The 95954-nt window shown below is 40.5% G+C and carries 74 protein-coding genes and 3 pseudogenes; 32 read left to right on the top strand and 45 right to left on the bottom strand.

The window, feature by feature from the left end; genetic code table 11:
- Positions 1-11 precede the first annotated feature (11 nt).
- Positions 12-2453: a hypothetical protein gene (locus tag RMY27_RS14310; RefSeq protein WP_416212344.1), complete on the top strand. Its 2442-nt coding sequence runs from the start codon at positions 12-14 to the stop codon at positions 2451-2453.
- Positions 2454-2664: 211 nt separating this feature from the next.
- The gene (gene psaI, locus RMY27_RS14305) at positions 2665-2814 is read left to right on the top strand and encodes a photosystem I reaction center subunit VIII (RefSeq protein ID WP_322664197.1); all 150 of its coding nucleotides are present in this window, start codon (positions 2665-2667) and stop codon (positions 2812-2814) included.
- A 184-nt stretch (positions 2815-2998) separates the two neighbouring features.
- Here the strand turns inward: psaI and RMY27_RS14300 are convergent, their stop codons facing one another.
- The 6 genes from RMY27_RS14300 to RMY27_RS14275 all read right to left on the bottom strand — a co-directional run bounded on the left by RMY27_RS14300 (position 2999) and on the right by RMY27_RS14275 (position 5403).
- Positions 2999-3118, bottom strand: coding sequence for a photosystem II reaction center protein J (locus RMY27_RS14300; protein ID WP_012411803.1), 120 nt, complete (start codon positions 3116-3118; stop codon positions 2999-3001).
- Positions 3119-3188: 70 nt separating this feature from the next.
- Positions 3189-3311: a photosystem II reaction center protein L gene (locus RMY27_RS14295; protein WP_094332364.1), complete on the bottom strand. Its 123-nt coding sequence runs from the start codon at positions 3309-3311 to the stop codon at positions 3189-3191.
- An 8-nt stretch (positions 3312-3319) separates the two neighbouring features.
- The gene (psbF, locus tag RMY27_RS14290; RefSeq protein WP_015115279.1) at positions 3320-3457 is read right to left on the bottom strand and encodes a cytochrome b559 subunit beta; all 138 of its coding nucleotides are present in this window, start codon (positions 3455-3457) and stop codon (positions 3320-3322) included.
- A gap of 9 nt (positions 3458-3466) precedes the next feature.
- Complete coding sequence (gene psbE, locus RMY27_RS14285; RefSeq protein ID WP_094348030.1) at positions 3467-3715, bottom strand: cytochrome b559 subunit alpha; 249 nt, start codon at positions 3713-3715, stop codon at positions 3467-3469.
- Positions 3716-3906: 191 nt separating this feature from the next.
- A complete protein-coding gene (locus tag RMY27_RS14280) occupies positions 3907-4926 on the bottom strand; it encodes a photosynthesis system II assembly factor Ycf48 (RefSeq protein ID WP_322664195.1) in 1020 nt (339 codons plus the stop codon).
- A 141-nt stretch (positions 4927-5067) separates the two neighbouring features.
- Positions 5068-5403 (bottom strand): rubredoxin, encoded by a 336-nt coding sequence (locus RMY27_RS14275; RefSeq protein ID WP_322664193.1) that lies wholly within the window; start codon positions 5401-5403, stop codon positions 5068-5070.
- 324 nt (positions 5404-5727) lie between these two features.
- Here RMY27_RS14275 and ndhC point away from each other — a divergent pair, with 324 nt between their 5' ends.
- The 4 genes from ndhC to RMY27_RS14255 all read left to right on the top strand — a co-directional run bounded on the left by ndhC (position 5728) and on the right by RMY27_RS14255 (position 9468).
- Positions 5728-6090: a photosynthetic/respiratory NAD(P)H-quinone oxidoreductase subunit C gene (gene ndhC, locus RMY27_RS14270; RefSeq protein ID WP_012411797.1), complete on the top strand. Its 363-nt coding sequence runs from the start codon at positions 5728-5730 to the stop codon at positions 6088-6090.
- Positions 6081-6818 carry a photosynthetic/respiratory NAD(P)H-quinone oxidoreductase subunit K gene (ndhK, locus tag RMY27_RS14265; protein WP_322664191.1) on the top strand — a complete coding sequence of 246 codons (738 nt, stop codon included), beginning with the start codon at positions 6081-6083 and terminating at the stop codon, positions 6816-6818. The genes ndhC and ndhK overlap by 10 nt, the downstream gene beginning before the upstream one ends.
- Positions 6811-7341, top strand: coding sequence for an NAD(P)H-quinone oxidoreductase subunit J (locus tag RMY27_RS14260; RefSeq protein ID WP_322664189.1), 531 nt, complete (start codon positions 6811-6813; stop codon positions 7339-7341). Before ndhK ends, RMY27_RS14260 begins: the two co-directional genes overlap by 8 nt.
- A 402-nt stretch (positions 7342-7743) precedes the next feature.
- A complete protein-coding gene (locus RMY27_RS14255) occupies positions 7744-9468 on the top strand; it encodes a DUF262 domain-containing HNH endonuclease family protein (protein ID WP_322664187.1) in 1725 nt (574 codons plus the stop codon).
- Positions 9469-9675: 207 nt separating this feature from the next.
- Here the strand turns inward: RMY27_RS14255 and RMY27_RS14250 are convergent, their stop codons facing one another.
- Both RMY27_RS14250 and RMY27_RS14245 read right to left on the bottom strand, forming a co-directional pair.
- Positions 9676-10218, bottom strand: a complete 543-nt coding sequence (locus RMY27_RS14250; protein ID WP_322664186.1) for an REP-associated tyrosine transposase — start codon at positions 10216-10218, stop codon at positions 9676-9678.
- An 849-nt stretch (positions 10219-11067) separates the two neighbouring features.
- Positions 11068-11748, bottom strand: coding sequence for an SDR family oxidoreductase (locus RMY27_RS14245; protein ID WP_322664184.1), 681 nt, complete (start codon positions 11746-11748; stop codon positions 11068-11070).
- A 381-nt stretch (positions 11749-12129) separates the two neighbouring features.
- Between RMY27_RS14245 and RMY27_RS14240 the strand changes: the two genes are divergently transcribed.
- The 3 genes from RMY27_RS14240 (at position 12130) to RMY27_RS14230 (ending at position 17013) form a co-directional block, all read left to right on the top strand.
- Positions 12130-13749, top strand: coding sequence for a DUF1565 domain-containing protein (locus RMY27_RS14240; RefSeq protein ID WP_322664182.1), 1620 nt, complete (start codon positions 12130-12132; stop codon positions 13747-13749).
- A 593-nt stretch (positions 13750-14342) separates the two neighbouring features.
- The gene (locus RMY27_RS14235; RefSeq protein WP_322664180.1) at positions 14343-16454 is read left to right on the top strand and encodes a TIGR00300 family protein; all 2112 of its coding nucleotides are present in this window, start codon (positions 14343-14345) and stop codon (positions 16452-16454) included.
- 34 nt (positions 16455-16488) lie between these two features.
- The gene (locus tag RMY27_RS14230) at positions 16489-17013 is read left to right on the top strand and encodes a DUF2085 domain-containing protein (protein ID WP_322664178.1); all 525 of its coding nucleotides are present in this window, start codon (positions 16489-16491) and stop codon (positions 17011-17013) included.
- Between the two features lie 104 nt (positions 17014-17117).
- On the opposite strand, the gene RMY27_RS14225 is transcribed toward RMY27_RS14230, so the two are convergent.
- The 7 genes from RMY27_RS14225 to RMY27_RS14195 all read right to left on the bottom strand — a co-directional run bounded on the left by RMY27_RS14225 (position 17118) and on the right by RMY27_RS14195 (position 25989).
- On the bottom strand, positions 17118-18401 hold the full coding sequence (locus RMY27_RS14225) for a glycosyltransferase (RefSeq protein ID WP_322664176.1): 1284 nt from the start codon (positions 18399-18401) through the stop codon (positions 17118-17120).
- 738 nt (positions 18402-19139) lie between these two features.
- Positions 19140-20426, bottom strand: a complete 1287-nt coding sequence (locus RMY27_RS14220; protein ID WP_322664174.1) for a glycosyltransferase family 2 protein — start codon at positions 20424-20426, stop codon at positions 19140-19142.
- Positions 20427-20558: 132 nt separating this feature from the next.
- Positions 20559-21026, bottom strand: coding sequence for a DUF2141 domain-containing protein (locus RMY27_RS14215; RefSeq protein WP_322664171.1), 468 nt, complete (start codon positions 21024-21026; stop codon positions 20559-20561).
- A 78-nt stretch (positions 21027-21104) separates the two neighbouring features.
- Entirely contained in the window at positions 21105-22088 is a 984-nt protein-coding gene (locus tag RMY27_RS14210; protein ID WP_322664170.1) for a glycosyltransferase family 2 protein, read from the bottom strand.
- Positions 22089-22301: 213 nt separating this feature from the next.
- Positions 22302-23306 (bottom strand): NAD-dependent epimerase/dehydratase family protein, encoded by a 1005-nt coding sequence (locus RMY27_RS14205; RefSeq protein ID WP_322664169.1) that lies wholly within the window; start codon positions 23304-23306, stop codon positions 22302-22304.
- 207 nt (positions 23307-23513) lie between these two features.
- On the bottom strand, positions 23514-24692 hold the full coding sequence (gene devC, locus RMY27_RS14200; protein ID WP_322664256.1) for an ABC transporter permease DevC: 1179 nt from the start codon (positions 24690-24692) through the stop codon (positions 23514-23516).
- An 88-nt stretch (positions 24693-24780) separates the two neighbouring features.
- Entirely contained in the window at positions 24781-25989 is a 1209-nt protein-coding gene (locus tag RMY27_RS14195) for an ABC exporter membrane fusion protein (RefSeq protein ID WP_322664167.1), read from the bottom strand.
- Positions 25990-27335: 1346 nt separating this feature from the next.
- On the opposite strand from RMY27_RS14195, the pseudogene RMY27_RS14190 reads away from it, so the two are divergent.
- From RMY27_RS14190 to RMY27_RS14160, 7 genes and pseudogenes are all read left to right on the top strand, one after another.
- Positions 27336-27598 (top strand): annotated as a pseudogene (locus RMY27_RS14190) (hypothetical protein).
- A 222-nt stretch (positions 27599-27820) separates the two neighbouring features.
- Positions 27821-33214: a polyketide synthase gene (locus RMY27_RS14185; protein ID WP_322664164.1), complete on the top strand. Its 5394-nt coding sequence runs from the start codon at positions 27821-27823 to the stop codon at positions 33212-33214.
- Between the two features lie 325 nt (positions 33215-33539).
- Positions 33540-35267, top strand: a complete 1728-nt coding sequence (locus tag RMY27_RS14180; protein WP_322664162.1) for an SDR family NAD(P)-dependent oxidoreductase — start codon at positions 33540-33542, stop codon at positions 35265-35267.
- Between the two features lie 276 nt (positions 35268-35543).
- Entirely contained in the window at positions 35544-40292 is a 4749-nt protein-coding gene (locus RMY27_RS14175) for a PfaB family protein (RefSeq protein ID WP_322664160.1), read from the top strand.
- A gap of 190 nt (positions 40293-40482) precedes the next feature.
- Complete coding sequence (locus RMY27_RS14170) at positions 40483-42159, top strand: PfaD family polyunsaturated fatty acid/polyketide biosynthesis protein (RefSeq protein ID WP_322664158.1); 1677 nt, start codon at positions 40483-40485, stop codon at positions 42157-42159.
- Positions 42160-42161: 2 nt separating this feature from the next.
- Entirely contained in the window at positions 42162-43676 is a 1515-nt protein-coding gene (locus RMY27_RS14165) for a thioester reductase domain-containing protein (RefSeq protein ID WP_322664156.1), read from the top strand.
- Positions 43677-44247: 571 nt separating this feature from the next.
- A complete protein-coding gene (locus tag RMY27_RS14160) occupies positions 44248-45051 on the top strand; it encodes an SDR family oxidoreductase (protein WP_322664154.1) in 804 nt (267 codons plus the stop codon).
- A gap of 83 nt (positions 45052-45134) precedes the next feature.
- Here RMY27_RS14160 and hetI read toward each other — a convergent pair whose 3' ends face one another.
- On the bottom strand, positions 45135-45842 hold the full coding sequence (hetI, locus tag RMY27_RS14155; RefSeq protein WP_322664152.1) for a 4'-phosphopantetheinyl transferase HetI: 708 nt from the start codon (positions 45840-45842) through the stop codon (positions 45135-45137).
- A 606-nt stretch (positions 45843-46448) separates the two neighbouring features.
- On the opposite strand from hetI, the gene RMY27_RS14150 reads away from it, so the two are divergent.
- Positions 46449-46718: a hypothetical protein gene (locus tag RMY27_RS14150; protein WP_322664150.1), complete on the top strand. Its 270-nt coding sequence runs from the start codon at positions 46449-46451 to the stop codon at positions 46716-46718.
- A gap of 43 nt (positions 46719-46761) precedes the next feature.
- Positions 46762-46929 (top strand): hypothetical protein, encoded by a 168-nt coding sequence (locus RMY27_RS14145; RefSeq protein WP_322664148.1) that lies wholly within the window; start codon positions 46762-46764, stop codon positions 46927-46929.
- 145 nt (positions 46930-47074) lie between these two features.
- Here the strand turns inward: RMY27_RS14145 and RMY27_RS14140 are convergent, their stop codons facing one another.
- Positions 47075-48139 carry a YheT family hydrolase gene (locus tag RMY27_RS14140; RefSeq protein WP_322664146.1) on the bottom strand — a complete coding sequence of 355 codons (1065 nt, stop codon included), beginning with the start codon at positions 48137-48139 and terminating at the stop codon, positions 47075-47077.
- 157 nt (positions 48140-48296) lie between these two features.
- Between RMY27_RS14140 and RMY27_RS14135 the strand changes: the two genes are divergently transcribed.
- Positions 48297-49040, top strand: coding sequence for a response regulator transcription factor (locus RMY27_RS14135; RefSeq protein ID WP_322664145.1), 744 nt, complete (start codon positions 48297-48299; stop codon positions 49038-49040).
- Positions 49041-49435: 395 nt separating this feature from the next.
- Here the strand turns inward: RMY27_RS14135 and RMY27_RS14130 are convergent, their stop codons facing one another.
- A complete protein-coding gene (locus RMY27_RS14130; RefSeq protein ID WP_322664143.1) occupies positions 49436-50278 on the bottom strand; it encodes a methyltransferase domain-containing protein in 843 nt (280 codons plus the stop codon).
- Between the two features lie 269 nt (positions 50279-50547).
- Here RMY27_RS14130 and RMY27_RS14125 point away from each other — a divergent pair, with 269 nt between their 5' ends.
- Positions 50548-51882 carry a TrkH family potassium uptake protein gene (locus RMY27_RS14125; RefSeq protein WP_322664142.1) on the top strand — a complete coding sequence of 445 codons (1335 nt, stop codon included), beginning with the start codon at positions 50548-50550 and terminating at the stop codon, positions 51880-51882.
- A gap of 159 nt (positions 51883-52041) precedes the next feature.
- Positions 52042-52737, top strand: coding sequence for a TrkA family potassium uptake protein (locus RMY27_RS14120; protein ID WP_322664140.1), 696 nt, complete (start codon positions 52042-52044; stop codon positions 52735-52737).
- Positions 52738-53255: 518 nt separating this feature from the next.
- Here RMY27_RS14120 and RMY27_RS14115 read toward each other — a convergent pair.
- Together RMY27_RS14115 and queA are read right to left on the bottom strand one after the other, a co-directional pair.
- Positions 53256-54356 carry a tetratricopeptide repeat protein gene (locus RMY27_RS14115; protein ID WP_322664137.1) on the bottom strand — a complete coding sequence of 367 codons (1101 nt, stop codon included), beginning with the start codon at positions 54354-54356 and terminating at the stop codon, positions 53256-53258.
- Between the two features lie 129 nt (positions 54357-54485).
- Complete coding sequence (gene queA / locus RMY27_RS14110; RefSeq protein WP_416212342.1) at positions 54486-55700, bottom strand: tRNA preQ1(34) S-adenosylmethionine ribosyltransferase-isomerase QueA; 1215 nt, start codon at positions 55698-55700, stop codon at positions 54486-54488.
- Positions 55701-55972: 272 nt separating this feature from the next.
- Here queA and RMY27_RS14105 point away from each other — a divergent pair, with 272 nt between their 5' ends.
- Positions 55973-56362, top strand: coding sequence for a hypothetical protein (locus RMY27_RS14105; protein ID WP_300422321.1), 390 nt, complete (start codon positions 55973-55975; stop codon positions 56360-56362).
- A gap of 70 nt (positions 56363-56432) precedes the next feature.
- On the opposite strand, the gene RMY27_RS14100 is transcribed toward RMY27_RS14105, so the two are convergent.
- Positions 56433-56951 (bottom strand): YraN family protein, encoded by a 519-nt coding sequence (locus RMY27_RS14100; protein ID WP_322664135.1) that lies wholly within the window; start codon positions 56949-56951, stop codon positions 56433-56435.
- 23 nt (positions 56952-56974) lie between these two features.
- On the opposite strand from RMY27_RS14100, the gene RMY27_RS14095 reads away from it, so the two are divergent.
- Positions 56975-57571, top strand: a complete 597-nt coding sequence (locus RMY27_RS14095) for a pentapeptide repeat-containing protein (RefSeq protein ID WP_416212343.1) — start codon at positions 56975-56977, stop codon at positions 57569-57571.
- A gap of 77 nt (positions 57572-57648) precedes the next feature.
- On the opposite strand, the gene RMY27_RS14090 is transcribed toward RMY27_RS14095, so the two are convergent.
- Positions 57649-58026: a hypothetical protein gene (locus tag RMY27_RS14090; protein WP_322664133.1), complete on the bottom strand. Its 378-nt coding sequence runs from the start codon at positions 58024-58026 to the stop codon at positions 57649-57651.
- Positions 58027-58189: 163 nt separating this feature from the next.
- On the opposite strand from RMY27_RS14090, the pseudogene RMY27_RS14085 reads away from it, so the two are divergent.
- Positions 58190-58420: pseudogene (locus RMY27_RS14085) on the top strand (Uma2 family endonuclease); the annotation flags it as partial.
- Between the two features lie 100 nt (positions 58421-58520).
- Here the strand turns inward: RMY27_RS14085 and RMY27_RS14080 are convergent.
- Together RMY27_RS14080 and RMY27_RS14075 are read right to left on the bottom strand one after the other, a co-directional pair.
- On the bottom strand, positions 58521-60191 hold the full coding sequence (locus tag RMY27_RS14080) for a tetratricopeptide repeat protein (protein WP_322664132.1): 1671 nt from the start codon (positions 60189-60191) through the stop codon (positions 58521-58523).
- A gap of 312 nt (positions 60192-60503) precedes the next feature.
- Complete coding sequence (locus tag RMY27_RS14075) at positions 60504-62258, bottom strand: N-acetylmuramoyl-L-alanine amidase (RefSeq protein ID WP_322664130.1); 1755 nt, start codon at positions 62256-62258, stop codon at positions 60504-60506.
- A gap of 84 nt (positions 62259-62342) precedes the next feature.
- Between RMY27_RS14075 and RMY27_RS14070 the strand changes: the two genes are divergently transcribed.
- Positions 62343-63980, top strand: a complete 1638-nt coding sequence (locus RMY27_RS14070; RefSeq protein ID WP_322664128.1) for a CTP synthase — start codon at positions 62343-62345, stop codon at positions 63978-63980.
- A gap of 101 nt (positions 63981-64081) precedes the next feature.
- Entirely contained in the window at positions 64082-64504 is a 423-nt protein-coding gene (locus RMY27_RS14065; RefSeq protein ID WP_322664127.1) for a hypothetical protein, read from the top strand.
- A 190-nt stretch (positions 64505-64694) separates the two neighbouring features.
- Here RMY27_RS14065 and RMY27_RS14060 read toward each other — a convergent pair whose 3' ends face one another.
- The 4 genes from RMY27_RS14060 to RMY27_RS14045 all read right to left on the bottom strand — a co-directional run bounded on the left by RMY27_RS14060 (position 64695) and on the right by RMY27_RS14045 (position 68745).
- On the bottom strand, positions 64695-66170 hold the full coding sequence (locus tag RMY27_RS14060) for an ABC transporter substrate-binding protein (protein ID WP_322664125.1): 1476 nt from the start codon (positions 66168-66170) through the stop codon (positions 64695-64697).
- A gap of 345 nt (positions 66171-66515) precedes the next feature.
- Positions 66516-67418, bottom strand: a complete 903-nt coding sequence (locus RMY27_RS14055; protein WP_322664123.1) for an ROK family protein — start codon at positions 67416-67418, stop codon at positions 66516-66518.
- Between the two features lie 162 nt (positions 67419-67580).
- Positions 67581-67775 carry a hypothetical protein gene (locus RMY27_RS14050; RefSeq protein ID WP_322664121.1) on the bottom strand — a complete coding sequence of 65 codons (195 nt, stop codon included), beginning with the start codon at positions 67773-67775 and terminating at the stop codon, positions 67581-67583.
- A gap of 73 nt (positions 67776-67848) precedes the next feature.
- Positions 67849-68745, bottom strand: a complete 897-nt coding sequence (locus RMY27_RS14045) for an ABC transporter permease (protein WP_322664250.1) — start codon at positions 68743-68745, stop codon at positions 67849-67851.
- Between the two features lie 329 nt (positions 68746-69074).
- Here RMY27_RS14045 and RMY27_RS14040 point away from each other — a divergent pair, with 329 nt between their 5' ends.
- A complete protein-coding gene (locus RMY27_RS14040; RefSeq protein ID WP_322664119.1) occupies positions 69075-69368 on the top strand; it encodes a hypothetical protein in 294 nt (97 codons plus the stop codon).
- 228 nt (positions 69369-69596) lie between these two features.
- Here RMY27_RS14040 and trxB read toward each other — a convergent pair whose 3' ends face one another.
- Positions 69597-70967, bottom strand: coding sequence for a thioredoxin-disulfide reductase (gene trxB, locus RMY27_RS14035; protein ID WP_322664248.1), 1371 nt, complete (start codon positions 70965-70967; stop codon positions 69597-69599).
- Positions 70968-71147: 180 nt separating this feature from the next.
- On the opposite strand from trxB, the gene RMY27_RS14030 reads away from it, so the two are divergent.
- From RMY27_RS14030 to RMY27_RS14020, 3 genes are all read left to right on the top strand, one after another.
- Entirely contained in the window at positions 71148-71714 is a 567-nt protein-coding gene (locus RMY27_RS14030) for a Uma2 family endonuclease (RefSeq protein ID WP_322664117.1), read from the top strand.
- A gap of 203 nt (positions 71715-71917) precedes the next feature.
- Positions 71918-72472: a type IV pilin-like G/H family protein gene (locus RMY27_RS14025; RefSeq protein ID WP_322664115.1), complete on the top strand. Its 555-nt coding sequence runs from the start codon at positions 71918-71920 to the stop codon at positions 72470-72472.
- 190 nt (positions 72473-72662) lie between these two features.
- Positions 72663-74900 (top strand): tetratricopeptide repeat protein, encoded by a 2238-nt coding sequence (locus RMY27_RS14020; protein WP_322664113.1) that lies wholly within the window; start codon positions 72663-72665, stop codon positions 74898-74900.
- 186 nt (positions 74901-75086) lie between these two features.
- On the opposite strand, the gene RMY27_RS14015 is transcribed toward RMY27_RS14020, so the two are convergent.
- The 10 genes and pseudogenes from RMY27_RS14015 to RMY27_RS13970 all read right to left on the bottom strand — a co-directional run bounded on the left by RMY27_RS14015 (position 75087) and on the right by RMY27_RS13970 (position 86299).
- Positions 75087-75413 carry a helix-turn-helix domain-containing protein gene (locus tag RMY27_RS14015; RefSeq protein ID WP_322664111.1) on the bottom strand — a complete coding sequence of 109 codons (327 nt, stop codon included), beginning with the start codon at positions 75411-75413 and terminating at the stop codon, positions 75087-75089.
- Positions 75413-75783 (bottom strand): annotated as a pseudogene (locus tag RMY27_RS14010) (type II toxin-antitoxin system RelE/ParE family toxin). Before RMY27_RS14010 ends, RMY27_RS14015 begins: the two are co-directional and overlap by 1 nt.
- A gap of 123 nt (positions 75784-75906) precedes the next feature.
- The gene (locus RMY27_RS14005; protein WP_322664107.1) at positions 75907-79911 is read right to left on the bottom strand and encodes a glycosyltransferase; all 4005 of its coding nucleotides are present in this window, start codon (positions 79909-79911) and stop codon (positions 75907-75909) included.
- Positions 79912-79934: 23 nt separating this feature from the next.
- Positions 79935-81128 carry an aminotransferase class I/II-fold pyridoxal phosphate-dependent enzyme gene (locus RMY27_RS14000; protein ID WP_322664105.1) on the bottom strand — a complete coding sequence of 398 codons (1194 nt, stop codon included), beginning with the start codon at positions 81126-81128 and terminating at the stop codon, positions 79935-79937.
- A 705-nt stretch (positions 81129-81833) separates the two neighbouring features.
- Positions 81834-82367, bottom strand: a complete 534-nt coding sequence (locus RMY27_RS13995) for a GNAT family protein (RefSeq protein ID WP_322664103.1) — start codon at positions 82365-82367, stop codon at positions 81834-81836.
- A 2-nt stretch (positions 82368-82369) separates the two neighbouring features.
- Positions 82370-83341, bottom strand: a complete 972-nt coding sequence (locus RMY27_RS13990) for a hypothetical protein (RefSeq protein WP_322664101.1) — start codon at positions 83339-83341, stop codon at positions 82370-82372.
- Between the two features lie 137 nt (positions 83342-83478).
- Complete coding sequence (locus RMY27_RS13985; RefSeq protein ID WP_322664099.1) at positions 83479-84180, bottom strand: WbqC family protein; 702 nt, start codon at positions 84178-84180, stop codon at positions 83479-83481.
- Between the two features lie 66 nt (positions 84181-84246).
- Entirely contained in the window at positions 84247-84990 is a 744-nt protein-coding gene (locus RMY27_RS13980; protein ID WP_322664098.1) for a class I SAM-dependent methyltransferase, read from the bottom strand.
- A 40-nt stretch (positions 84991-85030) separates the two neighbouring features.
- The gene (locus RMY27_RS13975) at positions 85031-85855 is read right to left on the bottom strand and encodes a phytanoyl-CoA dioxygenase family protein (protein WP_322664096.1); all 825 of its coding nucleotides are present in this window, start codon (positions 85853-85855) and stop codon (positions 85031-85033) included.
- 39 nt (positions 85856-85894) lie between these two features.
- Positions 85895-86299, bottom strand: coding sequence for a tetratricopeptide repeat protein (locus tag RMY27_RS13970; RefSeq protein ID WP_322664094.1), 405 nt, complete (start codon positions 86297-86299; stop codon positions 85895-85897).
- Between the two features lie 892 nt (positions 86300-87191).
- Between RMY27_RS13970 and RMY27_RS13965 the strand changes: the two genes are divergently transcribed.
- Entirely contained in the window at positions 87192-87410 is a 219-nt protein-coding gene (locus tag RMY27_RS13965; RefSeq protein ID WP_012407469.1) for a DUF4327 family protein, read from the top strand.
- Positions 87411-87494: 84 nt separating this feature from the next.
- Here the strand turns inward: RMY27_RS13965 and RMY27_RS13960 are convergent, their stop codons facing one another.
- The 3 genes from RMY27_RS13960 to RMY27_RS13950 all read right to left on the bottom strand — a co-directional run bounded on the left by RMY27_RS13960 (position 87495) and on the right by RMY27_RS13950 (position 92093).
- Positions 87495-88775: a protein kinase domain-containing protein gene (locus tag RMY27_RS13960; RefSeq protein ID WP_322664092.1), complete on the bottom strand. Its 1281-nt coding sequence runs from the start codon at positions 88773-88775 to the stop codon at positions 87495-87497.
- Positions 88776-88927: 152 nt separating this feature from the next.
- Entirely contained in the window at positions 88928-90913 is a 1986-nt protein-coding gene (locus RMY27_RS13955; RefSeq protein WP_322664090.1) for a serine/threonine phosphatase, read from the bottom strand.
- A gap of 364 nt (positions 90914-91277) precedes the next feature.
- The gene (locus tag RMY27_RS13950) at positions 91278-92093 is read right to left on the bottom strand and encodes a basic amino acid ABC transporter substrate-binding protein (RefSeq protein ID WP_322664088.1); all 816 of its coding nucleotides are present in this window, start codon (positions 92091-92093) and stop codon (positions 91278-91280) included.
- A 131-nt stretch (positions 92094-92224) separates the two neighbouring features.
- On the opposite strand from RMY27_RS13950, the gene RMY27_RS13945 reads away from it, so the two are divergent.
- Positions 92225-93427, top strand: a complete 1203-nt coding sequence (locus tag RMY27_RS13945; RefSeq protein WP_322664086.1) for a PLP-dependent aminotransferase family protein — start codon at positions 92225-92227, stop codon at positions 93425-93427.
- 125 nt (positions 93428-93552) lie between these two features.
- Here RMY27_RS13945 and RMY27_RS13940 read toward each other — a convergent pair whose 3' ends face one another.
- The 3 genes from RMY27_RS13940 to RMY27_RS13930 form a co-directional block, all read right to left on the bottom strand.
- Complete coding sequence (locus RMY27_RS13940) at positions 93553-94008, bottom strand: hypothetical protein (RefSeq protein WP_322664084.1); 456 nt, start codon at positions 94006-94008, stop codon at positions 93553-93555.
- 362 nt (positions 94009-94370) lie between these two features.
- A complete protein-coding gene (locus tag RMY27_RS13935) occupies positions 94371-94994 on the bottom strand; it encodes a J domain-containing protein (RefSeq protein ID WP_322664081.1) in 624 nt (207 codons plus the stop codon).
- A gap of 225 nt (positions 94995-95219) precedes the next feature.
- Positions 95220-95831 (bottom strand): ATP-dependent Clp protease proteolytic subunit, encoded by a 612-nt coding sequence (locus RMY27_RS13930; RefSeq protein ID WP_322664080.1) that lies wholly within the window; start codon positions 95829-95831, stop codon positions 95220-95222.
- Between the last annotated feature and the right edge of the window lie 123 nt (positions 95832-95954).

The following is a 95954-nucleotide window of genomic DNA, read 5'->3' as shown; positions in this document are numbered from 1 at the left end:
TAGATAATGCGATCGCAGTTTCTGAAGGACTGGCAATTACTACAAACGGCAACCTTGTTACTACTGTTGCACCAGATGAAGCGGAAGAAGATGAAGATATAGTTATCGATCAGCCTGTAAGTCCTGTATGGCTCAAAGGAGAGACGGCAGAGCAGATTTTACAAAATTTAATAGATTTAGCTTTACCCGGCTCTGAACTGCTGCCCAAAGATGAAAAGGTTACAGATTCTTTGGCAACACAACTACCGCCACCATTACTGCTAACTTTAAGTCAGGATAATTATATTGCTCGTTGGGGACAAGCTCTTATAATCAACGGGTACATAGAATTCCAAGAAAAGACAAATCTAGATTGGGATGAAACATCATCTTCAAAAAGCTTGCGGGCGCTTGAACTAGAAATTGAACTGCGATCGCCCAAAAACTTGAAAATTTTGACCAAAGTACGGCAATCGTTATCAGACAAGGAGTTGCCCTTTACGATCAATACCTCAATTGATATTCCTGCTGATTGTGAATCCAAGCTAATTTTGGCAGATATCAGTTTGTATGGTAAATTTGCCGATGTCGGTGAAGTCATGCCGTTAGCCACCCAGTCCTTCACGATTACAGCAGATGTAACAGAATTACTGGCAATCACAGCCGCAGCAAAATCCAGTACATTTTTAAACGACCCCATAACATCATCGGATTCATCTGCTGCTTTCAGAGAAACAGAGACACCTGTTAGGCTCGATTTGAAACTGTTAAATCTGGTCAAGACTCCAAAAACAGACCAGTCTCAGATAGTTAATCCATCTCCAAACACACCTTTACCAGCACAAATTAACCTGCAAGTTCTGCGAGAAGCCAACGTGCGGACATCTAAGCTCAATAATTCAAGCATTTCGTTGCCTCAATTACCGAAATTGCCCCCTATTCAAAATGATGCCAACATTCCCACAAATGTTGTTGCAGAGCCACAGACACCGGAGGAGATTGTAGAAAAAGATGCTACTATAGCCACCATCAACTTGGAGCAGTTAGTCATTAAGCAACGTCGAATGCCAAGACTTGAGACTACTTTGCCATACTTGAAACGGCTACAAGCTTCGCCAGATGATGCCGAAGAAAAAGTAAAAAACAATGTTCTTCCAGATGCATTAGAAGTTAAAGCGGCTGAAGAAGACTTGCCAAAGTTGGACGCAGGTGTGGCTGAAGATGAAAATACACCTGAATTAGTAGTAGGTGATGCACAATTCCAGGAAGAATCTGTTGCTGAAGGCAAAGCCCCGCAAAATTCGCAATTCCAGGAAGAATCTGTTGCTGAAGTCGAAGCCTCACAAAATTCGCAATTCCAGGAAGAATCTGTTGCTGAAGTCGAAGCCTCACAAAATTCGCAATTCCAGGAAGAATCTGTTGCTGAAGTAATGGCCCCGCAAAACGCACAATTCCAGGAAGAATCTATTACTGAAGTAGTAGCCCCGCAAAATGCACAATTCATTACAACAGGAAACCTTTATTCATCTCCCCTGCTCAGGAAGTGGATGCAGAGTCAAGGATACTCTTTACCTGAATCTATCAACGATCTGCAACCTCAAGATTACAATAACTATGTTCCAGCACAGCAGATACCCCTTCCTCCTAGTGCAGAAAATGCGAATGTTGATGTTAACTTGCTGTTAGACCTAGATACCAACACGGAGAATAATCTGAACGAAGATTGGAGCAGTTCACACCTTCTCTTAGCTGAAACGCCCAAGGGACAAGAGAGATGGGAAGAAGTCGAAGGATTGACTCCTGAACTGGAGAACTTTAGGGAAGATATAGACACAGCGCAGGAAATAGAACTGGGGATTGGAGAAGATACGGAAATAGAAAAAGTACCAGAAGAACCAACAATCTCATCGGCTCTATTAACACAAGTACCGCCCCCTCCCCCTCCAATAAAAATAAATATAGCGTCAGCTTGGTTGGCGCAAGAAATCGTTGTAGATGATACAGATAGCGAACTGGAAGGCGATACAACTGGGAGTTATACCTTTGAAGAAAAGGAGCAACCACTGTTATATTCATCTTCTTCCTTACCTATAATTGCAGCTGCCACTGAGCCTTTGCCAACTCCACATTTGTATGTGCCAGAAGGTGAATTAATTGCTGGCAAGTCTGTCATAGTGCGCGTAGTACTGCCGGAAGTACCTCTGCAAGTTGTTGTTAAGTTATGGCTTGAAGATTATCAAACTCGCTACTTACTAGATGGCCCCCATTTATTGACAAATTTACTTCCTAATGTATCGGGAGGCTTGGAAGTGATGACACAATTAAACATTCCCTTTGGCTGTTTGGAAATTCGCTTAGGAGCGATCGCACTCGATCTAACAACCCAACAGGAGAGTCACAAAGTCACAATAGTGCGAACCGTAATTCCTCCAGACTTGCCAAGCTTGCAACTAGATGAACTCCTGGGTATGTAACTCAGGTATGAGGGTATTGGGCATTGGGCACAAGAGGCAGAGGGGCAGAGGGGAAAGAACCTGTACAAGAACTCTCCACTGCTCCCCTGCTCCCTATATCCCTATCTCCCAACGTTCCCTGTGTTAAAAATATGAAAGAATTTCAAAAATTTGGCAGAATTTGCAGTAAGCTCATTTTGAATTGTAGTGTGATTTGATAGGAACCTTTACTATGGCAGCTTCTTTTTTGCCTACTGTCTTGGCTAGTACTTCGTACTTATCTGCGATCTTCGTGCCCATAATTGGTTGGGTTTTGCCAGCTGTGGTCTTCGCGTCTCTGTTTTTATACATTGAAAGCAAGGATATCAGCGATATCAACTGATACTGATGTAGTCATTAGTCATTAGTCATTTGCAAAAAACAAAGCACAAATGACAAAGGACAAAGTACAAATGACCAAAATTAATACCGCCCATCTCATAGAGACAGGCGGTTTTTTTAACGTTGATTTCTCAACAAATGCTAGAAAATTCTAACTTATAGTGTTCGGTTCAAACTAACTAATGTTAAATCGAAGAACCGAGTCCGGCGTAGGCACCATAAAAGAAAATGCCCAAGACTGTAATTATACCTAAACCTGCGATCGTAGCGACGACCCACAGGGGAATTCTCCCACTTCCAGACACAGCTTCTCTCCTCCCTTAACAACAAATCAACACACGTTCAATAAACAAAGATTAACAACAATACTTCCAGTTAGTTAAAGAAGTAACTGGAAAACAGAATCCCCAGAACGAAAACTAGTAGTAGTCCCAGGTATAGCGAAGTCCGGTTTAGTTCAACCGGTTGATTATTGGGATTGGGCGATCTTTCTGCCATAATTGCTCCTAACGTTGAATAAATTGCATTGCGGCGATCGCGCCCAAAAAGAATACAGTTGGTACACCTAAAGTGTGTACTGCCAGCCATCTAACGGTAAAAATTGGATAGGTAACTGGTTGATTGATGTTGTTTCCGCTAGTCATGATCTCAAACTACTTTCCAATAAATTCTTCAACTTGTTTTTTAGCTTCAAAACGGTTCTTCACAATGGGCACTTCTTGCCGCGCTGGTGTGAAATACTCGTTGGGACGGGGTGTACCAAAAGCATCATAAGCCAGTCCGGTGCTAACAAATAGCCAACCAGCAATAAATAATGCCGGGATGGTGATGCTGTGGATTACCCAGTAACGAACGCTAGTAATGATGTCCGAAAACGGACGTTCTCCAGTGGTACCTGACATTTAGATCCCTACCTTATACATAGAGTGTTATTGAGTTTATTATCCTACAAAGATAAGAAAGAGTTACAAGTTGCAACGTTCTTCTCAGAAATTGTACGTTGGGAATGGGGCATTGGGCATTGGGAATTGCTTATTTCTCCCTGATCTCCCCTATCTCCCCCATCTCTCCTACTCCCTGTACCTCTTAATCACTAAGCTGCTTCTGAGGAAGTTGCTTCAGGGTTTGGTAGATATTTGAGCAAAACGCCGCGATCGCCAATTATAAATCCCCGCTCTGGCTCTAAGAACACAATCTTGTACAAATTAGCCGCAACTTCTTCTATGTCACGGTCTTTTTCCCAGGTTTTGCCACCGTCGCCACTGCGTAGCAAATTACCGCTACCGCCACCTACCCAAATTTCATTAGGTGTACGATATGCCAAATCTAGTAAACCCCAACTGGTGGATAACTCTGGATATTTTGCTTCTTGCCATTCTTCAGGTTTAGTTGGGTCACTAAACTGAACTTGACCTCCTCTAGCTAGCAACCACAATTGCCCATTTTCACCAAAGCCCATGTTTTCTACGCGCCGAGAACTATTGCGATTATGGGGAACCCAAGCACCTTGGCCTGGCTCCCAAGTCGAGTAGAAGCTACCCTTAGCGGAAACAGCAATATATTTACCATCAGGAGAACGTTCCAAGTTACGCACCACACCCACTGCTGATTCCACCTGGGCTTTCCAGTTTTTGCCGCCGTCTGTGGTCTTATATATGGCTCCAACATTAGTAGCCATTTCCGCTGTATTGTCTGCTAGCGCCTTAACTGCGATCGGGCTACCTGGTAGCTTTTCGCTCAGGGGGATACGCGACCAAGAAGCACCTTCATCAGTAGTGTGTAGTAAAAGTCCAGGCTCTCCGGCAATCCAGCCTTCTTTACCTGCAAAACTTACTGAGTCAAAGCGATACTTCTGCTCATCCAGTTGCAGTGTTATTGGTTTCCAGGTATTACCACCGTCATTGGTTTCCAATAGGGTGGCATTGCTACCGACTAAATAGCCATGCTCAAGGTTATCAGTAAAAGCAATATCCAATAAATTCGAGTCTGTTGGCACAGAAATGACTTTCCAAGGGTTGTAGCTAACAGAGGGAACTTGGCTACACCCTATGCACATCACGACTACTATTAACAAGGCAAATATTCGTTGCCAACCTTTCACAATTGAATGCATCAGTATTTCTTAGTTATTTCTAAATTTTTGTAGGAGTTGGCAGCCAGGATGCTGTACAATCCTGGCTTTTTCATTTTGAATTTTGTTAGCGCAGTGTAAAGCCTCTGGTAGAGAACGTTATTTGGAATTGTTTAAAGGCTGTCATTGTAAGCCGTAAAGACTGATAAAAAACAAGAAGCCAAGAGCCAAAGCACCAAAAATTAGGATATTCTTTTGGGTTGGCGTTAGGTTGTTAACACCCAAACCATAACCGAGATTTTCTTTAAAGCCGGATGCAGTACCGGCAGGGCCGATGTTGGCAAAAGCGGTCTTTTTAGCAGAACAAACTGGACAGCGCCAATTTATGGGCAGTTCTGCAAAGCTTGTCCCTGAAGGAATATCATCTTTGTCGTCTCCCTTTTCGGGTTCGTAAACATAACCGCAGGCGCGACACTCGTAGCGGTCTAACACCGTAGTCTCAACAGCTGGTTCGCTCATGGCTAAGGCCTCGCAAAGGAGAAATCTTAAATATACGTTAAAAATTATGACATAATTGTTAGGCTTTTCTATCACTAGCAAAAGCGAATCAAATACCTGAAGTGCGTCTGTTTCCCAGATTTCAGAAAAACCAAACAGATATAATGTAAAAGAAAGTTACGCAGTTAAGGGATTGGGCGTTGGGTAAAACAGTTCCGAGTTCCGAAAGTTCTGAGTAAAGAAGTGAGATTCCCTACTCAGCATTCAGCACTCAGCACTCAGCACTCAGCACTCAGCACTCAAAACTCACTACTTAAAATAGTCCATAAGCGGTAGATACTCATTGTGTTTGTCCTCAGCGGTTACGAGTACCTTCTAGGTTTCTTCATCATCTGTAGCCTAGTACCTGCCTTAGCGCTCTCAGCTTCCAAGCTCCTACGACCCAGTGGTTACGCTCCAGAACGTCGCACCACTTATGAATCTGGCATGGAACCCATCGGGGGAGCCTGGATTCAGTTCAATATCCGTTACTACATGTTTGCTCTAGTCTTCGTCGTCTTTGATGTGGAGACTGTTTTCTTGTATCCTTGGGCGGTAGCTTTCCACCGTTTGGGGCTATTGGCTTTTATTGAAGCGCTAGTCTTTATTGCAATTCTTGTAGTCGCTTTAGTTTACGCATGGCGTAAAGGAGCTTTGGAATGGTCTTGAATTCTAACTTAACAACCCAGGGTAAAGAACGAATCATCAACCCCATTGAGCGTACCAATGTCACTCAAGACCTTTCAGAAAATGTCATTCTGACGACGGTTGATGACCTCTACGACTGGGCGCGGCTTTCTAGTTTGTGGCCGTTGTTATTTGGTACTGCTTGCTGCTTTATTGAGTTTGCAGCTTTAATTGGTTCCCGATTTGATTTTGACCGTTTTGGGCTAATTCCCCGTTCTAGCCCCCGCCAAGCCGATTTAATTATTACGGCAGGGACTATTACGATGAAGATGGCTCCACAACTGGTGCGTCTTTACGAACAAATGCCAGAGCCGAAGTATGTAATTGCGATGGGTGCTTGCACAATTACTGGCGGTATGTTCAGCGCCGACTCTACCACGGCAGTGCGCGGAGTCGATAAACTGATTCCTGTAGATGTGTATTTGCCTGGTTGTCCTCCCCGTCCAGAAGCAATTATTGACGCAATCATTAAGCTGCGGAAGAAAATCTCCAATGAGTCGATGCAAGAGCGGGGTAAAATTAAGCAAACTCACCGCTATTACAGCACTACTCATAACCTGAAGCCAGTAGAGGAAATCTTAACTGGTAAGTATTTGCAGTCAGCAACTCGCTCTGCACCACCGAAGGAATTGGCGGAAGCAATCGGTATGCCAATACCACCTGCACTGCTGACAGAAAAGGCGCAAAAGGAGGAACAAACCCGTGGCTGAAGAAGAATCTAAACCAGTACCAGCAGCTAAAGAAGAGTCATTGGTACAAGCGGGTAAAGTTTCCCAATGGTTGACGGAAAATGGTTTTGACCATGAGTTTTTAGCACCAGACAAAAATGGTGTAGAGATAATTAAGGTAGCGGCAGATTTCTTGCTTCCTACCGCTACAGCCCTTTATGCTTATGGGTTTAATTATCTCCAGTGTCAAGGTGGTATTGACCTTGGCCCAGGACAAGAATTGGTGAGTATGTATCACTTGATTAAAGTCGGTGATAATAGCGATCGCCCCGAAGAAGTTCGAGTTAAGGTGTTCTTACCACGGGAAAATCCTGTAGTGCCTTCTGTGTACTGGATTTGGAAGACCGCAGATTGGCAAGAACGCGAGTCTTACGATATGTTCGGCATTATCTACGAAGGACACCCAAATCTCAAGCGGCTTTTGATGCCAGAAGATTGGGTAGGTTGGCCTTTGCGGAAGGATTACATCTCGCCTGATTTCTACGAGTTGCAGGACGCTTATTAGATAGTGTTGAATGAGACGCGATGAATTGCGTCTGTACAAGATAGTGGTTTCGGCAGTGATTAACCCCTTTCCGGTGGCGGAGAGGGGTTATGTTTTTGGTGTTTCATGTAAAGTTGGTTGATAAAACTTGCTGTAATCCAGTGTTTAAAAACTTTACACAGAAGATTTTGTCTACTCAAATATTGATGAGTTGAAGTTTGACTATACTTTCATTGTTTTGATAAGTGTAAACGGTTTATTAGTTGAATACAGGTAAGTGGTGAGTTAAGTTTAATACATACCACAACAACATTAATAACACTGCTTAATGAGTGTTAGTGCGTTATACTTTGTAAAAATAGTTACTATACTGAAACTATCTTAATCAATACAATCTTTATCTTGATAAAGGATGTGAAATCAATGAAAATCGAAGCGAATGACAAAGAAGTTCAGGATATATTTGCTCTAGGTTATTTTAAAATTCCAAGATTTCAACGTCCTTATTCATGGACTGATGAAGAAGTTACTAATTTTTGGGAAGATGTCATCATTAGAGATTATGAACATTATTTTATAGGCTCAATGGTTGTTTATCAAACAGAAAAACCCTACTATGGCATAGTTGATGGACAACAAAGATTAACAACTATTACATTAATGCTTGCTGCCATAAGAAATGCTTTTTTTGAGTATAGAGATGAAAATTTAGCTAGAGGAGTACATCAATATATTGAGAAAGCTAATATAGATAATATAAATGAATATGTTTTAAACTCAGAGACATCTTTTCCTTATCTACAAGGATATATACAAAGTTTTAACAAAGTAGAAATAAAATATAGTGTGGGTAATGAAGAGCAAAATCTCAAATCAGCATTTGAATTAATCAATAAAAAGCTGTATGCCATGATTCCTAGATTTGATAGTAATGATCTTGGTAATGATTTATTTCAAGAGCGAACATTTCAAATATTAGAAACTCTAAAATCTTTAAGAAAGAAAGTTCTTTCTTTAAAACTAGTATTCATTCAATTAGATAATGAGGATGATGCTTATTTAATTTTTGAAACTCTCAATACTAGAGGCAAAGATCTTACTACGCCTGATTTAGTAAAAAACCTACTTTTACAGAAACTAAGAGCTTCCAATTTAACATTAGACAGTTCTAAAGTTATATGGAATGGAATTTTAGAAAAATTTGACAATAATGGATTAGAGCAAACTGTTGTAGAATCTTTTTTGTATCATCATTGGCTTTCTAAGTATGGTGATACGACTCAAAAACAATTATTTGGTGAAATCAAAAGTTACATTGATTCCTCTAATAAAAATAAGTCTGGCAATCAATCTCATTTATTATTATTAGAATTTCAAAAGAACTCAGAATATTACGTTTCAATTGTATCTCCAGACAGCTATCAATGGAGTCCAGAAGAAAAAAATAGCATTTATCAATCATTAAAAGCACTACGTCTTTTTAATGTCAAACAACAAACATCAATGATTTTATCCCTTATCAGGGCATATAGAGAAAGTAAGATAACATTAAAAGTATTACGTCAAATTTTATGGAAAATTGAATGTTTTCATTTTATTTTTAATTCAATCACCTCTCAAAGATCTTCCGGTTCAATTGCTCCACTTTATTCCAAATATGCTCAAGAACTTTCTAATACTGACAATCCAGATAAAATTCAATCAATTCATACAAGCTTAGTAAGGAAGCTCAAAGAGAAACTACCTAGCTTGGATGAATTTGAAGTAGATTTTCTGGATTTAATTTATACAAAAAATAAACAAAGAGATAAAAAAGTCATACAATATATACTTGAAAAGTTCATAGGACAAAATACTAATGGACTACCCATTGATTATAGTTCTGCTAGTATTGAACATCTCTTAGCACAATCTAAAGGAGAGGAAGAAATAGTCGGCAGTATAGGAAATTTAATATTAGTAGATAAAACAACCAACAGTGAAGAACTAAAAAATTATGATTTTCTGAAAAAAATTGAAATTCTAAAAGATAAAAAATATCCACTTGATGATTATTTGTTGAAGGCTACTCAATGGACTGAGGAGGAAATTAAAGAGCGAGGGAAAGCAATGTCTCACAAAGCATATAATGAAATTTGGAAGTTGTAAATGTAATTGTCTAAACTTTTGCAGTAGCTCAAAATTTTCCTAGTTTTAACAAACTCGTTTAACACTTTTCTTGTTACGGCGATATGTGAAAGAATTAGTAGGTTGGGTTGAGGAACGAAACCCAACATTATCCATCTTCGCAACGCTGATGTTGGGTTTCACTTTGTTTAACCCAACCTACAATTTCAGCTACAATTTAGGCGATATCTACTCTTTACCGATATTAAAATCAAATACAATTTCTTGCCCAGCACCCCACGTAATATCATACGTACCCTGACGAACAGAACGATGAAAGCTGGAATATTCCCAATCTTTTGGAGCTTTCACTAAACCATGTTTGACAGGATTGTAGTGGATATATTCAAGGTGATTTTTAAAATCTACGTCGTCTCTAATCAAGTGTTCCCAAAAACGACGCTGCCAAATACCTCGCTCTTTTTTATTTTGCCTTGAAGTAGAGAGATTTTGCTGTGATAGAGTAACGCACTGGCGACTAAAATAGCTTTTGATCAAACGCCAACGAGTAGAAAAATTACAATCGCCCTGTGGTAATGTCCAAATACAGTGCAGATGATCGGGTAATAAAACAAAGGCATCAATTATAAATGGGTGTTGTCGCATTACATACCGAAAAATATTTCTCAATAAAGATACGTTAGTCGGTAAGCATAATAGTCTTTGCCTTTTATGGGTTACGAGTGTAAAAAAGTAAGTGCCACCTTCTATTGTGGCTCGGCGATATTGCATTAAGTTAATTTTATGATGGTTATATTTCGGGCTTTATTCCAAAGTATTGGTTATAAAGGGTACCGTCAACTTATTGTTTTTGAGATGTGAGTTAAAAAATGAGTGAAGGGCAATCTAATAACCTAAAGTAGATGTTGGGTTTCGTTCCTCAACCCAACCTACGATTATGTCTGATTTAGAGTTTGACGATACCCTTAGTCTATTTGCGATCGCACTCAGCATCTCTATGGTCATTGGTGTGATCGCTGGACTAATTAAAATCTTAAAATCTAGCTCATCTTAATTGTTCTATAGCCATTTTCAATCCCGTAAGGTACAGGTATGAAAATAGACCTAACCCCCTAACTCCTCTCCCCAAGGGCTATCCATTACCCGGATCTTTCTTAACATTGTTGTAAGGCAGACTGTGAAGGAATGACAGAATTAAACAACAGCAGAATGATTGACTTGAAAGACAAAAGATGTGGAAAAATATAGTGCGATCGCGTAGCGTGCCGGAGGCAATCGTTAACAACAAACGTCATCTGGAGAATCTCAGTGGAGAAGTTTTCAGGTAGGAGCAATGTCGTGTAATCGCCGCAACCCACGCCAAATGGTTTTCACTCCAGGTTCACCATCACCCGCAACTATACTTTCTCTCAAAACTATACCCATCAACCGTTTTGGTCTATTTTTCAGTATTTTGTCTGTTTGTTAAGAAAAATCTGGGTAATGGATAGCCGCAAGCGGGGAGGGTTAGGGTGGGGAAAAACTGACGCGAAAAACCAGGTGTCATACTTGTGTGTACACCGTAGTCTTCATGTCGGAGAGGGGCTGGGGGAGAGGTCAAATAGACTTGTCGAACTCACGTTAATGTACAGTCAAGGGAATCCCGTTATCTTTGGGTTTCAACTTGAGAATAAATGGCACAGCTTTCAATACCCAATCGGACACGGGTGTATAATTAGCAGCTTCTTCTCCAAAGCTAATAGAGAGCATATCTGTATGAATAATCCCTGGATTGAGAGGTATGGCTGCCATACCAGCCGGCAATTCTTGTGCCAAAGAACGAGTTAATCCTTCGATTGCCCACTTAGAAGCACAGTATGGTGCAACTTGGGCTGAAGTAGAACGTCCCCAGCCAGAACTAAAGTTAACAATAATACCCCGTTTGTTTTTCACCATTGCTGGTACAAAATGGCGAATTATATTCACTACTCCTTTGATATTGATATCTATTAGATCAGAAAATTCTTCGGATGGTATTTCCCACAAAGGTGCTGGGTAATTAGTAATTGCCGCATTATTAATCACTATATCTGGCGGTTCATATTTGTTCAATACGTCTAGTGCCCATTTTTCTACTTGCTGTTCATTTGCCACGTCTACAGATGTGAAATCATTGGGCGCGCTAAACTTCTGGCTTATTTTCTGGATAGCATCTGATGAACGAGCGCAACCAATAACAGTATGTCCCTCTTGAATAAAACGCTTGGTCATCGCATAACCTAGACCTTTGCTTATGCCTGTAATTAAGATGAGCTTAGTCATATTTTTCTGCTATTAAACGTATCATTAGCAAACTTTTCGTGGGTAGATATTTTGACCAAATGCCCTGCATATTGTAAACCAATAACAAATGCATAACCCGGCTTTGCGTCTTCTCTTAACCCTACTGCCAGGATCATTATGCAAATTGCAGCCACACGTCAATAAGAAGCAAGTGCGATCGCTGCTTCTAACACTTTGGTAAGACAACTTGCTGAAATTAGCAATTTTGGGCTAGTCAGGTACTAGTGAAACCCAAAAGCATCTGCATAATTTTTTAACTTTGCTTGCAGAGAGAAGTACTTAAAGTTACTTAATGCATCAAACGCTACCCACTTTCATAGTTAGCGCTAGGATAGCTATGTATTTTATGAAAGTATAAATATGGCTCAAACTTTTTACGTAAATCCAGTATCAGGCAGCAATACCAATCCAGGTACTCAACAAGCCCCCTTCAAAACTATTACGCAAGCCCTGAAGGTAGCGACTGTTAATACCAAGATTCAACTAGCAGATGGTAATTACAATGCTGCTAGCGGTGAAGTCTTTCCGTTAACGATTCCATCTGGCGTAACAGTGGTGGGTAATGAAGCTAATAAAGGCAATGGTATTTTAATTGAAGGAAGTGGTAGTTACCTGAGCCGTACTTTTGCTGGTCAGAATGTCACTTTTGTGCTGCTAGATAAAGCTGAACTGCGGGGAGTGACTGTAACAAATTTGGCTAGTCGTGGTAGTGGTGTCTGGATTGAATCAACTGCCCCTACTGTTGCTAATAGCACCTTCATTAATAATAAACGGGAGGGAGTATTTGCTACAGGCGATGCTAACCCAGTGGTTCTAGGTAATGTGTTCAGTGAGAATGCAGCCAATGGAATTGCGATCGCTAAAAATTCTAAAGGTCAAATTGAAAATAATACCTACTTCAAAACAGGTTTTGGCATTGCCATTAGTGATACTGCATCACCCATCCTTCGAGATAACAGAATTTATGAAAACCGTTCTGGCATTGTGATCTCTGGTAGTGCCCGTCCCGTATTACGTAATAATGTCAGTGAAAAGAATACTGATGATGGGATCACAGTAATTGGAACTGCTCTCCCCGATATCGGCAGTATAAATAGTCCAGGAGGCAATACTCTACGCAATAACGGTAAATTTGATTTGCAAAATGTCAGTTCCAACAAGCTGATTTCTCTAGGAAATAAAATAGATGTGTCTAAAGTTGCCGGAAACATAGAGTTTGCAGATAGTTTGGTTCCAACACCAACTCCGACACCAACACCAACGCCAACACCCACGCCAACGCCAACGCCAACACCAACGCCAACACCCACGCCAACACCAACGCCAACACCCACACCAACGCCAACACCCACGCCAACTCCAACGCCAACTCCAACGCCAACTCCAACACCAACTCCAACAATCGAATTAACTGATATTGCAAATCATTGGGCAGGTGGGTTTATTCGAGAATTAGTCAAATTGGGGATAGTTAATGGTTTTCCGGATCGCACATTTAAACCCGATGCGACAATGACACGGGCACAATTCGCGGCAATAGTGGTAAAAGCTTTCAACCCACCACCAAGCCGTGCAGCGATCAAATTCAAAGATGTACCAGCAGACTTCTGGGCATCTAAGGTGATTCAGCAGGCATATCAGGGTTTATTTCTGTCTGGTTTTCCCGACAATACCTTTAGTCCCAACAAAAATATCCAGCGCGTCCAAGTAATTGTCTCTTTGGTAAATGGACTGGGGTTATCTAGTGACGGTACGGCAAGTATCAAAGTTTTCGATGACCAAGTTAAAATTCCTGAATATGCCAAGGATGAAGTCGCAAAAGCTATAGACAAAGAAATTATCGTCAATCACCCGAATTTGAAACAACTCAATCCTACCCGCGATGCTACACGCGGTGAGGTAGCGGCGATAGTGTATCAAGCTTTGGTAGATGCTGGCCGTGTAGCAGCGATCAACTCGCCTTATATAGTGACTGCTTGAGGGAGGCAGGGGCAGGGGAGACAAGGGGACAAGGGGGAATTATTGAACAACTCTCTCCCTTGTCTCCCCCCTCTCTTCTTCGTCTACCTTGTCTCTTCTCCATGCCCTCTGCATACCTCTGCCTCTGGAGCATCCTTATGCTACCTACCCTTCAGCTTAACAAGTGTGCTATTCAAGCCACGGGTGTTGGTGAAAGTTAAAAGCGAACGCTGGGAAAATAAACGTTCGCTTAACTCTACTTGCCGAACATAGTGGTTAGTTGCTTGTTACTAGCATACTATAGACTGTGAATTTGAGAGCATTTGATAAAGATTTTGGTGCTAATGCCGATGAATTCGATCTAGTTGCTTCGCCCTCTAATACGCCCCCAGTGGCCCCACTTTCTTGGAAACCTAAATTAAATCAGGCTTTCTTGATTTTGAATTTTGAATTGGTATTATTACCATGTTCCAGTAATAGAATTGAGAGCGAAGGCTTGATAAAGTCTTCAACTATCAAAAGATAGATGCTTTAGTAGCAGATTTTACCTGTAAAAAAACAAAAGTCTGTATTCAAAGTAAGCTTGTAGCATATAAAACGCTTGTAAGATTTTTATGACTTCCCGGATTCGCTTTTTAATGTGCCCTCCTGACCACTACGATGTGGACTATGTGATTAATCCTTGGATGGAAGGGAATATTCATAAGTCATCGCGTGATCGCGCCGTGGAACAGTGGCAGCGACTACATCAAATCCTTAAACAACACGCCATTGTAGATTTAGTACCACCTGAAAAAGGCTGGCCTGATTTGGTTTTTACCGCCAATGCTGGCTTAGTTCTGGGCGATAATGTCGTCCTCAGCCGCTTTTTGCACAAAGAGCGTCAAGGAGAGGAGCCTTTCTTCAAGCAATGGTTTGAGGCAAATGGTTATACAGTCAATGAACTTCCCAAAGATTTGCCCTTTGAGGGAGCAGGAGACGCACTACTGGATCGGGAAGGACGCTGGTTATGGGCGGGATACGGTTTCCGCTCGGAATTAGATTCTCACCCTTATCTAGCTAAATGGCTGGATATTGAGGTGCTATCCCTACGATTAATAGACGAACGTTTCTATCACCTAGATACCTGTTTTTGTCCTTTAGCAAATGGCTATTTGCTATACTATCCCGGTGCTTTTGATTCTTACTCCAACCGCTTAATTGAAATGCGAGTCGCACCAGAAAAGCGGATCGCAATTGAAGAAGCTGATGCAGTCAACTTCGCTTGTAATGCGGTGAATGTGGATAGCATCGTCATCATGAACAAGACGAGTGATGCTTTGAAAAACCGTCTTACGGATGCAGGTTTCCATGTGTTAGAAACGCCGCTGACGGAATTTCTCAAAGCTGGTGGGGCGGCTAAATGCTTAACTCTGCGGGTTACAGAACCAGTTAGAGATGAAATTCATGCCACTGTCTCGGTAGAAAGCCGTGTCATTCGCATGGAAGGACATTTGTTAGATGCTGGCTTAATTAACCGCGCTTTGGATTTGATTATAGATGCTGGGGGAAGTTTCAAAGTCCTGAATTTCAACTTGGGAGAACAGCGCCAAAGTACTTCAGCCGCCGAGGTGAGAGTATCAGCACCATCCCATGAGGTGATGGAAGAAATCATCTCCCGATTGATTGATTTGGGTGCTGTAGATTTACCCCATGATGAGCGAGATGCGAAACTAGAGCCGGTAATTCAAGATGGCGTTGCGCCTGATGATTTCTACGTCAGTACCATTTATCCCACGGAAGTGCGAATTAATGGTCAGTGGATAAAGGTAGAAAATCAGCGGATGGATGGCGCGATCGCCATTACCGAAACTGCCAATGGCTTTGTAGCTCGGTGTAAAATACTCCGCGATTTAAAAGTTGGCGAACAGGTAATTGTAGATGTTTTAGGTATCCGCACCATCCGCAAAACTGAATCGCGGGAACTCCGCAGCACTCAAGAATTCAGCTTTATGTCGGCAGGAGTTTCCAGCGAACGGCGCGTGGAATTAGTCGTTGAGCAAGTGGCTTGGGAATTGCGTAAAATCCGCGATGCTGGTGGTAAAGTAGTTGTCACGGCTGGCCCTGTGGTGATTCACACTGGTGGCGGCGAACACCTGGCGCAACTGATTCGAGAAGGATATGTACAGGCATTACTGGGTGGTAATGCGATCGCAGTTCACGACATCGAGCAAAATATCATGGGCACTTCCTTGGGTGTAGACATGAAGCGGGGTGTCGCCGTACATGGAGGACACCGCCATCACCTCAAGGTAATTAATAGTATCCGTCGTTATGGCAGCATTCCCAAAGCTGTAGAGGCGGGAGCAATTAAAAGTGGCGTGATGTATGAGTGCGTCCACAATCATGTACCTTTTGTGCTTGCGGGTTCCATTCGGGATGACGGGCCTTTGCCTGATACCGTAATGGATTTGATTCAAGCACAGGAGCAATATGCCAAACACCTAGAAGGTGCAGAGATGATTTTAATGCTGTCATCGATGCTGCACTCCATTGGTGTGGGAAATATGACCCCGGCGGGTGTGAAGATGGTATGTGTCGATATTAATCCAGCTGTAGTGACTAAGTTAAGCGATCGCGGTTCTGTAGAATCGGTGGGTGTGGTGACAGATGTGGGTTTGTTCCTCAGTCTGTTGATTCAGCAGTTGGATAAGTTGACAAGTCCGTATGTAAATAAGGTAGGTTAAGAAAACGTAGACGCAAAGACGCAGACAAAGGGAAATGACAAGAGTAGCTTTTAGTGAAGAGTTGGAGATTAATTGGGTCAGTTTTATAGCTGATTTCTTGTTGGTAGGGATGGTTTTTGGCCCGCCTATCGCTCCTTTTTTGGCTGCGTCTGGAGTGTCTTTGCTTCCTGGAATTGCGGACATCATTTATTTCATGGGTAATCATGTTTGTCCGCAACCAGATATGGGGTTAGATTTAGCACCACCGTTTATTATGGCTGTGTGTATGCGCTGCTATGGCACTGTCACGGGTTTGCTAATTACTCGTCTGTTGTATGGGATAACTGGTGGTAAGGGATTTTACTGGTTAAATCAGTATGGCTGGAGCGGTGTGGCGATCGCAAGTGTGCTAATGATGGCTTATCCTTTGGAATTAGCAGCACAGGTTTTTGGCTTGTGGAGTTTTAATAACTATCTGGTTACGCCTTTTGGGTTGATTACGGGTTTGGCGTGGGGATTGTTTACTATGCCAATTTTGCATGGGTGGCATAGTGCTAAAACTAGCTTGACCAAATTGTAAGTTTTATCGCACAACTTAATAGAGTGGATTAATTTTTGTAAGTCGATGCAATGTCACTAATTAGCGATCGCTAGTATTTACAGTACTAGCGATCGCCATATTTGTTATTGCTGTAGTCTTACACTGGTTGTACCTATCTCCACCTTCTGCGCTCCTTCAACGATTTGGTAAAGTTTGTGTTCAAATTTCTGCATACACGCTGACCAATCAAATTCGAGTATAGAGGGGCGAGCGTGTCTAGTCATATCTGCTTTCAAATCGGGATTTTCCAGAATCGCAATTACCTTTTGGGCGAAATCTGTAGGATTGTTAGGTTGGGCGAGGAAACCGTTACGACCAGGAAATACCTGTTCTGAAGTTGATGGTGCAAAAACAGCAACCAGAGGTGTTCCAGACGCTAATGCTTCGTTATTTGTAGTGCAGAAGTTCTCGGTAACAGAGGGGTTGACAAAAACATCCGCTCTGGCAAACCAACCTAGAAGTTCTGTACCGTGAGACTCACCCCATACAGTAATACCCGATCCAAACTTTTTAGCACGCTCCCGGATCTCTTCATCTAGCGGGCCACTACCAACAATTACCAGATGGACATCAGGAATTTTAGCAGCTATGACTGGAAAGATATCAAGCAATTGGTTGACATTCTTTTCGGGTGTAATGCGTCCAACAAACAACAAAGTTGGTCGGTTATCGTTAGGAATTGGGTCGTAACAAATGTTTCGCGGGTGAAATTTTTCGCAATCGATACCTTGATAAGCGACGTATTCAGCGCGCTGGCATTTCAGTTCTTCGTATTTAGTCAGTTGTTCTTTAGAAGAGAAGTAATTGAAGTCATAAGACTCACTAAACTGCTTAACTAAAACGGGAACGATGGGACGAACCAAATTGAAAAATCGCTCTCCAAAGTAATATTTGATATACGCAACGATATCTGTATGGAAGAGTGATATTATTGGCGTGCCTGTTCGTTTTGCGTATTGAGTGCCGATTGGGCGACCATAACCTTGCAAGAAAAATGAGTATAAACCTCTCATTTGGGCTGCTTCTTCAACCACGATAATATCGGGCTTGAATTTCTCCAGTAGCTTGGTATCGCTCCAATGCCGATAGTTCAACGGTTGAGGAAGAGACTTGTAAAATAGCAGCGGTTCTGTAGGGAATGCGTAAGCAGAAAAATTGGGGAAAGATTGAATTTCCTCTAAACCTAGCATGGGGCGATCGCCAACATTTTTGGGGTAGCGATCGTTGATTTGTGGATGGATTAAAAAAACCTCATGTCCCTGCTCTAGCAACCAACGAACTCGTTGGTGAACTGCCACGGAAACACCAGTTAAGAAAGGAGCGTACAACCCTGTAAACAGTGCAATGCGAAGTTTTTGCTTAGTCATAATAAAGGGGAATATTTCACAAAATTGCTGGTTTTTAACTTAGGATTTACGCAGCAAATGTTTCATGAACATCCTGATTATTTTGCTCAGAAATTCCCGCTAATACAGTTAGACTAAGGATTTACGCATTGTCAAATAGCTGAAATTTTCGATTTTGAAGTGGATGTTTATAGTGCTTCTAGTTTGTGTGCAATAGAGTCTGACTCTCTCCATCTAGAAGAGATACTTTGAGCCACTCCTCTGACAGCAACAAAGGTTTTCCGCTTTCCTATTTTCTTAGGCTACGGTATACACACGGGTTTTACCCCACCCTAACCCTCCCCTTATAAAGGGGAGGGAACTAGATAAATTTCCGGTCTCCCCCCTTTATAAGGGGGGTAAATTCAGGGTTTGGGCTTCATTACCAAGATGTGTGTACACCGTAGCTTCTTAGGAGAGAGTTAGAGAAAGATAGGGAAAAGGTTGGAGATTAAGTAGACTCAATTGCAAACCCATATATAAACCTGGGTTAGAAACTATCAAAACATCCAAAAGGCTAAGTCAAAATTCCCCTTAATATATTTGTCTAAACCCTTGAAAAAATGTCAATACGTTTTGGTAATCAACAAGTAAAAACGTATATTTTGACAAGGGTTATAGCTAATATAGTTTTACTAAATATAAGATAATATAATTTGAAGACTAGGGAATGTTTAGTGTAATAACTTTCATGCCCTAGTTGATATTTAGCGATTTAATTCAAAGAGAAACCTTGCTATTAATAGGCTGATCCAACCATTGATAAGGGCGATATTCCACTAAGCGGACATTCCAAGGCCCTTTAACGCGATAGCTGACACCGCGCCAGGTAACTGTTGAAGTCCACAGGGATGATAGCATTGCTAACCCATAAACCCACTGTGTTAAGGGAATCCCAATCAACATTTTAATGATTGTAGCAGCTGATAATTTGGCGTATACGTGTAACGGCTTGCCGGTAGGCATCGCCTGGTCATTAGAGCGAACCACTCGCTGTATCTCTAATTCCAACACCAGCATTATTAAGAGTAATCCGACAGTGTAAACTCCATAGCAGACTAACAACAGAGCCGCAGCTTCCCATTTTGCCTCTAACAGCGACTCTAGAACTAACACGCTTAGTAAAGTCGGAAACAAAATGCTAGAAACAGCTTCACTCACAAGAGCCAACCAACGGGGATGATACAATCGAGAGAAAAGGATAAGCCGCTTGAGATAGTCTACTAAGTTGAATAAATCAGTCTCTTCACGATTGACTATTAGCAGCGAAGGCACAAACTTTACCTGAAAACCATGTTTTTTCAGGATGTCGTGCATCATAAAATCTTCGCCTAAAGCTTGTCCCCACTTATCTAGCAGTTCTGTTTGGCGAAGCACTTCTGTTTTCACAGCCAAAGTTCCACCCCAAGGAATCTGGAAGATAAACATTTGCACTACTGTAGACACATTGCCGACGTATCGCACCAAAGAACCCCAATACCTGCCTGTTGGCACGTACCACCGATTGCCGGTTGTTGCGCCGACTTTCGCATCGCCTAGAGGGCTGACTAATTCTCGCAGCCAATTTAAATGAACTATAGTATCAGCATCTACTAAAGCAACCACCTTGTAGGAGTCATCTAACTCACGGATAGCTTGGATTAAAGAACTGCATTTGAGACTACAATTGTTGCGTACTATTCTCAAAGGGCTGATTTGAACATTAGTCGCTTCTTGTTCAGTAATGGTTTCACTAGCAATTTTCCAAGCGGGATCTTCGTGGCTATCAACGATCAACTTTAAATCATACTGTGGATAGTTTTGATTTAGGAGCGATCGCAAACATCTAGGCAAAAACGGATCGGCTCCACGTAAGCAAAGAATTACTGCTGTTTTGGGTAACTGATCGTCTGGTAATAAGTTTTTTTTAGACGAGCGCAGATACCATATAAAGACAAGCGTAAAACACACCTGAATAACCAGCCAACCCATCAAAGACTTAGACAGAAATATTGCCAAATCTTCCATTAAATTTTTAGTCTCCGACAGAATGAGGGATTGGGCATTGGGGATTGGGCATTAGGCATGGGGCACAAGAGGCAAAGGGAAAAACTTACTGCAACTTCTCCCCTGCTCCCCTGCCTCTTTCCCCACTTGCCTTTAGGAATCGAGCGAATATTTCATGATGATGTTGACTGTTGTGTTTTTGTTTACAACAAAACTGGCATCACGAAACTTTGGTGTACCTGTTTGTATAGACACAGTTGGATTTTTAGAAATTCCAAAACCTTCTTCGGGAATTCCGAAAAAGTCTTTATTGAGTTTGCGATCGCCATTTTGATCGTCAACCACAGCGACAGCATAAGTTCCAGGCTTCAAACCGGAGAATTCTTTTTTTACAGAAGTGCCAGTAATCTTAGCGCAGCCACTTTGAGCTTCACTAGTACTACTCATTGGAAATCCTTTTTCACTTCCATAAACTCGAAAGCAAATCTCACCTTTTTTGTGATGTATTCCATTTACTACAACATTAAGTGTTGCAGTTGGCTCTGCGTTCACTGTTTTAGCAAAACTGATGCTTGCTAAAGTAGCAAGCAAAACATGAGATAGTTGAGATAGTTTCAGCATAATTTTGTAATCAGGATAAGTGATTTTGAGGCTGATAGAAAGGCGCGTTAGTCAGCTTTGATTTGTGAACTGATTCTTTCAAAGAATGACTTGCTCTTCTTTAATGAATGCTGTTGTCCAACCTTTCCAAAGTACTTGCAGCGCATTTAGCAAATCTTTCAGCAAAAGATATTCTGTCCCTTTTAACTGCTGATATAGACTTATATGACAACATAGCCGCTCATATAAACTCAGGGGACAACACCAGATGGAGAATATATACTCCCAAATCATTCTCCAATGTGGCAATAAAATTTTTCCTTTCTTTGCTGAATCAAACCACACTGCATACCCATAAAAATCGGGGAGCATACTCAAGAATGATTTTTGGTTTGTATTTGTTAACAACAAATAATTGGGAAAAAACATACTCATTGATTGTTGCGGATGACTTCTGATAAAAAATAGGTATTCAGGAATTTCATAAAACCTACCGAGAATACCAAGTCTTAACAAGAGAATTCCATCTGCATTACCATAACCACCCATAGGCGGTATCTTTTTCAAAATACTAGCGCGAATTACCCCGTAACATTGATAACATAAATGCTTGGTCAGCAATTCGTGAAAACGCTCCTGTGCTTTTAGTGCATCGGCCTTGACTTTGATATCGTAATTTTGGATAAAATTCCCCTGTTCATCAATGAAATATGCCTGGGAGTGACACAAGATTATAGTAGGATCTTGGTCAAGTACCTCAACACACTTCTTGATAAAATCTGGAGAATGTAAATCGTCATGAGCTGCCCATTTAAAATACTCACCCGAAGACAGTTTCAAGACGCGATTAAAGTTACCAGCACAACCGATATTTGTGTCATTGCGATAGTAACAAATACGTTGGTCTTGCTCGGCATAAGCTCTACAAATTTCCTCAGTTTTATCTGTCGAGGCGTTATCTGAAATAATAAGTTCAAAATCTTCAAAGGTCTGAGCTAAGAGTGAATCTATGGCTTCTTTGAGAAATTTTTCACCATTGTATACAGGTAATCCGATGCTCAATCGTGGCTGATTGCTACTCATAGAAAACAAGTATTCGGAAAATCTGTGGATTATTTTCTGCTTAATCGTAGTTAGGTAGATGCAACGTAATAATTCAGAATTCAGGAGTCATAATTAAGGATACTTTGATACCAATCTGAATCATTTCAAGTAAATCAAGTGTCTTCTAGGTTCTTCATTTTGTAATTATTCGGAATTCTGATTCTTGACTCCTGAATTCTCAAAATCTGTGAACTATTTCATCAAGCTTTGAATATCTGTTTTTTGCAGCCATTCATGTGTTTGCTGCATTCCTAATTCTAGGTCAATTGTTGGTTTGTAATTTAACAGATTTTGGGCTTTAGTAATGGAACAAGCGTAAGGACGAGTCATAAAATCTATAGACTCTGGTAAAATATCAACTTTTTTCCGAAACAGTTTTTGTCCTTGAACGCGTAGCTTTAGGAACAATTTGATTTCATCTTTCGATAATGAAAGGGGCGCTTGTAAATCTTCCATTGCTGCTAAACGCATAAAATACTCTTTCCAGGAAGTTTCTTGTCCATCAGTGATATTAAATATTTCACCGTAGATTTTTTTTTCCATCGCTAAAAAGATGCCATCAATCAGGTTATCTATATATACATGATTGATTACTCCTTTAGCATCATTAGCGCAAGCAAATAATTTTTGGCGCATCATCAGAATTGGTCTGACTATCCAGGGAATACTTCCAGGGCCATAAACATCTCCGGCTCGAATAATAATGATGCCAAAATCTGGAGGATTATTCAGTTCTAAAACTGCTGTTTCAGCTTCTATTTTCGTTTGACAGTAGGGATTATTTTCGCCAGAAAGTGGGCCGGATTCTGTAACACCATCAGGATAATTGAAACCATAAACCATTACACTGGATAAATGCACAAATGTTTTGACACCAGCTTGTTTAGCGGCTTTAGCTATATTGACAGTACCGCCAACATTCACATCACGAAAATGCTTAATTGCACCAGCTTCTTCGGCAATTTGCTCTGTATGTAAAACGATATCTACTCCCTGACAAGCCTTTTGAGCAATAGTAGAATCGGTTATACTACCAATAATTACCTCTACACCTAAATTCTGTAATTGTTTGTTCTGTTCTGTAGAACTTTGTAGTCCACGAACTTTCATCCCTTGCGCTATGGCTAACTCGGCTGTACGCAAACCGACAAATTCATTAATTCCAGTAATTAGGAGAGTTTTGTCTTTGAGGTTCATAAAATCGTAATTATTGTTAAATAGGTGAATTTGAGTTATTAGATAAAAAACTTTAAGTAGTACCAAATTTAAATATTGGTAAATACTTTTAATTTAAAATCTAGGCTTGCTATAAAAGGAATTTTTCTGTGGAGAGGTGGCACTAATACTTAGGTTTCAATTCATATAGTGGTCAAATCACCAAGTTATTTTGCAGCGAACGATCAGTTAGAAAATATCTCCTGGATCTGCGGAGCGGAGTTTATTAATAGCAAGTGCTCCTGATGTTATACACATTAAAACTGTTGAAGTTAAGACAATCACTGCATTATTAGTAGTCATAATTATTGGCAGCTTAGTTGCTTCTGCGGCAAAACTATATAACAAAACAGAAGTAAGAAATCCTGGAATATAACCTAAGATTGCCAAAATCAAAGCTTGCTGAAATACCACATTTAATAAATAGCTATTGGCGTAGCCTATGGCTTTTAAAGTGGCGTAAGCAACGAACTGTGTAGCAATATTGCTGTAAAGAATTTGATAAACAATAACCACACCAACAACCGCAGCCATTGTCAACATCAAGTTAAGAATAAAACCAATGGGTGTTCTGACAGCCCAATATTTTTTTTCAAAATCAATAAAGCCTTGGCGGGTAAAAACTTGAACATCATTAGGCAAACTTGCTTGTAAATTTTTTAGTACTGTTTCTGCATTAGTACCAGGTTTGAGGGAGATCAAACCAATATCAATCATATCTGCCGGACGAGTATTGGGATTTATCCTCAAGAAAGTGGAGTCACTAACAAGTAAATTTCCATCTACACCAAAGGAAGGGCCTAATGTGAATAAGCCACCAATTCTTACTCGATAACCAATTAATGAATTGAAGGGAAATATTTCAATTGTCTGTGCAGTTTCTCCCGCATTAAATTTTTCAGCTATTGGGCCAAACTCTGGGCGAGAACCCCGGTCAAAAAGCATGACATCGGGAGTTTTGAGTTTATCTAAATTTTTCTCAACTTCCGGTAGATTGATCACAGGTCTACCTGGATCGAAACCAATAACGTATATTGAATATTTCTCACCAGTTGCCGGATTTTTCAATTTGGCAAATTGCAAATACATGGGGCTAACTGACTCCACACCGTCAAACCCCAAAGATTGGTACAAACGAGTCCGCGAAAAGCTTTGATTTGAGGTCAAAGATTTATATTGCGAACTAACTAAAAATAAATCTCCTTTGAGATTTTGATGGACTGCGGTTGCGCTGGAATAGAGGGCATCTTGAAAACCAAGTTGCACAAACATTAACAACACAATAAAACCAATCCCGGCTACAGCTACTAATAAACGAACTTTTTGCTGGGCTAGCTGTAGCCATGCTAAAGGAATTTTGAAAATCATGGATTTATTTATCATTTGTCATTTGTCATTTGTCATTTGTCATTTGTTAATGACCAATGCTTTATGCCTTATGCCCCATGTCCAATGACTATATTTGAATGGCGACATCCACTTGTAAGTTGGTTAAACGAGCCACCCGCTCACTATCTGCGGGATTATCGATGGAGATTTTTACCTCAATTATTCTGCGGTCTGTATCTGAACCAGGGTTAAGGCTAAAGATGCTTTGTTTGTCAACTTGCCAACCAATTTCTTTCACAGTTCCTTTTAATGTGCCAGGGAATGCAGTACTGTTAATGGTGGCTTTTTGTCCTACACGCACTTTTTGAACATCAGTTTGATACACCTCTGCAATCACATACATTTGAGATGTCTTACCGATTTCAGCAAATCCTGTGTTGGTGCTGATGACTTCTCCGGTTTTGGCGTGAATTTTCAAAATTTTGCCATTTATGGGAGATTTTATATAACTTAAATCCAAGTCAGCTTTTGCTTGTTGAACAGCAGTTGTGGCACTATTGACTTCGGTTTGTGCGACTTGAACATCTACACTACGCACTTCACTAATACTGGTGAGTTGCGCTTGTGCTTGCTTACGTTGTTCTTGGAATGTGTCTTGAGTCCGCTTGAGAGTGGCTTGGGCTTCTGTTAGTTGCTGTTGTGTAGTCTTTAGTTGCAAAGCTTTGGTATCTGCTACAGAAGCTGCGATCGCACCTTGTTTATATAATTGCTGGTAGCGATTATTTTCGGCTTGAGCGTTGTCTACTTCCGCCTGGATGCGGGCAATTGTCGCCTCTTGGGTCGCAACATCCCCTTTATATTGTGGCTCTAAACGAGCGATCGCAGCCTTTTGAGCATCGACATCTCCGGTTTTAGCTCCAGATTTCACCTGTGCTAATTTAGCTTTGGCAACTTGCAGTTTGTCTAAAGCCTGTTGCAATGCGGTTCTAGAACGACCATAGTTTTCGAGATAGGCCAATAATTGCCCTGCTTTAACCGTATCTCCTTCTTTCACCAACAGTCTGTCTACTCGTACCCCATTATTAGAAGCAGGAGCAGTCAAAGAAGTAACTTCACCTTCTGGCTCCAAACGTCCCAAAGCAGTTACAGCAACTTTCGCAGGAGCAGCAGCTTTTGGAGGAAATGCTTTCGATGTCACAACTTTGGGTTTAGACCAATAGGGTGTCAAACTATAGAAAGTGATTAATCCAGCCGCTAAAGTGAGAGAAGCTGCTAAAATTACTTGCGATCGGCCTACGGGTTTTGTGAATAATCGACTTTCTTTATTTACTGCCATATTTTCATGCCAATTCTGGTTTTTTTAAGGGATATCCTGGTTATATTTAGTCGATTAAAATAGACTCATCCGCAAATTACCAAGAGGGCTTTTCCTCTAGGTTTTCTACTTTAATCAAGTCGATGGGTCTAAATTGGTTTTATATGAATTGTTGTACGCTTTTACCGCCCAAACTACTATTGTGGCGTGGAAATTAATGGCGTCTTACTTCAAAGCTTCCTAAGTTATATCCTAATTTGATATCTAATCCAGTAGCGTAAAATACAATAGCGCTAGTCAGAAAATTTAACTTTCAAGAACAACGAAGCGCTAATAAAAATGAACTCAAAACCTGGATTAACTTGTTGTTAAGTATGGACTAAAAATTGATTATTGTCAATCATTTTAATTTACATAAATCCTGATTCTATCACTAAAATGTTTCATCACCTGAAGATTAGGTACTGAATAAATGTACCGGATGCTAATCTCTTGTCTAGCAATTAAATACCTACAAATAGTTCGTTATTAAGCAGATTTGATATTACTAACAGATTATTATTATCAAGGTGGTGTAATATAAGACATTCTTCTAACGATTTTTAGTAAGAGCAATTCATCAATTGTACTTTTTTAAGCTGTTAGCCCTGTAATTGATTGCAAACGGGGCAGTTGGTAGATGAGATACAAAATCTGAGCTTTGCTTCGGTTTACTTTTTACTTAAGATTCATTTAACCCGTATTATGTTTATCAAGCAACATACTTAAAATTAATATTTGCTTTATAAATAACCACTTTCCTTCTTAACTTGACTTATATTAAAAAATAACCAACAATTTTGATTCAAGTATGATATTTTTCTGAAAAATAATACTTATAGTTATTGGCTTTATCTATGTATTCATTGAATTGTTACTTACTAGACAGCAGATTTGTAGTGTTAACTTAACCAAGCGAATATTTATGTTTAACCCGTAGGTAACAAAATTCCTCATATACTTATTTAGTCGTTAATTATACTTCTATGCTAAATTTATTCAAAATTCCTATCGATAAGAGTATATGGTTATTTATAAAATAACTTTAAAGGAATGATTTAGTTTTTGTAAAGTATGCTAATGTTTTTATTAATTCAATGCTTTAAAGTAGTTAGACAAAGTAGTTATTTAATTAATATTTTGAAATTAAAAGTAACTAAATATAACTGCGTTGTCATTACTTAGAGATTGTTTAATTACTTTTTCAATTTGCATAAACTCGGATTAAAGGTGGTGTCTTTTCTGTAACGAACTTGTCAACTTTACTGGGTCAAATACCATAAAATATATTATCCCGGACGTTGAAATTAGCTATGACATTGATTTAGATACAGAACGTTGTTATTAACACCTGCTATGTTGCTGTGTTTAGGCTAGATAATAAAACGGTTTCGGGTGAAAAAATGTTTCTGTTTTCTTAGCTACTCCTCAGTTTTCTTCGCTCCAGTAGGATACTATTGCTCAAAATCTCTACTATTACAAATGGATTGAATTCACTGGTCAAGCAGCTATTACACTCCAAGACTATTTTACCAGTTTTAACAACATCATCGACCTATTGCCACAATATCAAGAGTCTAGCGTTGGATAAGATTTTTTGCGATGTCTACGACGGGCTACGCCTACGCAGTGTGCCAAAGTCGCCTGGAAACATAAAGCTTTACCCTGGCAGTATGTATCGTGTGGTGTCGATTTGGAAACAAGCATTTAGCAAATATAAAATAGCTAACTGCTTACAAAACAAGAGTTTTTGATTATTAGTAGGCAACAGAAATTACTGTAACTACACAATCCACAGTACTCACTATGCCCTATGTCTGCTTATTCAATTGATACTGCCTTAACGGAGTTAGAGAGCCTGATAAATAATTGTGAACAGGCTGTAATTAAGTCTATCGAAGGAAAAAAAATGAAATCAGATAAATCAGTGTCAATTAACAGAATTAACAGACAATTACAACACAATCCTATCGCAATTGTTGGGATGGCTTCTCTATTGCCTCAAGCCAGAAATTTGCGCGAATACTGGCAAAATATAGTAAACAAAATTGACTGTATTACTGATGTTCCTTCCACTCACTGGAGCGTCGAAGATTATTACGATCCGAATCCCAGAACTACTGAGGATAAAACCTACTGCAAAAGAGGCGGTTTTCTTCCAGAGGTTGATTTTAATCCGATGGAATTCGGCATACCACCCAGCATTTTAGAAGTTACAGATGTATCGCAACTATTAAGTTTAGTGGTTGCGAAAGAAGCGATGGAAGATGCAGGTTATGGCGAACAACGTGAGTTTAACCGCGAGATGGTTGGGGTAATCTTAGGCGTGGCGATGGCCAAGCAATTAGGAATGCCACTTTCTGCCAGGTTGGAATATCCGATTTGGGAAAAAGCGCTCAAAAGCAGTGGTTTATCCGATGAAGATACCCAAAAAATCGTTGATAAAATCAAAAGCGCTTACGTGAAATGGGATGAGAACGCTTTCCCTGGAATGTTAGCTAACGTAGTCGCCGGACGAATTGCCAATCGCCTAAATTTTGGCGGGATGAATTGCGTAGTTGATGCCGCTTGCGCTAGTTCCTTCGGTGCTTTAAAAATGGCAATTAGTGAGCTAGTTGAGCATCGTTCTGACATGATGCTAACTGGTGGCGTTGATACCGATAACACCATCATGGCTTACATATCGTTCAGCAAAACCCCGGCTGTTTCTCCTAGTGAAAATGTCAAACCTTTCGATGCTAAGTCGGATGGAATGATGCTGGGTGAAGGTATCGGGATGATTGTCCTCAAACGGTTAGAAGATGCTGAACGGGACAACGATAAAATATATGCCGTAATTAAAGGTATTGGTACTTCCAGCGATGGGCGTTACAAGAGCATTTATGCTCCCCGCAAAGAAGGTCAAGTTAAAGCCTTAGAACGTGCTTATGAAGATGCCGGCTTCTCTCCCGCTACTGTTGGTTTGATGGAAGCACATGGTACAGGCACAATGGCTGGAGATCCGACAGAATTCGGTTCTTTAAAAGACTTCTTTGATGTACATGATGATAAAAAGCAGCACATCGCTTTGGGTAGTGTGAAATCGCAAATCGGACACACAAAAGCGGCTGCGGGTGCGGCGAGTTTGATTAAAACTGCTTTGGCTTTATATCACAAGGTATTACCACCAACAATTAACATCACTGAGCCGAACCCCAAACTCAACATTAAAAATTCATCCTTTTATTTGAATACTGAAACTAGACCTTGGATTCGTCCAGAAGGGGAAGCACCAAGACGCGCAGGTGTAAGTTCTTTTGGCTTTGGCGGAACCAACTATCACGTTGTTTTGGAAGAATATGAAGCTGACCAAAACGCCGCTTACCGCTTACATAGTGATGCTAGTGAAGTGCTGTTGTTTGCTCCTACAGTAGACCAATTGTTGAGCAAATCGGAAGAGATTTTAGGTAAGTTGCGATCGCCAGATGCACCCACACATTACGCACAATTAGTCAATGAGTGCAAATCACAACAAATTCCCCTTTCTGCTGCCAGATTTGGGTTTGTCGCTGAAAATCTGGAAGAAGCTTGTAAGTTATTGCAAACTAGCATTGACTGGCTGAAACACAAAGGAACAGCAGCATCTTGGGAGCATCCCCAAGGAATTTATTACCGTTCCTCTGGTATGGAGTTGGGCGGAAAAGTTGTCTCTCTATTTTCTGGTCAAGGTTCGCAATACCTGGAGATGGGACGCGAACTGGTGATGAATTTTCCTTTGATGCGCCGTCTTCATGGTTATATGGATAGCCTGTTGCTCAAAGATAATTTGCAGCCGTTGTCAGAAATCGTTTTCCCTCATCCTGTGTTTGGAGAAGCAGAAAAGAATGTCCAAATTGCTGCCTTACAACGCACAGAATACGCTCAACCAGCCATCGGGGTGTTGAGTGCAGGGATGTATAGCATACTGCAACAAGCTGGATTTAAGTCAGATTTTGTTGCCGGTCATAGCTTTGGTGAACTCACAGCGCTATGGGCTGCGGGGGTTTTGAGTACAGAAGATTACTTGTTCTTAGTGAAAGCTAGGGGTCAAGCAATGGCTGCACCCGAAGATCCAGATCATGATGCGGGTAGTATGTTGGCTGTCAAAGAAGATATCAGCAAAGTGGAAGCAGTGCTGAGACATTTTCCGCAAGTTGCGATCGCTAATCAAAATTCTCCGACTCAATTTGTCTTGGCTGGGCCTACCGCAGAAATAGCGAGAATCAAAGAGGCTTTACACGAGAAAGGATATACAGCTGTATTGCTACCTGTATCAGCAGCTTTCCATACACCGCTAATCGCCTTTGCTCAGAAATCATTTGCGATCGCTACCAAGTCTGTCAAATTCCAAAGTCCCAAAATCCCTGTTTACAGCAACGTTACCAGTAAGCAGTATCCCAAAGAACCCCAAGGTATTCAAAAAATCCTCGAAACGCACCTTTCCAATTCAGTGCTGTTTAAACAGGAAATTGAAAATATCTATGCGGCGGGTGGTACTTGCTTTGTGGAATTTGGGCCGAGAAGAATTTTGACCAACTTAGTCAAAGATATCCTTGGCGATCGCCCACACATCACCGTATCTTTGAACCCCAGCACTCAAAAGAATAGCGATCGCTCCTTGCGAGAAGCAGTTGTGCAGTTGCGGGTGATAGGTTTGGCTTTGAATAACCTCGATCCTTACCAACTTCCCCAAACCATCCCGCCAATTGAGACGAAGAAGACATTAAATGTCCGTTTAAACGGGATAAACTACAGATCCGAAAAAACGAAAAATGCCTTCGCTCAAGCTTTGCAGGATGGGCATAAAGTCACATTACCTACTCCCGAATATTCTGATGCGGTTCCTTTGTTTAGCAGCCCAGGTGTGACTCCGCCTCTGGCTGTAATTGAGACTAACGGACATAAAAAATCCACCCCAGAAATGAACGGTGTGAGTTCTAATATTATCAACCAGCCAGAGCAACAGATGAATCCTGTGACCCTTTCACAACCAGCCCAGGAATCAAAGATGCAACCAACGCCAGAAAAACTTACAAATTACCAACAACTTTTAGCAAGTTTAGAATACCTCCTGACACAGTTTCAGGAAAATCAAGCTGAGAATTTACAAGTTCACGGTACTTATCTCAACCATCAAATGGAATACGCTAAAGCGTTTTTTCAACTGATGCAGCAGCAGAATTCCTTGTTGAGTGAAAGTAAATCAACAGCCGAAACTGCCAAAATGAAGCTTGTTGTCATGGAAAGCTTAGAGCGTAGCATGATGCAGTTTCACTCCCAACAAGGTGAAACTCTACGCATCCATGAGCAATATCTTAAAGAGCAGTTGGAATATACTAAGAGCTTTTTCCAACTCATACAGCAAGAGTATTCTCAAATCATCTCTGGTGATGGAGCAACCCAACTAACAGAGATAAGCAATTTCATCCCATTTACAACAGAAACAACTGTTAGTGATGCACCAGTACCTGCTACTACCAAGATAGTAGAAAGCCAGCCTTTGCCTGTAACTGAGCCTGTAGCTAAAAACGGCTCAACAGTTACTCAAGAACCTCTGCCGCCTGCTGTAGAGCCTGTAGTTGAAACTTCCTATTCCCCACTTCCCACTCCTCACTTCGCCACTGTCGAGACAGTAGAGCCTGTAGTCGCGCCACCTGTCCCAGTAGTAGAACCCCAAGCCGAGGTTGTAGTCAAAATTAGCTCACCTCCAGTCGAGGAAGTTGTTGCATTCACCCCACCAGCACCCACAACTGCTGCACCTGTATCTGGCGCAACCATCGATATTGTTGACTTGGATAAAAATCTGTTAGCCATAACCAGCGACAAGACCGGCTACCCAGTCGAAATGCTGGAAATGGACATGGATATGGAGGCTGATTTAGGAATTGACTCCATCAAACGGGTGGAAATCTTAGGGGCGCTACAAGAAATGTACCCCAACCTACCCAAGCCCAATTTAGAAGAACTGTCAGAAAAACGCACCATCGGTCAAGTTGTAGAGTATCTGCAATCTCACGCTTCCAGAAGTGTTTCTGTAGAAATTGCAATTCACGAAGTACAACAAGCAACTGAGATTCCAGTAGAGGCTGCACCAGTAGTTGAGGTAGTTGTTGCACCTGAACCAAGCGTAGTTGTCGCATTCACCCCAGAACCAGAAGCCGTTACCAGTGATGAATTTGCCAACTTAGGTGAAACCCTGTTAGCTATCACCAGCGATAAAACCGGCTATCCAGTTGAGATGCTGGAACTAGAAATGGACATGGAAGCCGACTTAGGGATTGACTCGATTAAACGGGTAGAAATCTTAGGGGCGATGCAAGAAATGTACCCTAACTTACCCAAACCGAATATTGAAGAACTCGGCGATCTTCGCACTATCGGTCAAATAGTCGATTACCTACAGCAGTTGGCTGGAGGTGAAAAAAAAAAGTCTGAGCCTGAGTTTGTCCAACAACCACCGGAATTAGAGCATACTATCCAGCGCCATCCGGTCAAACTCAGAAGCCTAGCACAGCCCGATTATTTGGATTTCACGTTACCAGAGGGACACATCGGTTTAATCACCGATGATGGTTCCCTCACCACTTATAAATTAGCTGAATCCCTAATCGAGAAAGGCTGGAAAGTAGTAGTTATCAGCTTCCCCCAATCCCTTATCGCCCAACAAGCGCCCTTACCCACAGGAGTAACCCGCGTCACCTTAGCAAACTTGAGTGAAGAACATCTTCAACAACAACTACAAGCGATCGCATCTCACTGCGGAGCGATTGGGGCTTTCATCCATCTCCATCCAATGTTTGTAGGAAATCACACTGGAAGTATTTCTTATAACGAATCAGAAAAGGCCATCGTCAAGCACGTATTTTTGATGGCGAAACACCTCAAATCCTCTCTAAACGAAGCCGCAAAGCATGGACGTAGTTGTTTCTGCACAGTAGCTCACCTTGATGGAGCCTTCGGTTTAGAGTATAAAGTCAACTTCGGTGCGATCGGTGCTGGTTTATTTGGATTAACCAAAACTCTGAGATGGGAATGGCCAAAGGTGTTTACTCGTGCGATCGATTTAAGTCCCAGACTTGATGCTAAACAGTCAGTACAAAACATCATCGCCGAACTTCACGATCCCAACCTTTATATAAGTGAAGTTGGCTACGGCTCACAAGGACGAGTCACCATTATCGCCGATTAAAAAGTTGATTAATGTTGTGTGCAACTTTCTCTCGAACCTAACCCCCAACCCCTTCCCTACTAGCGTTAGGGAGTAAGAATCAAAGCCTCGGTGTACACACAAGTCGAATTACCCCCCTTAATCCCCCCTTATAAAGGGGGGAAACAGGAATCTAGTTCCCTCCCCTTTACAAGGGGAGGGTTAGGGTGGGGTAAAACCCTGGTTAATCAGCTACTTCAGACTTGCATGTACACCGTAGCCCTGTGGGGGAGAGGAATGGAAGTGGGGTTTCAAAAATAAGTTGCACATCAAAAAACCCAATTTAAGCAGGTATTCACGAGGATTTATGACACAAACAGCCCAGCTTAGTCCATCATCTGTCTTTGTTGTGAGCGGCGGTGCAAAAGGGATTACGGCTGAGTGTACTATCAGATTAGCCCAACAGCAACCCTGCAAATTCATCCTCCTCGGTCGCTCCGAACTATTAGAAACCGAGCCAGATTATGCTCAAAATTCTGACGACTCCGCATTGAAAAAATGCATCATGGAAAATCTTCTTTCTCAAGGAGAGAAGCCCACACCCATGAATGTGCAAAAAATATATAACAAAATTACCTCCAGCCGCGAGATTAAAAAAACTCTTGCAGCAATTGAAAAAACCGGAGCTAAAGCAGAATATATTAGTGTCGATGTTACAGATACGCAAGCTTTACAAGAAAAACTTGCCACTGCTGTGCAAAATCTCGGCCCAATTACCGGAATCATCCACGGCGCTGGAAATTTAGCTGATAAGTTAATTGAAAAGAAAACAGAAGAGGATTTTGAAAAAGTTTACACTGCCAAAGTTCAAGGCTTAGAAAACCTGTTAGCTTGCGTCAACCCTAATCAACTTCAGCATTTAGTTTTGTTTTCTTCCGTCACAGGTTTTTACGGAAATCCTGGACAATCTGATTATGCGATCGCAAATGAAATTCTGAACAAATCAGCCCATATATTTAAGCAAAGTTATCCCTCATGTCATGTAGTCGCTATTAACTGGGGCGCTTGGGATAGTGGCATGGTGACAGCAGAATTAAAGAAAATTTTTCAAGAGCGAAAAATCGAAATAATTCCCATTGCAGTTGGGGCACAAATGCTCGTTAAGGAAATGGATAATACCAATTATGCAACCTCACAAGTTGTTATTGGTAGCCCATTAGTTCCACTGGCGGCGGAGTTAGATTCAGAACTACGAACTTATCGTATTCGTCGCCAAATGACATTGGAGGCTAATCCATTTTTACACGATCATACGATTGCTGGTTCTCCAGTTTTACCAGCAACTTGTGCAATGACCTGGATTATCAATGCTTCTGAGCAATTATATCCAGGTTACAGATTGTTTAATTACCAAGATTTTAAAGTTTTAAAGGGGATTACTTTCAATGAGACATTAGCAAAGGAACATTTTTTAGAGATAGAAGAAATTTCTAAAGTTAATCTTGAAAGAATCGAACTTAAAGCCAAAATTTCGAGTAAAAACCCACAAGGCAGAATCCATTTTCATTTTAGCGCTCAACTCAATCTCCAGCGAGAAATCCCAGATGTACCCACTTATGAATCTCTTAATCTCGAAGAAGATAATATCATCACCGCTACAGGAAAAGATTTTTACCAAAATGGTGGAGCCACATTATTTCACGGCCCGGCTTTTCAAGAAATCAAAAGAGTCTTAAACATCAGTCCTGAAAAAATCACTACAGAATGTCTGTGGCCAGAACTCAGCGCACAGGAACAAGGACAATTCCCTGTCCAATGGGTAAATCCTTACACAACTGACTTGAGTATGCACGCCTTATGGGTTTGGACACAACACTTTCATGAAGAAGGTTGTTTACCTGGAAAAGTAGAAAAGTTTGAACAATTTGCGATGATACCACATAACGAAACTTTTTACGTTTCGTGTGAAGTACTATCTAAGACACCAAGTAGTGCGATCGCAAACTTTATCATACACGACCGTCAGGGAAAAATCTATTCACGAATGCTCGGTGCTCATGCCATTATTTGGTCAATGAAAATGCTTAGAAGCTAGTAATCTGTGAAATCCAAAGTTTGTAGTAAGGACTTTAGTCCGTGAAATTTTGACGAATTGAGCATTTAAATTTAAACGCAAAGGTTCGCAAAGGGAAACGCAAAGGGTCGCAGAGAATTTGCTAATAATTCAACTCTAATGTTTTTACTACGAACTATCAAAGCTAGCTTAATCTTAGGATTGCTATAACTTGCCTCGTTTAAAGTTTGGGGAACAGCGTAAATCCTGCCTTTTAATTATCTCTTGCTAAATACCCAAACTCGGAGCATATAAATCGTGGAAAAAATAGCCATCATCGCGTTATCGTGCCTATTCCCCGATGCAAAGAATCCTGAAGAATACTGGCAAAACATCGTTAATCAAAAAGATTCGACATCCTCTGCAACCGTCGAAGAAATCGGAGTAGATCCGACAATCTTTCACAATCCAATCAAAGGTACACCAGACAAAACCTATTCCCTCAAAGGCGGTTACATCCGCAACTTCCAGTTTAATCCATCTGAATACAATCTACCATCAGAATTTGTTGATAGCTTAGATAACACCTTCAAATGGTCATTGTATGCCGCTAAACAAGCAATTGAACAAAGTGGTTATTGGGGTAATCAAAATGTTCTGGCAAAATGTGGAGTAATTTTAGGTAATTTATCATTCCCGACAAAATTATCTAATCAATTATTCTCTCCAATTTACCAGCAAGCTATTAATCCTGCTGTCAGAGAACTTTTGCAGTATGAAGACTTTAATTTAGCTGTGCCAAGTGCAACTAAAGCGTCTTTATACAATGCGATGATATCTGGTTTACCAGCATCTATCGTTGCTCAAGCTTTATCTCTATCCCAGATTAATTTATGTCTGGATGCTGCTTGTTCGTCCTCATTTTATGCGATTAAACTAGCATCTCATTACTTATGGTCACACAAAGCTGATGTTATGTTAGCTGGAGCCATCAGTTGTGCAGATTCGCTATTCGTGCGGATGTTATTTTCCGGTGTTCAAGGGTATGCAGAAAACGGCATTAGCCGCCCCTTAGATAAATCTTCTAGAGGGTTAATTCCCGCCGATGGTGTTGGGATGGTGATGCTGAAGAGATATTCTGATGCCGTCAGAGATGGCGATAATATTCTCGCTACCATCTGCGGTAATGGACTCTCAAATGATGGCAAAGGTAAGCACTTACTGAGTCCGAATCCTAAAGGACAAGTTTTAGCTTTTGAACGAGCATACAATGAGGCGAAATTTAGTCCAAAAAGCATTGATTATCTAGAGTGTCACGCTACTGGCACATTACTAGGAGATACAACCGAATTTAACTCCATAGAAACATTCTTTGGTCAAAATCAAGCCGCGCCTCTGGTAGGTTCTGCTAAGGCAAATACTGGTCACTTGTTAACTGCTGCTGGCATGGTTGGCTTGACTAAAGTGATTTTGAGTATGTCTCATGGTGTAATTCCAGCAACCATGAATGTTTCGGAACCTTTAACATCAGAAAAAGGTACAGTTTCCGCCGACAAAATTGTTAGAACAGCTACGGCATGGCCTAATAATAACGTATCAATTAAACGGGCAGCTATTAGCGCTTTTGGTTTTGGCGGTACTAATTCTCATCTGATTTTAGAACAAGGAAATACAGCAGAATCAGTTGAATCAATTCCACCTGTTCCACCTACCAAAGTCGCCATTGTCGGTATGGATGCCTTTTTTGGTAACTGCAATGGTTTAGATGCTTTTGAACGTAGCATTTATGATGGAACACAGCATTTTACTTCTCTACCGCCTCAAAGATGGCATGGTATAGAAAATCAAGAAAGTATTCTGAAAGAGTACGGTTTAGCAGACGGAAAAGCACCAGTAGGGGCATATATCAAAGATTTTGAAATCGATACTTTATCGTGCAAAATCCCACCGAATGAAATCGAGAAGTTAAATCCGCAGCAATTATTGCTCCTGAAGGTTAGCGATCGCGCCGTCAAAGATGCGAAACTACAGGAGGGTGGCAATGTCGCAGTGATTGTCGCCGCAGAGACAGAATTCTCTGTGCATCAGCTACAGCAAAGATGGAATCTATCTTGGCAAGTTAAGGATGGCTTACTCAACCAAGGAATTTCTCTACCTGCTGAACAGCTGGCGCAACTAGAAACCATTGTCAAAGATAGTATTCATCAACCAGTAGAAATCGGCGAATATGTAAGTCACATCGCCAACATCATGGCAAGTCGGATTTCGGCTTTATGGAATTTCACTGGCCCTGCATTCACTGTTAGCGCTGGCGAAAATTCCGCCCTAAAAGCGTTGGAAATTGCCCAAATGCTACTCGCTACTGGAGAAGTAGACGCGGTGGTTGTTGGTGCAGTAGATTTAGCCGGTGGTGTGGAAAATGTCTTATTCCGCAGCCAATTTGCGCCAATTAATACAGGTGTCAACACTTTGGGTTATGACCAACAAGCTAACGGCTGGACGGTTGGCGAAGGTGCGGGTGCAGTTGTCCTCAAGCGCTACGAAGCTGCTAAGGAAGACAACGAACGCATCTATGCAGTAATTGATGCCATGAGTTTCGCACAAGGTAATTCTACTTTGAGTGACACTTTGGTAAAACCTGATGCTTCAGCTATCAGCAATGTCTGCAAACAAGCTTTCGAGATGGCGGAGATTCAACCTACAGAAGTTAACTATGTGGAAGTCTTTGGTAGTGGCGTTCCCCAGGAGGATGAAGCCGAAATCACGGGTTTACTGCAAGCTTATCCGAAAGTGGGCAATGGTTTGCATTGTGCATTAGGCAGCGTTAAAGCCAATATCGGCCACACTTACACAGCATCGGGAATTGCTAGCTTAATCAAAACCTCTCTCTGTCTTTATTACAGGTATATTCCCGCCACCCCCAAATGGTCTGGTGTCAAAACACCGCAAGTATGGGAAGGTAGCCCCTTCTATGTGGCAATGGAATCAAGACCTTGGTTTGTCGATAAAGGCGGTACACGCAGAATAGCAGCAATTAATAGCATGGGTATAGATGGCAGTTACGCCCATTTAATCTTATCGGAGGAACCCAGCCAAGAGGAGCGCGACAACAGATATTTGCAACAAATGCCTTTTCATCTGTTCCCTATCGCAGTTAGCGATCGCTCCACTATACCCGATATCCTAAACCATCTCCAAAAATCCATCGAAGCTAGTTCTTCTTTATCAGCTACCGCCAGCCAAACATTCGCTACCTTTCAACAGCAATCTGATCCAAAATACGTCTTATCAATCGCAGGACGTAACACAAAAGAACTACTCAAAGAAATTGAATCTGCCCGCAAAGGTGTAAATAATGCCTTTGAAAATGGTATAGATTGGCAAACACCAATAGGTAGTTATTTCACAGCGAAACCATTGGGCAAAACTGGAGCCGTTGCTTATGTTTATCCCGCAGCAGTCAATTCTTATATTGGCATTGGTCGGACTGTTTTTCGCTTATTTCCGAAAGTCTTCGAGGATTTAAAAAGTAACAATCTCTACAACCGGGCTGCCGATGTTGAAAAGTTGGTTTATCCCAGAAGCTTACCTAAATTGACAACTAGACAATTAGAAACTCTCGAAAAGCAATTGTTAGATGATTCACTGGCAATGTTTGAAAGTGAAATCGCCTTTGCTAGATACATGACGGCAATTTTCCGAGATGATTTTAAAGTCAAGCCGCAATCTGTATTTGGGTATAGCTTGGGTGAAACTAGTATGATGGTTGCCCAAGGGGTTTGGAGTGATTTTGAGGGCGGAAGTAATACCTTAAACTCATCACCTCTATTTGGTGATAAGTTATCTGGGCCGAAAAATGCAGTGCGTGAATATTGGGGATTAACAGATTCACCAAACAACAATTTTTGGAATACCTATGTTCTCATGGCTACTCCATCTCAAGTTAGAGAATGCCTGAAACATGAAAATCATGTCTACTTAACTCAAATCAACACACCAGAAGAAGTATTAATTGCTGGTGAAGATGCAGCCTGTAAGCGAGTGATTGCAACTTTAGGTTGCAATTCTTTCCCCGCTCCCTTCGACCATGTGATACATTGTGAGGCGATGCGATCGCAGTTCGAGGAAATCAAGAAGGTAAACAGCTTACCATCACAAAATCTTCCTGGGATTGTGTTTTATTCTGCCGCCGATTATCAACCAGTTGCACTCGAAAGAGATGCGATCGCTCACAATATCGCCAAAGGATTGTGCCAAGAACTTGATTTTCCGCAATTAGTTAATCGTGTCTACGGCGATGGGGTCAAAATATTCCTAGAAGCAGGCGCAGGTAGCGTTTGTTCACGATGGATTGATAAAATTCTCGGCAACAAAGAACACATCACAGTCTCTCTAAATCGTAGGGGAATGGATGACCATGCTTCAATGGTCAAAGCATTAGCAAAACTACTCAGTCATCAGGTGAATCTGGATTTATCACCCTTGTATAGCAAAGCTCAAGAAACCGCTAATTTAAGTAAAGCAACATTGAGAACAGTTACCTTGGGTGGGAAAGCGATCGCTGCTACAATTTTGAGCGAAGAAAATCGCAAACTTGTTGAAGATTTTGCTGGGGATATTAGGAGCGATCGCTTCAAAATACAGCATCTAGATATACCTAATGTCCAAAAATCTGAAATCACAGATTCTCTTAACACTTCTAACCACATAACCCAAGAAGAAAGTCATTCCTCTAACATCTTGCCTCAGACAGAAGAAGTAAAACCGAAAAATATCATTGATAACGTTTTTGAAACGAAAGAACAATTACAATCTTCTGAGTCAAGCGCAATTAGACAGCCAATTTCTCTTTCTTCCCCACCAGTCATAACTCGAAAAATTAGTAGCATCATCAGCATGTTCGATTTAAATAAGACCCAGTATCAAAAGCTCAATGCTAATAATTCAAAGATAACTAAAGCACACACTGCCTTCTTACAAGCTAGACAAGATTACAGTCAACAAATGAGCGAAATAATTCAATTGCAACTAGCTTGTGCCCAAAACTTGCTTAACGAAGAATCTTAATATTTTACACCAATTCTCTCTAAACTTTCTCTTGCTTTGCGTCCTTTGCGTTTAAAAATTATTACGTGCATCTCCTAGAGAATTGGTATTACTCTCTTACTCTGTGCCCTCTGCGCCTCTGCGGTTCGTTAACAGAGTCAACACCCTTCAACTTTATCATCCATTGCTTGTAATCCGAGGGATAACTGCCGTGACAACCGTAGATACGGTACTAAGTAAACACGATAATGGCCTTAACTTCTCCACCTGGTTTCATAACAAAAACCAGATTTGGAAAGGTTCTTTAGAAACTGTATCTTTCGAGAAACAAACCATCAAAGATAAATTGATGGTGTTAAATAAACCCTGCTACATCGTGAAAGTTGCCGGAAAAATCGGTGTCACTAATGAGGGTTATTTATCCCCTGGTGATAATGGCACAACAGCACAAGTAGAACTGCTGACATTTGCAGCCCCAATCCGCATTCAACAATTTGGAGATCCCAATTTTCTCTCCTCTCATGGAGTAAAATATGCCTACGTTACCGGCGCAATGGCTGGCGGAATTGCTTCTGAAGAAATGGTCATTGCACTAGGAAAAGAGCAAATTTTGAGTTCCTTTGGTGCAGGTGGTTTAACTCCAGAACGTTTGGAAGCAGCCATAAATCGCATTCAAGAAGCTTTACCTCAAGGGCCTTATGCATTTAATTTAATTCACAGTCCTAACGAACCTACGATTGAACGTCGGGCTGTGGATTTATACCTCAAATATCAAGTGAGAACAGTAGAAGCATCTGCATTTCTCGACTTGACACCCAACATTGTTTATTACCGTGTTGCTGGATTGGGCTTAAATAGCAACAATCAAATTGAAATCAAAAATAAAATCATTGCCAAAATTTCTCGCAGAGAAGTTGCGACTAAATTTCTGCAACCAGCACCCGCCAGAATCCTCAAAGAACTGCTTCAACAAGGGTTAATTACTGAGTTACAAGCAACCCTAGCAGCTAAAGTTCCAATGGCTGATGATATTACCGTCGAGGCTGATTCTGGAGGACATACAGATAATCGTCCCCTAGTTTGTGTGTTACCTTCTATTATTGCCTTACGAGATGAAATTCAAGCACAATATCATTACCAAACACCTATTAGAATTGGTGTAGCAGGGGGAATTGGGACACCACAATCAGCATTAGCAGCCTTTATGATGGGTGCTGCTTATATAATGACTGGTTCCATTAATCAATCATGTGTTGAATCTGGGGCTTGTGAACATACCAAAAAGTTATTAGCCCAAGCAGAAATGGCTGATATGATAATGGCCCCAGCAGCAGATATGTTTGAAATGGGAGTGAAATTACAAGTTCTCAAACGGGGTACAATGTTCCCCATGCGAGCGCAGAAATTATTTGAACTCTATCGTGCTTATGATTCCATTGAAGAAATTCCTTTGGCAGAAAGAGAGAAATTAGAAAAACAAGTTTTTCGCAAAACTATTGCTGAAGTATGGGAAGGAACTGCGGCTTATTTATCCCAAAAGAATCCTGAGAAACTTGGAAAAGCAGTTAATAATCCTAAACTGAAAATGGCGTTGATTTTCCGTTGGTATCTAGGATTATCTTCCCGTTGGTCTAGTTCTGGCGAAAAAGGTAGAGAAGTAGATTATCAAATTTGGTGTGGCCCGGCAATGGGCGGTTTCAATGACTGGGTACGTGGTTCTTATTTGTCTGAACCAAATAATCGTGGTGTAGTTGATGTTGCTAATCAAATTATGACTGGTGCAGCCTTTTTGTATCGCGTCCAAAATTTGAAAATTCAAGGTCTACAAACTTCCGATTATTACAGTCAGTATCACCCTGTTCGTTCTACATCATTGTTGGAGATTTAAAAATGACTATAAAACAGTCTTTCACAGCAGACGATATTCAAATATTTTTGGTATCTAACTTAGCTAAGTTGCTAGGAGTAGCAACTGATGAAATAGATGTCAAAGAACATTTAGAAAACTATGGTTTGGATTCAGCCCAAGCAATGATTCTAGTAAGTAACTTAGAAAAGTTGCTCGGATTTCAACCATCTCCATTGTTGCTGTGGCATTACCCAAATATTGAAGCTCTTTCACAGCGTTTAGCTGAAGAAGTGCAAGAAGGTTCGCCGATTCAAGATACAAAGGTAGTAGCCTCTAATGCCAACGCTGCACCCTCTATTCTAGATTTAGGTGCTGAGGCTGTTCTTGACCCTACCATCCATCCCGGTGCTGCATCTAATGTGCTTGTGGGTGAACCCAAGAACATCTTTTTAACTGGAGGAACGGGCTTTTTAGGAGCTTTTATCATCCGGGAATTGCTACAGGAAACCAATGCGGATATCTATTGTTTAGTGCGTGCTGCTAATGCCGAAGAAGGCAAAAGCAAACTCCAAAAGAATCTGGAACAGTATGCAATTTGGCAGGAAGAATTTAGCTCCAGAATTATTCCTATTGTCGGCGATTTATCTTTACCATTGTTAGGTGTTGGCTCTGAACAATTTCAAACTTTAGCTACCAATATTGATACTATATATCATAGTGGTGCTTTGTTAAATTATGTTTTTCCTTACTCAGCATTGAAAGCAGCCAATGTATTAGGAACGCAAGAAGTTTTGAGATTGGCTTGTCAAGTTAAAGTCAAGCCTGTACATTACGTTTCTAGTGTGGCTGTTTTTGAATCCACTGCTTATGCTGGCAAGGTTGTCAAAGAGCAGGATGAATTCAATCATTGGGAAGGTATTTATCTTGGTTACTCACAAACTAAATGGGTAGCTGAAAAGTTAGTTAAAATTGCTCGTGACCGTGGACTTCCTGTAACTATCCATAGACCCCCACTGATTTCAGGTGATAGCAAAACAGGCATCTGTAACACACATGACTTTATCAATTTGATGACCAAGGGCTGTCTACAAATGGGATATTTCCCTGATGTAGATTATATGTTGGATATGTCTCCTGTGGACTATGTAAGTAAAGCGATCGTTTATCTATCACGGCAAAAAGAATCTGTAGGTAAGGCTTTCAATTTACAACATCCCCAACCCGCTGCTTTAAAAATGCTAGTTGAGTGGATACGCTCTTTTGGTTATTCAGTTGAAATGATTCCCTATGAAAAATGGCAATCAGAGTTAATCAATAATGTCACTTCTGCTGACAATCCTTTGTACACTCTGCGACCCTTTTTACTGGAACGCTGGTCTGATGAACAACTGACTATTCCTGATTTGTACTTACAAGCTAGAAGACCTCATATCAGCTGCCAAGATACTCTCCATGCGCTAGCAGATAGTTCTATTGTTTGTCCTCCAATTGACTCTCAATTGTTTATGACTTATACCGCCTACTTGATTCAAAGCGGTTTCTTGAATCTCGCTTAGGAATTCACAAATTGCGTAGGATGTGTTAGGAACGTAACGCACTATCCCGAATACTTTCGGTGCGTTACGGAAGCCGTAACACACCCTACAACTACAACAAAACAAGTTTATTCAGTCGATGTTTTTTAAAAGTCAGTACTGCTGAATAGTTAATATTTCAGATGCCAGCAACAACTTATATACCAACAGTGGCAATTATATTGCCCTGTTTTTTTATGCTCAATAATGTAAATTTTTAGTATTCACCTCTTGACAGAAGCAATCAAGGATAGAATGGTTAGTGTCGGGCATAAAAGTTTGATTTTACCCTCTGCCTTTTGTAAGTGATCAAAAGCCAAATGGTAGCAGTCTGAAATAACCAAGCTCCTTTAATTCCCAACTTCTTCGATGCATAAATCCTAAATTTTGGTTTGGACTGCTACATCTATCCAAGGCATCACACCAGTATTTGAAAGGGTAATAACTCAAGACATTTCTTGTCGGTTGAGATATTACGCGTACTTAATTGTAGAACGAGAACCACTGTAAATGCAACGCAGCTTCATCAAGTTGAATTCACCAATATTCTTACATGAACACAACACATCAAACTCAGAGCAAAAAAACTGCTCTTATTACTGGAGCAGCCGATGGTATTGGTTATGAATTAGCCTGTATTTTTGCTGCTCATGATTACAATCTAGTCTTAGTAGACAGAAACGGGCTAAAGCTAGTAGAAATTGCAGCTAAATTCCAAAAACAATTCGGAAATCTTGTCAAAACTATTGTTAAGGATTTATCTATATCAACTGCTCCTGAAGAAATTTTCACGGAGTTGCAACTCGCCAATATTAATGTTGATGTGCTGGTAAATAATGCTGGATTTGGTATTTATGGATTATTTCACGAAACAGACCTAGCTGCTGAATTGGAAATGCTACAGGTAAATTTGGTATGCCTCACCCATTTAACCAAGCTATTTGTAAAGCACATGGTAAAGCAAGGTGAAGGTAAAATATTAAACGTTGCCTCGGCTGCTGCGTTTCAACCAGGGCCTTTGATGGCGGTTTATTTTGCTACTAAAGCTTATATCTTATCTTTTTCTGAAGCGATCGCTAATGAATTAGAAGGTACAGGTGTCACTGTGACAGTTCTTTGTCCAGGCTCAACCGCATCTGGCTTTCACGAAAGAACCGGGATGGCTGACTCTAAGTTGCTCAAGGGTAAGCGGATGATGGATGCACGAACAGTAGCCGAAATTGGTTTTCACGGCTTAATGAAGGGCAAAACCATTGTCATTCCTGGTTTTATGAATAAACTACTGGCAAAAAGTGTCAGATTTGTACCTAGAAAGGTGGTGACAAAGATTGTGAGAAATATGCAGGAAGATAAGTAAGCAGGTTGTCATTTGTCATTGGTCATTGGTCATTTGTCCGCAATATCTCTCTTGTTTCAGCCAAGAGATGAGCTTAATCAACATCAATACTGCCAACACTTTAAGTTACAGCCAAAGTTCTCTACAGCAACAGCAGCAACATAATTGTTAGCAGGTACTAGTTCAAAAAGACTCCAGTCTTCAGTTATCTGTAACTTGGCTGGTTTCGTGGGAGTCAACGACACTTCAATTTGCTCTAACTGGGATAGTCCGTCTCCAGTTGCTTTTAAATAAGCTTCCTTACAAGTCCAGTAACGGAAAAATACCTCTTGCTGTTGGTTGGGAGATAGCGATCGCAACATTTCATATTCTCTCGGTAAAAAGAACCGTTTGGCAAGAGCTTCTAGATCAGACATCGGGCGAATATATTCTAGGTCTACACCAATTTCTCTAGTACAATTCACCGCACACAAACCCAACCCTTGGGAATGAGACAAGTTAAACGCCAGTCCACTATCGGCAAATGTATCTGCTAATACTGGTTTGCCACGCTGTTGATAATTAAACTGCACTTGTCGGGGCTGGATATCCAAATAGCGACCTAATATAGTTCGGAGAATACCACGACCAGCGATGAAACGCTGCCGATGTTCCTGAAAATAGAACCGTTCAGCACGAGCTATTTCGTCATTGGAAAGAGTCGCTGCTAATTTTTGCAGTTGTGGTTCTGGTTGGTCAAGGTCTATACGCCAGACATGAATCTCATCCAGTTGCAAAGTTAAATCTGTTGGTGCAGGTAGCCAGAGATTCATAATAATTCGTAATTCAGATTTTATTTGGATTTTTTTCTTTTTGTATTGGATAAGGTTTTGTACTCTAGTAGTTTGTTCACAATAATTATTATTGGTGGATCTAGTTTGATGCTTTAGCGCTACTATACTATGCGCCAGACCAATACGATAAGCGTAGCCATGCCTCAGGCTTATCGCTTCGGATGTTCAACGCGGGGTCACAGCTTTGGAAAACAAAGAGGATTTTGTGAGCTTTACAGTATATTCCCTTTATTTAATCAGCAGGAGAATGCTTTCTAATTTGATGGATGGCATTTCAAATATTAACTTAATCACTTAGCAAAATAACTGCGTTTGTTTTCCCTAGAATAAATCTGCCAGAGGAATTGTTAAATGTTAAGTCGGCTTGTAAACATAACTACGGTAGCTGTGAGCGCTTTCCCTGACTAACATACTAATTTATTACTCTACATATACGTGCCATTTTTATTACTTTAGATGTACGATCCTTTGCTCAAGGTTAAATCCTCTGAAAGAGAATACATTAAAACCCTTGACAGAGAATAATAAATTTTCCTTTGGCTACAACATTAGTTATCACAGTGTTACTCCAAGGAATTACGAGGAATGTCTGCAAGTGATTTGCCAGAACCTAAGCTTTGTAAAGGTCAAATCGTAAGTTTTATGGGTGGGGAAGGCATCATTAAAAACTACCGATTTGAGTCAGGTTGCTGGGAATATTTGGTGGAAATGCCTATGGGGCCAGAGCCAGAAATGGGTCGGGTTGGTTATGAAACCATGATTTGGCTATCTGAAGTAGATATCTCTTCACTAATAAATAGTTTTTCTCATAAATTGTTAAATCTGGAACAAAAAAACCTTGCTAAAGCTTGTTAAAAACATATTAGAGCTACTTTTTTATAGAACATATCGAGGATGAATGATTATTAATTTGGAGTACCTTGCTTTCTTTATGCTGCTACTGACAGCGCTGCTATTATCAATTAAGGAAATGAGCGTTGCTTTGGATGAAGTAGATGTTGAGCGTTTTACTCTCTGGACAGGTGTTGCTTCTGTCATTGCTGGTTTACCAATAATATTGTGGTAGTTTCTCAGCCAATGCCATCCTCTATATTGCAATAATTTATTTAGGACAAGTAGCAAAAACAAGCTACTCTATTCACTTTTTGGATTTCCAAACCATACGACTCCATCCGTCGAGTAGCCTAGCAACTTGAATATTTTCTCGTCAACTACCCCATTCGCTTTTTCTCTAACCATTGTAAAACCCGATTCCATGCCCACCAAGGGTCAGAATCTTGTACTTGACGCTGGCAATTTTTGCTACTCAAATAGCCAACATGACCGCCGTACTGAGTGAGTAATAAATCTATTGCGGGATTGCGATCGCAAGCTTCTTCTAATTCCGGTATGATACTTGGGTCAAAAAGTGGATCGTCCGCAGCATATAAAATCAAAGTCGGTTTCGATATTTGCGGCAGTATTTGTAAAGCACTACTTGCTTGGTAATATGCTTCCACAGAAGAAAAACCCAGTCGGTTAATTACCAGTTCATTATCAAAACCCCAGATACTGTTTGCCCGTTCAATCGCTTCTGGGTCAATACTTCCAGGATGAGCATCATGAATCCGCCACGCCAGTTTTTTTAAATTTTGGGCAATCCCTGCTTCTAAATATCTACCAAAGGGCTTTGTAACTAGGTAAGATAGCGATCGCTCCGAATCCAAACTCGGACAAATCACCATACCACCGCCAATATCGTTATCTTCTAATCCTAAATCTTCATCCTCCCTAATCACCTCGCCAGCCACCTTCACCGCCCAGAGTGCCAATTGCCCTCCTAAAGAATACCCTGTCAACCAAAATTTCCCCGGACATCCCATCGCCTTAGCAGCAGCAGCGATGCGAACAAAATCTTCCCCCTCATACAAACCATCAGAAGTTAGAGTTGGGGACAAAACGGCCGTTTTGCCGTGGGCCCGCCAATCAAATAACACAATCGCGTATCCTTGAGCGTAAGCCTTACGTCCTAGCACCCTCAAAAACCATTCCGTCTCCAACTCTCCGGTAATGCCATAAGTACCGATAATCGTGCTATGAGCATTTTCCGGGATGGCAACCAAGCCAAAAATTGGCACACCTTGGCCACCAATGAAGATTTTCTCGTGATAAGACGGTTCTGGGTCTTTAGTAGTACTTTGCCAGTTACGTTTTCCCCACAAAGCGGTGTATACAGTCATCATCACACCGTTTTGTAAAAACCAAGACGGATTGTAGGGGGGAGTATAACACATCATAGACTATAAGATTTCGTGTAATTGAGTCTTGATTTCACAGTCATTTAATCTTAATATTTATGTAAGATTTAAAAACTTTTTTAGAATCGATTCAAAAATCTTTGTATCTATCAAAGGTTGTTAATTATCCTTAATAAGTAGTAATAATTTTTTAAGAATGCCGAGGATTCTTGTCATAGACGATGACCCAGCGATTTCAGAACTAGTTGCCGTCAACTTGGAAATGGCTGGCTACGATGTTAGTCAAGCTGAAGACGGCATCAAAGGTCAGGCGCTGGCTCTCCAGCTGCAACCAGACTTGATCATGCTCGATTTAATGTTGCCCAGGGTAGATGGGTTTACCGTTTGCCAACGCCTGCGTCGTGATGAGCGCACCTCTGAGATTCCCGTGTTAATGTTGACGGCTTTGAGCCAAACTCAGGACAAGGTGGAAGGCTTTAATGCTGGCGCAGATGACTACCTCACCAAACCTTTTGAAGTTGAAGAACTGCTAGCGCGGGTGCGGGCACTTTTGCGGCGGACTGACCGGATTCCCCAAGCCGCAAAGCACAGTGAGATTCTCAACTATGGCTCACTCACCCTCGTTCCCGAAAGATTTGAGGCAATATGGTTCAATGAGACGGTGAAATTGACTCACTTGGAATTTGAGCTACTTCACTGCTTGCTGCAACGCCACGGTCAAACAGTTTCTCCTAGCGAAATCCTCAGAGAAGTTTGGGGCTACGATCCTGATGATGACATAGAAACGATTCGAGTGCATATTCGCCACTTGAGAACCAAGCTAGAACCAGATCCCCGCCACCCTCGTTATATAAAGACAGTATATGGTGCTGGATACTGTCTTGAATTACCCGGTGTACCTCCATCCAATGAAGGGGCTTCGGTAACAGTCGTTGAATGAAATGAGGCTAAATTCCCTTATCTAAGCTATCACTTAGGCAAGAACTCTCTGTAACTCTTATTCCTTACCGCTTAGTTAAGGTTATTAGTGTGATTTCGTAGTATGTAGAGATGTTGCAACACAACGTCTCTACAAGACGAATTACAAATTACGAATTATTTTAATACCTTGCAATAAACTACGACTGAGCGTGCCAGTCTTGAGCTTATTGGCGTATAGACTGTAATTCTTCAGGAGAGATTTTATCCAAATTTTTTAAAATAAAACTCATCCTTTCTTGAAACTTTAGTTATTGGCGGTGGACAAGGTGCTAGGGTAATCGGAATTGATATTTCTTAAATTGTAGTGCGATCGCGCTGTGGTGAAACAGCGCGGTTTTCTCCCACAGAACTTTTCTACTTATTCCCGCATAACAACCCAAACCGAACTAAACCGCGTTCATAACCGCGACGCATCAACCCCAGTGATAATGCCCCTTGAATGGTAGTCCAACCGGCATTGAGTAAGCCCCAAAGTGCTTGGGGAGTAAATGCCGAATCAATGACTACATTCCAAAAGGGAGCGACGGCGGTTGACCAATCGGCGGTGCGAATATTGTTTAATGGAAGTTGACGTGCGATCGCTTCATACTCTGGTAAAGAAATCACATAAGGCAAACAATACACGCGATAAATATCCTGCAAATGCTTTTCCTCATCCGCCGTCAGTGGTAACTTATCAGTCGGTCGATGACACCAAGTCACCATAATTAACTTGCCACCAGGTTTCAACACCCGGTAGCACTCCTGGAGAAACTTAGTTTTATCTGGCATGTGTTCGCCACTTTCCAGCGACCAAACCAAGTCAAAAGAATTATCAGCAAAGGGCATTGCTTGAGCATTGGCGACTTGAAACTGAGTTTTCAGACTCAAATTCGCTTCCGTTGCGCGTTCCGTTGCTCTTGCAGCTTGCACAGGACTCAAAGTAATTCCTGTAGCCCTAGCATTAAACTTTTCTGCCAGGTATAAAGAACTACCACCAATACCACAACCCACATCGAGGATATTTTCTGCTGATTGTACCCCTGCCCAATTAAGCAGTTCCTCGATTAAATCAATTTGAGCTTGACGGCGGTCTTTTTTCTGGCTGCCATCGACACCGTAGTAGCCGTGGTGCATGTGTTCGCCCCAAATCTGTTCCCACAGACCAGAGGAAGCATCGTAGAACTGCTGAATTTGCTGGTAAAGTGTTGCACTCATGAAAAAAGTAGTATTGAGACGAAGTAAAATTCAAAAAAAAACATATTTGTAGGCTACCATGTGTGTTTTTAATTAAATAAGGGTATTTTTGTTCCAAGATAAAGTAAACCAGGATTTTTCCAAGGAGGATAAATCTTGGTTTACCTTAATAAACAGTTCTTGCTCGAATTTATACCAAATAATCTTAAGTATGGCTACAGATTGAAGCACGTGCCAACCAATATTAAATCTGGCTTTCTTAATTTTGAATTTTGAATTTTGAATGAATTATGACCGTTTCTCGCACAGTTTGCCTGGGATTTTTGACTGTCATCGTTATAGGAACCATCTTGCTAATGATGCCTTTCTCAACTAGCGATGGTACATGGAACGACCCTATTGTGGCGCTGTTCACCTCGACATCCGCGGTTTGTGTTACTGGATTATCAGTGGTTGATCCTGGTACTTATTTTTCTTTTTGGGGTCAGTTGTTTATGACACTGTTGGTTCAGATTGGCGGTTTGGGCTACATGACAAGCACTACCTTTCTAATTCTGCTAATTGGACGCAAGTTTGACCTGCGACAAAAGGTAGCCATTCAACAAGCTTTAGACCGACCAGGAATGAGCGGGAGTGCCCAAGTTATCCGTTCAATTATTGCCACAACTTTAATTTTTGAAATTACCGGAATATTCTTACTTTTACCAGCTTTCGTTCCAAAATTTGGTTGGAATCAAGGACTTTGGTTGTCGATTTTTCATAGTGTTAATGCTTGGAATAATGCTGGTTTTAGTTTATTTAAAGATAACTTAATTGGTTATCAGTCCTCCTTGTTAGTAGTCTTCACCATCACCATGTTGATTATCTTTGGGGGAATTGGCTATCAGGTAATTTTGGAAATGTATTTTTGGTTGCGCGATCGCATTCTCAAAAAAAATCATAACCGAATATTCTCCCTAGATTTTAAAGTTGCCACTAGTACAACTATTATCTTATTAGTAATAGGGACAATCGCCTTTTTCTGTATAGAAATCAGAAACCCTGAAACATTTGGTTATCTAAATTTACGTGGTCAGATATTAGTAGCTTGGTTTCAATCAGTTACTCCCCGAACTGCTGGCTTTAACACCATCGATATTGGCAAAATGACTACCGCTGGTCTATTTATTACGATTGCGCTGATGTTTATTGGTGCAAGTCCAGGTGGTACAGGAGGAGGAATGAAAACAACAACCCTGAGAGTTTTAACCAGTTGCACTAAAACGATTCTCCAGGGAAAAGAAGAAGTTTTATTGTACGATCGCAAAATAGCAATATCTTTAATTTTGAAAGCTGTAGGCGTATTAGTGGGTTCAGTAGCAACTGTGATTTTAGCTACTATTTTAATTAGCCTCACAGATCCAACACTAGATTTTATCCAAATTTTGTTTGAAGTGGTATCAGCCTTTGCTACCGTGGGGCTTTCTACAGGCATTACAGCAAGTATCTCCACAGCAGCAAAGCTGATCTTAATTCTCACTATGTACATTGGACGAGTAGGTATTTTACTACTGATGTCTGCTGTACTAGGAGACCCACGTCCTACTAGAATTCACTATCCTGAAGAAAATTTGCTCGTAGGATAGTTAGGGAGAGAGAATAATTCTTGACAACTGACTAATGATTAATGACTAATGACTAAACTGATAAAATATACATTTGAAGGCAAAAAATAAAATTTTTAATTCAAGCGGTATAACTGTTTTTTGCCCTAAATACAGGGAGCTATAATAAGGATAACAACGGTGAATCTGTCATCATTAAGTTTTTTTCGCAGTTTACGTAAAGATAACCAGCAATTTGCTGTAATTGGGTTAGGTCGTTTTGGTAGATCTGTCTGTTTCACATTGCACAATTTTGGTTATCAAGTGCTGGCAACAGATATTGATGAAAAACGAGTTTCAGAAGCATTGACTGAGGGAATAGTTGGTCATGCTTTGCAACTAGACTCTACAGAACCAGCCGCACTTAAAGAAGCTGGAATTTTTGAATTTGATACTGTAATTGTAGCGATTGGCAACTACGTTCAAGAAAGTATTATAACCACCCTAAATGTGAAAGAGGCTGGTGTACCTCACGTAGTTGCTAAAGCTTCTAGTGAAGTTCACAGTAAACTGTTGCGGCGAGTAGGAGCAGATCATGTTGTTTTTCCTGAGTATGAAGCGGGTTGTGCCCTAGCGCGTACTCTTACAAAACCAGCAATTCTAGATCGGTTTGACCTCGACCCAGATAATAGTATTGTAGAGTTGATTGTGCCTGATGAATTTCACGGCAAAACCATCACTGAACTTCAACTTCGTAACCGCTACGGTTTAAATTTGTTAGCAGTAAGTCAGGATGGGAAATTTCAAATTAATCCTGATGCTAGCAAGCGTTTAGAGCGTGGTTCAGCAATGGTTGTTATTGGTTGTAATAAAGATATTAATCGTTTGCCGATTTAAAAAAGTTAGGAGTTAGGAATTAAGAGTTAGGAGTTATGTCAATACGGTTCGGATAAGCATTTTGAACTCAGAATTACCTTTGGGGAAAAGGTTAAAAGTTAAGGGTTAAAAGTTTTTTCCCCCTTTCCCTTTTCCCTTTACCCGGATTTCTCACCACATCTCTCAAAACCTTGGGCAGGGGAGCAGGGGAGCAGGGGAGCAGAGGAGAGTTCAATGTGCCAAGTTCAATCCCCTCCGCCCCTCTGCATTTCAAACTTGTGAGAAATGCGGGCTTTAACCGAACCGTATTGGGAGTTATGTCGTGTGCAACTTTTACTCAAAACTAACCTCCAGCAGAGAATAGACTTATTGCATGAATCAAAAGCCCTCACCCTAAATCCCTCTCCCAAGCTTGGGAGAGGGACTTTGAAATTCGTTTCCCTTCTACCAAAATTGAGAGAAGGGGTTGGGGGATGTAGCAAGATCCCGCAGGGTGGGCAAATTTTGCATTTTTGCAAATCGCCTTAATTTTGAGTTTTTTATTGTCCGGGACTTGTTGAAGTGGATTGTGGTTCAACTGAGACAGGTACATCGCCAGGGTTCGCGGGCATTTCTGGTTGATTTTGCGTCTGTGACTCAGGTGTTTGTACTGTAGAATCTGAACTCTGAGAAGGAGTAGCTGTTTGGCTGGCTTGAGGTTGCTGTTGCCCACTTTTCTGAGCAATTTGCTGCATTAACTGCTCAATTTTCTGGGCTTGTTCAATGTTGCCTTGTTCACGATATTCGTTGTGAGCGCGTTTCAAGACTCCACTGGCTTTTTTGAACTCGCCCTGATTATATAAAGTTACTCCCAAGTTATAGTAAGCTGAGGCACTTTTTGGATTTAGGCGAATCGCTTGCCGATAAACAGAAATAGCCTCAGGAGCTTGACCATGCATTGCTAGCAAATTTGCCATGTTGCTGTAGGCTGCGGCATTTTTAGGATCTAGCTTCAAAGCTTGGCGATAAGTAGCGATCGCAGGCTCTATTTGACCTTGTTGTTGCAAGGCGATCGCTAAGTTAAGATAAGCATTGGTATTGCTGCTATCTAAATTAATTGCTTGCTGGTATGCAGCGATCGCTTCCTCTAACTTTCCTTGTTCATACAGCAACAAACCCAGATTATACAGCGCTGCCACCCTTGTGGAATCTATCACCAAGCTCTGGCGATAAGCAGTAATTGCTGCATCTTTTTCTCCTTGTCGGTGCAACACTAACCCTAAGTTGTAATAAGCTTCGCTAGAATTGGGATTAAGTTTTATCACCTCTGTAAATTCTTGTAAAGCTTCATCCAGGCGATTTTGCTCTATCAATATATTACCTAGATAATTCCGTGCTGCCCCAAGGTTAGGATCTCGCTGCAACGCTTTCTCAAAGGCATATTCTGCACCTTGTAAGTCTTGTCGGTTATAGCGCGTGACTCCCTGCTGGAAAAAGCTAGCTGCTTCGAGATCCTGAGAAATTGCAGTTTCTGCCAGCAGCTTGCTAACTGGGAAATTAGTAATTGTCGGTGCAGCCAAAATCAAAAATGCAGAACAGCCACCGAGTGTTACCTGACAAAATAAATTTAACCAATGAGAAAATAGGTATTTTTCAGACATTAATAGCAGACCTGTACTTATTTTTAACCCCTTATAAGTCAGAGTACCCACCACGAAAGAAAAAATTCTCAATTTCCAACTTTTAACTCCTAACTCTTGTACAGACAAGGGTTAATCGCGTCTGTACTCCTAACTCCTCACTCCTGTAGCTGACGGCAAAATTAGCATGGCATCCCCGAATGAATAAAAGCGATATCCAAAAGCGATCGCTTCGTTGTATATATTCAATAATCGTTGTCTGCCAATTAGGGCACTTACCAACATCAACAAACTAGAACGCGGTAAGTGAAAATTCGTAATCAAACCATCTACTACCCGCCATTGGTAGCCGGGATAAATAAATAAGTCTGTTTTTCCGCAAAATGGTTGTAAATTACCCGATTGAGCCGCCCCTTCTAAAGCCCGTACTGCCGTTGTTCCTACAGCAATAATTCGACCGCCAGCAGCTTTCGTAGCGCGGATTTGCTCTACTGTAGTGGCGGGAACTTCAATCCATTCTTCATGCATCTGGTGGGTAGTTACGTCTTCCACTTCCACAGGGCGAAATGTGCCAACACCAACGTGTAGCGTTACAAAAGCTTGATTGATTTGGCGATCGCGCAACTTTTGTAATAATTCTGGGGTAAAGTGTAATCCTGCCGTCGGAGCTGCGATCGCTCCTGGCTGTTTAGCATAAACTGTCTGATACTGCTCATCAGCAGCTTCTGAGGTAGTGATATATGGTGGTAACGGTACTTCACCAAATACCTCTAACAGTTCCACCAAAGTCTTACCCTCTGGTACATCAAATTGCAACAAACGCCCCCCGGTGGCTGCGTCTGTTTCTAGAACCGTAGCCGTTAGCTGGGGGCTAGGGACTGGAGAAGAAGCAAGGGAGCAGGGAGAAGAATTTTCCCCTCTGCCCCCCGCACCCTGCCCCTCTGCCTCCTTTGAATGCCCAATACCCGCTTCCCTTGGTTCAAAGATAATCTTTGCTCCCCGTTTGAAGCTTTTTCCTGGCTTAACTAAAGCTAACCAACAGTTATGCTGCCGTTCTTCCAACAGCAACACCTGGATTTTCGCACCAGTGGATTTATGACCATAAAGCCGCGCTGGAATGACTCTTGTATTGTTCATAACCAACAAATCACCAGAGCGCAGCAGTACAGGCAAATCATGGAAAATATGGTGTAGAGGTGCTGTTTCGATGCCTGTAGTCGGAGAATCAACTACCAGTAACCGGGAACTATCTCTAGGAACTGCTGGGTTTTGCGCAATAAGTTCTGGAGGTAGTTCGTAGTCATAGCCAGCTACCGAGCAATCTAATTCCAAATCTTTTTCTTGTGGACGAGATGTATCTTTCAAATTGACTTGTACTTGTTTTTGGTTTATTTAGTATTTATACTCTCTTAAAAAGGTTGAGTTAAGTTTTCTCTTATAAAGGAACTTTAAGGCATCTTCGCTCAGTTTTGTCGCTAGGCTATAAGATTGTTACTATTAAGTAACACGGAAAAATTAAGATAAAAATTGGGTAAACCTCCCCATCTAAAAACGGGGGCTTTTACCCTACCGGGAACAGGCACTGATTGACGAATATAGATATGTAGGATTGGCTTTGATCCCAAGCACCAACAAACATGGAATACTTGTACTATCTGGCAAATGCCAGTCTAACCCTGAGGGTCGTTCAACACCTCCACGCTAGACCCCAGACACCAGTTTCGTTCGTCACCGTAATTCATCAAATTGATGGCTGGGTGGTTAGGATCAAACTCAAAAGTCAAGTTTCGCCCCAAGAAGATGGCGACTTTCGCGCTTTTCTAAATGAATTAGGAATTAGCTACGAACCGCCAATGAGGGTGCAAATGGCACTTTGGAGTTTGGAAGCGGGACAGTGCCCTGTGGATGTGATGCGTCGCTATCAGGTAGCGATCGTTTCTCATGGTAGCCCAGAGAGAGACGAAATTGAAGCGTTCCGGCAGCAGTTTGTCCGGGGCTTAGGTTACTGTCCAGAAACTTTGGCGTGAGACTATTTAGTTGTAACGCCACGACAAAATTATTGGTCATTGGTAATTAAGATATTTTATCTATTACCAATTAACCATTATCAATTGAAGAGTCAAAAGCTGCCAGAATGTATTCTTGCAGCTTAATCTTGTATCCAGGTACTGATGAAGTAGCTAGAGCTTCTTGATTTGCTGTAACTCCAGTCAGATTTTTTGATATCCTTTGACAGTAGACAATAGCAACATCAAATCTACAAGAATAATCTGCCTTCTCAGGGTACTGGGCTAAGAATATTCCAGCTGTACGCCAGATTTTTGCCTGCTTTTGTGGAGTGATTGCGCTTCTTCCCCCGGCATCCCAACTACCTGAACTACGGGTTTTGACTTCAACAAATGCCAATAATGAGTGCTGAGTGCTGAGTAAGGAGTCCTGAGTAAGGAGTTTTTCACCAGTTCGTCCATCATATTGAGCAATAATATCGATTTCCCCCCAACGGCTAGAAAAGCGACGATGGAGAATTATCCAACCAGTAGATTGCAACCATTGGGCTACTAGGTCTTCTCCTAATGAACCAATATCTGGATAATGAGATGGAGGAAGGTTAGCCATTGACTAAAAATATCATGAATTCTGTGAATTCTAGGTTAAGCGATGCCTGCGGCGGTCTACGCCTACGCACTACGTGTTCTACACTTGCATCATCTCGAACAAAGTTGGGGTTGAAGCGTAAAACAAACCATCGAATTTGGGTAAGCATACTCAGCTTATTCCTGTGGGGAATAATTGGCATTACCGCAACCGTGGGTTTTACTCCCACAGCTTTGGCACTCGAATATAATAAAGAAATTTTGGTTGAGGCTGATTTTTCAGGACGTGATTTAACAGACTCCAGCTTTACCAAAGCTAATCTTCGCCAGAGCAACTTCAGCCACGCTAATTTGAACGGTGTCAGTTTCTTTGCAGCAAATTTGGAGTCTGCGAATTTGGAGGGTTCTGACTTAAGAAATACCACTTTAGACTCAGCTCGTTTAGTCAGAGCAAATTTGACAAATGCACTGCTGGAGGGAGCCTTTGCTGCTAACGCCAGATTTGATGGTGCAATCATTGACGGGGCAGATTTTACTGATGTGTTGCTGCGTTCCGATGAGCAAAAAAAATTGTGCAAACTTGCTAAGGGAACTAATCCCATTACAGGACGAGATACGCGTGACACGTTGTTTTGTCCTTAGCTGACAAGGATATGGAGCATTGGGACAAGGGGAACAACCCTTGTCCCAATGCTCCCCACTCATAAAATATTAAGCACCTACCAACCATCTGCACCAATCTTTTGACAAACAATTTGCATTCCTTTGCCTGGTGAAGAATTGGCTACAAAAGGTATTTCTCCTTTCTCTTGATCTTCTTCAAGTAGCTGTCCTTCTGATCCGTAAATGGCAATACGATTCCGAAAAAGCCGTGATTCTTTGCACGAAGCATCGAACGTAGTCTCGAAGATACCATCACCATACATTCCGTAAAGCTTGTATGTAGTACCCTTAATAGTTTTTGTATCCAAAGCTACGCTGTTTCCTAATTGATCGTGCCCTACAGTGATATACCTTTGTGCATCTTCAGCGATTGCACTGCCATTGCTCAATAAAATAGCGATCGCTCCTACTATGCCGCCTAACTTAAAATACATACAGTTTCAAAATATCAGATTTCATATATTTCTACCCGCGATCAAAGCGGTTCTGGCAGGGTAAAAGCACTGAAATCAAGACAGAGCAAGGTGTTATACTAGTTAGTAACACTTTATGGGAAGCGTCAAGCACTAAATAAATAGCTGCAATACTTTTCAAAGTATGAGTGAAACACTTGCCGATATTGGCATACCGCCCCAGTTTCCCGATCACACTCAACTACCAGAGTCTGATGGTACGTTTGTAAAAAATTTTCAAGAGCATCCCCAAACCGTCATTTTGACAGACTCAATTGCTCAAGTTTTGCAACGGTTACATCCAGATGGACAGTATTGTATTGGTCAAGATTGTGGTATCTACTGGCGAGAAACTGATCGACCAGAAAAAGGAGCAATTTTTGAGTTTATTAGGAGAGCGATCGCAAATATTGTTGCTCCCACCCAAACATAAGCTGTACTATAGTAGTCCCACAAATGTAATAGTTTCTTACTGGCTATTTATATTCTACGAACCACTCACACTGATCGCATCGCCATTTTAGTGCATCTTTTTTAGGCAGATAAGATGAAATTTTAGGGACTTGCAAATATTTACCATCCATTTCGCCATAGGAAGTACGCCGCAAACTAGGAGCAAAACGTACCTGCATTGTCTCCGGGTTAATAGTAATCAGATTAAGGTCAAATAGTGTATGTATATCTGCCCGTAGGAGCAATCCATTTGAGGGGTGATTATTTTCCGTTTCATTATAAGGAATGATGTGAGCAGCTTCCAAGGCTTCTTCTGCATCATATCCAGTAATGGCACAGCGATAATTGTAGGCTTCGAGCAAACTTTGACGAAACTGAGGTTGTCCTTGCCGTCGAGCAATAGATATAGTAATTCGCTCTCTAGGTTGCTTTATACTTTTTGGATTGAAAAACCCGTCAGCCTCAATAACCGCAGTAAGCTCCTTTATCTCTGCTAATTGATTGTGGTTAATCTTTTCTGAAATCCCCTGACTGTTTTCTTTATTCGTGTCTTCAATACGGTTATTTAAAATCGGTGGGTTAGCAGCAGACTTGTTTGTAATTTCTACTTCTGTGGGGCTATCATTAACAGTTTCAGTGATTTCCTGAATATCCTCAATAATTGCATCTTTATCAGTAACATTGAAAGACTGAATCAGGTTCAGTGCCTCCTGATAATATTCTAAAAATCCGCCATTCTGATAAAGATCAGCAGCTTTTTCTAAATCCTCAATTGCTCCTAGTTTATCACCTACTTGATAGCGGGCAAGACCGCGATATTCGTATACGTTAGGATATTTATCAGCAATCTTAATCGCATAGCTGTAATCTTCAATAGCTCTTTGATAATTTCTCAATTCATTGTAAGCATTGCCTCGATTTATGTAGTAAACAGCATTATTATAATCATCATTTTGATAAAAAGAAATTTCTTTGCTGTAATCCTTAATGGCTCCCTCATAATCTCCCAGGTTATAGCGAGCATTTCCGCGATTGTTGTAGGTTGAGCAGTATCTAATCCGACTAGGATCTTTTTGAATTGCTGTGTTGTAATCCTTAATGGCTCCTTGATAATCTCCTAAATTAGCGCGTGCATAGCCAAGGTCACTGTATAACTCAGCCCAATTGTAATAACCACAAAAATTACTGGGTGTTAGCTGAATTGCCTGTTCGTAATCCTTAATAGCCCCCTCATCATCTCCCAATTCACTACGGGCTTGACCCCGTTGATAGTAAGCAGAGGGATAGTCAGGGTCAAGTTGAATTGACCTATCAGCATCTTCAAATGCTTCTTGGTAATTGCTCTGCTGATAGTGCAATTCTGCTCGTAAATAATATGCAGAAGCATAGTTTGGATCTAGCTCAATCGCCTTGTCATAATCCTCCATTGCTCCTTTGTAATCTCTGAAATTTCTGCGTTCCTGACCTCGCATACAATAAGTACTATCATCATTTGGATTTATGCGAATTGCTTGAGTATAATCCTCTATTGCTCCTTGGTAGTCCGTTAGTAAATTACGAACGCTAGCTCGTTCTTTATAAGCATTAGCATCATTTCTATTTACCTGAATTTCTCTAGTCCAATATGTCAAATCGCATTGTAATCTATTCTTATGACTCAAATCGTTTGGCAAAACTTGATTATAATCTTCCATATTTCTTTAAAAACAAAGTTTTAAGATATTATTTAAAATGGCTTTTCCAACAAAATGCAAATCTGTTGTTTTAACTTAAAAATTACATCCACATTACTAACTGGCTATGTTGTATGAGACGACCTATCTATAGGATTCCCAAAATCTAAGCAACTCTTAACAATCATGCTATGGTCATAGTCAAAAAGCTTAAACAAAGACTGATCGCAACATTGAACAGCAACTAGCTAAAAAATAGTGATGGGCTACGCCCCGCCGGAGGCGATCGCACTCCACCAAATACAATTAGGAACTAGTCTTGTACCTCAAAATTTATCTCACACTCCTAACCCACTCAGTAATCCCTTGAGCGATCGCTTTTGCCATTTTCTTCTGTTCTTCTGGGTTCACCACCTGCTCAAATTCATCAGGATTACTCATAAAACCCAATTCCAGCAATACTGATGGCGCAGCAGCGGGACGTGTCAGCGCTAGGTTGTTCCAAAACACCCCATAATAAGGTCTGTCAAGTTTTCTGACTACATAGTTCTGTAAAAATATTGCGAGGCTGTGAGCTTGAGGATGATACCAAAACGTGCCGAATCCCTTAGTTTTTTCGGCATCGCCATTATCGGGTAGAGAGTTGTGATGTATGGAAAGAGCGATCGCAGGTTCTTCTTGACTGATAATTGCCTGACGTTCTACTAGCGAAACTTCGCGATCGTCCTCCCGCGTCATCACCACCGTTGCCCCTCGCTTCACCAATTCGTCCCGCAACAACTTGGAAACTACCAAATTGACATCTTTTTCTAAATATCCAGTTGGCCCACTGGCACCAGATTCTTTACCGCCATGCCCTGGATCTAGTACAATCTTGAAATTAGCTAAAGGCTTGCGTCTTGTGTTCCCGATTTTAGGCGGATGACGCAAAGCTAAAACCAGGGTTGTACCGTCGTATCTCAGCTTATATCCCCACTGTTGAGCTTTTTTGAGGTTAAAGGTGTATTTTACTTGTCCTGGAGCTTCCTGTTGCCAGTCTAGGCGATTAATTAGGGGGTTGTCATCCAGGCGAATTATGTCTGTTTGGGCAGTGGTATTGTAGAGAGTGAGAGCGAGAGTTTGCTCACTTTGTTGTACGCTCACGGGTACGGGAACTTGCAAGGGGAAAACTATCTCTGTAGCACTAGGGAGTTGACGGTATCCGACACTGCGAATTATTGTCTGTGGCGGAACTGCACCAGGTAGAATGCGGGTTTCTTTACTATTAATCCAAGCGCCATAATCTAGGCGCAACCATTCACCTTCCCTACCTGTAACTGTTGCGCGTGTGCCTTTGGGCAATGGTGTAAGTCGAGAATGATCGGTGCTAGGGCCAGTACGAGCAACGCCTAACTCTACTGTAACCTCAGAAACTGGCAACTGTGCTCTTGAGAGGATTTCAATTTTACCAGATCCTGATTGAGTTATCGTCTTGCCATCAAGCGTCAGTTGAAATTGAGGTTTTCCCAGATCGGCGGCTGTTGCCACTGTGGTGCAACCTTGATAGTTGCCTACGCTAGACTGGGCATGAGGCTGATTTTGCCCTGTCAAAGCTGCCAAATTACTTGGTAGTTGTGCCTGTTGAGGTTGGGGCAAAAGGGCAATAGTTTGATTAGCCAGGGTTACAGAGATATTAGCGTTAGGGGGTGCGATCGCACTAAAACAAATTACTTCTCCCGGTAATCTGGCAATGTCAACTGCGGGAGTCAGGGAATCTTTAGCAAAGGCTACCCCCTGTGGTAGTACAGGGCTAGCGTTAAGCCCGATCACCTTAATTTTAAGTTCTTGATTGTGGTAACGCACAGTAAAAAGATTCTCCCCCAACTGCAAGGGGAAACTAGGCGAAAAATGACCAGCTTTGCTGCGGGTAATTGGCTTACTATTGATCAAAACCTGACCATCTGGTGGTGCAGTGCCCAGAAAGAAGATTTTTTGGGCACTTGTCTGGTAGTTTGTCTGGGGAAAAACGACTATAAGAGATGGCTCTGCCAATGCAACTGAGGAGGTGAGAATACAGCCTAATATTACTAATCCTAAGAGGTTTTTCACAGCAAATCACAGAAGATGACACCACAACAACTGTGGCACAATGACGGGATGTATTTTTAGAAGTTGTTAGAAATTCAAAATACTATGACTAAGTTTATCTTTGTTACTGGAGGCGTAGTTTCCAGTATTGGTAAGGGCATTGTAGCAGCAAGTCTAGGGCGTTTGCTCAAGTCGCGCGAATATTCGGTGTCGATTCTCAAACTCGACCCTTATATCAATATCGATCCTGGGACGATGAGTCCCTTTCAGCATGGAGAAGTATTCGTTACCCAAGATGGTGCGGAAACAGATTTGGACTTGGGACATTACGAACGCTTTACCGATACCTCGATGTCACGCTTAAATTGTGTGACTACTGGCTCGATTTACCAGGCAGTCATCAATAAAGAGCGGCGCGGAGACTACAATGGCGGTACTGTACAGGTAATTCCTCATATTACCAATGAAATTAAAGAGCGGATTCTGCGAGTTGCTAAAAGTACAAACCCTTCTGTAGTAATTACAGAAATTGGCGGGACGGTGGGAGATATTGAATCATTGCCGTTTTTGGAAGCAATTCGCCAGTTCCGTAAAGAGGTGGGACGGCAGAATGTGCTGTATATGCACGTAACGCTGGTGCCGTGGATTGCCTCGGCGGGTGAAATGAAAACTAAGCCAACACAGCATTCAGTTAAAGAACTGAGATCCATTGGTATTCAACCAGATATTTTAGTTTGTCGGAGCGATCGCCCTTTACCCAAGGGATTAAAGCAGAAATTATCGGGATTTTGCGATGTACCGGAAGAATGCGTCATTACTTCCCAAGATGCCAAAAGTATCTATGAAGTACCGCTAAATCTAGAACGGGAAGGAATGGCAGAACAAGTGCTGAACTTGCTGCAAATGGAACAACGTAAACCAGATTTGACGCAGTGGCAAACCCTGGTACAACGTTTACATAGTCCCAAGCACGAGGTAGAAATTGCGATCGTTGGTAAATATGTGCAGTTAAGTGATGCCTATTTATCTGTAGTGGAAGCGCTGAACCATGCTGCAATCTCCACTTATGGCAAACTGCGCCTACGTTGGATAAATTCAGAAAATTTGGAAACTGAACCAGCCGAAAATTATCTTAAGGGTGTCGATGGCATAGTTGTACCAGGAGGTTTCGGGGTTCGAGGAGTCGATGGCAAAATTGCCGCTATTAAATACGCCCGCGATCGCCAAATTCCCTTCTTGGGTTTATGCCTGGGAATGCAATGTTCTGTGATTGAGTGGGCCAGAAACGTAAGGGGATTAACAGGTGCTAATAGTGCCGAATTTGACCCTTACACAACCGATCCGGTAATTAATTTATTGCCAGAACAACAGGAAGTAGTGGATTTAGGGGGTACAATGCGCTTAGGATTATATCCTTGTCGTGTTCTCCCTGATACTTTAGCTTTTAAGCTTTATCAAGAAGATGTGATTTATGAACGACATCGACACCGCTATGAGTTCAACAATGCTTACCGCGATTTGCTGTTAAAGTCTGGCTATGTGATTAGTGGTACTTCTCCCGATGGACGTTTAGTTGAAATTGTGGAATTTACCAAGCACCCATTCTTTCTTGCTTGCCAATTTCATCCAGAATTTCAATCATGCCCCAGTACACCTCATCCCTTATTTAAAGGATTCATTCAAACAGCGATCGCTCTTTCTCTTTCGACATCTAGCACACCAACACCATTGGAGGTGTCATAACAATTCAAAATTCAAAATTAATTACAACATTAACTTAAGGCTTCAGTAGATTTGGATATCCAGGGTGCATCATTCGTAAATTTCGGACTTGAGGAGATGTTGTGGCGTACTGGGTGAAAATCCTTTACGAGAGGAAAGAATATGTAGTAAATTTTGAATGTGTCCATGCTTTTTGTTATGAACTGAATGGCAGAGTTACTTTTTGGCTACCCGATAGTGCCATTCCCATAGTAATTAACCCACAAAGTAACCTGGAAGACTATCAAAAAATTCTCGATTATTTAGAATGTGTGACAGGATTAGAATTAGATCATGCCCACTGGGTAAAAATAATTTACGAAAAAAATGAATATGTAATTAATCTCAACTGTATCAGTTCCTTTTGTCATGAACCGAACGGTAGGATAACTTTTTGGTTGCCAGATGGCACTATTCCCATCATCATTAACCCTGTGAGTAATTCTGAATCTTATGAAAAAGTTGTGAAATACGTTCAGAAAACAACAGGATATTCTTTGTCTTGAAATTCCTGTGTAGCAGAACAAGCTAACAAGAAACTTGAAAAACAGATTTACTGTCTTCCCAATCCTAAAAAATGGTTTGGGGAAATTTTTACTCAAATAGCCTAGCTATTGAATCATCTTTTTTGTAGAGTTATCTAAGCAGAAAATTGTAACTTTAGTGGTAAGTGCTGATTCTAAAATTGCATATAGCTCACTGCCATTCATCAAAAATTTGTTTTATCCGCTCAATTGCCGTGTCTGCTGCTTCTTCTGGAGATATGCTATTGACAACTATTCGATTGAGAGCCTTACCCCAAACATTCTCTTCTAAAACTAGGCTGTAAGCAGGGTTTTGAACAATATAAAATAGGCGAGAATCTTTAGTTAGTGTTTGAGTTGCAATGGAAAGATGAGGATCTGCTGGATTTGTCCAAAAGGGGTCTTTCCAAACAGGCTTCATTACTGGTAGATACCGTCCTCCGGTAGCTTTGAGATAGTTTCCTATTATCTCAGGTTTAATTAAATACGCGAGAAAGTCTTTGGCTACCTTCTGATTTTTAGACTCTGCAAACAAAACTATTTCATTAACCGAGACTAAGTATCGCATCGGTTTACCATTAGGTTTGTTCGGAAATTCTAGGATACCAAGCTTGTTACGATAGGTGTCAGAATCTTGGCGGACAGCAGTAGAAATCGAGAGTGAGGAGTTAGGCGTCATAATCACGCCACGATTGAGCAAGCTGCGATTATTGTCTGGATTTAACCAGTTTACTGCGTCCGGTGGTACGTAGCCCTGCTGGAAAAATTTCGCATACCACTCTAAGCTTTTAACAATACCTTGATGTACCTTGGGATCGTTGAGGAGAAGTTCACCCTTGGAGTCTAAAATTTGGACATTGTATGCCTCTAAAATTTGCTCAAACAAGTAGTAGGTATCTGTAGATCCAGTGGATAAAGGAAAGCCTAACCCGTAAATATTCTGTTTTTGCTGTGTGCGCAAATCATCCTGTACTTGTTTCCAAAACTCCCAGAAAGCATCCCACTCTTTAGGGATATTGCTTTGAGTTCGACCTACTTGCTCTAGCAAGTCTCGCCAATAAAAAATGTGAATTGTTAATTGATTAATTGGGACTGCATAGTAACTCGGTTTTTTATCAACGTTGTTATATAAACGAACTGCTTCCAGAACACCTTCAGAATAAATACTTTTAACTGGCTCAATTACATCGGAGACATCTGCCAGTTTTCCTTCCCAGGCAAGACGTGGATACAGCTCCCTCTCAGCACTGCTATTTATTACCATATCAGGCGAATTACCTGCCTGAAGTGCCCTTTGAGTCTTTTGTGGCAACTCATCGTTAGTATAGAAAGTAAGTTTAATTTTGTTACCGCTTTGCTGTTCCCAGTTACTAATAATCTTCTGGAGCGCTTCATCCTCTTCCAAAGTATAACCTTTATCTGACCAAATCTTTAGGACTTTACTGTTAATAGGAGACTCACTGACTGAGGATTGGCTAGATTTTAAGATGTTAATACAGGCAAGAATCATCAAGCTGAGTATCAATGCTAAAAGTACGTAGCGATGACTAGCTCTTATTAGCATTACGGTAAAAGTTTGCTTGACTTTTTGCTGATTCTTAAAGCCTTTAGCCTTTGGACTGGCTTTGCTTCTGAATAACATACTCATTTTTATGATTTTTGCCAGAAAAACATCTTTACTGCATCTTCTGACATTACATAGCGCTTATTCAAGTTTAAATAGTTGTTTTTCACTCACTTTTCACTATCAGTTAGAATTGCTAAGTAAGTGGGCAAGAATAAAATCAACTATATTACGTAATGTAAAATTAATTAAATTAGCTCGTAGTATAGCGGTTCTCGCTTGGGTGAGATAGAAGAACCCCTCCCCGGAAGGGATGAGAGGACTATGATGTACCTCATGTGATTAAGAAACGCTATAGCTTCAGCAATAATCTAAGCCTCTTTCCATTACGGGGAGAGGTTTGGAGAGGAGTTCCAAGTTTAACCATAATTAAAAACCTGAATAGTTTTGCCATGCCAACTTTGCTGCACCTACTATCCCAGCAAAATTGCCTAACTCCGCTGGCAATATTTGTAAACCCGCTCGTGATAAAGGCTGCACTCGCTTCTCAATTTCTGCCTTCATACCTGGTAAGAAAAACTCAAAGCTGCCACTGATACCACCACCAATCACGATCGCTTGCGGTGTGAGTACATAAATCAAACTCGTCAAACCAATTCCCAAATTAACACCATATTCTTGCCAAAAAGTCAATGCTGCGGCATCTCCTTGTTGAGCAAGAAAACCCAATTCGATCGGTTCCTTGAGAGTGCGACGGCGAATTGCAGTAGCACAGGCATATTGCTCCAAAGAGCCTCGATTGCCACTATTACAAATTGGACCATCAGGATTTAATGAAATTAAACCCAATTCCCCGGCGGCTCCTTGATGTCCAATAAATAGTTTGCCATCAAGGATAATTGCACCACCAACCCCAGTCCCTAAAGTTAGCAGAATCAGATTTTGAAAGTAGCGACCGGCTCCCAGCCAAGCTTCTCCCAAAAGAGCGCAATTAGCATCGTTAGCGATCGCAGTCGGTTTGCCAGTTTTAGCTTCTAACCAGTCTGCTAAAGGCACATCGACCCATCCAGGTAAGTTAATGGCGATTTTAGCAATGCGTCCTGCGGCATCGGATGGGCCAGGAGTACCAACACCAATGGCAACAGCTTGATTATCTGGATCGATTTGAGCGATCGCATCTACCAGCACCGCCAAGACAGCTTCCGGCGTTGTTGGTTGAGGAGATACCACAGTCAAAGATTGCAGGCAACTACCATCATCTGCAAAACGTCCCAGCTTAATTGCTGTTCCCCCAACATCAATGCCAATTACTTGAATTTTGTCATTTGTCATTTGTCACTTGTACTGAGCGTAGTCGTTGGCGCAGCCTCTCGTAGAGAAGTATTTGTCATTTGTAATTGGGTATGAGGCATTGGGCATTGGTAATTGGTGAACAGTTATCACACATTCCCTATTCCCGATCATCGAGTTCAAAATCAACAATTCGTCAGGGTTTTAAGATTTGGCACGAAAATATTCTAAATTTTCTGTCCTCTTGGGTGCGACTCGTAAATTAGCAACAGTCATAGTACGAACACTAGATTGCTCTTGCCAAGCTGTAATTGGCGCACCTCTTAAAATACCAGCAAGAGCAACGGAAAGGATAAACCCGCCAGTAGCGGCAGCAATTAACGTTAGATTATCTTTCATACAAATCTCTGTATTGTTTATTTGTCATTTGTCATTTGTCGTTTGTCCTTTGTCTAAAACTAATGACCAATGACTATTGTCGGATTCTATTTTCTCTCCGTAATCGGGGATTGACAAATTCATTTAACCCCTCACCAAGTAGTGATAACCCTACCACCATGAATGTCATCGTTAAACCAGGGAAAAGGGTAGTCCACCAAATACCAGTAGGTAGAGCTTCTAGAGCTTGTTTTAAATCATGTCCCCATTCTGCCACTTCTTCGGGAAGGCCTAGTCCCAAAAAGCCTAAACCGCCCAACACCAAAATCGCATCAGCGGCGTTGAGTGTAAATAGGACGGGTACGCTTTGAATGACGTTGAAAAACAGATAACGAGAAAGCACAACCCAAGTGGAAGCGCCCATTGCTTGAGCTGCTTCGATGAACACTTCAGTTTTCACACTCACGGTGTGGTTGCGGACAACGCGATAATATTGGGGTATGTAGGCAATGCTAATAGCGATCGCTGCATTTAATATTCCACGCCCCACCACAAACGCCAATGTTACAGACAGCAGTAGCCCCGGTAGAGTGTAGATGCTATCCATAATAAATAGCAACACTTTATCCAACTTTCCGCCGAGATAACCACTCAGCATCCCCAAAGGCACACCGATAATCATACTCAGCGCTGTTGCCAAGATCACCACCTGCAAAGCAGCTTGAGCGCCGAACACTGTGCGAGAGAACACATCATAACCCAAGCGACTAGTACCAAACCAATGTTTAGCTGAGGGTGGCTCGTGAATTGGATTAGAGAGAAAATCTTTGGGGTTTTGCAGCCATCCCCAAGCCTGCAATACGGGAGCGAAAAATGCCAGGAAGATGAAAAATAGGGTAATGGCTAACCCGATGAGCATGAGTTTTTGGGAAAGATTGAGACTTTTGCCAAACTGTAAAAATGTCGGTAGCCGCCGTTTTGTAATGGCCATAAAGCGATCGCCTGGAGCAAAGCTTGATACGCTGACCATTTTACATATTAGACAGGGGATTGCGTAAACATCCTTAAATAAAAGTCCGACTACCTGACGCTGGATACAGAGTTAGACTCGGTTAAAGGTGAAATTATGCCTAATTTTTGCCAAAGCTTTTAACTACGATTCAGAGTACTACTATATTCGCGATCATCTTTATCAACGAATCAGTCATCTTGATGATGCAGCCTTTGATTTTTTTGAACACTTTCAGTATTTTAACTGTGGTCTTGGCTGTTAATAATTAATTAATATGTAGCACAATATTTTCTATTATCTTAGTCATTGTGAAACCTCTTCTACAGACTTACTTAGAACAAGAAATCTGGATACTAGTGAGAGATAAGTGGTATTTCGCCACGATTATCGGAGTTTGGGATGATTTGTTGTGGTTTAAACATAGAACTTACAACAAAGATACAGAGGAAGATACTTTCTGGGAAATGGTTGTGAAAATCAGTGAAGTAATTGCTATTGATAAAATTAAGTCTATTATTAGTAGAAAACCAGATATGCTAATTTCACGGCTACTAGAAACTGAGCAAGATACAAGCGATCGTCATCAAGATAATGAATATTAATTAGCTCTAGGAGATAGACTCATTTTTTGCACCTGTCTCAAGATGCAAACAATGAGCAATAAAGTTGTCGGCTATGACGCAATACAGTTCAGGATGACAACAAAACCCTGATGTAGAGACGCGATTTCTCGCGTCTTCAAATACCAATTATCTACACCAATAACCTATAACCCAAGCGTATTGGGCTATAGGTTATTAGGTATTGGGAACTGCCCAATACCTACTATCTCAAAGATTACTTTCAATCAACTGGCGGTATTCGCTCTTTTGCTTCACGCCTTTGACTTCCTTCACCAGTTCCTTATTTTTGAACAACTGAACTGTTGGCGTTCCTGTCACACCAGCATTTTCAGCAATATCTCGGTCTTTGTCGATGTCAATTTCTACAAAGTGAATTTTGCTGTCAAATTCATCCACCACTTTATTTAAAATTGGCTTCAGGGTATGACAAGGGCCACAACCAGGAGAGACGTATTTAACAAGGAGTAAGCGATCGCTTTCATGGAACAATTTCCGTAAAGCATAACCACCCTGATGGCGCGTCCCATCCAAATTAAATCCAGCTTCTTCCTCAGCTTCAGTCTTTTTGGCTGGCTGATGTTCTAATTCATTATCTGCTGTTTCAGGCTGTTGATGGAATTCTTGAATCAAGCCAGTAGATGACAACCAACGTTCTGCCAACATCGCCGCCATACAGCCAGTACCCGCAGCCGTAATTGCTTGCCGAAACTCATGATCTTGTACGTCGCCAGCAGCAAAAACGCCTTCTACACTGGTTTCTACAGAACCGGGCTTAGTGACAACGTAACCTACTTCATCCAGTTCTAATTGTCCTTTAAATAGAGAGGTATTGGGACTGTGACCAACGGCGTAAAATAAACCTTTAGCGTGCAGTTGGCTCTCTTCACCAGTTTTAGTATTGCGGACTTTCACCCCTTCCATGTGACCGTTACCGAAGATATCCACGGCCTCTGTGTTCCAATGCACTTGGATTTTCGGGTTGCTCAAAACCCTGTCTTGCATAGCTTTAGAAGCCCGCATTTTATCGGTGCGTACCAACATATTTACCTTAGAGCCGTATTTTGTGAGGTAAATAGACTCTTCCGCCGCTGAGTCGCCAGCACCAATCACAGCTAATTCTGCGCCGTGAAAAATTGGTGTTGCACCATCGCAAATTGCACAAGCTGAAATACCCCGACTCCAGAATTCATGTTCGCTGGGTAAACCTAAACGCTTTGCTGTTGCACCCGTAGCAATGACGATGCTGTTGGTTTTTATTTCCCTCTCTTGCGATCGCACTGTAAATGGACGCTGACTCAAATCAACTGAGATAACATCTTCAGTATATAGTTCAGCTCCCCAGCGCTCCGCTTGCGCCTTCATCTGATCCATCAGTTCCGGCCCGGTAATTCCTTTGGGAAACCCCGGAAAATTCTCAACTTCCGTCGTTGTCATTAGTTGTCCACCAGGTAATCCCCCAGCTTGGAAACCTTCAAATACAACGGGTTTCAGGTTAGCACGTCCGGCATAAATGGCGGCTGTGTACCCTGCTGGGCCAGAACCGATAATTACTAAGTTTTCTACAGTTGGGTTAGTCATGCAAATATATGAACTCATAACGACTACGCTTAATATAGCATAACAAACTGTGATTGGCTATGCCAGATGGTAAGCGATCGCAAGTTAGAAAAATCGGGAATACAGAGACAGCGCTCATCGGTTGCCGTTTGATGTGCGAGGAGTATTTATGATAGCTATAAGAATATTTCCTGTCGTGTTATGTCTTTTACTATTACAGACTTAGAGCAGCTACAAACCGAGCATCCAGAATGGCAGATGGAGCTGGTAGAGGGGAAAATCGTAGTTATGGGGCCATCAGATTACGAGTCAGAAGAAATTGGCACTCGGTTGAGTACCTTCTTGAATATTTGGGTAATGTCACGCAAGCTAGGGCGAGTGACTGGCTCTAGCGCAGGCTTCATATTACCTAGAATAGAAGAGGACGATTCGGAAGAAAGAAACTTGCGTGCCCCTGATGTGTCTTTTGTTAAGGCTGATCGACTGAAGAAGACCAAGCGCGACTTTGTAGAGTTAGTTCCAGACTTGATGGTTGAGATTAAATCTAAAAGTGACAGAATCAAACCGCTTGAAGAGAAGATTGAGCTATTCTTGCAACTTGGCTCTACAGTCGGTATATTGATTGACCCTGACAAATTGACAGTAACGGTTTATCGACTAAACCAAACTCCAGTGGTGATGCAGAATGGCGATACGCTCACACTACCAGACTTGCTGCCAGGTTGGGAACTGGCAATATCAGAACTGTGGCCACCTGAGTTTGAATAAGGCGCTTCCACAATCGAAGTTCAGAATCTCGCCCTTGTATTGACCAAGGACTTAGTGATATTTGTGCCATTTGGGATGCAAGGATTTTAGATTGTGTAATTGTACCTCCCCAAACTTTTTTTCTGAAGGTGATAGGAAAGCGATCGCAGCTGGGTAAGTTACATCTAGAACACCCAAGCACTTCCTGCTCCAGGAAAACACTTATGAAAACCGAATTAAAAGCCAAGTTTCTCCAACACATCCTCAACAAAAAGAATGAAAATGAGGGTTTTACACTTATTGAATTACTAGTAGTAATTATCATCATCGGTATTTTGTCTGCGATCGCTCTACCTTCTTTCTTGAACCAAGCTAACAAAGCCAAGCAGTCAGAAGCTAAAACTTATACAGGTTCGATGAACCGTGCCCAGCAAGCTTTTTACTTAGAACAGAACGCATTTGCAGCTCAAGCTGACTTTGGTAAGTTAGGTCTTGGTGTTGCAACACAAACCACAAATTACATATATCAAATTGCTGGTGGTGGTAGTGGTGCTAGTTTTGTAACCAACCAAGCAAGTACAGTAGTTGCTACTGCACCCCTCAAAACTTATGTTGGTGGTGTGAGTGTAGCAACTCAAGCTGCTACTAGTGAAGCTACTACCATAGCTATTTTGTGCGAAGCCGATAAAGCAAGAGTCAACAGTGGAGCAGATGTAGCAGCAGTTACCGCTGGTTCAACCGGACCTAGTTGCCCCACCAACTTTACTCCTTTGAGATAAGTAGAAACATGATTTACTACGTGAGAATATAGTTTGGTTAAGCCACTTCATCGCAAAACTAATTCTTTATGTAGTTTGTATTTAACTAAATTACGCATTTTTCAAAGTGGGTAGATTTTTCTATCCACTTTATTTCCATAATGTGAGCCATTCAGAATATATTACCCATACATTTCCCCCAACAATCACAATGATTACTAATACATATAATTGGCAAAATCAGGCTAAAGAATACTTCATTCAAGAAAACTATCTGCAATCATCAAAATTATATGAGCAAGCAATTGCCATAGAACCAAATACTGTTTCATATTATTGGCATTTAGGATTGATATTACTATTGCAAGGACAAGAAGCAGAAGCTCAAATGACTTGGATGCTGCCAATGACAGAGGCAGATGAGGAACAGTTAGAAGTTTGGACGATTGAACTGTTTCAATTTTTGCAAATCGAAGCAGGAAGGCGCGAAAATCTGAGGCAATACTCCATAGCCTGGTTAATTCGTCAGCACATGCGGGCAATTCATCCTAGTGATATCAATAATTTACTCGAAATTTTATTGCTTTCTCTCAAACTCGAAAAATTTGAAGATATTGAGGAGTTGCGTGAGTGTGGATTAATTAAAATCTTAAATGAAAAGCAAAGTGCAAATATCAATACCGAACTATTAACACAAGTTTTACAAGAAGTTTTAAGTACTATTCCTTTACATCCAATAAATTTAGATTTAGCAGAAGCTTGTTTACCTTACTTTTCTGATATTTATCAATGCTTCGATATACTGCTTACGGCTGCTCTGAAAATTGGTCATACTTTACTACAGCCTGTATTAGCATCATCTCTTCTGAAATTACATTTACGATTGGAGCCAGAAAATGTAGAAATTTTGCGGCACCTAGCAACTTTTTATCAAGATGCTCGAAATTATTCTCAGGGGATAGAGACAGCTAAGTTATGTTATTCCTTATCAGAAGGCTTGGCTGATAAAATTTTTGCACTCCATTTGCTGTTAAGGGGTCTAATGTCAGCAGGGGGATATTGGCAAGAGATATCTACAACTTGCAAAGAATTAGAAGCTGTGTTTCAACAGTTTATTAAAGCTCAACCAATTGCTTTAGAAAAAGGAAGAATATTACGTTTACTTACGCCATCTTTTGCAATACCTCACATTAAAGATACTCCTGCTGATTTCCGAACTATTCATAATAAAGTAGCTGCAATTTTTAATAATGATCTTCAAGCTCTTGCCAAATCAGAAGGAAGAAACTACGCTCGCCAAATTGTTAATCATCCCTCTTTAACTAATAATTCAAAAAAAATAAAAATTGGTTATGTATCTTACGCTTTAAGAAATCATTCTGTTGGTTGGCTAGCTCGCTGGCTATTTCAGCATCATAATCGAGATAAATTTGATATTTATACTTATTTTGTTAACTACCAATTAGTAAACGACTATCTCCAAGAGTGGTATCTAGGTCAGGCAGGAAAAGCTCGTCAATTAGGTATGAATGGTCTAGAAATTGCTGACCAAATATATCAAGATGAAATTGATATTTTAATTGACCTTGATAGCATCACTCTAGATGTTACTAGTGAAGTGATGGCACTCAAGCCAGCACCCATTCAAGTTACTTGGCTGGGGTGGGATGCATCAGGCATACCTGCAATTGATTACTTTATCGCAGATCCTTATGTACTGCCAGATGATGCACAAAATTACTATACAGAGAAAATCTGGCGATTACCTCAAACTTACATAGCAGTAGATGGTTTTGAAGTTGGTGTACCAACTCTCCGCCGCGATGACTTGGATATTCCTATGGATGCAGTTGTATATCTCAGCGCCCAAAGAGGATATAAACGCCATCCAGAAACGACAAAGTGGCAAATGCAAATTATTAAAGAAGTACCTAACAGCTACTTTTTGATTAAGGGACTTGCTGAACAGGAAACAATTAAACGCTTCTTTTACCAAATTGCCGAAGAAGAAGGTGTAGATTGTTCTAGGTTACGATTTTTACCACAAGTTTTTTCAGAGTCAGTTCATCGTGCTAATTTAGGCATTGCTGATATTGTATTAGATACATTTCCTTACAACGGAGCGACAACAACCTTAGAAACATTGTGGATGGGTATCCCTTTAGTGACGCGAGTCGGCGAACAATTTGCGGCGCGTAATAGCTACACCATGATGGTGAATGCGGGTATCACAGAAGGTATTGCCTGGACTGATGAAGAGTATATAGAATGGGGTGTCCGTTTGGGCAAGGATGAGGCTTTACGTCAGCAGGTGGCTTTGAAGCTGAAAGCATCGCGGCAAACAGCACCCCTGTGGAATGGCAAACAGTTTACCCGTGAAATGGAGAAGGCTTACGAGCAGATGTGGCAGAACTATAGCGGTTCTCAATCGCATGGAATACAGACCTAACCCCCAGCCCCTTCCCTACAAGGGAAGGGGAGTAAAATTCAAATGCCTCTCTCCTTTTAAAAGAGAGGTTAGAGTGTATTGCATCCAAATGAAAAGCGATATATGATTTACCACTACACAAGCAAAGTCCACCTCCGTGGACTAAGGAAAAAGTAAGGTTTTTAACCCGCGTAGGTGAATTTTGCCCTATAGCGATATCACAGTTTCAGCAGATTGGCCCAACGTATGACGAGGGCGAAGATGCAAGGTGATTTCCGTATCGAGTCGCTTGAGGAAAATGAGGAGTTTGCCTTCGCTGAACCGTTGAAACTCTCCTTTCATCAAATGAGATACTTCTGGTTGGGGAATGCCAAGAAGTTCGCTAATTTCACGCTGTTTCAAATTGCGTTGAGAGAGGAGGCGGAGTACTTCAATCCCTATCTTGCCCCGCGTAAAAAGTTCTGAAGCATTCGACAAACCGAGGTCAGCGAATACGTTGCCACTGCTTTCTTCAAAAACGGGTTCCTGTGTCATTATTGTTTTTCCCTGGTCACTGCATCCTTATAGCGTTGTTTAATCAGGTCAACATCAGCCTGTGGGGTTTTAATACCCTGCTTTGATTCTTTTGAAAAGCGTGCAGGACATAGATTTTCTCTCCAATCTTTACTGCATAGACTGCCCTGTAAGTATCAGTATCGTAGCGTTTGATAATTTCATACACGCCACTTCCAACCCCTTTAAAAGGCTTGGCATCCATTGGTGTTTCTCCTGCTTGCACCAATTGGAGCGCATAGCCTACTGATGCACGTACTTCTTCAGGAAATGAACGGATATTTTTGAGAGAGTCTCCCATCCAAACCAGAGGTCGTAAAGGAATTTCTATAATATCCTCGTCATCATCCATTTTATATGAAATTTACTATAAAACAAGTCAGACCACAGCATGAAATGTCCCCCACGCAACCTCCGAGGTAAGTTGGGAGGGGCAAGATTGGGTAAATTAAAAATTTAAACGCTAAAGTGCTTACTACAAACTTAAGCTATCTACATCGCAGGATGGAAGAGCTTCTGCTTTGGCTTGTGCGATCGCCTGTTGATTGTCTGTTGCTAAAGTAATTCGAGTATGAATTTTGGGCAAAAGAGTTTTCCATTGTGTATCACTTATCTTCCCTAGCAAAGAAATTTCTGGCCCTTCAGTTATATCTACATCATCTTCCATGAGCAAATTCATGGTCAAAGACGATAAAAGCATATCGGCTTCTTCTTCAGAAATGTTGTGAGTATCTATCAGGAGAGTTAAGCTACTTTTATCTGGGTGAGTAGTGAGAGTAGAAATGACACTTGCTAAATCTTGATACAGTAGGTCTTCTGGCTGTAACCAATCTGGAAAAATAATTAGGTTACTATCTCCTAAGCGGAAATTTTGACTCAGAGTATCTGCAAGATATTTACTAAATAGTTCTTGAAAGAGACTGCCTATTTTAGCTGAGTAAGAGCGACTATCTAGAAAACTAGGATTAGCTTGCATTTTTTCCTTGATTTCGGCGCTCTTTTGTTGGCGGAATTCAGGGTTATTGCCGAGTGCGATCGCTAACTGTATATAAGACTCTTCACTATCTGCAACTAAACCAGGTACATCGAGTGTTTGAACCATTGCAGCCCCCATTGCAGAGCGAAAGCTAGTTCCCCGCCTAGCAATTACTGGTAAATTAACCTGTAGTGGTTCTATCAAAGAAGTTGTTCCAGCAAATGGAAAAGAGTCTAAATAAATATCGGCAATTTTGAAGTATTCTTTAACTTCTTGGCGGTTTGGTACTGGCTGAGGATCTAAGACTATTAGTTGGTCTGCTGGTATTCCATGCTTTGAAAATACTTTATTTAAGTGATTTACAAAAGCTTTCTTAGGATAACTATTTGACCAATTTGGTCCAAATGGCAAAAGTACTAAAACGGAGTTTGGAACTCCAGAAATTATTTTTGCCCAAATATCAATTAGTTCCGGGATGATTTTAAAGAAGTTAGCACCAGAGATAAAAATAACTGTTTCTTCGGATATACCCAAACTTTCTCGATCGACTTTGACAGTTACATTTTCTTCCTCATTACCATAACTAAAGCAATGAGCAGACCCTTCAAGTTTCACCAACTTTTCTTGATATTGCTGTTCTGCCGTTGGCGATGGATCGGTTAGCGTACCAGAAATGTAATAATCTATATGCCGCATTCCTGTTGTTACCACAGATCCGCCACTTGTAATTTGTATTCTGGCTAAACGATGCATTGATAAAAAGCAAATTTGATTTGTTACTGCCGTCACATTGGTAGCAATAAATAATATATCGAGATCATCAGCACGAATAATATTTACCTGTTCTACTAAATCTTGTGGCAGTAGTTTAAAGGAGTTAGCACAGCTTTGGCAATATTGCTCTAGTTGATGACCAGTTTGATTAAGAGAGTACAAAATTACTTCAAAATCTCTACTGATATACTCATAAATCGGCAGGTAAGCAAATGTTTCAGAACCAGGTAGAAAATGTGCAGCCAGGACACCCAAGCGTATTTTTTTCCTACTTGTAGGTCTATCAGCAAACTCGTAATCTACCTGATATCCCTTCAAATTCAGTAAAAACTCTATAATCTCTCCACGTATAACATAGATATCTTTAAGATTATGCTCATTAAAATATAGGGGTATAAAATTAGCAATGGAAGTAAAGTTATTAATTATTTCATCCCACAAGGAAGAATCAGGATTTTTTAGTATTGATGTGTGTAAGTAATTAATCCATCCCTGCATATAGTAATAGTAATTATCTGCATCACCCGGCTCTTGAAAGTTAACGGGGGATGAAAATAGGAATTGCAAATAGTCTTTAAGTAACCAACGAGGTATGCGAGAGAGGTCATGCTTTAATGGTAACTGATCAGCACGGCGATACAGCATAGCTGCTAGTAAATACTGAATTGCTTTTGGCTGCTCAAAACCTTGAGATATATTTTTAACTATATCATTAGCAAAAATTTCTTCCTCATCAGTTAGGCTTTCATATTTAATGCCACTATTCAGTAACATCTGATATGTTTTACCTAGCAGACTTACGTACTTATCTTTTATTTGTTCCTCTGAAATATTTAACCATTCTTCTGCTATTTGTTTTCGTAATTGACATAATTCAATATTCTGGCCACTCAAAGCTGCATATCTATAAAGAGCTTGTTGTCTTGTTGCTTGAGGATACCGTGTATCACTATAAATTCTCTGAAATAATTTTTGGTAATCTAATAAAATAGTATCTTTTAAAGCAACGTTTCGACGAGTTTGTTGTTGTGGATGTATTCTAAAATGAGATAAAATTTTGTCAACAAAACCAACTTTGTATTGGCTCATAATTCTGAGCCACATTTCCAAATCTACAAGTTGACAAAATTCAGAATTAAATAATCCTACTTTTTCAAAAACATCTTTTCTAACCATGACTGTGCTTGGCTCTCCAATTTTATTGATTGGATTGTCAAGTATATGTGGATCTAGCAAAAGTTGCTGTCCTGATTGAATTGTTTTTAATCTTGACCAAGCTTTATGTATATCTTTAGCTTCGTGATGCATTAAAAAGTTTGAATCATAACCGATATGACCAATATTAGTGAAGAGTGTTCGCGGCGAAAAAACCAAACCTATCTCTTCATCTTGTTCAGCCAAATTCACCATCTCTTCAATAGCAGTTGGCTCTAATAAATCATCTTGAAATAAAAACTTTATATATTTACCTTTAGCTTGAGAAATACAAAAGTTCCAATTTTGAGCTAGTCCATATTGGCTATGTTCAAAAATTGAGAATTCAAAAGATGCTTCTTGTTTGAATGAATTAGCAATACTAACAGTATCGTCACAAGAATTATCATCAGATATGATAATTTCTACATTTTGATAAGTTTGTTTTAAAACACTATTAATAGCTTCTATAATAAAATTTTCACCATTATAAGTAGGAATACAGATACTAACTAAGTGTTTTGAATCATGCTGTATTCGTTTATGTTTTGGTTTTATTTGAGTATTCTCTTGAGACTGACTACTTATAAATACATCTTTAACGTGTAAGATATTCTTGTTTTTAGGCGATATTGTATCCAATTCCAAACTGTCCGAAAATATGCTAGTCATATCATTTATAAAACGACGAACAGATTCTTTACCATATTTAATCTGGATTTCTTGTTGACATCGTACTTTTTCCAATGTATTTCTTGCATATTCTACTTCTTCAAATCCATAGGCAATTCCTTTAAGTTCACATTGTCCAGATTGTTCTAAAATTACTGAAGTAGATAAACTTTTAAACCATTCCTCTTTTGTGGTCCCTGTAATCGGCACTATGATAGGAATACATCCACATAAAGCTGCCATTACGCAAATATATGAATATGGATCATAAGAAATAAGATATTCTTTTCTATTAAATATTTCGATCAGAATTTCTTGAGATAAATTATCATCCAAAAAGAGGGAATTAGATGGATGAATGTATTTTAATGGCTTGTGAAATTTATGGCCTTTTCTTATAATATGACAATATCCATCTCTTGATTTCCCATGATTTTTTAATGCTGGACTTGTGTATAAAGGAGAAAGAAGATTGTAATGTCTTACATCTTTTTGAGGATTATATGTACAATAATGATAAACAAAATCGTCTTTTCCCCATGTAGTATATATATCAGAAGGACAATGAATACCAAGTTCGCAAAGAATCCATCTAACTACATACTTTGCGTTTAAAGGATTACCAAGTATAATTTCTGGATATACAACAATTGTATTTTCATTAAGATCAGCTTCTGTTGCATAATTCTCAAATATACTATTAGGTAGTTTTAGCCCATTCATGTCAAATATTTTACATGGTAAACCAGCTTCATCAATAATTTTAGCAAGATTGTAAAGAGCAATAGCTCCACCAATATGAGCTTGGAACGGTAGAGAAAATATCACAAAGTTGAACTGAGATTTTTTAGTATTCTGATTCATGATATTAGTTTTTATAGATTTACTTACGGAAAAATGTTTTTAGCTTCTATGATAGCAATCCTAATAATTTGAGCTATTATCCGAATTTGCTCTTTATTACTTGAATTTCCTGTAGGCAAAAGTAAAACTTTATCAGATAATCTTTCAGTTTCAGATAATAGCAATCTTGCATAGGGGAAATATGAATTATAAGGTTCCATACGATGACAACCAGGATAAAAATAGCGTCGAGCTATCACATTCTCGGCATGAAGAATTTCAAGCAATTTATCTCTGCTTATTTGAGTTTCAGATTCTTCAATCTCTAAAACGATATATTGATAGTTACATTTTTCATTTTCATTATAATTCAATAAATAAATACCTGGAATATCAGCAAGCTCTTGTTGATACCATTTGTAGTTACGATAGTTAATTTCAATAAAGTCATCAATACTTTCTAAAGAAGTTAATCCCATTGCTGCTGATACTTCAGTCATCTTACCATTTGTACCAATATAGATAACTTTATCCATACCAGCAAAACCAAAATTTGTCATCAAGCGAATTTTTTCTGCTAGTTCATCACTGTTTGTAACAATTGCTCCACCCTCAAATGTGTTCAAAAACTTAGTAGCATGGAAGCTAAAAACTTCGGCATCTCCAAAGCTGCCAATCATACGTCCTTGATGTGAACAGCCGAAAGCATGAGCTGCATCAAACATTAATTTTAAATTATAAGTATGAGCAATTTCACTTAAAGCTTCTACATTGCAAGAACGACCCCACAAATGAACACCAAGAATACCAGTAGTGCGCGGAGTGATACTTTGAACTATTTTGTTTGGATCTATATTATGGGTGTGAGGATCAATATCACAAAAAACAGGTGTAATTTCTTGCCATTGTAGCGCGTGTGGAGTAGCAATAAAGGTGAAAGAAGGAACAATAACTTCACCTTTTAACCCAACGGCGCGAATGGCTATTTCTAATGCCACTGTTGCATTACAAGTAGCAATACAATGCTTTACTCCAACAAAGTCAGCAATGCACTGCTCAAATTCCTGTACATAGATACCATTATTAGTTAGCCATTTTCTATCTAATATGTCATTGATACGCTCCAATAAGTGTTCACGGTTTCCAATATTAGGACGACCAACATATAATTTTTCAGGAAATGCTGGTGTACCACGAACAATAGCTAAATCGCTGAAATTTTGTTTAACTTGATTCATTTTCTTTTATTCAGTTAATTTTGATACTATTACAGGATGGCGATCTGGCATTAACTTACACTTTAATGTTTCAGATTGACTCAGTTTTAATAAGTAAATACTCATTATTCAACTTACCATCTCTCCAAAAATATCATAGTCAAAATAGCAGTTCTCCTAGTTGTTATATTACCCAAAACTTTCCAAAAACTCTCATTTCAAAATTGATTTATTTTATTATTTGACACATTTATACTAAACTGATATACATTTAATTTTTCACTCTAAAAGACTCATATCAATGCTTTCTTTAGGGTGAAAAAACTACAATTTAGATGCACTACAGCTTATCTATTTATTTTGCTGTTAAATTACTAAAATGCAGATATATAAGATTCCGATTTTATTTTTGAAAATATCCTGAGACTGAAAAGCCAGTTTTTTATAAGTATTTTATCTTGGCTTTTTCGTACCTGTTATGCTAAAAATTTCTGCAAATAAATTTGAACCCCTTATTGGGCAATAATAACAGGCATTATGATTACCATTTGAGTATTAGTACTGAAATTGAGGTTATAATCGCCTGTAAGCCTTGATTTTAAGGGAAAATTTTGGGGTTTAATTAAAATTTCAGCATAACACCTACTAAAGAACCTTTATATTTAATCTTGTTCAAAAATCATACAGTAGTTCTATAGCAATATTTGCAATTGTTAAAGTAAGATTTTATACTGTATTTTTATTATCTTTATTGTAGTTCTTTCTAAGAATCGCCATCACAAAAGTGTTATGGTAGCTGCCATTTTTATAAACTGCCTCTTCCAACTTTCCTTCTACAAAAAAACCAACTTTTTCATACATTCTAATAGCTCTAGTATTTTGCTCAAGAACATAGAGATAAATACGGTTAAGGTTCAAGTCAATAAAAGCGTGCTTAATAACTTCTCGGCATACTGCTTCTCCAATACCTCTAGACCAGTAATTCTTATTACTGATAACAATTGAAAATTCCGCAGAATGATTAATCGATTGAATATTTGTTAAATAAACATTGCCAATAATATGATTATTGTCTGATTCAATAATAGAAAGTCTAACGTTTTTGTCTCTATTATTAAGATAGTTTTGATACCAACTTTCATCTATCTCTTCAGAAATATAAAGAAAATTACACCCAAGCAAGCTGATAATATCATAATCGTTTCTCCATGCATTAATTATTTTTAGATCATTTTTAGAAATCTCTCTTAATGTGAACATTCTTAGTTCCTTAATAGTTCTTTTATTGATTTAATCACATAATCTAGATCATCAATCTTATATCTATGATCTATTGGAAGTGCAAGTAATTTCTGGGTTAAATCTTGTTCAAAATTAAATCCTTCTAATCCTCTGTGTATTGTATCTTTCCATAATATTGGAATAAAAATATTTTGATCATATAATAGGTTTTTATCTATTCGATTTTTGACGTAAAGAGGATAATAGTAAGGAATAGCATTAGTTGTTAAAGGCAAATTAAATTGATTAATTTCTTTAAAGAATGAATGATAATAATTGAAGTGATATCGACGCTTTTGAGCAACATTTAGATAATCAATATTAGCAAGTAAATATTCAGAAATCAGTGATATCTTTTTAATTTTATCATCCAAGCCTTTCTCATAGTCTATAAATTCTTGATATGCTTGTTTTTGCTTACCCAATAAACGATTTAATAAATGATTACAACTCAAATCAGTATTCCTTTCATAGTCAATAGGAATATCATAAGGAGTATAAAGATATGCCCCATCTGGCACACCAAAAAACTTTCTTGCCGAATTAAAAGACCAAGTTTTACTATTTTCTCTATCAAAGAATGCTTGAGTATTATCAATGATAATTTGATCATTATACCGATTAATTAAGGCTTCAATAAATTTGCCCTTTAGTCCAAAATAATTGATATAAATCAAATACTCGTTTTTTTTTAATTTCACATCTTCAGTCGGTTCTAAATTTATATTAATTGAGTAAAAGCTATAGGGAGTTTGATTTGTTTGAATCGGCTTCAACAATGCATTACAGGTGAAAAAAGGTATCCATATTCTCTGGGCTTGAATATTTTTAAGAATAAGATTTAGGCAAGCTCTTCCATTACTAAGAGCAATTGCATTAGAATGATAGCTGCAATCCTTATTTTGGATTTCTAACTCAAAAAAACCTCCAATTGGTTTTACTCTAGACTTCATCTCAATCTTTAAAACCTCATATAAGTTTATATTTATCTGAATAGGTATGAGTCTTATGCTTGCTATCTATTCAATTAAATATATATTTAATAACTTGTTTTTCCTATTTATAATAAAAAATCTAAATATTTTTGCGTTCATATTAAATCATATTCATTTAACATTTTTTGAATTTCTTCTTTGTTATTAAACATTAGAACATCAATGATTGAAAGACATGGAACAAACTGATTACCAAATTGATTATATTCAATAAATCTTGGTTTAAGAAATGACAATTTGATATTATTTTTTTTAAAAACCTCTCTTGAATACAATTTCTCTCCTCCAATTGAATTTATATAATGGTCAGACCCTAAACACTTGTTTATACTGATAACCCTTTCTTCTCCTTTCAAGGTATTGTCTTTATTAAGTTGCGAGGAAAAATAAACTTGTGTACCCATATCTAAATAATCACAAATGAGTTTTAGGCTATATGTTATCATTTGTGAGATATTCATTTCATCTACAGATAAAATACGATCTAATAGTTTTTTAATGTTTGAGTAATAAGGCGCTTTTTTATAAGACAACTCCACTATATTTAATAACTTTTTTCTTTCTTGATAAAAATTTTCTGCAAAAAACCTCTGATTGATATTCAAGAAAGTAGAATCATTTTTTATGCTCAATGTAAATAGGTAAGCTTCTCTATTTAATAAAATTCGATTTCTGTTGATCCAGCCTCCTTTTATGTACTGTACATCATCATAAATTACAAATTTGTCTGCTATATTTATAAGCTGAAAATAACCTAGATACGGAAATAAGTACGGCTGCATTATAGTAATTTTCATAAATAGACCTTCGTTTAGACTAGTGAAGCATAAAAAATAGACCTTGCTGATAAAATATGTAACCTATTAGATACGACCTTTTTCGCAAACCATAAAAATACTAGCGCAGAGATCAGGGTATTGCATTCCTAATTTGTAACAAGCTTCGAGATATGAGTCTGAAATTATGTCAGTACTTAATAATTTGTCAAATTGAAAGTTAGCTAATGCTTTGAAAAATATACCGCCTCGATGAACAATATTAAGACCAGCATCAATAGTATCTTTTTCTAAGCTATCAAAAGCGTAAGTTTTTCGATGTCCATGAGCAAACTCTGCTTCAGTAACTGCCGTATTGTGAGAAATAAGACCCATCTTAACGGCAATTTGCCGAGATGGAGCATTCGCATTGGGGACAGCTAAGAAAAGTAGTCCTTGGTCTGATAACCATGAATTAATTTTACGTAGAATGAAGACCGGATCATCTAAATGTTCAAGCGTATGAATTAGAAAAATAGTATCGTACTTGTCTTGTAATTCTACTGTTTCAAAGACTGAGTTAATAAATTTAACCCTATATCCCACACGATTTTTTACATATTCTACTAACGTGTCAGCAGCCTCAACAACGGTGATATCTGTAAAGTGATCGATTAGCATCTCAGTAAATTCTCCTTTAAAGCAACCTAACTCTAATGCCTTGCCTGATGACAAAAATGGTAGAAAAGAACGCAGCATATAGCGTCTTAGGAGTTTGTCAAAGTTATACTCATACTTTTTGTCGGGGTCATTAGTATTAAAGGTTGAAGATTCTTTGTTATAATCTCTCATAGTAAGTCTCTCTTTATATGGGTTATCATGTATTAATCAATTAACCTTGTCCTGGCTTGTAAAATCTCTTTTCCGGGGGTTGATACCATTCTTCCAAATTTGTTGGGACTAGGGCATTATATCCAAGTATCTGCTTCATTTCTTCCGATAAATGGGTTGCATAGTCATATCCAAAATATCGAGGTAAATCTAACTGTTGTTTGACAAAAGGCTTAGTAAAACACAGTGTAAGTGCGCGTCTGGGGCTATCCGTCTGATTGGTTCCTGCCGCGTGCCAAAGGTTCGCATCAAAAAGAACGATACTACCACTTTTTCCAACAGCCCGACTGGAATTTTCGTAGAATGATTTTTCCGATGGACGGTCAGCTAAATAATGTCCTCCATTCATAAAATATGTTGCACCATTTTCTAGTGTGAAATCATCTAGCATGACAATCATCTGAAGCATCAATTTTAGGTTTCTTGTAAAACTGCGAACATCTCGATGAATATTTAAAAGATAAGAAGGACGATCCTTAAGATTATTTACACCACCGAAAATATTCAAAATGTAATTGCCATTAAAGTAATGTGTTATGGTTTTTTTCAAATACATTCTTTCTAAAAATTCCATAAAGCTGTCACCCAATCCCAAGAGGTGATTAATCGTCCCATCAGTATTTTGTGCTACACCATTCTTGATTTGAATCTGACGAGCTATTGCATTTGCTTTCTCGAGGTCTAGCCTTAACCTTTCAACTAATTGCTCATCAACAATATTCTCAAATAATACCCATCCTTGCTTTTCAAGCTCTTTTCTTACTAATAGAGATGAAGAAAGATAAGTTTCATTATTAGCATACTCATTTGGAGAGTGGGAAGACATATCATACTACCTCTAGAGGTTAACCAATGCACCCCGTTTTTACTGAGCCGAGACACCCTCAGCCTCTTGCTTCTTAATCTTCTCTAATACAACTTTGTAATCTTGCCGTTCGGGGTGCAACTTTAATAGCTTCTCTAAAGGTTCCATTGCACCTTTAGCATCCTTTAATTGCAACCGCAGCAAAGACAGTTTTTCTAAAGCAAGTTGGTTTTCTGGTTCCCGTTGTAAAACCAACTCGTACCCGCGCGCCTGTTGCTGTAATCTTGACTCAGGAGAAGCAGACGCAGTTGCTGGCTTAGGTTGAGTAGCCTGTTGGATTGCCGGAATAACTGCAAATGCCGTAGAACCAAAAAACGAGAACATCGACACTATCGTGACAATCTTTTGTCGCCGCTGAATCTGTTTTTTGCGGGTAATTAGGTATTCTTCGTCTGAACCAGCCATGCCTGACATACTTGCTGCGGTAAATACTTAGGTATCAGCAAGCCTCCCGTTCTGAGGATACCCATCTGTTCAACAGAAACTAACATCTTCGCTAAAAATTTTTCACACAAACTTCAAATACTGACTATGAAGACAAGGGAATTTTATGCTAAACCCATGCTGCACCGACAATTTTGCCATGCGATTGCTCCTATACCTCAAAGCAAAACCCTACCCTGCGCCCTAACAGGTCTTATTTTTTGAGCAAAATATTAAAATTATATAAAGATTTGCAATTATTTCGCCTAAAGCCAGATGTTTGCGATAATCTAAATAACATTTAAATTAACAGAAAGAGTAGACATTTCTACTCAATCGCAAATTTCCCTGTCAGTCAAAAACTTTCAAACTAGCTCTTCTTCTATAGCTACTGCAACAAGCAAGCATATTTTTCCTAATTTAAACAAACAGAATTTTTCCAGTAGTCCTCAGTCACGCTACTTCGTGGAACTTCCTTGAGGAGTAATTATTCTGGTTAGCGTCCACAATACATATCTTACGAAAGGTAGTGTTGCACTCTTGCAGAAAAAAGGTAGAGGTAAAGGGGAAAAACAAAAGGGGCAAAGTTTAAAGGAAAAAGGGGAAAGATAAACATTCCTTACTTCTTCTCCCAAAACTTTTGTCTGGCTTCTGCAAAAAGTTTAAGGATCGCCTGGTAAAATTGGGATTTTCTGGTGGTAATTACCGTACAAAACCGAATTTATCAGTAACTTAGTAGAGTTTATTATGGTATAGTTAAAAAGTTAAGACTAGCTTTACCAAATTAAACCACTCTACGGGCCAGCAACAATTGCAGAATGGAAAGCAGTTTTAATTAAGCATTTACCCACAAAATCAGAATTCAATCGAGGTTATGACTCAGCAAGTGATTCACCCAATGGTGAAATTGCAGCGCAATGTGCAATCACTCATAGAATCGAATATTATCAAGCCAAGCGATAGCATCTGGAAAATCGCTCTGCTCTATGGTAATGAATGGCAGCACTGGAAACAAGAACTGCTTGACTTTGGCTTTAGTATGCAAGACCCAGTTAGTGAATTGCTAGCTGTAGAAACTTGGGATGAAGAGTAGGGAATAGGGAATAGGGGATAGAAATTTTTAAAATTCCCCACTCCCTTGACGGGATTAATCGCGTCTCTCGACACTCCCGACTCTCTAAATTTTACAGACAGCTAAAGCCGCAGCTAATTCCTTTGCAGTTTGATAGCGATCGCGTGGCAATGGTTCTGTAACGCGATCGATAACATCTCTTAATTGGGAACTAATGGTGGGAACTTTTGCCACATCAAACCTGAAGTTTCGCCCTCGTTGGCGGTAATACTTGAACGGGTTTTCGCCTGTGAGCAGAAAAATCAGCGTTGGGCCAATTGCGTACAAATCAGATTGAGTTAAAGGTTGTCCTCGTTCTTGTTCAGGAGCGCAGTAACCTTCTGCACCAATTCGAGTACCAGGCGCTGTGCCAATTTCTTTAACTGCGCCAAAATCTAGCACCACTATACGATTTCCTGAACTTCGCACCATTAAATTGGCGGGTTTGATATCGCGGTGAATCAGTGGAGGCTCTTGGCTATGAAGATACTCTAAAATATCACAGGTTTGGATCATCCAAGCGATCGCTTGGTTTGGTGTTACTGGGCCAGTGGTATAGACACGTTTCTCCAAATCTTGTCCGTGGATTAGTTCCATTGCCAAGTATTTTTTTCCGCCTTCTACAAAGAAATCATAATACTTAGGAATTCCAGGATGGTTAAGGGATTTGAGAGTGTGCGCCTCTCGCTCAAATAACTCTTGAGCTTTGACAATTTTTAGCATATCAGCATTCATTTGCTTCAACACCAGCAGTTGTGGCACACCCGCAATCAGACCAGCCTCATCCCAAGCCAGATAGGTAGTACCCATACCTCCTTGTCCGAGAGTTCGCAACACCTGATAATGGCGAATTCTCTGTTGGACTGAGAGAGGTTGACCACAGTGGATGCAAAATAGATTGTTTGGGGAATTGCCTTCGTGCGTACAAGTGGAGAATGAATTTGCCGGTTTTTTTGCCGAGTAAAGTGTCTCGGCCGCGTTTTCTTCTCTGCCTTGTTGTTGCGATCGCAAACCAGTTTCCAGTACTGTTACCTCTTGAATTTGGAATTGCAGTATTGGACCTCCCTGTGCCAATTGCAAAAGGGAATTATCTGGTAACGGACTCTGAAGTACAAGGATACCGTTGAGAAAAGTCCCATTTGTACCTTGACTAATCAGCTGCCAAGCATCGCCATTGCTAGCGTCACCGACTTTTCTTAGTTCTAGATGATGCCGCGAAACTAAACTATCAGTTAAAACAACGTGATTATCTGCCGCTCGACCAATCCGAATTATGGAGGAGTTCTCAAAGCACCACTGCTGGAGGGGCGTTTTCTGTTGCGGTTCTAACAGGGTCAGACTAACCACAATACAACCTACAAGGTAAATGGATTAGGCATTAAGGAGTGCTGAGTGCTGAGTGCTGAGTGCTGAGTTAGGAGTTAGGAGTTTTGTTTATCTCCTTGTCCCCTCATCTCCCTCTCATCTTCCCATGCCCCATTCCCTATGCCCATTTATGATTAACTTTCCAGATTTGGGCGTACTTTTGCCCGAATAAGTATACCAGTAATATTGTCGTGACCGTTGTGTTGATTTGCCAAATCAATTAAATCTGTAACACCCCGTTCTAAGTTAGCACCAGAACTAAGTAAGGGTTCTAAGTGGGCCTGCCAATGGGTTTCTAGTAAATCATTGTCTGATAAACCGTCCGATGCCAACAGCAGAAGAGTATCTTCGTTGATGTCGAAAAAGGCTACGTCGGGATTAATCGAGTTTTCATCACGAGGCCCCAAGGCTTGGGTAAGTTGGTAAGCATCTGGGCGGGCGTAAGCTATGCTTGCTTCTACTCCTCGGTTAATCTCTCGTTGCCCAACTTCGTGATCTACTGTGACTTGTTGTAGTCCCTGCTTGCGCGTCAGGCGATAGAGACGGCTATCTCCCACATGAGCTACTGCTGCTTGAGTATCTTGAATTAAAAGCATTACTAAAGTTGTACCCATACGTCCAACTCCAGAACGGGCATCTTGTTGATTGAGCTTGTAAATCGCTTCATTAGCCAAATATACTGCCTCACGAATGCTATCTTCTGTTGGCATCTGGTTGCCAATCCAGTGTTCTTGAAAGTATTGCCGTAGGGTGTTGACTGCTAACTCGCTGGCTATCTCGCCGCCAGCGTGTCCACCCATACCATCACAAAGAATATACAAACCATGCCCTTCTAAAACTTGACTTTTGGGTAACTCCAGTTTATTAATTTTGGTTTCAATGCCAAAGTAGTCTTCGTTATGATGACGTTGACGCCCCACATCTGTGCGTCCTGCATCTTCTAAGCTACTTAACTGCATCGCCAGCACCACAGTTGGCATATCATCAGTTTTGCTAATGATATCTTCTAACTCATCTGATTGCGGGGTAGTGGACACAGCAGTATTTTTCTCCTTTATTGGGGGCAAAGTTGCGGTTCCTAGTGCTTCTAGTTCAATAGAGATTTCCTCCAAACGCGATCGCAATTGGGCGATCGTCTGAATCTTACCTACCTCTAAATCCCCCAACATCTGAACTACGGAGCCAAATTGAGTCCGTTGCGACTGTCTAAATAGTGCTTGCCAAACCCTTCCCAAAGCTTGGATCGTTAACGGCTCCTCTGGAATAGTAGATGTTTGGCTTTGGGCATCTTCTGACGACTCCCTGACAGGCTGAGAATTCGATAATTCCACATACAACCTTTGTAGTGCCAACGTTTGGTCTTCATCCAATCGCAAATTCGACAAATCTAAAAGGCTTTGACGACAATTTACTGGTTCCAATACTGCCCAAAGTTGGGTCATTTCATAACACCAGTGTAAAATTTTTAACGAACTAGTTGTTTCTTCTTGCCACAGGTCGAGTAAATACTGCCAATCCGAGCGGTTTTCGATTATTAATACCTGTATATCACCTTGCTGCCATGCGTCGTGAATCGACGGTATCCCCCGCTCACCTTGGGATTGTAAAGCAATATAAAGTTTAGCAAGGCGAGGAATTTCACTCGCCTCCACTGATGGCGTTAGCAAATCTGATTCCTGACTTTCTAGGATTGCCTCAATCGGTGATATTTGATACGGCTGACAGTCTAGAACTCTCACACCTACATCAGTAATAAAGGCAGTTTCCGTTTGAGCAGGTAGCGCATCTAATAATTGATAGCGCTCTTGGGAGTCTAAATAGGAGCCTAATGTCATCTGAGAAATAGGAAATGAGGAGGCTATTGCTTGTTCATCTCCCTCACCTCCCACATCTCTTACATCCCCTTCTCCTTTCAAAGCTTCCCTAGTTGTTTCTTTAGCAATAATTGCCCAAAACACTGTTCCACATTCTGTGTCACAGTTATGACATCGTAGTGCATTCACAGGTACATCATCGGTACTGCATTCGGGACAGACCTTGTGAGTCAGGGACGTGCCACAGTTTTGACAGAATTTATTGCTATTGGGGTTTTCAAATTTACACTGAGGGCAAATCAGCATAGTGGAAGTTCCTTTATTCCCATTCGTTCCAAGGTGCTTCTAGCTACTAAAATCCAAGGTGCCACAATTGGCTGTCCCTGACTACGGTAGATTGTAGTTTATCAATGAATTTTGGTGGCAGTATTAATTGTGACGCATATTAGATAAATATTTCATATATTGGCAGCTAATTCCTTAGAAATGGGGAATGGGGCGAGAAGATGACGGGGATGAGGAAGAAGCAGGGGAGCAGGGGAGCAGGGGAGCAGGGGAGCAGAGGAGCAGAGGAGCAGGGGAGCAGAGGAGAGAGTTGCAGTAAATTTTAATTTTTCCCCTCTGCACCTCTGCCTCTTGTGCCCAATGCCCAATGCCCAATGCCCAATTATCAAGAGTCTGGCAATTGTGGAGGTTCAGCGTCAAACCATTTTTGATAAATTTGCTTGTAAGTGCCATTGGATAACAAAGTTGCTATACCTTTGTTAATTGCATCCAAATGGGGTGAATCCTTGGGCATAGCAATCCCGTAGTATTCTTGGGTAAGCAAATCCGCAACAACTTTGATGCCTTTGAGTTTGCCATTTTTAATCGCATACAAAGTAGCGAAAGCATCGCTAACCACAGCATCAACGTTGCCATTGAGTAAGTCTTGGAAAAATTCTGGGCCAGAATTAAAAGTACTAATTTTGGCGTTGGGGATGGTTTTGGCAAAATCTGCCCCAGTGGAACCAATTTGGACAGCAATTTTTTTGCCTTTGAGACTATTGAAGTCTTTAATATTTTGATTGTCTTCGCGGACAGCGATCGCAAGTCCGGCTTTAAAATAAGGTCGTGAAAAAGCAATTGTTTTCAGGCGTTCGGCGGTAATTGTGATTCCACTAATTGCTGCATCAACTCTTTTAGCTTGCAAGGTCGAAATCATGCCATCAAAGGGCAGACTTTCAAACTGGACTGCAAAACTTGCTACTTTAGGGATGCCTGCGGCGGGCGACGCCAACGCATTCATCAAATCAATATCAAAACCTGCTAACTTACCGTCAGCTGTTTGAAATTCAAAAGGGACAAAGGTGGGGTCTGTGGCCACCTTGAGAAGTTTAGTGTCTGGGTTAGTAGTGGGATATAAACTCTGACAGGCAATAATCAGTAGTAGGCAGCCTAAACTTAGAATTAGCTGCTGCCACTTGAAGTTAGTTAATTTTGCCATAGTAATTTCGTACTAGCAAGCAATATTTACGATACTTGTCATGATGTTATAAGAAAGAATACATACGTAGAAGTTTTCGCTAATTGCCTTTGTGTGTCTTCTATATTCTGACTCCCAATTTTGAATTGCTTATGGCTCCTACTACTTCTGCTTATCAAATTACTGATTTGTTTGCCGAAAGAGCTAGAAATCTGACACCACCAACTTACGGCACTGAGTTAACCAAAATCATTACCGTCAGCTTTGCCTATGGTCTGGCTGATCCAATTCTCTTTCCCCATGCTGACTTGTCTGCTGCAAGTGCAGCTGTACTGGCAGAAGAAGCTCCGATCGCTCTCAATTACGGGCCACCCTCAGCCCAACTTTATGAACAAATAATCCTCCGCTTGCAAGCTCAAGGAATTCCTGCCGATCGCGATCGCGTGATTATTGGCTACGGTTCCGGTCAGATTTTGGGCTTGCTACCAGATGTGTTTCTCGAACCTGGTGATGTGGTAATTGTGGAAGGGCCAACTTTTTTGGGAGTAGTTAGTAGATTTGTCCAGGCTGGCGCCCGCCTGATTACCATTCCTGTAGATGAAATGGGAATGAATGTAGATGCGTTAGAAGAAACTTTAAGCGACCTCAAAAAACAGGGTATTCGACCCCGTTTTATTTACACTATTCCTACTTTTCATAATCCCACAGGCACTACTATGCCCCTATCTCGTCGCCAAAAACTGGTAGCATTAGCGGCTGAGTATGGCGTGTTGGTGGTAGAAGATGATGCCTACAGCGATTTGCGCTTCCAAGGCGAAGTTATGCCATCCTTAGCAAGCCTTGACAAGGAGGGGTGGGTGTTATACGTGAATACCTTCTCGAAAATCATTGCGCCCGGTATCCGGCTAGGCTGGGCTTGTGGCGATCCAGCAATTATTGAGCGGTTGGCAATGTTCAAAAGTGAAGGGACTGTGGGGCCGTTTGTCAGCCATGTGGTTGGTCGCTACTGTGCTACAGGCAAACTAGATTATCACATTCAGGAGCTAATCGCCTACTACAAACATAAGTGTAATTTGTTGTTGGAAGCGATCGCTCAAGAGTTTCCCAGTGATGTAGTTGCTTTGCGACCAAGTGGTGGCTTTTTTGTATGGTGTAAATTGCCGCCAGATATCAGCGCCGAAGCACTCCTAACTGCTGCCAATGAACATGGCATCAGCTTTTTCCCAGGAACTCGTTGTTACCCCAATGGACAGGGAGATGATGCCATCAGGTTAGCTTTTAGCTTTCAACCAACTAAGAAGATTGTCGAGGGAATCGCTACCTTGGGAGCAGTGCTACGTGGATGGCAGCGATGATCGTACCAATTTTAGATTTTGTGGAAAGTCCGATATAAGGAAATCTCCGGTCAGACTTTCCAACTTACGAGCCGTAGCAATTAGCTAACCGCTCTCCCTTTTCCACATCTTGTGAAAAATCACGCTTAGTACCAGTTAGTGCGGGTAACAACGGTTCCGGCGCCGCAGACTAAGGCCGCGCGGGAAAGGCGGCCACTGAGATTATTGCCAACCTTTGTGTAGGCAAAGTTAATGCCCGGATCGACGGTTTCGCCAACATAGTCCCAACTGGTGGGGTTGGGGTTACTGCTCCGGGTGCGATCGAGGTAGACTTTGCAGTAAGGCGGCGCGTTGTCGATTCGTGCGAATGAACCGCATTGGCCGCTGTAGAAGTACTTCAGGGTTATGTTGCTTCCAGCCCAGGTTGCCCTCTTACTCTGCTGGAGGTTATAGCGGCAGGGCGTGGATTCCGGGTAGCGACCTTCATAAGGGTAGTTTGGATAGCCCGGACTGTTGAACGGCGCAGCCTGAGCGGCGGTCGTAAATGCTAGCGATGTGGAGATGAATAGACCGAAAACCCTGGTGATTGTTCTGATCCCCATGAGTGGTTTCCAAATTCAATTTTATATTTATTTACTAGATTAACTGTTTATAGTAAGTAGGCAAAAAAATTTCTCAGTATGTAACAAAAATCTAAAGTAATTAACCCTCTTTAATCACTCTGAACAAAGAAAAATAAGAGTGTATTTTTCAACTGTAGATAAAGTGATAATTGAAGCGTTTATTTTCTAATAGAATCCTAAAATCAAGGTTTTTGGTAAAAGTTTTATACTCAGAACTAGCCCTTTCAAGGTGACTCAGCATTTTTTCGGAATTTATTTAACTGCATTAGTCGCAGATAACACAGAAGTAAGAATTATTGTCCAAAAATTTTACCTAGCTTGAAAGGGCTAATTTTGAATCTTTAAAAAATTTGCTCCAAGCGCTGGAAATCACGCTGGACTTCATACCAGAGACTTTTATTATGAGGGTCTGTTTTCAAAGCTTTTTTAAGATAAATTCTGGCTTTGAGTAGTTGTTTTTCGGAGATTAGCGCCCGTCCCCAAATTTGATAGGCGATCGCTAGCCATTGACGGACTTCTGCATCTGTTGACAAACGATCTGCTAAAGCTTCTGCCAGAGCGATCGCTTGGGGAAATCGTCTTTCTTGCAAAAATCGCTGCAATTGCTCATAAGTCTTCCACTTCAGCCGTTCTTCTATTTCCAACAGATTCGGCGGCTTTGGTTTCTCTGATTGTTGGCTTGGCACCGTTGTTACTGGTGTTTTCTGCCGCTGCGTTGCTTTGGCGTCGTCACGTCCAGACGTTGACACCTGACTTGAATGTACGCCAATTTCCTCTGGTAGTACTACCGTCAGCAGGAGTTTGTAAGCCTCTGTCAAGGCAATAAATTTATCTTTGGCTTTGTTGTCATCTGGGTTGATATCGGGATGATATTGCTGCGCCAGTCGTCGGTAAGACGCTTTGATATCAGCAAAAGAAGCTCCCGATCTTAAACCTAGCAAACGGTAGCAATCTCCAAGATCCATCTTGAGCTATCAGCTATCGAATATTTAGCTATTGGCTATTATCTGTCAGTATCAGCTTCAAGCCCGGACTATTAATGATAAGGGCTAATTTTCTATTTTAAAGTTCAATGTTGACAGTTTGTTTAAAGAAGGGGAGTGGGGATTAGCGAGCTAGGAGTTAGGAGTTAAGAGTTAGAATTCTTCCTCTGCCCCTCTGCCCCTCTGCCCCTCCGCCCCTCCGCCTTTCTACTCCGCAGTTATTACCGAGGTTCGTTCTTCAATCACACGGTCAATTAAACCGTATTCTTTTGCTTCTTCGGCAGACATGAAAAAGTCACGATCCATATCTTTTTCAATCTTTTCTATGGTCTGACCGGTTTTATCGGCATAAATGCCATTGAGCTGGTGACGAATCCGCAGAATCTCTCTAGCTTCAATTTCGATATCGGTTGCTTGTCCACGAGTGCCACCTGAAGGCTGGTGAATCATAATCCGTGAGTGAGGCAATGCTAGTCGTTTGCCTTTGGTGCCAGCTGCTAGCAGGAAAGATCCCATTGAAGCAGCTAAACCCACGCAAATAGTCACTACATCTGATTTGATATGTTGCATGGTGTCAAAAATCGCCATGCCAGATGTAACCATCCCACCGGGGGAATTGATGTATAAATAAATATCTTTACCTGGATCGTCTGAATCCAGATACAGCATTACAGCGATAATTTGATTGGCAATTTCATCATCAATATCACGCCCCAAGAATATAATCCGTTCCCGGTAAAGGCGATCATAGATGCTAATCCAATCTGTATATTGTCCTCCGGGCATCCGGTAAGGAACTTTAGGAACGCCTATAGGCATAATTTACTCCGTTTTTAATAATTTGGGGCAGTTGGAGAGTTAGGAATAACTGATAACTCCTAACTTAATAACTCAGCACTCAGCACTCAGCACTCAGCACTCAGCACTCAGCACTCAGCACTC

The sequence above is a fragment of the Nostoc sp. DedQUE09 genome, from assembly GCF_034530915.1.
Taxonomy (GTDB): domain Bacteria; phylum Cyanobacteriota; class Cyanobacteriia; order Cyanobacteriales; family Nostocaceae; genus Nostoc.
The sequence above is the reverse complement of the archived record's forward strand: the minus strand, read 5'-3'. Positions and strand labels throughout refer to the sequence as shown.

Coding starts and splice junctions, on each gene's coding strand:
- psaI (WP_322664197.1), top strand. CDS start 2,665: ATGGCAGCTTCTTTTTTGCCTACTGTCTTGGCTAGTACTTCGTACTTA.
- RMY27_RS14295 (WP_094332364.1), bottom strand. CDS start 3,311: ATGGCAGAAAGATCGCCCAATCCCAATAATCAACCGGTTGAACTAAAC.
- psbF (WP_015115279.1), bottom strand. CDS start 3,457: ATGACTAGCGGAAACAACATCAATCAACCAGTTACCTATCCAATTTTT.
- psbE (WP_094348030.1), bottom strand. CDS start 3,715: ATGTCAGGTACCACTGGAGAACGTCCGTTTTCGGACATCATTACTAGC.
- RMY27_RS14280 (WP_322664195.1), bottom strand. CDS start 4,926: ATGCATTCAATTGTGAAAGGTTGGCAACGAATATTTGCCTTGTTAATA.
- RMY27_RS14275 (WP_322664193.1), bottom strand. CDS start 5,403: ATGAGCGAACCAGCTGTTGAGACTACGGTGTTAGACCGCTACGAGTGT.
- ndhK (WP_322664191.1), top strand. CDS start 6,081: ATGGTCTTGAATTCTAACTTAACAACCCAGGGTAAAGAACGAATCATC.
- RMY27_RS14255 (WP_322664187.1), top strand. CDS start 7,744: ATGAAAATCGAAGCGAATGACAAAGAAGTTCAGGATATATTTGCTCTA.
- RMY27_RS14250 (WP_322664186.1), bottom strand. CDS start 10,218: ATGCAATATCGCCGAGCCACAATAGAAGGTGGCACTTACTTTTTTACA.
- RMY27_RS14245 (WP_322664184.1), bottom strand. CDS start 11,748: ATGACTAAGCTCATCTTAATTACAGGCATAAGCAAAGGTCTAGGTTAT.
- RMY27_RS14240 (WP_322664182.1), top strand. CDS start 12,130: ATGGCTCAAACTTTTTACGTAAATCCAGTATCAGGCAGCAATACCAAT.
- RMY27_RS14235 (WP_322664180.1), top strand. CDS start 14,343: ATGACTTCCCGGATTCGCTTTTTAATGTGCCCTCCTGACCACTACGAT.
- RMY27_RS14230 (WP_322664178.1), top strand. CDS start 16,489: ATGACAAGAGTAGCTTTTAGTGAAGAGTTGGAGATTAATTGGGTCAGT.
- RMY27_RS14225 (WP_322664176.1), bottom strand. CDS start 18,401: ATGACTAAGCAAAAACTTCGCATTGCACTGTTTACAGGGTTGTACGCT.
- RMY27_RS14220 (WP_322664174.1), bottom strand. CDS start 20,426: ATGGAAGATTTGGCAATATTTCTGTCTAAGTCTTTGATGGGTTGGCTG.
- RMY27_RS14215 (WP_322664171.1), bottom strand. CDS start 21,026: ATGCTGAAACTATCTCAACTATCTCATGTTTTGCTTGCTACTTTAGCA.
- RMY27_RS14210 (WP_322664170.1), bottom strand. CDS start 22,088: ATGAGTAGCAATCAGCCACGATTGAGCATCGGATTACCTGTATACAAT.
- RMY27_RS14205 (WP_322664169.1), bottom strand. CDS start 23,306: ATGAACCTCAAAGACAAAACTCTCCTAATTACTGGAATTAATGAATTT.
- devC (WP_322664256.1), bottom strand. CDS start 24,692: ATGATTTTCAAAATTCCTTTAGCATGGCTACAGCTAGCCCAGCAAAAA.
- RMY27_RS14195 (WP_322664167.1), bottom strand. CDS start 25,989: ATGGCAGTAAATAAAGAAAGTCGATTATTCACAAAACCCGTAGGCCGA.
- RMY27_RS14185 (WP_322664164.1), top strand. CDS start 27,821: ATGTCTGCTTATTCAATTGATACTGCCTTAACGGAGTTAGAGAGCCTG.
- RMY27_RS14180 (WP_322664162.1), top strand. CDS start 33,540: ATGACACAAACAGCCCAGCTTAGTCCATCATCTGTCTTTGTTGTGAGC.
- RMY27_RS14165 (WP_322664156.1), top strand. CDS start 42,162: ATGACTATAAAACAGTCTTTCACAGCAGACGATATTCAAATATTTTTG.
- RMY27_RS14160 (WP_322664154.1), top strand. CDS start 44,248: ATGAACACAACACATCAAACTCAGAGCAAAAAAACTGCTCTTATTACT.
- hetI (WP_322664152.1), bottom strand. CDS start 45,842: ATGAATCTCTGGCTACCTGCACCAACAGATTTAACTTTGCAACTGGAT.
- RMY27_RS14150 (WP_322664150.1), top strand. CDS start 46,449: ATGTCTGCAAGTGATTTGCCAGAACCTAAGCTTTGTAAAGGTCAAATC.
- RMY27_RS14145 (WP_322664148.1), top strand. CDS start 46,762: ATGATTATTAATTTGGAGTACCTTGCTTTCTTTATGCTGCTACTGACA.
- RMY27_RS14140 (WP_322664146.1), bottom strand. CDS start 48,139: ATGATGTGTTATACTCCCCCCTACAATCCGTCTTGGTTTTTACAAAAC.
- RMY27_RS14135 (WP_322664145.1), top strand. CDS start 48,297: ATGCCGAGGATTCTTGTCATAGACGATGACCCAGCGATTTCAGAACTA.
- RMY27_RS14130 (WP_322664143.1), bottom strand. CDS start 50,278: ATGAGTGCAACACTTTACCAGCAAATTCAGCAGTTCTACGATGCTTCC.
- RMY27_RS14125 (WP_322664142.1), top strand. CDS start 50,548: ATGACCGTTTCTCGCACAGTTTGCCTGGGATTTTTGACTGTCATCGTT.
- RMY27_RS14115 (WP_322664137.1), bottom strand. CDS start 54,356: ATGTCTGAAAAATACCTATTTTCTCATTGGTTAAATTTATTTTGTCAG.
- RMY27_RS14105 (WP_300422321.1), top strand. CDS start 55,973: ATGGAATACTTGTACTATCTGGCAAATGCCAGTCTAACCCTGAGGGTC.
- RMY27_RS14100 (WP_322664135.1), bottom strand. CDS start 56,951: ATGGCTAACCTTCCTCCATCTCATTATCCAGATATTGGTTCATTAGGA.
- RMY27_RS14090 (WP_322664133.1), bottom strand. CDS start 58,026: ATGTATTTTAAGTTAGGCGGCATAGTAGGAGCGATCGCTATTTTATTG.
- RMY27_RS14080 (WP_322664132.1), bottom strand. CDS start 60,191: ATGGAAGATTATAATCAAGTTTTGCCAAACGATTTGAGTCATAAGAAT.
- RMY27_RS14070 (WP_322664128.1), top strand. CDS start 62,343: ATGACTAAGTTTATCTTTGTTACTGGAGGCGTAGTTTCCAGTATTGGT.
- RMY27_RS14060 (WP_322664125.1), bottom strand. CDS start 66,170: ATGAGTATGTTATTCAGAAGCAAAGCCAGTCCAAAGGCTAAAGGCTTT.
- RMY27_RS14055 (WP_322664123.1), bottom strand. CDS start 67,418: ATGACAAATGACAAAATTCAAGTAATTGGCATTGATGTTGGGGGAACA.
- RMY27_RS14050 (WP_322664121.1), bottom strand. CDS start 67,775: ATGAAAGATAATCTAACGTTAATTGCTGCCGCTACTGGCGGGTTTATC.
- RMY27_RS14045 (WP_322664250.1), bottom strand. CDS start 68,745: ATGGCCATTACAAAACGGCGGCTACCGACATTTTTACAGTTTGGCAAA.
- trxB (WP_322664248.1), bottom strand. CDS start 70,967: ATGACTAACCCAACTGTAGAAAACTTAGTAATTATCGGTTCTGGCCCA.
- RMY27_RS14030 (WP_322664117.1), top strand. CDS start 71,148: ATGTCTTTTACTATTACAGACTTAGAGCAGCTACAAACCGAGCATCCA.
- RMY27_RS14025 (WP_322664115.1), top strand. CDS start 71,918: ATGAAAACCGAATTAAAAGCCAAGTTTCTCCAACACATCCTCAACAAA.
- RMY27_RS14020 (WP_322664113.1), top strand. CDS start 72,663: ATGATTACTAATACATATAATTGGCAAAATCAGGCTAAAGAATACTTC.
- RMY27_RS14015 (WP_322664111.1), bottom strand. CDS start 75,413: ATGACACAGGAACCCGTTTTTGAAGAAAGCAGTGGCAACGTATTCGCT.
- RMY27_RS14005 (WP_322664107.1), bottom strand. CDS start 79,911: ATGAATCAGAATACTAAAAAATCTCAGTTCAACTTTGTGATATTTTCT.
- RMY27_RS14000 (WP_322664105.1), bottom strand. CDS start 81,128: ATGAATCAAGTTAAACAAAATTTCAGCGATTTAGCTATTGTTCGTGGT.
- RMY27_RS13995 (WP_322664103.1), bottom strand. CDS start 82,367: ATGTTCACATTAAGAGAGATTTCTAAAAATGATCTAAAAATAATTAAT.
- RMY27_RS13990 (WP_322664101.1), bottom strand. CDS start 83,341: ATGAAGTCTAGAGTAAAACCAATTGGAGGTTTTTTTGAGTTAGAAATC.
- RMY27_RS13985 (WP_322664099.1), bottom strand. CDS start 84,180: ATGAAAATTACTATAATGCAGCCGTACTTATTTCCGTATCTAGGTTAT.
- RMY27_RS13980 (WP_322664098.1), bottom strand. CDS start 84,990: ATGAGAGATTATAACAAAGAATCTTCAACCTTTAATACTAATGACCCC.
- RMY27_RS13975 (WP_322664096.1), bottom strand. CDS start 85,855: ATGTCTTCCCACTCTCCAAATGAGTATGCTAATAATGAAACTTATCTT.
- RMY27_RS13970 (WP_322664094.1), bottom strand. CDS start 86,299: ATGGCTGGTTCAGACGAAGAATACCTAATTACCCGCAAAAAACAGATT.
- RMY27_RS13965 (WP_012407469.1), top strand. CDS start 87,192: ATGACTCAGCAAGTGATTCACCCAATGGTGAAATTGCAGCGCAATGTG.
- RMY27_RS13955 (WP_322664090.1), bottom strand. CDS start 90,913: ATGCTGATTTGCCCTCAGTGTAAATTTGAAAACCCCAATAGCAATAAA.
- RMY27_RS13950 (WP_322664088.1), bottom strand. CDS start 92,093: ATGGCAAAATTAACTAACTTCAAGTGGCAGCAGCTAATTCTAAGTTTA.
- RMY27_RS13945 (WP_322664086.1), top strand. CDS start 92,225: ATGGCTCCTACTACTTCTGCTTATCAAATTACTGATTTGTTTGCCGAA.
- RMY27_RS13940 (WP_322664084.1), bottom strand. CDS start 94,008: ATGGGGATCAGAACAATCACCAGGGTTTTCGGTCTATTCATCTCCACA.
- RMY27_RS13935 (WP_322664081.1), bottom strand. CDS start 94,994: ATGGATCTTGGAGATTGCTACCGTTTGCTAGGTTTAAGATCGGGAGCT.
- RMY27_RS13930 (WP_322664080.1), bottom strand. CDS start 95,831: ATGCCTATAGGCGTTCCTAAAGTTCCTTACCGGATGCCCGGAGGACAA.